The organism is Pseudomonas ficuserectae, assembly GCF_024584585.1.
Classification (GTDB): Bacteria; Pseudomonadota; Gammaproteobacteria; order Pseudomonadales; family Pseudomonadaceae; genus Aquipseudomonas; species Aquipseudomonas amygdali.
Genome location: NZ_CP085684.1, coordinates 2,189,337 through 2,300,710, shown reverse-complemented (window position 1 = coordinate 2,300,710; position 111,374 = coordinate 2,189,337). Strand labels below are relative to the sequence as shown.

Below are 111,374 nucleotides of genomic sequence, written 5' to 3'. Positions count from 1 at the left end.
AGAACGCTGGAGCGTATACATTTGCGAGGGTTCTATTTGCAAAACTGGTTGCCCGCGGCGCAGTCGGCCTCAAACGTCTTACCGGTACTGGGTTACCTACTGAATACTCATTACCTGACGCTGCCGGAAGCACTGCCGAGAACCGGCATCATCAATGTCCATAAATATACCGAGCCGCCAGTCGGTGAACATCTTCAGCCCCCGGTGCTGATCAGGCCGCTTTATCGCGTTCACCTGTCTGAAAATACGGGTTATCTGGTACTCAAAAAAATCACCGAGCCGCAGGACTATCATCCATAGCACTGACCGCATCGGGCCTCATCCGTCAGGATGGATGGTATTGGTACAGCCAGCTCTCGGTTAACGTCTGCTCACCCAGCCGCAGATACAGACGCATGTCTACCGGTTCTGCACCTTCTACCGTCAGGTCGAATTGCGCCCGCCAATGCCCCGCCATACCGTCAGGCACCGCCTCAGTGAAAATATTGGAGAATGTCCCTCTTGAGCTGGACAATACCGCTTCCGGAAACGTATTGAACGGCACTTTTTCCAGAGTGCGGCCCTGAAATTCGACGACAAATTTTCGCACGCCTTGCGGCCGCGTCTGTCCGGGCCGGCCACCATTACCGAAGCGCGTCGCCACGCAATGTGCCAACTCACCGGGGTACGGCTCATCCGCCAGCCAGTGCAGACGATAACGCAGCCGGTAATCTGTTCCGGGGCCTGCCGGTTTTTCAGGCACCCACATGGCGACGATATTGTCGTGGATCTCATCGTCAGTGGGAATTTCAACCAACTGTACGGCGCCTTTCCCCCAATCGCCCAAGGGCTCGATCCACAGGCTCGGCCGCCGTTCATAATGCACGCCATCCAGGTAATGGCTGAATTCGCGATCCCGCTGCAGCAGACCGAAACCTCGCGGGTTATTGTCACTGAACGCAGATGCCATGGTTCTCGGCGGGTTGTTCAACGGTCGCCATATTCGCTCGCCTGCACCGGTCCAGATCGCCAGTCCGTCGGAGTCATGCACCTCGGGCCGCCAGTCAGCAGCTGTTTTCTTGGCCTGTTCGCTGAACCAGTACATCGAACTGATCGGCGCGATGCCGAACCTTTGCACTTCGCCGCGCATGAACAGTGCGGCCTCGACCTCCATCACCACCCCTTTGCCCCGCTGTATGGCAAAGCGATACGCCCCACAGATACTCGGCCCGTAAAGCAGTGCATAGACAACGACCGAGTCGGATGTATTGCTGTCCGGCGATTCAAACCAGAAGTGAGTGAAGTCGGGAAATTCTTCCGCACGCTCGGGCTGGGCGACATCCAGCGCAATACCCCGTGCGGAAAGTCCATATTGATACAGCTCGCCAATGGCACGAAAGTACGCAGCGCCGAGAAAAGCCGTCCAATCGTTATTACGCCAATCCAGTTTTTTCTGATCGCCTGTTCGACTTTCCTGAAAGCGAAACCCGGCAAAGCCAACACCCTGAGTCAACTGACGCGCAGGGCTGTCTTCAGGCATGTCGAAATACGCCTGATCGTAGAGAATTTCCCTGGCAGCGCCCTTATCGACGACATAGAACCGCACCGGCTTGGGGAAGAACTTCCCCGGATGGAAAAAAGTGACCGGAAACTGCCCCGGTCCCTCCGCGAACAATGCGTACTCCGGCTTGAAACGAATCTTGCCGTGAGCGTCGTAGTCCAGTTTCGCCAGTACCTCCGCCGGAAGAGTTGACGGCACAATGTACGGCTGTGAGGCGGCCTCTTTTGCGCGCTGCACTAAAAGATCAAACGAAAAGGGCTCGCTATCGCCCATTTTCAGCGGCTCGTCAGCCTGTGAGGAAGAAGGGATACCTGATACGAACAACAGAGCAGATATCGAAGAAAACTCGAGAAAGTTTCGTCGATTCAACATGGTGAGAAGTGACCTGGTGGGGGTAGATCTGGTGGGCGGTAGACCTGAGCATAGATCAGCCCGCCAAAGCCACCCGTTCAGCTCGTCCGATTAACTCAATGCCCCTCAAGGAACGCCGCTGCCTGATCCAGCAACAGCATGGGATTTTCGGCCTTGTGTATATCAACCGACAGCAACTGACGGAAACGCCGTGCGCCGGGGAAACCCAAACCAAGCCCGAGCATGTGCCGGGTGACATGGTGCATATTGCCGCCGCTGGCAATATGCGCCGCAATATAGGGCCGCATCGACTCCAACGCATCGTAACGACTGATAACCGGCGCAGTGCTGTCGAACAACTGCTGATCAACATGCGCCAACAGATACGGGTTGTGATAAGCCTCACGCCCCAGCATGACGCCGTCGAAGGTCTGCAAATGCTCGCCGCACTGGTCCAGCGTCTTGATGCCGCCGTTGAGTACAATCTCCAGGTCAGGAAAGTCAGACTTCAGTTGCGCGACCACGTCATAACGCAGCGGCGGAATATCGCGGTTTTCCTTAGGCGACAGGCCCTCCAGAATCGCGATGCGCGCGTGAACCGTAAAACTCTCGCAACCGGCCTCATGAACCTTGCCGACGAAATCAGACAACTCGGCGTAGCTGTCACGGCCGTTGATGCCGATCCGGTGCTTGACCGTGACCGGGATACCGACCGCATCGCGCATGGCCTTCACACAATCAGCCACCAACTGCGGATGCGCCATCAAGCATGCGCCGATCATGTTGTTCTGCACCCGGTCGCTTGGGCAACCGACGTTCAGATTGACCTCGTCGTAGCCCGCCTCCTCAGCCAACCGGGAACAGGCAGCCAAGTCCGCCGCCGTGCTGCCGCCCAGCTGCAACGCCAACGGGTGCTCGGTCTCGTCATGACGCAAGAACCGCTCACGGTCGCCGTGCAGCAAGGCACCGGTGGTGACCATTTCGGTGTACAGCAATGCATGCTTTGAGAGCTTGCGCATGAAGTAGCGGCAATGGTGATCGGTCCAATCCATCATCGGGGCGACGGAGAAGCGACGGGATAGTACAGGGGCCGATTTTTCAATGTTTGCTGGGGTTTCTCGATTTTCGCTGATCATATTTACTGGTCTTTTATACAGCTATTTTTACCCGTCTTTGCTTGCTTTTCACGAGCGATTGCTACGATGTAGCAAATCGTTCCTGAAATGTAGCAAATGATATGGGCACGATCACGGCACGGAAACGCAAAGACAAACTACTGGCTTCACGGCTCAGATTCGGATCAATAGGGTCGGCCCGGCAGTTTATCAGGAAACTTAAACCTTCGACCGTAAGCAGGTTGCCCAAGCCCGGATCAGGAAACATGAAGCGGAGCTGACCGCACCTGATGCGATCGAACGCATAAACCGCAAAACCGTCAGCATCAAGCAGATGATCTACCGGTACCTTGTTGAGTACGAGAAGGTTTGCCCTCTTGGCAAGACCAAGCGGGCAACGATTAAGGCCATAAGCGAGAGCTGGCTGGGAGAGGTAGCCGATTCAGCATCGACCAGTCAGAAGCTGGCAATCTAGGGGTTCCGTAAGCTAGTCTAATCCCTCAATTTTTAAGCAGGAAGCTAATATGTCTTTTGACACATTTATGCAGGTGGACGGTGTAGAAGGAGAATCTCTGGATGACGCCCATAAAAGCTGGATAGAACTACTGTCCTACCACTACGGCGCAGTTCAGTCGATCAGTACAACTGCTTGTTCTAGCGGCGGCGCGACTGCTGGAGGGGTGACTCTGGGCGACCTTAGGGTGAGTAAATACATAGACAAAGCAACACCTAAGCTATTTGAACTTTGCTGCCGAGGTTCACATATAAAAAAAGTAACTATACGCGTACACCGCGCAGGCACTGAGAAATTTAAATACTTAGATATCGTTCTTGAAGAAGTCTTGATATCAACGGTTAGCGGCAATGGAGCAGAACATGCTGGCCTTCCCAAAGAAACGATCACACTAAATTATGGTCGTATAAAACTCGAGCACTCTCAACAGAGGCGCACTGATGGTGGTAGTTCAGGGATAGTGTCCGGAGGCTGAGATAGAGTCGCCAAGAAACCTTTCGCTTAAAAAGAACTACATCTAGCACAGCAACTCAGAGCAGGCCCGCACCTTTGCGAGCCTAACCTTGCCTACCAGTAAAATAACAACACTAAACACATCAAAATAACTGTAAATACAGCTTCCTTTCTAGATAAGGCCAGAGCGATAAAAATCTGCGAAACTATCAAGATAAAAACAAGTAGACCTCGAAACGTTTCCCGATTACCGGAATCATCTTGTATTGGCATCACAGGTGCATCTTGAGGTAACGGAGCCATTTCACTCGATTCCATCCAATCATATGGCGACCCTTGAGTCCAAGCGTAAAACAGCAAACATGTAAGGAATATAAAATACAGAAAAACCCTGAGTAGAACATATTTAATTTTCATGATCTCACATCATCAATTTGTTAAAGCGAAGCCAATGAGTCACAATAAAATTTCCATACCTAGTGTCTTTCTTTATTTCCTCCAGAGACAAACCCGTGCCGCGATTATAGCGAGCACCGATGACTCTAACCTCGTCCATACCAATGGATGTAAAATGATCATGATCAGCAAGCATGCGCAAATGTTTAGCTGCGATATCGATATTATAAACATCATTCTCAATACAGTTTGCCAAACTCCGCAACTGACTGATATCCATTTCTTCAGCATCGAGCCCCAACGTTAGCGCCGCGGTGCGTAGCTGTATGCTAACCCAGCCAAAACTAGTCTTTCTTTCCGGAGTTGAGATATTTAAAGGGTCGTGAGCCCTGACCTCAAAAATTACTCTGTCGACTATATTTGGATCCCCCGCTGCTTCAATCCAACAAACCCCAGCTAACAACTCTACGGGGAGTGAGTATTTTTCTGCCGCTGTTCTTATATACTGCTTGTTATGAACCAACCAAGCATCCTTAAAACGCTGTATATAAGGAATCCCTCCCCCCAGAATCTCTGGCACGCCTTTCCATATTGCAAAATCAATAGGCGTCCAAGTCGGGCTTTTGTTGGAATCTGGTGTGCAAAACTCGTTCATATCCACTCATCCTTGACTTAACGTGCGTTAGCATACTGTATCACCTTACTCAATCTTGGGTGTAGTGTTCGTTAGGGAAGGTCTGAAGTAGCCGGATGTTTTCCGGCTACCGAGTCCTCAGCACTTTTCAAAAAACGATGCATGTCGAAATTTGCTCAATTATCTTCGCTTTTTAGCTCTTTCGGCCGCTGCAAAGCCTTTTGCGGTAACCATTTCCTGCATTACACGCGCACCTCTCCTGCGCTCGCCAACAAATGTCGGCGGGCCATCCACAGGTTTGACAGGGCGAACAACGTCACCATCTGCGCGGTGTTCTTGGCCAAGCCCCGAAAGCGCACTTTTTCATAGCCAAACTGGCGTTTGATGACCCGAAACGGATGCTCGACCTTGGCGCGAACCTGGGCCTTGGCCTTCTCGATTTTGCGGATCGCCTTGTACAAAATACTGCGTTTTCCGTGCTTTTTGTAAGTGCTGCGGCGGGCGGCAATCTGCCAAATGACCTTGCGCCCGGCGTGTTCTTCGCGCTTCTCGACCCCGGTGTAACCTGCGTCGGCGCAGACTACGTTTTCCTCGCCGTGCAGCAGTTTGGCAACCTGCGTGACGTCTGCCACATTGGCCGCTGTTACTACCACGCTGTGCACCAGGCCTGACTCGTCGTCGGCGCCGATGTGAGCCTTGGCGCCGAAATAGTACTGGTTACCTTTCTTGGTTTGATGCATCTCAGGATCGCGTTTGCCATCCTTGTTCTTGGTCGAACTGGGCGCGTGAATCAGCGTGGCATCGACGATGGTGCCTTGACGCAACGACAAGCCACGGTCGCCCAGATAACCATTAATTACGCCGAGAATCCCGGTCGCCAACTCGTGCTTTTCCAGCAGACGACGGAAGTTGAGAATGGTGGTTTCGTCTGGAATTCGCTCCAGGCTCAGGCCTGAAAACTGACGCAGGATGGTCGTCTCATACAGCGCTTCTTCCATCGCCGGATCGCTGTAGCCGAACCAGTTCTGCATCAGATGAACACGCAGCATCGCCATCAGTGGGTAGGCGGGCCGGCCACCTTCTCCTTTTGGATAATAGGGCTCAATCAGGGCAATCAAACCTTTCCAGGGCACCACCTGATCCATCTCGATCAGGAACAATTCCTTACGGGTCTGCTTGCGCTTGCCGGCATACTCGGCGTCGGCGAAGGTCATCTGTTTCATCATCGAAAAGCTCGGCGACTGGTGTCCGGAGATTTTGCCAAATTAGGAAGTCTTTTTCAGAGTTTCCTTAGCCTACTTGAAGCTGGAGATCAGAACAAACCACCGAGTTCGGCAGGTTCTCAATTGATGATAACCAGCTCACCGCTGACATCAACCTTGCCCTTTCTCTGGTTTGCCGTGCTGTAGCGAATGTCCACCGTTTCAAAATGGAAGCCTTCAAATACTCGCATTATGTCAGGGTGGTCGTTGATGCTGACCATAACCTTTCCCTTGCAGCGTCGCATGAAGTCGGCCATTCGCTCATAGTTTTCAAACGGAAAATCCACCGCGTACCCAGCCGTCTGCCAGTAAGACGGGTCCATGTAGTGTAGGGTGTGGGGCCGGTCGTAGCGCTCGGCACATTCGATCCACTGCAGGTTCTCCAAGTATCGCTGCCAAGCTGCAGACAGGTTTTCCTCGAACCGCAGCTGGTTGATGGCCGGGCTGGTCGTGGCAGTGCCAAACGTCTGCCCGCTCACTTTTCCTGCAAAGGCATGGTGCTGCAGGTAGAAGAAACGAGCGGCGCACTGGATATCGGTGAGGGTTTCGGAGCGGGTCATCTTCTGCCACTCAAATACCTGGCGCGAGCTGAGTGCCCATTTGAACTGGCGGTCGAATTCTTCAAGGTGGTTTTGGACGACGCGATACAGCGTCACCAGATCTCCATTGATATCGTTCAAGACTTCAACGGGAGCTGCCTGGGGACGCATGGGGCCGCACCGCCAGCGAACACTTCGTATCCGCGCCACGAACCCCACCTAGCAAAAAACGAGGATCGGGTTTAGCGAGGCATCTCTGGCGAGCAGTTCCACGGCAGCAAGGCTTCGTAATCTTCTACCGATGCAGCATGCGGCAACCGCTCAAGTACGTGGCGCAGCCACGTATAAGGCTCTTGGCCGGTGAGTTTGGCGGGCTCGACCAGGCTGTAGATCTGGGCGCTGGCCGTGGCGCTTTTGGGCGTGTCGCTGAACAGCCAGGCTTTTCGTCCGATGGCGAACGGCCTGATTGCTCTTTCGGCAGCGTTGTTGTCGATGGGTAGAAACCAGCTTCGATATAACGCTCTATCCGGCTCCAGTTGTGAGCCAGGTAGTTCACCGCTTTACCCAAGGCACTTTGTGAGGTGGCCTGCGGCTGCGTTGTTTCCATCCATGCTTTGAGCTTCGTCAGCTCAGGCAGGCTTTTTTCCTGACGACCGATGTAACGCTGCTCATCGCTGACATCCTTGAGTTCACGCTCGATGCCATACAGTTTGTTAATGCATGCCAGCAGGCACAGCGGCACTTCCTGCGCGCGGCTGGTGGTGTAGTCGAACAGGACGACTTTTCGGTCTGGTGGGCCGTTGGCCTATACCCACATCCAGGATTGGCTGGTCGGGTCACGATCCAGCTCTTTTAGTATATGGACTCGGGTTTCATCGCAGTGGATAAACGGGCTTTCGAATAATCGATCACGCATCAAATGCAAGAGCGGTTGGAAGTGCTCGCTGCACTGGATAACTCAGCGCGCCAGCGTCTGGCGCGGTATCTCGATGCCATGTCGACTCAGCACCGTCTCGAAACGATGCAGAGGCAAACCGTCGACATATTTGGTGGTCAGCAGCATGGCCAGTACGCTCGGACTGGCCATGCTCTTTTCGATCAACTGAGCCGGTTTGTCCGCTGTGACCGGTGCTGTTTCGCAACCGCGGCAACCGTAGACTTTGCGGAAGTGTTTAATTACACGGATCTGCATCGGCATGATATCCAGCTGCTCGCTGGTTTCTTCGCTGATGACATGCTTGCGGCAACCGCAGGCACAGGTCAGTTCGTGCTCGGGCAGTTCGTGGATGACTTCGATGCGGGGAAGATCAGCCGACAGTGGCTTGCGTTTACCACGGTGTTTGACCGGTGCAACGACCTCTTCGTCAGCGTTGCCGACGGGTAGCATCGGCTCGCTTTCGGGTTCGTTGAACAAGGCGAGCTGCGGCGTGCTGGGTTCGACCGTCTGTTCGGACTTGCGTCCGAACAGACGGTCGCGCAGTAACTTGATCTGTTCTTTAAGATCGACGATATGCCCCTTGTCAGTCGTGCGCTCAATCAGTAACTGCGCGAGCAGTTGCTTGAGCAATACAGGGTCATCTGGAAGATCTTCGGGCATGGAAATCAGGCCCGAATTATACCTGTCAGGCGACCAATCCTGGAGTTAAAACCTGATGAGGGCGGTTGCGCCAGAGATCAAAACCGTCAAGCAACCAGTTCAGTTCCTGAACCGTCAGCACGATGGCTTCGTCTGTCTCATCGGGAGATGTTTTGAAACGCTCGGACTCCAGGCGTTTGAGCCAAAGGCAGCAGCCGTTGCGCTCCCAGTAAAGGATTTTCACTCGGTTACGAGGGCGATTCAGAAAAACAAAAAGCACGGGGTCGAACACGGCAACCTTGATGTCCAGCTCGACCAGTTCAGCCAGGCCGTCAATAGATTTTCGAAAGTCCACCAGTTTGGGTTAGAGGTACACTTTTTCGACTTTGGCGTCGGGTCGCATCATGAGGTGCTGACTCCTGAAAAGAATCGGGAGCACAGCATCAAGCTTCAATGGCTGGTTGGGAATGTGGGGTTCATGAGGCGCTTACTTTGAGACTACCCAAGCAGTGAGTAAATGGCTGAATGGAGAAGCGATTGCCAATGCAGATAGCGTGGTCGTTTTGTGCTCATGGTTGAAGGTGCGTAGGGAATGGCTAGAATATGGCGTGTTGCCAAAGAGCAGCGCATTTGATTCTTCAATAGAGAAGCTTACAACTGTAGGGACCTCCAATGCCGTAGATGTCCCATCTCGTTTTGACAAGGTGCCCCCTGATCTCATGGGTCCAAGCGGGGCTTGGTGCGAGGAAGCGAGCATAAGCCCTATGGTGTAAATGAGTGGGTATCCTGCCCAGTGCCCATTAGCAAAAATGGTTTTGCGCTTAGGGTACGTGGAGACTCTATGACGAATCCTAGGGAAGGTCTGAAGTAGCCGGATGTTTTCCGGCTACCGAGTCCTCAGCACTTTTCAAAAAACGATGCATGTCGAAATTTGCTCAATTATCTTCGCTTTTTAGCTCTTTCGGCCGCTGCAAAGCCTTTTGCGGTAACCATTTCCTGCATTACACGCGCACCTCTCCTGCGCTCGCCAACAAATGTCGGCGGGCCATCCACAGGTTTGACAGGGCGAACAACGTCACCATCTGCGCGGTGTTCTTGGCCAAGCCCCGAAAGCGCACTTTTTCATAGCCAAACTGGCGTTTGATGACCCGAAACGGATGCTCGACCTTGGCGCGAACCTGGGCCTTGGCCTTCTCGATTTTGCGGATCGCCTTGTACAAAATACTGCGTTTTCCGTGCTTTTTGTAAGTGCTGCGGCGGGCGGCAATCTGCCAAATGACCTTGCGCCCAGCGTGTTCTTCGCGCTTCTCGACCCCGGTGTAACCTGCGTCGGCGCAGACTACGTTTTCCTCGCCGTGCAGCAGTTTGGCAACCTGCGTGACGTCTGCCACATTGGCCGCTGTTACTACCACGCTGTGCACCAGGCCTGACTCGTCGTCGGCGCCGATGTGAGCCTTGGCGCCGAAATAGTACTGGTTACCTTTCTTGGTTTGATGCATCTCAGGATCGCGTTTGCCATCCTTGTTCTTGGTCGAACTGGGCGCGTGAATCAGCGTGGCATCGACGATGGTGCCTTGACGCAACGACAAGCCACGGTCGCCCAGATAACCATTAATTACGCCGAGAATCCCGGTCGCCAACTCGTGCTTTTCCAGCAGACGACGGAAGTTGAGAATGGTGGTTTCGTCTGGAATTCGCTCCAGGCTCAGGCCTGAAAACTGACGCAGGATGGTCGTCTCATACAGCGCTTCTTCCATCGCCGGATCGCTGTAGCCGAACCAGTTCTGCATCAGATGAACACGCAGCATCGCCATCAGTGGGTAGGCGGGCCGGCCACCTTCTCCTTTTGGATAATAGGGCTCAATCAGGGCAATCAAACCTTTCCAGGGCACCACCTGATCCATCTCGATCAGGAACAATTCCTTACGGGTCTGCTTGCGCTTGCCGGCATACTCGGCGTCGGCGAAGGTCATCTGTTTCATCATCGAAAAGCTCGGCGACTGGTGTCCGGAGATTTTGCCAAATTAGGAAGTCTTTTTCAGAGTTTCCCTAGGTCAGGACATAGCTACCCTTCAGACTGCATTATATTTATAGATCCAGAAGTCAGAGCAACTACCCGGGACCGTGTAATAGCGCGGGTCCCGCGCACCAATGAAGTGACGTTTAAGGTTCTATTGGAGGACGCAGGGAGGCAGTATCTGCGCCCGATAAACCCACAATACCCCATCATTGATATTACTGAAGAAACCCATATCTGCGGTAAGGTTATGGGCTCTTTCATACCTGAGTAAATGAGGACACCATAGCCCCAGCTTGGCGTCTAGATTTTCAAAAAGTGATCATCGTTTTCAATGTATATATTGATATTCTGAAAAACCCAGAAGGGGCCGTCCTCTGACAGAACACCTTTTTCGCACTGATTCGTTTTCCAACGACCAAAAAATATATACTCCTCACCTACTGCAAAGCTACTCGCTAGAGAGGATTTCGTTAAGGCAATTTTTACAACGGGCTTCACTACTTTATTACTCGGATCAGGCGTGACATAGGGAGCGTCCAGCTCTACTGAGTGAAATGGAAATTTTTCCGTTGGAGACTTTATACATTTAACACTACCGCAAATGGCTAGCGGCGAAGTTGTTTTAGGCGCTCCATATACATTGACTAACGTGCGAATATTTTCGTGATCGAAGTAAAACTCAGACCAAGGAATACTTTTGGCCCCGTCTTTGATGACGATAAGAGAGCTAAGATCCTCATTACTTTCACACAAGCTTCTAAGCTCTACTATCTGCTTTAGCTTCTTCAAGTAGCTGCTTAGCTTACCCTTCTGAACAAATAATTTATCTTTTCCTTGATTCTTTTCAGAATCTTTGGCGCTGGACAACTCAAGCTTAGAGACGGCCTTGAATGCCTGTAACAGTATATGCAAACGAAACTCATAACTATTTTGGGATACTGACCCGAAAATATCTGTATCAGAGCCGGCGGCCATCACCTTTAATTGGCCTTCCAGGTTGTATTTGCAGTCAGCGGCATGAACCTCTTTGGGCTTAAGCCGAAAGCTTGGCTTAACCGTTATGGATTTGTCTGCAAGTTGTCTCAGGTGGCTCTTCACAAACGTAAGCTTAGCAGCACATTCACTTGAAGCGCAGATTGGAATTCCCACGGGAGACGACTCATATTCCTGAGCTGTTTTTTGCCCGACACCTTGAATTTTCGCCTTAAAAATCTTGCTTCCCACTTACCCTCCTACAAATTGAAAATTTGGATCCACAAATATCCATCACTGAGTGCAAAACTGCAAGGGCATTACTCAATCAAGAAAATATCAACCATAAGTTGATATTCACCTCATTCTTCCACCACAGAGCGAGGCATCACCATGCACATCAAGGCCGCCCCTCCGGAACTGACAATATCTCAAACGGTAACCGCTGGCGTTTATCCTTGCGCAGCTTGGTGAGCGCAGCCGGTTACTGGCGAGGAGGTATGTACGAAACCGGAAGTTCGTTATGAAGAAGTCTGACGTCGAGGTGATATGAGCATCACGTCAGAAGTTCATAACAAGCTGCGCCATCATCGGCAGGCGTACCAAGACGGTCTGACCAGGTATTCAGCGGGCAAAGAAGGAGTACATCAATGATTCGCATGGCCCGCCCCTCTGACGCAAAGGCCATTGCCCAGGTGCATGTCAGCAGTTGGCAAGAAGCGTACTGTGACCTGATGCCGACCGAATACCTGAATTCGCTGGAAGCAACCCTGGCTCAACGTGAATCATTTTGGGTTCGCTCGATTGAATCGGGCGAGCCTTGCGTATTGGTCGAGGAGTTGAACGAGCAGGTGGTCGGCTGGATATCAGTCGGTGCCAGCCGTGACGAAGATACTGCGGCAACGTTGGACCGTACCAAGGCTTTTACGCAAAGACGTAGTCGAGCGAGAAAGACAGATGACACAAGCGCCATCTGTCGGGGGCTCACTCCGCATTCAACGGAATAAACACAGCAAACGTAGTACCCAGATCCGCTTTTGACGTCACTTCAATACGCCCGCCATGGGCATCGACGATCTTGGCGACGATGAACAAGCCAAGCCCAAGGCTTGAGTAAGGACCGTTGTCAGTCATTTTCTCGGGCGAGTAGCGATCCATCGGGTTGAAGATAAAAGGAAGCACGTCTTCGGGAATTGGACTGCCTGTGTTGTGCACGGTGAACTGAAGTGTGCCGTCAGAAGCTGCCAGCGTTACCTCGACAGGGTCGCGGCTGTTGCCGTGTTGTATGGCATTGCCAATGAGGTTCGAGAAGACCTGCTCCAGGCGATCTCCATCAAAATTGCCAATGACCGGATCGTTGGAAGTGAGGTGAATATCCGCCTCTGGATTGACCGTACGCGATTCGTCAACGATGCGAGCACAGATGGGCTGGATGTCTGTCTGGGTCTTTTTCAACGGAATGCCGGGACCGATCTGTGACCGTGTGAAGTCGAGCAGATCGCCAACGATCTGATTGGCTCGTTTCACGCTTGAGTAGATCCTTGATGCCACCTTGGTCGGCCGCGCGCCCAGGTCATTGGTACGCAACAGCACGTCTGCACCCAGCAATATGGCACTTAACGGTGTGCGCAAGTCGTGCCCGAGGATGCCCAGAAAGATATTGCGCGAGGCCTGAACCGCACCGGTATAGCTGGAAATGGATTCCGCGAGAGCCTGATCTATTGCTTCGTTGAAGCGGATCATGTCCTCCATCTGCTGCTGGGTGTCCGAGGTCGCGCGCATCATCCATTGTTTTATCACGCTCGCGCGTAACGCTCGAAACTCCGAGACCACCTGATCGATGGTGAAACCTGACATCAATCGAGTGATCGCATGGTTTTTCGCTGCGGTGTCTTCTTGCGATACGACCTGGCCCTGAGATTTTTCGACCTGTTGCTGCGACGACTGATCAGTCCTCAAATCGGTGGCAATGGCTCGAAGCATCTGCTCGGCGTGATCTCTGAGCTCCTTGGTATCCAGAGGCTCGCCGAGCGTGGACATGGTGCGCGCGAAGTCGGTCCACTCCAGTACAATAGGCTCGATGTTCTCAAGGATGAAGCCCGATAACCGCATAGCAATTAAAACCCGAAAATGAACCCCGCGAATTGCAGATTCGTGGGGCGAGTTAAACACCAATTCCGATCAAAAAGACGGATACATTTGTTAAATGAATTTCACGCAGACCAGAAAAATATCGAGGCCCGGAGCTAATCGGAAAGCGCTTGTAAACGAGCTTGAACTGCGTCGTCAAAAATGATGTAGAGCGCCTCGGCATCGGCGGGACGCAGTTTTCTGCTTGTCTCAAGACTGTGAATGTATTCGATCTGCAACGCCCCTTCGGCCTCCACGTCAGCGCGGGTGCTGGTTGCCTCGAGCGCTCTTACCAGATCACTGATAGCCCCCTGGACAGCCTTGGGGAGCCGTAACTGGTCAAGTTGTTCCTGCATTCGCTCAATTTCCGGGTTAAAACCATAGGGTCGGCAGCAGATCACGGTGAAGCGTGCAATGCAAGGCCATGAGCCCGATCATCGATGAGCTGAAGAGGCGGTGCGCCCTTCAAGAAGGTTTTTCAGGCTGTAGGTCACCACACCCAGAATGATCAGGTCGTCGTGGTCAGTGACATGCAGTGGTGGATAATCCGGGTGTTCGGACTTGAGGATCACGACGTCGCCACGCATGTGCAAACGCCGACACATCTGCCTTGCGTTGAGTGAGGCGACGACGATGTCACCGTGCTCGGCGTACTGACTGCGGTCGACAACCAACATTTCACCGGTGCGCATGCCGCCTCCCTGCATCCCTTCATCCTCGACCCTGGCCAGATAAACGTGCGGCTCACGGACCTCACAAAGCTCTGCGATAGAGACATGCTTCTCGACCACTGGCGACCTGGAACCGACGGATGACAAGGATAGCAAAGGGAGCTTGATGCCCCCTGCCGACAAGGGGCCAAGGAATGTGACACTCATGGGACGAGCCTTTTATGATTAACTGTATACATATACAGTTAATCGTTTATCAGGGGCCAGGTCAATCTCCACGACCTGACACATCGACAAATGGTGTGGACTCAACCCGAAGCACGGTCAATGCTCGCGTACTGTCACGGCGCTTCGTCTTGCGACAACCGGGTAATCAGCGCCACTGTCAGGTAAAGCCTGGGCGCGATGCTCGACAGTTCGATGTACTCATCGTCCGCATGCAAGCCGGCCCCGACAACGCCCATGGTTTCCAGCACGGCAGGCTTTGCGCTGCCCGGTACGTAGGCGTAGCCCGCATCGGTGCCGAAGCGCATGGCGATCGGCTCGATACTGCGACCTATTTTTTCATAGAGCGTCTGCGCGGTTTTCGCCAGTTGCTCGGAACCAGGGTTCCTGGCCAGTGGCGGACGGCCTTTCTCCATGCGCAAGGTCACTTCGGTGCCATCAACGAGGGTTTTCTTCACAATCCGCTGACCGTCAGCGAGCACCCTGTCGCTCTCGCTCAGATCGGAGTAGCGCATGTCCGCCTCGGCCGAAGCGCTGGACGGGACGATGTTGCGCTTCTCACCGCCTTTGACAAGCGTCCAGTTGACGGTCGTACCCTTGCCCGGATCGCCAAGGTCCTTGAGTTGCAGCAGTTGGTGCGCCAGCTCGATGGCCGCATTGCGCCCGGCTTCAGGGGCCGAGCCTGCGTGTGACGATTTGCCTTTGACGTCGAGGAGCAGGCCATTGATGCCATTGGTGGCGACAGTCACGGCGTCTTTGTCAGGCGGCTCATACGAAAACACGTAGTCATGCTGACGAGCGAGTTCGGCTATGACTTTTTTCGACCCGCTGGAGCCGGTCTCCTCGTCCGGGTTGAAAAGCACGGTGAGCGTGCCGAAATCCTTGAAATTCTGGTCCTGCAGCAGTTGCAGCGAATGCAGAATCATCGCAACACCGCCCTTCGCATCTGCCACACCGGGGCCATAGGCGCGTTCGCCGTCGAGCCTGAACGGACGTTTCGCGGCAGTGCCCGGCCCGAAGACTGTGTCGTAGTGGACCATCAACAGAAAGGACCGGCTGCCATTACCTTTGAACCTGCCGACGATGTTGTCACCCGCAGAAGGGTCTGCCGGCGTGGTGGAAACTTCGGCACCCAATGCCTTGAGACGCTCCACCAGCATCGCGCTGACTGTTTTCAGTCCGGGTGCCTGACCAGTGCCCGTATCGATATCCACGAGTTGCCGGACGGTTTTGAGGTAGGACTGTTGTTCGGCCTGGGCTTTTTTCAGTAACAGATCAGATGGCAGCTCGGCGGCGATGACGCCCATGGAAAACAATGAAAAGCCGATTGCGGCAGTGATGGGGAAACGTCGTGAATGCATGCTGGCTCCTTCAGATCATCGCGAGTTGAACAGCATCTTTACCCCAATGCAGTGCTCGACGCCACAAGCGAGTCTCATCAGACAAATATGTATGAGAATGTAACTGATAGTGATTGGCATTTAATAAAATGTGAAAAATTTGTTAGTCTCTCCCTCCGCTGCCGTCTGTCACGACCTGCCAGCCAGCACACCATCATCCAGGTGTCCCGCCACGTCCCAGTTCCTGCAGGAATTACCCCAATGCTTCGTCCGCTTCTACCTTCGTTGGCCAGTCCCGTTCAACTCGATCTGCCTGCACAGGCGCTTTCCAGATCGCTCGCACAGCTGAGCCAAGCGAGCGGTATGCAGATATCAGTGGATGACAAATTGATTGCAAGCAAGCAGGCTCCAGCCATTAGCGGCAGCCTGGAACCGGCTCAGGCATTGAATCAGCTACTGTTGGGCAGCGGCCTAGATACGCAGGTACAGGGCAATGCTGTGAGGGTGTTCCAGCCATCGAGCGGTGGCTCGATGACGCTGGGCAACGTGGACATCAGCGCTCAGGCGGGCATTGCAGGAATGGCCACCACAGAAGGCAGCGGTTCGTACACCACGGGCTCGATGAGCAGCGCGACCGGGTTGCCCCTTTCGATTCGCGAGACGCCGCAGTCGGTAAGCGTGATCACTCGCCAGCGAATTGAAGATCAGGGCATGAACGACCTCAATGATGTCGTCAAATATGCACCCGGCGTGACACTGCGCAAATTCGGCTCGGACCGTCAGCAGTTTCTGGCGCGCGGCTTTACCATCGATAACCTGATGTATGACGGTCTGCCGACCATCGTCAGCACCTTTACACTGGACACCATCTCCGGTGCTGACCTGGCCTTGTACGACCGCGTTGAAGTGGTACGCGGCGCTACGGGGCTGATGACCGGTGCAGGCAGCCCCTCGGCGACACTGAATCTGATTCGCAAGCGCCCTACTGCTACCCCGCAAGTCAGCGTGACCACCAGCGCCGGGAGCTGGGACCGCTACCGTACCGAGGTGGACGCGTCGAACAGGCTCAACGATTCCGGTACGTTACGTGGCCGGGTGGTGGCAGCCTATGAAACGGGCAACAGTTTTGTCGATGAGCGCGATAAAGAGCGTCAGACGTTCTATGGCGTTCTGGAAGCCGACCTTAACGAGTCGACCACCTGGACCATCGGGGCCTCGAAGCAGCGCGATGATGCAACGTCGGACTGGGGCAGCCTGCCATCCGGACCTAACGGTGAAAACCTTCACCTGCCACGTTCCACCTTCCTCAGTAACGACTGGGCGTATTGGGACAGAGAAAACGTCAGTGTTTTCACGGACCTGACTCATCGCTTCGACAACGGCTGGTGCAGCAAACTGGCGGCGACCAGAATCTGGGCTGAATCCGACATGTACTCCAACTACCTGACCGCCAGTGGCACCGGTTACGGCCAGGCGGCTGGCGAGTACGACACCACAGACGTGCAGACCAGTGTGGATGGTTCGCTGTCCGGTCCATTCCAGCTGTTTGGCCGGCAGCACGAGCTGATGCTCGGCGTCAGTAGGCGCGAAGAAAAGTTTGATCAGAAAGGCGGCTTTTACGGCTCCACACCGGTCGATATCTACACCTTCAACCCCAATCTCATTGCAAAACCGGACCCTGCCACGCGTACCGCCTACGTCAATCAGAACACCGCCACCGAGGAAGGCGTCTACGCCGCCGCACGTTTCACCCCGATTGATCCATTGCACGTTATCGTCGGCAGCCGGGTAAGCTGGTACGACTATCAGAATCGTTCGGCCAGCAATGGTGACTACAAAGTCATTCGTGAGGTCACGCCTTATGCCGGCATCGTCTATGACCTGAACGATACCTACTCGGCCTACGCAAGCTATACCGAGATCTTCAAGCCGCAGAACCAGCTGGACGTGGGAGGCGGCGTATTGGACCCGATGACGGGCGAAAGTTACGAAATCGGCCTGAAAGGCGAATACTTCGACGGTGGTCTGAACGCATCGCTGGCAGTCTTCGACATGACCCAGGAAAACCGCGCGTACGCCATCGTCAATCCGCCAGTCACTTGCCAGCAGCAGAATCGCATCTGCTACGAAGCAGCCGGTGAAGTGCGCAGCCGAGGGATCGACGCAGAAATCAGCGGCCAGCTGACACCTGACTGGCAGGCTTCCGCCTCCTACACACTGGTGTTGAGCCAGTACCTCAAGGACCGCACCAATGACAAGGGCGACCTGTTTGCGCCCAATCAACCGAAACACCTATTCAAGGCAGCAACGTCCTATCACCTGCCCGGCAACCTGAACAAATGGCGCGTGGGTGCCGACGTTCTGGCGCAAAGCGAGACGTACAACCGGGTCGGCACCGGTCACTCCGAGCAGGACGCCTATGCGGTTGTGGGACTGATGGCAGGCTACCGCTTCGACGAGCACTGGGACGCGCGGGTCAACCTCAACAACGTATTCGACGAAAAATACTGGCAGGGCATTCCTCTCGCGACCGGTAGCGGCGTTTACGGTGACCCGCGCAACCTGATGGTCTCGCTGAAGTGGTCGCTCTGACTCTTGCGCGCTGCAAGCTACCTGATAGCCGTTAAATTCACATCAAGGGAACAAGCAGTGCGTGCGAGGCTCAAAAACAGTCTCGACAAAGGTATTCACGACAATGCCGTCCCTCAGGGCCTATCATCGGCAGCAGGAAACGCTGCGGCCTTGAGTGGTCGGCAGCGCTCGGGTAATGTCATCCAACCGCACAGGACAGAGCACGCTCATGACTTCCAAGCTGGATCAACTCAAGAAATTCACTACCGTTGTTGCTGACACAGGCGACTTCGGCGCAATCAAAAGCCTCGAACCAGAGGACGCCACCACCAACCCTTCGCTGCTGCTCAAGGCCGCATCCGACGTAAACAACGCTCAGATGCTCGCCGACGCATTCAGCGGTGCCAAGGGTGACATCGGCCTGGCCTGCGACCGCTTTGCAGTCGCCATCGGTCAGGAAATTCTCAAGGTCGTCCCGGGCCGCGTATCCACTGAAGTCGACGCACGCCTGTCGTTCGACACCAATGCCCTGATCGAGCGCAGCGAGCGCTTGATCGGCCTTTACGATGCCGCCGGTATCAAACGTGATCGAGTGCTGATCAAGCTGGCAGCGACGTGGGAAGGTATCCGTGCCGCTGAGAAGCTAGAGAAGGACGGCATTCAGACCAATCTGACGTTGCTGTTTTCCTTTGCCCAGGCAATCGCCTGTGCCGAGGCTGGCGTGTTCCTGATTTCGCCGTTCGTGGGCCGTATCTACGACTGGTACAAGAAATCTTCAGGCATCGACTACGTTGGCGCAGAGGATCCGGGTGTACAGTCTGTGACGCGCATCTATAACTACTACAAGGCCAACGACTTCAAAACCGTGGTCATGGGGGCAAGCTTCCGCAATCTGAACCAGATCGAACAGCTGGCGGGCTGTGATCGCCTGACCATCAGCACCGACCTGCTCAAGAAACTGGCTGAAGATACCGGTACGCTGGAACGCAAGCTTGCACCGGGCAATGCCGGTGAGGCTCGCCAGAGCCTGACCGAGAGCCAGTTCCGCTGGGCCTCCAATGAAGATGCCATGGCCACTGAAAAACTGGCTGAAGGCATTCGTCAGTTCGCTCGCGATCAGGAAAAGCTGGAAGCGCTGCTCTCCGCAAAAGCCTGATAACAAAAAAGGGCGACACCTTAACGGGTGTCGCCCTTTTTGCTGCCTGTCGTTCAGTGTCAGAAGGACAGACGCCAATGGTGCCTAGCGCTGACCTTCCAGTGCATTGACCAGATCATGGAATGCTTCACGATTCGAGTCGTTAAGGCCCATGAGGATCTTGTGCGCCTCAAGTACCTTGGCCTTGACCACTTCCTCGCACTGATCCTGCGAAGGCAGGTCAGTCAGGCTCTCAGGCCGCGGCAGGGGCCGGTCAACGATGTTGAACACCTGATCAAAGCCCATCGACTGCAACAGGCGCGTGATGTCCTCGTGAGTGGTCACGAGAGTCGGCAACAGTCCGACCTTCTGGCGCGACAGGATCGAAAGTTTGGCCAGCAAGCCAAGCGTTGTGCTGTCAATGCTGCGTGTCTCGGTAAGATCGATGACCACCGCCGAGAAATTCAACGCAGTGAAGATACGCTCGATAGTCGCATCCAGAGCCGAACACAGCGTCAACCGCACTTCACCCACGAACTTGAGAACGAAGGTGCCTTCCTGCTCGGCGAACTGGATTCTACCGGTACTCATTCAAGATTCCTGCTTAACACTAACAAGGCGATATCATCCGGCATCTCCCCTAGCGCTGCCAATTCAAAAACCCGCTGCAAGCCATCCAGGCTGCCGCCAGCCGTCTTGACCAACTCGGGAAGGACGGCTTCTTTCTCTTTGAGTGTATCACCGGGCAACAGATCCAGTATGCCATCAGACAACATGGTCAGACTGAAGGATGCTGGCAGGTCGATTTCGTGATCCTGATAGGTCGCTTCGTTGAACAAACCGACCGGAAGGCCGCGACCTTCCAGATACCGCGCCTGCCCTTCGGAATACAACACCGGCAGTGGCAGATGACCACCCACGGCATACGTCAGTTTACCTGACTCTTCATCAATAACACCGCCGACCATCGTAACGTGCTTGCCCAGCTTGCAACTGATAAGCCCGCGGTTGATATGCCCCAGTACATCCGACGGTTTGAATTCCGGCAGTGTTCCGCCACGCCTGGATTCAAACAGCAGCCGCGTGGTCATGAACTTCAGCAGCACCGTGATGAACGCCGATGAAGCACCGTGACCTGAAACATCTGCCAGGTAGAAGGCAACACGCCGTTCGTCGACCCTGAAGTAATCGACAAAATCGCCGGACAGATACAACGACGGAATGATCTGATGGGCAAACTTGAATTCGTCAATCGACCACGGGGTGATCGGCAACATGTTCATCTGCACTTGCCGACCTGCGTCCTGATCTTCCTGCAACAGGTGAAGACTGGCTTCAAGTTCGCGATTGGCCTTTTCCAGCTTTTCGCGGTAGACCTGGTTTTCAGTAAGCAGACGAGCCCGATCCAGCGCCCGACGCACTGAATGCTCCAGCACGGCAAGATCTTCAAGGGGCTTGATCAGATAATCGGCAGCGCCGAGGCGCAAGGCCTCTACCGCATCGCTCATCACGCCCGCACCGGATACAACGATGACAGGCGTCTGCGGAGCAATGGCGGTGACCTGACGGATCAGCTCAAGCCCGCCCATCTGAGGCATGCGTAGATCGCAGACCACCAGATCGGGGTTCTCTTGCTCGAACATCTGAATTCCCTGCAAGCCATTACTCGCTTGCAGAACGCTGAAGCCACTGTCTTCAAGGTAGGCGGCAAGGCTCGCGCGCACTACGTCGTCGTCATCGATAATCAGCAGCTTGGCACTGGTTTTTGGCATGGGGGCAAACGGCGCCAGATCAGGTTGGCGTAGGCGGCCCGGTGTTTCCGGAACCAGCTTACTGGATTCGCTTCTAGCCTCTCCGTAATAACACGCGACAACTGGATGTGCGTGGCGTGTCTCAGAGGTGCCCTTCAAGGCGCAGACGGTACTCCCATCCGACGGGTGTTTCAAGCATGCTCCTATCCTCACTTTGCGCTCTTTACATCGCAAATCACCCGGAGTTATAAGAACTCACAAATCAGCAACTAAAACGAAGGACTGTACATGAGTGGAAATGATCGCAACTACGAGGAAAAGCGGGATTACATCCGCATGCGCGTCGAAGCAGACGTCAACCTGATCCACGCGGGCCAGGTGATTCCCGCCGTATGCATTGACCTTTCCAGCTCAGGCATGCAGGTCCAGGCACCACGCTCATTCCAGGTCGGGGACAAGCTTAGCGTGAGCATCGACTCTGATCATCCTGCGCTCAAGGGACTTGAGGCCGAAACCGAGGTGGTGTGGGTCAATGACGAAGAAGGCGGCGGACAGAAACTGGGGCTTTCCATCGTCTCGATGCGCTGACTGCAGGCGGAATTACTTCACACTTTCAAAAAATAATAAAGGCGACACAGGGTCGCCTTTATTGATTCACGCAGAGGCAAAGTGTCGATTAAAAATCGTCTTCGACCTTTCCGTCCTTGACCTTGAACTCGCGGTTCTGCAGGTAAGCGTTACGGATGAACGTGTAACGATCACCGCTGACCATACGCTCGGCAGACAGCAGGCTGGCACGCGTATCGATGAGGTTGACGCCCAGCGCCGTGTTACGGGTCGGCACATGATCGATGTAGCGGTACGGAGACGTGTAGGTGTCCGGGTATTTGGCGAAGGCATCACGCACGGTGCTTGGACCCAGCAGCGGAATCACCACGAACGGGCCGCTCGGCACACCCCAGTAGCCCAGTGTCTGGCCAAAATCTTCATCGTTGCGTTGCAGGCCCATGCGGGTACCCACGTCAATGAAACCCAGCAGCCCGAACGTGGTGTTGACGATCAGGCGCGCAGTGTCGACACCGGCCGCTTCAGGCTTGGCTTGCAGCACGTTGTTCGCCAGGTTGCCGACATCGCCGATGTTGTTGAAGAAGTTATGGATACCGTCTTCGACAAATTGTGGCGCGATGTACTGATAACCCTTAGCCAGCGGCTTGAGCGTGTAAGCGTCGAGGGTATCGTTGAAGCTGAAAATGGAGCGGTTGATGCCTTCCCACGGGTCATCTTCGGCGGCCTGAACGGCTACCGGCACCAGCGCAATGCCGGCACAGAGGGACAATTGCAGCAAACGCTTGATAAAGCCTGCACCGGTCACGGGCATAGCTGACACTCCTGATCGAGATATCGAAATAATGACGCGGGTGCTACGCCCCACACGCTAGGACAGGGAGTATAAAGCCTTCTGTCATGAATAAGGCAGGTCTGTCGGCAAAGGGTTCCGGATAAACCCCCGTCATCGCACATTCATCGAAGTGTCACAAAATACCGGTAGCGTTTCTGGATATTTCAGAGAGATCCTCATGCTCGCGACGGCCCTTATGCCTCTGCCAACCTTTCCCGCCCTGCTGTTCGGCCTTAGCGGCTGTCTGGTGGACTTCGGTGCGCAGGCCGCGACCTCGCTTACACCAGGCAATGAGCTCACACAGCTCACACCTGGCGCAAAGGATATTCTGCGCACTCTGCGTGATCAGGGAATGCCTTGCGCCTGGCTTGACGAGCTGCCTGAAACCGTCAGCGCTACGCTGGCTGAGCCAGTAAGTGACTGGATGATTCCCGCCCCTCGCCCAACCGCCAAATGGCCCGCCCCGGATGCTTGCTGGATGGCGCTGATGGCCCTGAAGGTCAGCCAGCTGGATGGCTGCGTGCTGATCAGCGGCGACCCACGCCTGTTGCAGTCCGGGCTGAATGCCGGGCTGTGGACCATTGGCCTGGCGTCTTGCGGGCCACTGTGCGGACTTTCGCCTTCGCAATGGCAGGCACTGAGTGACGCCGAACGCGAGCAGCGACGCGCGCAGGCCACGCTCAAACTCTATTCGCTGGGAGTACACTCGGTCATTGATCACCTTGGCGATCTGGAGTCCTGCCTGGCCGATATCGCATTGCGCCGCAGCAAAGGCGAAAAACCCTGATACACATGCAGCCAGGCACTGACTGGATTAGTCTTGAGTGATCATGGACCTTTAGCTCTTCGGCGAAGTCCATGAGACAGACTTATCAATCAAGGAGCACGTCATGCCCGCCCGCGAACTGCAAGAACAACTCAACACCCTGCGCGAGCAACTGGAGCATAACCCCCCGCTTTCGGAATCTGACCGGGAAAATCTTCACGAACTCATGCAACAAATCGAAACTGAAATTCAGCTGGAAAACGCCACCCATGAAGGCAGCAGTTTGGCTGACGGCGTGAACCTGGCCGTCGAGCGTTTCGAGCTGGAGCATCCGACCATCGCTGGCACCTTGCGCAACATCGTGCAGACGCTGGGCAATATCGGAGTCTGATTAGGGAATGCCGCTCTGCTGGCTCTGCATAAGGCCGCTGATGCATGGTGAGGCGTAGAGTTGTGACGCAGAGCGTCACCCAACGCATGCCGACGCGGAGCGTCGGCACGATAATCCTGAACCTGGAAATATCAGTCAGTGGGTAACGACGCGCTGCATCGGCACTGATGGACACAGACAACTATCGTTCCACACGCTCCGCGTGGAAATGCCGTTGCGGACGCTCTGCGTCCACGCCCTGAGCACCAGACGATACTACTGCCGCGCCAGCCTGCGATTGTTCACGTCCAGCGTTTCTGTGCTGCGATACGGGTTGATATCCAGACCACCGCGGCGCACGTAGCGTGCGTAAACCGTCAGTTTTTCCGGTTTGAGCAAACGCTGCAGGTCGAGGAAGATTCTTTCCACACATTGCTCGTGAAAGTCCGAATGCTGGCGGAAGCTGACGATGTAAGCCAGCAGGCTGCTGTGATCCAGCGCCGCCCCGCGATACTCGACCACCACACTGCCCCAGTCGGGCTGACTGGTAACCGGACAGTTCGATTTGAGCAAATGACTGTGCACGCTTTCTTCGATAATTTGCGACTCATCGCAGCGCAGCAGCTCTGGCTGAGGGCGATCGTAGCTACTGACCGTGATATCCAGATCGTCGATGCAAACGCCCGGCAAAGTCGCCACACCCTCCCCCTCAATGTCGCTCAGACTGCGAATGCGCACGCCAATCGGCTTTCCGGCCGCAGCTGACAGATCCCGTTCGAGGGTTGTCTGCACCTCCTCGACAGTGGCGAAGGCGGTCTGATTCAGCGAGTTCAGGTACAGCTTGAAGGACTTCGATTCGATGATGTTCGGCGAATCGGCCGGAATGCTGAACTCGGCAATGGCCACCACCGGCTTGCCGGATGGCAGCAGCCAGGACAACTCGTAACAATTCCAGAAATCGACACCCTGGTAAGGCAGCGTCTGAGCCGTCAGCCCAAGCTCGGCCCATTTTGCAGCGCGGGGGATCGGGAACAACAGAGAAGGCGTATAGGTGGCGATGTACTCACTGGACTTGCCCAGCGGCGAGTGTTCGGCTGCGGGATGCATGGCGATACCTGGATCATGAATTAACGCGGCGAGTTTATAGCGTTTGCGTGGGGCTTTCAGCGAAAATCAGCTTTGCCCCGCCACCCGCGCAGGCCGCCGTGCGGCCTCGACGAAGGTGGCTAAGGCCCTGTCACTCGTAACGCAGTGCGTGCGCAGGCTGGATCTGCGCGGCGCGCCAGGCTGGGTAGATCGTGGCCAGAAAGCTCAGGATAAACCCGGCACTGCAGATCAGCAGCACATCGCCGCCCTGCAATTGGGAAGGCAGGTTGCTGATGAAGTACACGTCGGAACTGAAGATGTGCTGACCACTGACCCGCTCGACCCAACCGACCAGACTGCTGACGTTCAGCGCGGCAATAATGCCCAGCACGCCGCCGATCAGGGTGCCGACAATACCGATCACCGTGCCCTGGACCATGAAGATCGCCATGATTTGCCGCGGCGTGGCGCCGATGGTACGCAGAATGGCGATGTCCGCGCCCTTGTCATTGACCACCATGATCAGCGTGGCAATGATGTTGAACGCCGCAACCGCAACGATCATCAGCAGCAACAGGCCGATCATGGTCTTTTCCATTTTCATGGCGCTGAACAGGCTGCCCTGAGTGTGGGTCCAGTCATCGGCGTGATACCCGGCACCCAGACCGGCAGCAATGGCTGTGGACACCTGAGGCGCCTTGTACAGGTCCTTGAGCGCCAGTCGCACGCCTTGAACCTGATTGGGTTGCCAGCGTTGCATCTGCGCGGCGTCGGCAATGTTGATCAAGCCCATCGAGCCGTCCAGCTCGGCACCGACCTTGAAAATACCCACGACGGTCAAGCGTTGCAGGCGCGGCGTGATGCCGCCTGGCGCACTGCTGACTTCCGGTACGATCAGGGTCAGCTTGTCGCCGATGCTCAAGCGAAAGCGGCGCGCGGTTATATCGCCAAGTACCACACCAAATTCGCCCGGCTTCAGGTCTTCAAGACTTCCACGCGTAATGTGTTGAGTGACGATCGACACCTCATGCTCCAGCGCCGGGTCAACGCCGCTGATCTGGATCGGCTGCATCGAGCCCTTGTAGGACAGCATGCCTTCCATGTCGGTAAACGGTACAGCAGCGGTGACTTCAGGATTTTTCAACGCTGCGTCGGCCAACGGTTTCCAGTCATCCACCGGTGTGGCACCGGCGATAACCGCATGCGGCACCATGCCCAGGATTCGCGAACTCATTTCCCGCTGGAAACCGTTCATGACCGACAGCACCACGATCATCGCCAGCACACCGAGTGCCAGCCCGATCATCGAAGTCATCGAAATGAACGAGATGAAGCTTTTGCGGCGTTTTGCGCGGGTATAGCGCATGCCGATGAAGATGGGTAACGGTCTGAACATTCGCGAAGCACCGTGGGAAAAAACACCGTATAAAAAACGTAGAACCCGACGCGATGAGTTGCGCCGGGCCGGGTCAATCAGGCCTCGACGAGGCGGCCGTCTTCCAGACGCAGGACGCGGTCCATTTGCCTGGCGAGGCTCATGTCGTGGGTCACGATCAGAAACGCCGTACGCGATGAAGTGCTCAACTCACGCATCAGGTCCTGAATGCCCTGCGCGGTGTGGTGATCGAGGTTGCCGGTCGGCTCGTCAAGCATCACCAGACCGGGCTGATTGATCAGCGCACGAGCAATGGCCACACGCTGCCGCTCGCCACCGGAAAGCTCCGAAGGCTTGTGCGCAAGACGATGGCCGAGGCCGACACGTTCGAGCAACGCGGTGGAGCGTTTACGGGCCTCGGGTATCGCCGTCCGACCGATCAGCAAGGGCATGCAGACGTTTTCCAGCGCGGTGAATTCGGGCAGCAAATGGTGGAACTGGTAGACAAAACCCAATGCCCGATTACGCAGCAGGCCACGCGCCTTTTCGCCCAGCGCCGACAATTCTTCGCCCGCCAGCCAGACGCTGCCTTCGGAAGGTGTGTCCAGGCCGCCCAGAAGATTGAGCAAAGTACTTTTGCCCGACCCCGAACTGCCGACAATAGCCACCCGCTCACCGGGATGCAGCTCCAGTTGCAGACCGGACAACACCACGACCGACTCCGGGCCTTCCTCGTAGGATTTACCCAGGTTGCGGCAACTCAATACTGCTTTATCAGACATGCCCGACTCACTCATAACGTAACGCCTCCGCCGGCTGGGTGCGCGCAGCACGCCAGGCGGGATACAGGGTGGCGAGGAAACTCAGGACCAACGCCGCACCGCAGACCTGGAACACGTCCTGGGCCATCAGTTGCGAAGGCAGGTAATCAATGAAATAGACGTCGGCGTTGAGAAACTTGTGGCCGATCAGCCCTTCCAGCGCAGCGATGGCAGCACTGACGTTAAGCGCTGCAAGGATGCCCAGCGCAGCGCCAATCAGCGTACCGACCACCCCGATCACCGTGCCCTGCACCATGAAGATCGCCATGATCTGCCGCGGTGTCGCGCCCAGTGTGCGCAAAATGGCGATATCGCCCTTCTTGTCATTGACCACCATCACCAGCGTGGAAATGATGTTGAATGCCGCAACGGCCACAATCAGCAACAGCAACAGGCCAATCATGGCTTTTTCCATGCGGATGGCCTGATAGAGGTTGCCGTGGGTGCGTGTCCAGTCACGGGAATAGAAATTGTTTTCGCCCAGTTTCTGGGCGATTTCCCACGAAGTGCGCGGCGCTGCAAACAGATCATCGAACTTGAGCCGCAGGCCCTGCACCTGATTGGACTTCCAGCGGTGCAGACGGGCCAGGTCATCGAGGTTGGTCAGCCCCAGAAAGCCGTCGATTTCGCCAGCGCCGACATGAAAGATACCGGTCACCTCGAAACGCTTCATGCGCGGGAACATGCCGGCAGGCGTGACAGTCACCTCAGGCGCGACAAAGGTCAGCTTGTCGCCGACCACGACGCCCAGTTTGGCAGCCGCCTTGTCGCCGATCATAATGCCGAAACTGCCGGGAGACAGGCTGTCGAGCTGGCCCTGCTTGATGAAGTGGTCAATGATCGAGACCTTGCGCTCCTCGGCCGGGTCGATGCCATTGAGCAGCACCTTCTGAACCTTGCCGTCGTGGGTCAGCAAACCCTGCATTTGTGTGAATGGCGCAACGGCCAGCACCTGCGGGTTTTCCTGAACCTTCGCGGCCAGGCCACGCCAGTCGGTGATCGGGTCAGCCGATTCGATGGTCGCGTGCGGCACCATGCCCAGCACGCGGGTACGCATTTCGTGATCGAAGCCATTCATCACCGATAACACGACTATCATCACTACCACGCCAAGGGCGAGGCCGATCATGGACGTCAGGGAGATGAACGAAACAAAATGGTTGCGTCGCTTGGCACGTGTGTAGCGCGTACCGATAAATACAAAAAGAGGTCTGAACATGTAGGAATTTGTTCGCAGGAATGAGGACGTCCATGTGGCGGGCCTTGACGTGCAGCTTTACACTCGAAACTCTCAGACCACCGCCGCTAGCTTGGGTTCGCCATGTCGACATTAGATGAAGCAGGACGCCGCGAATACTACCGTATCGACGACAGCGTCGCACTGGAAATTAACCCCCTGTCTGGTGCCGACCAGGCAAGTCAGGACGCCATGCAGGACACCTCGACACTGTTCGACCTGCTCAGCGAGCTGCACGTCAGCGAGTTCGAATCACAGCATTTGATGCGCCAACTCGACGAGCGCGACCGGGTGCTGAACAGTTTTCTCAAGTCGTTGAGCAAGCGCATCGACCTGCTGGGCGAAGTGGTTGCACACACGGCACTGGGCAAACTGGGCGCTCCACAGCCGGTAAAACTGTCCGAAGGCGGCATTCAATTCAATTCACAACAAGGTTTTGCCGTGGGCGAACAGCTGTCGATCAAGATGGTGCTGATGCCCCAGGCGGCAGGTCTGATGCTGCGCGCCATGGTCAGCCAGTGCGATGCACGGGCAGATGGCGGTTTTGACATCAGCACCGACTTCGTCAATCTGCCGGACGCTCAACGTCAATTGCTCGCACGGCACGTGTTGCAGCGTCAGGCTCAGCATCGACGCCAGGCCCTTGAACAGGGTCAGCCATCCGGCAATTGAGCTTCCGGTATATCTCTTTTCACCTCATCATTTTCATATCAGCAGTGGGTGCCTTAACGGCCAGGAGTAAACGTGACCTTTATCTACGGCCACCGCGGCGCCAAGGGCGAAGCACCGGAAAACACCCTGGTCAGCTTCCAGGAATGCATCAAGCACGGCGTGCGCCGCTGTGAACTGGACCTGCATCTTTCACTGGACGGAGAGTTGATGGTCATTCACGACCCGACCCTCAAGCGCACCACCGACCGACGCGGCAAGGTCAATGAGCATCTGGCCGCCGACCTGGTGACCTATGACGCGCGCAAAGGTGGCCCCGGCTGGGTCTCGCCCTGCCCGATTCCGCGTCTTGAAGAGTTGTTCGAGCAATGCGATTTCGAGCACTGGCAACTGGAAGTCAAAAGCGCTTCACGCACCCGCGCCGCCAACACCGTTCTGGCCATTCGTGAAATGGCTCAGCGTCATGGCTTGCTCGACAAGGTCACCATCACTTCCAGCTCTCGTGAAGTGTTGCGCGCCGCCCTCGACCTGACGCCGGACATCTCGCGCGGGCTGGTGGCCGAGTACGCCTGGCTCGACCCGTTGAAGGTCGCGCAAAGCTACGGCTGTGAAATTCTGGCATTGAACTGGACACTGTGTACCCCGGAGCGCCTGCAGAAAGCACAGCGTCAGGGCCTGCATGTGTCAGTGTGGACAGTCAACGAGCCTGCACTGATGCGCAGGCTCGCTGATTTCGGCGTCGACAGCCTGATTACAGACTTTCCCGGTTTGGCCACCGCCACGCTCGGGAGTCGCTGAAGTCGGTCTCCCCGGCCGGCTCAGGCCACCGGCCGGAGTCGCTTAAAAAAGCCGGTTGAGGCCGTCGTATGCCGCTACCCGATAGGCTTCGGCCATGGTCGGGTAGTTGAACGTGGTGTTGACGAAGTACTTCATGGTGTTCGCTTCACCCGGCTGGCTCATGATCGCCTGACCGATGTGCACGATCTCGGAAGCCTGGTCACCGAAGCAATGCACGCCCAGCACTTCCAGCGTTTCGCGGTGGAACAGGATCTTCAGCATCCCGACCCGCTCACCGGAAATCTGCGCACGGGCCATGCCCTTGAAGAACGCCTTGCCCACTTCGTACGGCACCTTGGCCTGGGTCAGCTCGTGCTCGTTCTTGCCGATCGAACTGATCTCCGGAATGGTATAGATCCCGGTCGGTACGTCGTTGACATAGCGCCAGCTGCCGTTGTCGACCATGCTGCCAGCCGCCGAGCGGCCCTGATCGTAGGCAGCGCTTGCCAGACTTGGCCAGCCGATAACGTCGCCTGCGCCATAGACATTGGAAACGCTGGTGCGATAGTTCTCGTCCACCTCGATCTGGCCACGACCGTTGGCCTTGAGACCAATATTTTCCAGCCCCAGCTTGTCGGTGTTGCCGGTACGGCCATTGCACCACAGCAACGCATCTGCCTTGATTTTCTTGCCGGACTTGAGGTGCAGGATAACGCCGTTATCCAGGCCTTCGACCCTCTCGTATTCTTCGTTGTGGCGAACCATCACGTTGTTGTTGCTGAAGTGATAACTCAATGCCTGAGAGATTTCCGAATCCAGGAAGCTCAGCAACTGGTCACGGTTGTCCACCAGCTCGACCAGAACACCCAGACCGCTGAAGATCGAGGCGTATTCACAGCCGATCACGCCCGCGCCATAAATGATCAGCTTGCGCGGGGTATGGCCCAGGCTGAGGATGGTGTCGCTGTCGTAGATGCGCTTGTGACTGAAATCGATGTCGGCCGGACGATAGGGGCGCGAACCGGTGGCGATGATGATCTGGTTGGCCACCAGCTTTTCGACTACGCCGTTGGAGCAGACCACGTTGACACTGGTCTCGTCGGCAAAACTGCCGGTGCCGAAGAATACGTCGACGCGGTTGCGGGCGTAGTAACTGGTGCGCGAGGCCACTTGCTTGGAGATGACCATTTCGGCGTTTTTCAACACATCCGGAAACGAAAACCAGCGCGGCTCGCCGATGGCACGGAACATGGGATTGGTGTTGAACTGAATGATCTGCTTGACCGAGTGACGCAGAGCCTTGGACGGAATGGTGCCCAAATGGGTGCAGTTACCGCCCACTTGCCGACGGCTGTCGACCATGGCGACCTTGCGCCCCGCCTTGGCGGCGTTCATTGCCGCGCCTTCTCCGGCAGGGCCGGAACCCAGTACCACTACGTCGTAGTTGTAGACAGCCATGCGTACTCCTTTAAACAGACCGAGGCGCCACTCTGGCATCTCTGGCTAAATCACGCGGCGCAGTCTAGCGCTGCACCGAGGCGGCGAACATTAACCCTTGGTCGCGTCGAAGGCCAATTTTTGTCTATGCAAGGTGGCAATTGACCGGAAGTTCCGGCCTCTTGACTTACCGTGGCTGCTCCACTGCCAGACGATCAAACGACGCGTTGCTGCGGATGATAAAGCGCTTATCGGCACGAATCACAAAAAAAGCAGGGATTTTATGTTCTTGCGCATAATTCCAGCCGCGCCGCGGGCCGAGAATCAACAGCAGTGAGGAGAGGCCGTCAGCCATCAGCGCCGAGGGATGAATGACCGTTACCGACGCCAGCCCATGATGAACGGGTTGGCCGGTCAAAGCGTCGAGCGTGTCGGAAATGCGCCCGCCTTCGCCGCCAGCGTAGCGACGATAGTCACCCGAGGTAGACAGGGCGTAACCATTCAGGGGAAAGACTTTTTGCAAAACGTTGCCATCATCGCGTGGTGCGTCAAGGGCCACCCTCTAGGGCGAACCATCGGGCTTGAGCCCGCTGACTTTCAACTCGCCCGTGGCTTGCACCAGATAATCGTGCAACCCCAGCTTTTCCATGCGCTCGCTGATGCGATCTACCGCATAACCGGCGGCAATACTGTTGAGGTCCACTTGCACAGCGGCGCTTTTGCACAACTGTTGCCCGACGACGCGCAGATCGCGATAGCCCACCGTTGCCCGGGCGCGGGACAACTGGCGCACCAGCGGCATTTGCTCAAACAGTGCATGAGCGCCCAGCCCCCACAGGTCCATCAGCGGCTTCACCGTCAGGTCGAAAGCACCATCACTGTCCCGTGACAGTTGCTCGCCAACACTGATCAGTTTCAAAACCGGTTCGGGCATGGTCTGGCAGCTATTGGCAGGCAATGCATTGAAAAGCTCGATATCCGAGTCACTGCGCCAAAGCGACATCTGTTGATCGACTTCAGCCAGAATCGATTCGATCTGCGGGCGCACGACTGCAGGCTCAGGCTGCCCGGAGGCGCGCACGTACACCACTGAGTAATGACTGCCCATGGCCGGCCCGCCAAAGCTTTCCAGCTTGCGTTCCTGACCGCAACCACCGCACCCCAGCAGCACCAGGCACACTGCAACCCTGCAAAACCCACGCAAACTGATGCCCCGCACTAAAAAAACCTTTCAGAGTGACTTGCCATCATTGGCAGGCAAGACAGAAACCTTCCGTAGCGGCCCGCTCGGACCAGGGCCGGACTTCACCCACATGAGGCCGACCAAAGTATTGAGTGGTCAGTGTCGGGCTTATGGTTCCCATATGGCATGCCTGTTCATCCGGTTTCATCTGGTTGATAAGCCGTGCACGCATCGACCAGTCATACCTGTCAAGCGTCTGTTAAGTAATAGCAAATCGCCGAAACGGTTGTCTTTGAGCCCTGTTACACATACTGTTACAAATGTGCATCGCCAGTCGCACACACGTAATGGCGATGTAAACGGGATAAAAAAACGACAACGGACTCCAAGCCGACGAGCCTGAGCGAGTAACTAAATGGCCTCCACAACAAGTAAGGGCAAAGCGATCTTTCGCGTTGTCAGCGGTAACTTCCTCGAGATGTTCGATTTCATGGTCTACGGCTTTTACGCCACGGCCATTGCCAAGACATTTTTCCCATCCGACAGCGCATTTGCTTCGTTGATGCTGTCGCTGGCGACCTTCGGCGCAGGCTTCCTGATGCGACCCTTGGGCGCTATCTTTCTCGGTGCCTATATCGACCGTCACGGACGTCGCAAGGGCCTGATTATCACCCTCGCGATGATGGCAATGGGCACTTTGCTGATTGCCTGTGTGCCGGGCTACGCCACTCTGGGCGTTGTTGCACCGCTGCTGGTGCTACTCGGTCGCCTGCTGCAAGGCTTCTCGGCTGGCGTCGAGCTGGGTGGTGTTTCGGTGTACCTCGCTGAAATCTCGACACCGGGTCGCAAAGGCTTCTTCGTCAGTTGGCAGTCCGCCAGCCAACAGGCTGCCGTGGTATTCGCCGGTTTGCTGGGCGTTGGTCTGAACCACTGGCTGAGCCCGGAGCAAATGGGCGAATGGGGCTGGCGCGTGCCGTTCCTGATCGGCTGCCTGATTGTGCCGGCGATCTTCATCATCCGCCGTTCGCTGGAAGAGTCACCGGAGTTCGAAGCCCGCACGCACCGCCCGACGCTGCGTGAAGTGGTGCGCTCCATCAGCCAGAACTTTGGCCTGGTGCTGGGCGGCATGGCGCTGGTAGTGATGACCACGGTGTCGTTCTACCTGATTACCGCCTATACCCCGACCTTCGGCAAGAACGAACTGAACCTCACTGACCTGGAAAGCCTGCTGGTGACCGTCTGCGTCGGCGTGTCCAACTTCATCTGGCTGCCGATCATGGGCTCGTTCTCGGATCGTATCGGCCGCAAGCCGCTGTTGATTGCAGCGACCGTGCTGGCCATCGCCACCGCCTACCCTGCGCTGTCGTGGTTGGTAGAGCACCCAAGCTTCAGCCACCTGCTGATGGTCGAGCTGTGGTTCTCGTTCCTGTACGGTTCCTACAACGGCGCAATGGTCGTGGCGCTGACCGAGATCATGCCGGTCGAAGTCCGCACCACCGGTTTCTCGCTGGCCTACAGCCTGGCGACCGCAACCTTTGGTGGCTTCACCCCGGCGGCCTGTACTTACCTGATTCACGAATTGGGTAACAAGGCAGCGCCCGGTATCTGGCTGACGGGTGCCGCTGTGCTGGGCCTGGTTGCTACGCTGGTGCTGTTCCGCAAAGGCGGGCAGAAGCTGGAAGCGCCCGGAGCACCTGCAACCGCCTGATTCATCGCTTGATCGATCAGATAGCTGTAACGGCTAAAAGCAAAAACCCCGGCACGAGTTGATCTCGGCCGGGGTTTTGCTTTTTCAGACAGCGCGCCTCCAGGGTCGAAAGCCAAGCCAGAGCAGCACCCCGGGCAATTGCAACGCAATCATTAAACCCAGCGACCACTGATAGGCCTCAAGCGGATAACCGGCACCCTGCGCAACCGGCCACAGGTTGAGCACCACTCCCATCAGCCACTGGAGGAAGAACGCGAGCACAAACACCACCAGATTGAAGGAAGAGCTGACCCTGCCCGCCAGCTCCGGTGCCACCGATTGCGCCACAATGGCGTAGTTCATGGTGGTCGACGTGCCGAAGAAGCTGAAGCCCATCGCAACAATATAGGGTGACACCGGTAGACCACTGGCCATCAGCATCTGGAAGCCGATGAAGATCACCATCCCTGCACCACAGACCATGATCGGCTGTACACCGAACCTGCGCAGATAATCAGTGATCGTGCCGAACGTAAGAGACCCTGCCACCATCGCGATGGCGCCGAACAGCAGTACATTGGCCATGCCTGAATCGCTCAGCCCGGCCATGTCACGCAACCACGGTCCCATCCACAGCGACAGTACCGACATGTAGATGGCGTGCGAAAACACTGAATACAACGCCAGACGCCAGAACGTCCAGGAAGAGTAAAGTTTGCCGACTGCGGCAAACATATCGCTGTAGCGGGTGTTTCTGGTCTCGTAGGCTTTGGGAACACTGAGGTGTATGACCACGGCCACACAAAAGGTCAGCAGCGCCAGCATCAGAAACGCTTCTCGCCAGGTCAGCCAGCTCAGCAACGCATGCAAAGGCGTGGTCGACGCCATCGCGCCCAGCCCGCCAATCGACAGCAGGCAGGCAGTACTCAGTGGCAAACGCTCGACCGGCAACCAGATGGCACATGCCTTGATCGCACTCATCAGCGAACCCGCCACGCCCAGATCAATCAGACCCCGCCCGATCAACAACCCTGTCTCGGTGCTGGAAATACTGAAGATGACCGAACCGGCGACTGCAAACAACAGCATCGGTGCCTGCACGCTGCGCGGGCCGTAACGATCAAGCATGACGCCGAGGGGAATCTGTGCGGCAGCGAAGGTCAGAAAATACACGCCAGTCAACAACCCCAGGCTGCTCGCGGGCAAACTCAGGTCGGCCTGCAGATCGACATAGATCACCGCATTGACGGTACGAAACAGGTAGGAAACGAAATGCCCCAGACCAAAGGGGACGAAAATCGTCAGAAACAGAAAAAAGAAGCTGCTTTTGAGGTGTTGCTGCGATCCGTCCATGGCCGAACTGCTCATCCTTGGCTACTCCGTCATCCACAAGGGCTGTGCCTGACAGGTTCTCATGACACGCAACAAAACAAAACGGGCCGAAGCCTGCATGCGCAGGGTTCGGCCCGTTTATTTGCTGCCCGGTCAGACCGGGCAGTTCAAACGTTCAACATTTACTGCGGAAAGGCAGGCGGATTGACGTCTGCCATGTCTTCCATCACGCGAACAACCTGGTGGCTGTAGCCAAACTCGTTGTCGTACCAGACGTACAGCACAACGCGGTTATCGTTGACGATGGTGGCTTCGGCATCCACAACACCGGCGTGACGCGAGCCGACGAAGTCAGTGGACACCACTTCCTGCGAGTTCACAAAGTCGATCTGCTTGTGCAGGTCCGAGTGCAGCGCCATGTAGCGCAGGTACTCGTTCATTTCTTCGCGGGTGGTCGGCTTCTCAAGGTTGAGGTTGAGAATGGCCATGGACACGTTCGGCGTTGGAACGCGGATCGCGTTACCGGTCAGCTTTCCGGCCAGTTCAGGCAGTGCCTTGGCAGCAGCGGTGGCGGCACCGGTTTCGGTGATCACCATGTTCAACGCAGCGCTGCGACCACGACGGTCACCCTTGTGGAAGTTGTCGATCAGGTTCTGGTCGTTGGTGTACGAGTGAACCGTTTCAACGTGACCATTGGTGATGCCGAACTTGTCGTTGACAGCCTTGAGCACCGGCACGATGGCGTTGGTGGTGCAGGATGCCGCGGACACGATCTTGTCGTCCGCCGTGATTTCACCGTGGTTGATACCATGCACGATGTTCTTCAGCTTGCCTTTGCCCGGCGCGGTCAATACCACGCGGTCGACGCCAGGGCAGGCCAGATGCTGACCCAGACCGTCGGCATCACGCCATACACCGGTGTTGTCCACCAGCAGAGCGTCCTTGATACCGTATTGGGTGTAATCCACCTCGGACGGGTTCTTGGCGTAGATGACCTGAATCAGGTTACCGTTGGCAGTGATGGTGCTGTTGGCTTCATCAATGGTGATGGTGCCATCGAACGGACCATGTACCGAGTCACGACGCAGCAGGCTGGCACGCTTGACCAGATCGTTTTCCGCGCCTTTGCGGACCACGATGGCACGCAGACGCAGACCGTCGCCACCACCGGTCTTCTCGATCAGAATCCGCGCCAGCAGGCGACCGATACGACCGAAACCGTAAAGCACGACATCGGTGCCCTTGCGCGGGCTGGTGCCCTGCTGACCCACTACACTGGCCAGCTCTTCACGTACGAACTGCTCGGGCGTGCGGCCGTTGCCTTCAGTCTTGAACTTCACGGCCAGTTTGCCCAGGTCCACCGAAGCGGCACCCAGTTTGAGCTCGCTCATCGCTTTTACAAGCGGGAACGTCTCGTGTACGGACAACTCAACCGCATCGGACTGACGATGACGCGCAAAGCGGTGAGCTTTGAGAATCGCGATGACTGAACGGTTGATCAGGCTGCGGCCATAGATCGAACTCACCACATTATTATTGCGGTAGAGCTGACCGATGAGCGGGATCATCGCTTCGGCGAGAGCTTCACGATCGATCCATTCACCAAGACACTGGTCGGGCTTCTGAGTCACGGGAACCTTCCACATGTAGGGGCTGAAAAAAGGGGCTACATTATGACCGCGCCTTTGTTTATGAGCAATGCGCGACTGTCATATCGATGGGCACTACATAATTTTCGCCCGTAAATACGCGGTAACACTCTGGAAAACTGACAGCCACCACCTTCCCCCGTTACAATCGCCGCCCCTGTTGCAACGCCTGGAGCCCGACCTTCCCGTGCCAGTTCTGCGTCTACCGCATCTTTCTGCCGCTGCAGGCAAACAACACTGGGGCAATCTTCCCGGTGCCGCACTGAGCCTGGCCATTGCCGAGGCCGCCAGCGCAGCCAAGCGCTTTACCCTGCTACTGACCGCCGACAGCCAGAGCGCCGAGCGGCTGGAGCAGGAGCTGAAGTTTTTCGCGCCCACGCTGCCGGTTCTGCACTTCCCGGACTGGGAAACCCTGCCCTACGACCTGTTTTCGCCGCACCAGGACATCATTTCCCAGCGCATCGCCAGCCTTTATCGCCTGCCGGAGCTGGAGCATGGCGTTTTGGTAGTACCGATCACGACCGCCCTACACAGACTCGCGCCGACCAAATTCCTGCTCGGCAGCAGCCTGGTGCTGGATGTCGGCCAGAAGCTTGATGTGGAAGCCATGCGCACGCGCCTGGAAGCCAGCGGCTATCGCTACGTGGATACGGTTTACGAGCACGGCGAGTTCACCGTGCGCGGCGCATTGATCGACCTGTTCCCGATGGGCAGCAAGCTGCCGTTCCGTATCGACCTGTTCGACGATGAAATCGAAACCCTGCGCACCTTCGATCCGGACACGCAGCGTTCCATCGACAAGGTCGAGTCGGTGCGCCTGTTGCCTGCTCGTGAGTTCCCGCTACAAAAAGAAGAAGTCACGCGCTTCAAGGCACGCTTTCGAGAGCGTTTCGACGTGGACTTCCGGCGCAGCCCGATTTTCCAGGACTTGAGCAGCGGCATCACGCCTGCCGGTATCGAGTACTACATTCCATTGTTCTTCGAAGAAACCTCGACGCTGTTCGATTATCTGCCGCAGGACACTCAGGTGTTTTCCCTGCCGGGTATCGAGCAGGCCGCAGAAAATTTCTGGAACGACGTGCGCAACCGCTATGAAGAACGCCGCGTAGACCCTGCACGGCCACTGCTGCCACCGGCCGAGCTGTTCCTGCCGGTGGAAGACTGCTTTGCACGCTTGAAAAACTGGCCGCGCGTGGTGGCCAGCCAGCAGGATGTCGATGCCGGAGCCGGACGCGAACGCTTCCCGGCCCAGACCCTGCCGGATCTGTCCATTGAAGCCAAGGCGAGTCAGCCATTGGCGGCATTGTCGACATTTCTTGATGACTTCCCCGGTCGCGTGCTGTTTACCGCCGAGTCCGCCGGTCGCCGTGAAGTGCTGCTGGAACTGCTTGAACGCCTGAAGCTGCGGCCGAAAACGGTCGACAGCTGGCAGGACTTCGTCGATGGCAAGGACAGGCTGGCAATCACCATCGCCCCGCTGGACGACGGCCTGCTGCTGGAGCAACCGGCACTGGCGCTGGTCGCTGAAAGCCCGCTGTTCGGCCAGCGGGTCATGCAGCGCCGCCGTCGCGAAAAGCGCACCGATGGCGGCAATAACGACGCCGTCATCAAGAACCTTACCGAACTGCGTGAAGGCGCGCCGGTGGTGCACATCGACCATGGCGTTGGCCGCTATCTGGGGCTGGCGACACTGGAAGTCGAAAATCAGGTCGCCGAATTCCTGATGCTGGCCTACGCCGAGGACGCCAAGCTGTACGTCCCGGTCGCCAACCTGCACCTGATTGCCCGCTACACCGGCAGCGACGACGAGAGCGCGCCGCTGCACCGCCTGGGCTCGGAAACCTGGCAGAAAGCCAAGCGCAAGGCGGCTGAACAGGTTCGCGACGTGGCTGCCGAACTGCTGGATATCTACGCACGCCGGGCAGCCCGCGAGGGTTATGCCTTCGCGGATCCGAAAGCCGACTACGCCACTTTCAGCGCGGGCTTCCCGTTCGAAGAAACGCCGGATCAGCAGACCACCATCGAGGCCGTGCGCGCCGACATGCTGGCACCCAAACCGATGGATCGCCTGGTGTGTGGCGACGTGGGCTTCGGCAAGACCGAAGTGGCCATGCGCGCCGCCTTCATTGCCGTGCACGGCGGGCGTCAGGTGGCCATTCTGGTGCCGACCACCCTGCTCGCCCAGCAGCACTACAACAGCTTCCGCGACCGTTTCGCAGACTGGCCGGTGACGGTCGAAGTGATGAGCCGCTTCAAGTCGGCCAAGGAAGTCAGTGCCGCCGTTGCCGATCTGGCCGAGGGCAAGATCGACATCGTCATCGGTACGCACAAGCTGTTGCAGGATGACGTCAAGATCAAGAATCTCGGTCTGGTGATCATCGACGAAGAACACCGCTTCGGTGTTCGCCAGAAAGAACAGCTCAAGGCACTGCGCAGCGAGGTCGACATTCTGACCCTCACCGCAACGCCGATTCCGCGAACCCTGAACATGGCCGTGTCGGGCATGCGTGATCTGTCGATCATCGCCACGCCACCGGCGCGCAGGCTGTCGGTACGCACCTTCGTCATGGAGCAGAACAAGCCGACCATCAAGGAAGCCCTGCTGCGCGAGTTGCTGCGCGGCGGCCAGGTCTACTACCTGCACAACGACGTCAAAACCATCGAGAAATGCGCGGCGGATCTGGCCGAACTGGTGCCGGAAGCCCGTATCGGCATCGGCCACGGGCAGATGCGCGAGCGCGAACTCGAACAGGTGATGAGCGATTTCTACCACAAGCGCTTCAATGTACTGATCGCCTCGACCATCATCGAGACCGGCATCGACGTGCCGAGCGCCAACACCATCATCATCGAGCGTGCCGACAAGTTCGGCCTGGCCCAGTTGCACCAGTTGCGCGGCCGCGTCGGACGCAGTCACCACCAGGCCTATGCCTATCTGCTGACCCCGCCGCGCAAGCAAATCACCCCCGACGCGGAAAAGCGTCTGGAAGCGATTGCCAACACCCAGGACCTGGGCGCGGGCTTCGTGCTCGCCACCAATGACCTGGAGATCCGAGGCGCAGGCGAACTGCTCGGGGACGGCCAGAGCGGTCAGATCCAGGCCGTGGGTTTTACCCTGTACATGGAAATGCTCGAGCGTGCGGTCAAGTCGATTCGCAAGGGCGAACAGCCCAATCTTGATCAACCGTTGGGCGGCGGACCGGAAATCAACCTGCGTGTACCGGCATTGATCCCCGAAGCCTACCTGCCGGATGTACACACCCGCCTGATTCTCTACAAACGCATCGCCAACGCGGCAGACGAAGAGGCGTTGAAAGACTTGCAGGTAGAAATGATCGACCGCTTCGGCCTGTTGCCGGAGCCGACCAAGAACCTGGTGCGCATCACGCTGCTCAAACTGCACGCCGAACAGCTGGGTATCAAGAAAATCGACGGCGGCCCGCAAGGTGGACGCATCGAATTCGCGACCGAGACTCCAGTTGATCCGCTGACCCTGATCAAGCTGATCCAGAGCCAGCCCAACCGTTACAAGTTCGAAGGTGCCACGCTGTTCAAATTCCTGGTGCCCATGGAGCGCCCGGAAGAGCGTTTCAATACCATCGAAGCGCTGCTTGAGCGCCTGACCCCGAAAACTGCTTGAAGGATTCACGCATGCGTCTGTTTCGTTCATTGATCCTGCTGCTGACGCTGATCGCGCCGACCGCGTTCGCCGACGGCTTGTATCAGGTCGAGATTCTGCTGTTTCGCCAGAACGGCGAACCCGCCTCGACCCGTCAGCTTGTCCCGGAAAACTGGGACAAGGACGCGCAGAAGATCGCCGCGACCGATGAACGAAGCCCCGCCCTCAATGATCTGGCCAGCAAACTGCAGGGCAGTGGCAATTACCAGGTGCTGATGCAGCGCGCCTGGCAGCAGAGCATCGGCACCGAGCCGGGCAAGGTTGCCGTCACCAGTGGTGACGAGCGGCTTGGGCACTTCCCTATCGAGGGCACCGTGAGTCTGGCGATGGCACGTTTTACCGATATTGGTGCACAATTCTGGGTCAACCAGCTGGACCCGCATGGCGTGGTCATCAGCAGTGAACGATTGAAGCAGACCGCCAGGGTAAAAAACGGTGAGCTGACCTATCTGGACAATGGCAACCTCGCGTTGCTGATCAAAGTTTCTCCTCTTTGATCTTTACGTACGCAAGGGACGCCAAGGCGCCCCCTTTCTTTTTGAGCATCGCTGCGGCGTAGGGCTTTTTAAAACTTGTCGTCCATTCTCGAAAAAGTCCTGGCTGCGGCCTGGACAGACCTATTCCACGAGCGAACGCTTGAGCGAGGGCGCGACTACGCCCGGCAAAAACGCATCGTGCTGGAAGACTCCAGCCCGCAGATCATCCGCACCGCCTGTCGGGGCTCGGGCCTGGAAATCTATACCCAGACCCTGCTGTTCAAGGACCCCGATCGCTACAAGAATTACCTGACCTGCAAATGCACCTGCCCGGTTCGCAACGATTGCAAACATTGCGTGGCTGCCCTGCTGTTTCTGCAGGACCCGCAAAACCGTCCGTTGCTGCAGGCCGCACTGGCCTCGCACCAGCAAGAGCCGGAAAAGCCCGTAGAGCAAAAACCCAGGCTGCCGGAGCGCCTGATCGATGACCTGCAGCCACGGCCTAGGCTGATTCTGGCCAGCATCGAGTTCAGTGCCTACGAGCCGCGCAACGGGCGCATGCAGCGGCACATTCAGCACCGTGCCGCGCTCGCCTTTGCCTACGGCAAGCATTACGCGGTCGGCACCACCAACGTCAGCATTCTGGTCAGTTCACTGGGCAGCGACCTGGTGAATCAGAAAAGCGACATCATCGAACACACCGATACCGAAACCCTGCGTATCCGTCGTCAGGGCGAACGGGAGCGGCAGTTGCGTCAGGAACTGGCCGACCTGGGCTTCAAGGTCGCCACCCGGCAAAGCAAGGCGTTGCCCGACAGCGCCGGCGACATGTACGAACTGCCCAACGACAAGGCCTGGCTGCACTTTGTCCTCGATGACCTGCCGCGACTGCGCGAGCAAGGCTGGGAAATCGACATTCAGGACGAGTTCGGTTTCGACGTCACGCCGGTGGAAGACTGGTACGCGGTCATCGACGAAGAGAACGAGCGCGACTGGTTCGACCTGGAACTGGGCATCATCGTCAACGGCGAACGCCTGAGCCTGCTGCCGATTCTGATCAACCTGATCCGCAGCCATCCAGAACTGATGAGCCCGTCGGCCGTGGCCAAGCGCGGCGACGAAGAACAACTGCTGGTGCAGCTCAACCACTTCACCCAGAGCGGCGGCAGCCCGGTACAGATCGCCCTGCCCTATGGCCGACTCAAGCCGGTACTGGCGACGCTGGGGGACTTCTACTGGCGTCAGGAGGGCAACAACGCGCTGCGCATGAGTAAAGCCGATGCGGCGCGCTTTACCCAGCTCGAAGACCTGCCGCTGACCTGGCAGGGCGGCGACCGCCTGCGTCACTTTGCCGAACGCCTGATCAACATCAAGGACGCGCCGGTCAGCCTGCCCGATGGCTTGAATGCCACGCTGCGTCCTTATCAGCTGGAAGGCCTGAGCTGGATGCAGTCGCTGCGCGAGCTGGAAGTCGGCGGCGTGCTGGCTGATGACATGGGGCTGGGCAAAACGCTGCAGACCCTGGCTCACCTGCTGATGGAAAAACAGGCCGGACGCCTCGACCGACCCGCGCTGGCCGTCATGCCCACCAGTCTGATTCCCAACTGGCTGGATGAAGCCGAGCACTTCACCCCGGACCTCAAGGTACTGGCCCTGTATGGCGCCAATCGTCATCAAGACGCTGGCAACCTGCAGGATTACGACCTGATCCTGACCACTTACGCATTGCTGCCACGGGACCTGGAACTGCTCGAAAAACAGCCCTTCCACGTGCTGATTCTCGATGAAGCGCAGTACATCAAGAACCCCAACAGCAAGGCCGCCCAGGCCGCACGCAACCTCAACGCACGTCAGCGCCTGTGCCTGAGCGGTACGCCACTGGAAAACCACCTGGGCGAGCTGTGGTCACTGTTCCACTTCCTGATGCCCGGCTGGCTGGGCAACAGCAAGGAATTCAACAGCAATTACCGCACTGCCATCGAAAAGCATGGCAACCAGGACCGCCTCCACCACCTCAATGCGCGTATCAAGCCGTTTCTGCTGCGTCGTACCAAGGAGCAAGTGGCCACCGAGCTGCCACCCAAGACCGAGATCATCCACTGGGTCGACCTTAACGATGCCCAGCGCGACGTGTACGAAACCGTACGCCTGGCGATGGACAAGAAGGTCAGGGACGAAATCACCCGCAAAGGCGTGGCACGCAGCCAGATCATCATTCTCGAAGCGCTGCTCAAGCTGCGCCAGGTGTGCTGTGACCTGCGTCTGGTCAATCAGGACATGCCGGTCAACAGCAAACAAGGCACGTCAGGCAAGCTCAACAGCCTGATGGAGATGTTCGAAGAGCTGCTGGCCGAAGGCCGCAAGATCCTGTTGTTTTCGCAGTTCACTTCGATGCTGAGCCTGATCGAAGAAGAGCTCAAGCAACGCGGCATCGCTTACGCACTGCTGACCGGCTCGACCCGGGATCGGCGCACGCCGATTCATGACTTCCAGAGCGGCAAGCTGCCGATCTTCCTGATCAGCCTGAAAGCAGGCGGCACCGGCCTCAACCTGACTGCCGCCGATACCGTGATCCACTATGACCCGTGGTGGAACCCGGCAGCGGAGAATCAAGCGACCGACCGTGCTTATCGTATCGGTCAGGACAAGCCGGTGTTCGTCTACAAGATGATCGCGCGCGGCACCGTGGAAGAGAAAATCCAGCGCCTGCAACGGGAAAAGTCAGCGCTGGCAGCCGGTGTGCTTGATGGCCGCACAACCGGCGACTGGAAACTGCGCGACGAAGACCTGCAGGCCCTGTTCGCCCCGCTTCCCGCAGCCCCGAAGAAAACCCGCAAGTAAACCCGTCCGGCGCTATTCGACAGCAATATGCTTAAGGATCTGCGCCGTGGACAAGACCGTAGCGTATTCACCGTGCAGGTTGGCCAGCGACATCGCGTGCACGTCTTCGGCACTGCGCGGCTTGCCGAAGAAGTCTGCTTGATCGAAGGTAAAGCAGGCGTCATGCGCCACCATCACGTCAAAGCCAAGATTGCCTCCACTGCGCGCGGTGGACTCGACGGAATTGTTGGTAATCACACCGACAATCACCACCTGCCCGATCCCGTCCGAGCGTAACCACATCTCCAGAAACGACCCGCAAAACGCGTCAGGCACCTGCTTGCTCAACTCCCGCTCATCGGCGTGCGGCAAGAACGCTGACTGGTACTCGACCCCCGACTGCTCCGGCCAGAACACTGATTGCGGCGACGTCGAGAAATGCCGAACGTGAATCACCGGACGCCCGGATTGTCGCCAGGCACCCAGCAGCGCGCCTATATTCGCCTCGGCTTGCGGATTGTTACGCCGCCCCAGCCTGGGATGATTGATCCCCTGCTGCATGTCAATCAGGATCAGCGCGCTGTTGCCTTGAATATCCATGATGAATCAGTCCGAACTTTTGGTTCAGCAAGACTATCGCAATCAAGGTCTATTCTGGTCGCAATCGTCGACAGGCTCAGGCTTGTCCGAGACCCGCCCTCCAAGGAGAACATCATGATCGAACACCTTAAACTCGCTGGCAAAGTAGCACTAGTGCAGGGCGGCTCCCGAGGCATCGGTGCAGCCATTGTCCAGCGACTAGCCAAAGAAGGCGCCGCCGTGGCGTTTACCTACGTCAGCTCCGAGGTCAACGCTCTGGAGATTCAGGACAGCATCGTCGCCAATGGTGGTCGGGCACTGGCCATTCGCGCAGACAGTGCCGATGAGAAGGCAATTCGCCAGGCCGTGCAGACCACCGCTGAAACCCTTGGCAGGCTGGACATTCTGGTCAACAACGCCGGCATTCTGGCCATTGCGCCGCTCAATGAATTCAGCATGCAGGACTTCGACAAAACCCTGGCGATCAACGTGCGTAGCGTGTTCATCGCCAGCCAGGAAGCCGCTCGGCACATGGAAGAAGGCGGCCGCATCATCAACATTGGCAGCACCAACGCCGACCGCATGCCCTTTGCGGGCGGTGCCACGTACGCCATGAGCAAATCGGCGCTGATCGGCCTGACCAAAGGCATGGCCCGCGACCTCGGCCCGCAAGGTATCACCGTCAACAACGTCCAGCCCGGCCCGGTGGATACCGACATGAACCCGGCACAGGGCGAATTCGCCGAAACCCTGAAAGCACTGATGGCCCTGCCCCGCTACGGCACAAGCGAAGAAATCGCCAGCTTCGTCGCCTACCTGGCAGGCCCGGAAGCCGGCTACATAACCGGCGCCAGCCTGACCATCGACGGCGGCTTCAGCGCCTGAACTTCACGAGACGAGCGGCGGTGCGCCTTAGCGCCGCACCGCCTTCTCGGGCTTTTCAGTGGCGCATAAGCGTTTATTTGCTTAACCGCATGAAAAATCTGAAAAAAAGTTTTGCGTTAGGAAAAGGTTTCGACTACATTAGCGCGCCTCGACAGACACAACGTTGTCGTCGAGATACGGTGAGGTGTCCGAGTGGCTTAAGGAGCACGCCTGGAAAGTGTGTATACAAGAAATTGTATCGAGGGTTCGAATCCCTCCTTCACCGCCATATTAAGAAAACCCTGTGAATTCAGTTGTTTAGAGTTCACGGGGTTTTTTGTTTGCACTACTCACAGTGCTGCAAGTTCTCGCCGGTCAGCGCTTCCCCTCCTCCGATGGCTGGGGATGTGCATACATTCTCGACGCCCGCACACCCTTCTCCAACCCCGCCAGCTTCTCAGTCTGACTACTCGCCAGCCCGTCGCACTTTCTGCACAGGACAAGATTCTGTGGGTGCTCATGAAAGATCGGCACGACTACTTCACCGGCGAAGGCAAGCTGTGGTTCGACAATCAGAACCACATCGCCAGCGCGTGTGCTTGCAGCCTTACTGTTGCAAAGGCGCTCATCAAGAAATTGCGTGAGCATGGATACCTGACCATCGAGAAGCGCCGTATTCATGGCTGCGTCTATTCCAACTCGATGACGATCACTCGCGACCTTATTCTGGCGTCCATGTCGCCGCTGGAGGCCATCCCCAAGCCTGTAGCGGTCACGTCAAACCCTGGAGGCGAACGTGTGCCTGAGTACACCCCTGCTCCCTTGCCAAAAGCGGCGCAGATTGCACCGGCGCCCAGCGTTATCGCGTACGACGAACACTTCGAAGATCAGCCGGAATGGATGAGAGATGTAGCCTAAATTCGATCTCGCCATGGTCGGAAATCGTCTATCCGGGGTAGACGGAATTCGACCGGTAGTAAGACCGATATTCAATAAGACAGATGTAGAAAGACAAAAGCATTAGAGGGTTTTCACTCAGCGTCGCTCATCTTGCTGATTCAAGCTGACGCGGTAACTTTTAAACTTTTCGCCGTCGGTGTACTGCTTGCTGTAATAATTGTAAACAGCGCCTTTTACATCAATACCCACTCCATTCTGAGTATCGCGAATTACGACATCTTGCACACTACTGTCCGTAATCATAAAAGAAGCCTGTTTGTTTAACTGCTTTAAAATCTCCTGATCGGTTCCTTGAATCTGATTGTCGATGTAGAATCTCAGAGTATCCAAATCAGTAGCAGGTGCACCGTAGCGAGTTACGTATACCCACGCCCCGCCCTTAACCTCCTGCTTAATAACAAGCTCATCAGCATCTGCAATACCACCGACCACCGAGTCAAGAAAGTAATCAATAACTAAAAGACCTAACAGGCACCAGAACAGAATCTTGTACACATTGCGCGACTTAGTATCCTTTTGACTTTGCATATTCAATACCTTGTTCTATCCAATATTGGTCAGTTGGATCATCGCCATACGGCGCACGCCAGTACCACTTCCCCCAATCCACCTTGGTGCTCTGTGTGCCTGAACGCTTCTGAGCAAACCCCGCAGCCCTCAGCAGAATCTGATCAGGCAGCTGACCAGCCCTGCCCACGGCACCGTAGTGAAAATTGCCGAAATCTTCCCACGCATGATTCTGCTGCTTATAGTCCCATGGACCATGATTACGTACTTTGTAATAAAACCAACTCATGAATGCACCGACAGCGGGGTCCTTCTTCCACTGATCGTTCGCAAGCTTCATGTGCACATCGACACTAACGCCGGGAGGTATCGCTTCTGGCATTTCATTGCTCATGGCTTGCTCTCTTCCAAACGCGCACAGGATCAGGCGTAAATTTTATTGCTGATGGCATCCCAGCCACCCGCAATTTGCCCTGCGCTTTGCCCAGTCTTCCGACTTTGCTTGGAGTAGATTAATTTGATGCGGCCATAATTTAACGCAATCAGCTCACTCGGAAACGCATTAGACTGATCGCCATTGCCCGTTAAAGCGAAAGAGCTAACTATAACTTCCTCAAGCACTATCTCAAGGTATTTAACTTTCGGATCGCCAGCCCTAAATATATGAACCGACACCTGCTTAAAATGCTTGCCACTACAGCAAGCCTCATGAAGTTTGGGTGTAGCATTATCTACAGGCTTGCGGACAAGTAAATCACTTAAGTAAGCGCGACCAGAAGTTGCACCGCCAGCGGACGTAGCTGTAGCGGACGCTGTCTGACTGGCCGAGAGGTCGAAATCCTGTAGCTCAATCCAGTTTTCGTAACCTTCGGAGAGCGTTTCTCCGGGGATGCCTTCGATTTGTAGGTAGGCTTCAAATGACATACTTAATTCCTTTTAAGGTTTTCGCAAGGGTTAGCATGATACTAAGATTCCCGCGCTGACGGAACAGGGAGGTCGTTTTCCCTGTTTTCCAATTCCCATGCTGCATGCTCGCGCTACATTCGACGGCGATTGACTGTGCTGACTGGAAATATCGTTGGGGTCGGGTCAGCTTCAGCGCTGCTAAACCGAGCGCACGGGGGGGGGGGGCAGTCGAGCACAGCTTAATGATAGTGCGGTGCTTCCGATCCCGATTCAGATTCAGATTGTTCAGCGTACGAACTGGCAGTCTTCAGAAATAGGCGTCTTGGCAATGTCGCCCCTGCCGGTGCAGGCCAGAGTAATGCGACTACCCTTTTGCAACTGAGCTATAGTAGGGTCTTTTGCATCTTCAAATGAAAACTGGGGTTCCATGAATTGATTGACTCCACCTTGCAGCGTTACGTAAGGACGACCCCGGAAATCTGTTGGGACAGAGCAGAAATTAAGGGTGGCAATGCCAAGGACGTAGGCTACGGCTCTCCAGCCGGTGGCATTTAGCCTCCCAAGGAGAGTTCGATGGGCGTTTTTTTAATCGGTTATGACTTGATATCTCCAGAAAATGACTACTCGGCAATTATTTCTAATATTAAGAGATCCACAACGACAGCCACTTCCCTTGAGCCCAGATGTAGGTGATGTCACCAGACCCGATTCGGCACCGGCACATCAAACTCTCGACTCAAGATGTTCGGAATATAAGACCGCTCAACCGTCGCTGGTTTGTAGGCGTGTGATTCAGGCTGTTCGCTGACCAACTCCAGTTCCCGCATCAGGCCTCGCACCTTGAACCGTCCAATTTGCTCGCCGTCTTCCAGCATCATCGACACGATGATGCGGCGTGAAAATGCGACCGTGTGACCGCATCTTCACAGGCATGCACAGGCTTGAAGCACATGTTATTTTTACCGCATATAGCGTGTATCGTAAAAAACTCAACCTTCGCCGCCACCGCCGCACGAAATCAGTTCAATAAGTCCCCTTTGATACCATTTATTCTGGCAACTCCACCCGTGTTCAAATGTAAACGCACTTGCAGTGCCGCTGAATGCAACGCCCAATGCGAGCGCCAAGGCGATTCCAATATTTCGCGAACGCACTTTCTTCATATTGTCTTTCATAAATACTCCATAGTTTTAGCAGGTAATGCGAGCCTGTAAAGGCTGCATGAACGTCACAATACCCTACCGACTTTAACGCTTTATTGTCGGCACTCAAGGTACACTGCCGCGGCCCTAAGGAAGGTCTGAAGTAGCCGGATGTTTTCCGGCTACCGAGTCCTCAGCACTTTTCAAAAAACGATGCATGTCGAAATTTGCTCAATTATCTTCGCTTTTTAGCTCTTTCGGCCGCTGCAAAGCCTTTTGCGGTAACCATTTCCTGCATTACACGCGCACCTCTCCTGCGCTCGCCAACAAATGTCGGCGGGCCATCCACAGGTTTGACAGGGCGAACAACGTCACCATCTGCGCGGTGTTCTTGGCCAAGCCCCGAAAGCGCACTTTTTCATAGCCAAACTGGCGTTTGATGACCCGAAACGGATGCTCGACCTTGGCGCGAATCTGGGCCTTGGCCTTCTCGATTTTGCGGATCGCCTTGTACAAAATACTGCGTTTTCCGTGCTTTTTGTAAGTGCTGCGGCGGGCGGCAATCTGCCAAATGACCTTGCGCCCAGCGTGTTCTTCGCGCTTCTCGACCCCGGTGTAACCTGCGTCGGCGCAGACTACGTTTTCCTCGCCGTGCAGCAGTTTGGCAACCTGCGTGACGTCTGCCACATTGGCCGCTGTTACTACCACGCTGTGCACCAGGCCTGACTCGTCGTCGGCGCCGATGTGAGCCTTGGCGCCGAAATAGTACTGGTTACCTTTCTTGGTTTGATGCATCTCAGGATCGCGTTTGCCATCCTTGTTCTTGGTCGAACTGGGCGCGTGAATCAGCGTGGCATCGACGATGGTGCCTTGACGCAACGACAAGCCACGGTCGCCCAGATAACCATTAATTACGCCGAGAATCCCGGTCGCCAACTCGTGCTTTTCCAGCAGACGACGGAAGTTGAGAATGGTGGTTTCGTCTGGAATTCGCTCCAGGCTCAGGCCTGAAAACTGACGCAGGATGGTCGTCTCATACAGCGCTTCTTCCATCGCCGGATCGCTGTAGCCGAACCAGTTCTGCATCAGATGAACACGCAGCATCGCCATCAGTGGGTAGGCGGGCCGGCCACCTTCTCCTTTTGGATAATAGGGCTCAATCAGGGCAATCAAACCTTTCCAGGGCACCACCTGATCCATCTCGATCAGGAACAATTCCTTACGGGTCTGCTTGCGCTTGCCGGCATACTCGGCGTCGGCGAAGGTCATCTGTTTCATCATCGAAAAGCTCGGCGACTGGTGTCCGGAGATTTTGCCAAATTAGGAAGTCTTTTTCAGAGTTTCCCTAGAAGATGACGTACTACACCCCGATGGATCGTTGATTTGCAGGGTGTATGCCCAATTTCGTAGCGCCTTGGTCTGGCTCACTTTGCACTTCAGTGAATCAGACCAAGGATCAATGTTGGCAGCTGCTTGGGTAGCCGATAACGGATCGGACAGAACATGCGTGGTCGCTGGCCGATCGGATCAATAATCGGTTCGCCGGCAGAATGTTTCTCCGCGCTGTATTTGCGCGAAAAGCAGTGATATGAAAACGTGACGTGCACCACCAAAGTTTCCTGGCCAGCCTACTGACGATTTCGAAGAAAAACGACATGTTCAAAACAGTCGACCAAAAGCTGTCGGTCAGATGTGTCCAAGAAGTTGTTGACGACTTAAAAAGCGCTCAGGTGCAACCGACTAAAACGTCCAAGTTTGCACTAATTTAGACACCCTTTCCTTCCGAGGCCTATATCGGGCAGGTTCGAATCCCTGCTTCACCGCCATACTTGAAACACACAAAACCCCTGAACTCGTTGAAGAATTCAGGGGTCTTGTGGTTTCTGGGCCTGAAAAAATGGTCGTGGGATCGATTGCTTAGCAGCAGGCCTCACACGCGGCACACCCCCTTTCTCCAATCCGGAACGGCCACCCAAACGCCCTGCAGGCGTTTTGATAGCGCACGATCACATCGAAAAATAAAGATTGAATCCTCACAGAAAATGTTATTTAAATAACAAAAATAAAAGCCGCCGAAGCTTCCGTCGGCGCTGGTGAGGTCAAAATAACAATGAGCAAGATTGCAGTCATCGGCAGCAACATGGTCGACCTGATCACTTACATCGAACGCATGCCCGCCCAGGGCGAAACGCTCGAAGCACCGCGTTTTGCCATGGGCTGCGGCGGCAAGGGCGCCAATCAGGCCGCCGCTGCGGCGCTGCTGGGCGCCGAAGTGCTGATGCTCAGCAAGGTCGGCGACGATGCTTTTGCCGATACCACCCTGGCCAATTTTCAACGGCTGGGCATTGATACGCGCTTTGTCGAACGGGTGCCGGGCGTGTCTAGCGGCGTGGCGCCGATCTTCGTTCAGGAGAACTCCCACAACAGCATACTCATCGTCAAAGGCGCCAATGCCCACCTGAGCCCGGCCGATATCGAGCGCGCCGAGGCACAGCTGCGCGATTGCGCTTTGATTGTGCTGCAACTGGAAGTCGAGCTGGCGACCGTCTACCACGCCATCGCCTTCGCTCACCGGCATGCCATCCCGGTGCTGCTCAACCCCGCCCCGGCCCTGGCGGGCCTGAGCCGCGAGCACTTGGCGCAGCTGGATTTCCTGATCCCCAACGAGAGCGAACTGGCACTGATCAGCGGCCAGCCGGTCACGTGCGCCGAGGAAGCGGCTCAGGCGGCACGGCAATTGGTCGCGCTGGGCGTACGCCACGTCATCGTCACACTGGGCGAACAAGGGGCGCTGTACGTCGGCGCCGAAGGCGAATGGCGGGTGCCAGGGGTCAAGGTTCAGGCGCGCGACACCACGGGTGCAGGTGACGCCTTCATTGGCTGCTTCGCCCGGCACTGGAGCCAGGACGGCAATATTCGCCAGGCCATGCAGCAGGCGGTGGCCTACTCCGCCTGCTCGGTCACCGGCCTCGGCACGCAATCTTCTTACCCCGATGCGTCCACGTTTGCGCGATTCCTCGATGCATCGGCCAACTGACACTCACCAGCCTCTCGCGGAGAACAATAATGAATAAGCCTGCGCTGCAACAAACCCCGGACGGGTTCTACCTGAATCGCACGCCGTGGTTCGCCTTCCTCCTGCTCTGCAGCATCTTCGCCCTTTGGGCGGCGGCCGCGAGCATGAACGACGTGCTGATCGCGCACTTCAAGAAAGCCTTCATGCTCAGCGATTTCCAGACCGCTTTCGTCCAGTCGGCGTTCTACCTGGGCTACTTTTTCGTCGCCATTCCGGCGGCACTGGTGGTGCGCCGCTTCAGCTACAAGACCACCATCCTCATCGGCCTGATGCTGTACCTGTTCGGCTGCGCTCTGTTCTTTCCGGCGGCATCGACCGCCAAGTACGGCATGTTCCTGATGGCGCTGTTCGTCATCGCCGCCGGCCTGTCGTTTCTCGAGACCGCGTGCAACACCTATTCGACACTGATGGGACCGCGTGAAACCGGCACACGACGCCTGAACATCTCGCAGACCTTCCACCCGTTCGGCGCCATGACCGGGGTATACGTCGGCAGCTTCGTGATGTTCAAGGACACCGACGCCACCAGCGAACAGTTGGCCCAGATGAGCGCCAGCGAGGCAGCGGCGCAGCAATTGCAAATGATCCAGTCGACCCTGCTGCCGTACAAATGGATGATCGCGGTACTCATATTGATGTTCATTCTGATCGCCATCACCCGCTTCCCCGCGTGCAAGGGCAACGGCACCGTCAGCGAACCGCGGGCGAGTATCGGCCAGAGCCTTGGCCGTCTGCGACGCAATCCGCGCTTCTGCTTCGGTGTACTGGCGCAGTTCCTCTACGTGGGCGCGCAGGTCGGGGTGTGGAGCTTCACTATTCGCCTGGCCATGCAAATGGGCGGCATGAACGAGCGCAGTGCCTCGTGGTTCCTGCTGACGACCTTTGCCGCCTATTTTATCGGCAAGATGATTGCCAACCTGCTGATGCGCAAAATGCACCCGGCCAAAGTCCTCGCGGTGTATGGCGTGCTGTGCATCGTGCTGCTGGCCTACACCATTCTGGTGCCGAACATCACCGCAGTATATGCCGCCGTGGGGGTCAGTGTGTTTCTCGGGCCTTGCTGGCCGACCATCTATGGTCTGACCATCGACGGGCTCGGCGAGGACACCGGTGTCGGCGGCTCGTTGCTGGTGATGAGCATCGTCGGCGGTGGCGTGATGCCGATCTTCTAGGGCCTGCTCAGCGATGCCAATGGCGGCAACATGCAGATTGCCTATAGCGTGCCGCTGCTGTGCTTCGTGGTCATCGTGATGTACGCAGTGCACTGCATGCGTCAGCCGCAACCGGTACTGGGTGGCTCGGCCACGGCGGTTGCGCAATGAGTAGCGAAGCGCTGCGCCTGCTGCTCTACCCACAGCTCTGGGACCAGGCCAGCCGGCTGCTGCTCGAATCTGCGAATTTCAGCGTGCGTGCCTGGACCTACCCCAGCGGCGTCAAGGCGCTGTCACTGGAAAACAGCCGCGGCAAGCTGGTAATCCTGCCTTGGCAAGGGCAAATGATCTGGTCGGCCGAATTCGACGGCGTTGATTTGACCATGCTCAATATGTTCACCCAGCCGCGGCCCAGTGCCAGCGTGATCGGCACCTACGGCTGCTTCATGTTTCACAGCGGCTTGTTGCGCAACGGTTGCCCGGGGCCCGAGGATGATCACGCGCTGCACGGCGAAATGCCCTGCGCACCGATGGACGATGCCTGGCTGCAAGCAGGCGAAGACGAGCACGGCGCTTATCTGCGCCTCGGCGGCACCTATGAATACGTGCAGGGCTTCGGCGACCATTACCGGGCCAGCCCGAGCGTGACCCTGCGCCCGGCCAGCGGGCTGTTCGAGATCGGCATGCAGGTGGTCAATCTGGCCGGCAAGGCCATGGACCTGATGTACATGGCGCACATGAACTACGCCTACGTCGACGACGCCCTCCTCAACCAGCCGCTGGGCTGCGAGCGCACACGGGTGCGCGCCAGCGTGCCGGCCCATGTGCGGCCGACGCCGGCCTGGAGCGCCTACATCGCCGAACTCAGCCAGGACCCGACTTGCCTTAAGGTGCTCGACTCGCCTGCGCTGTATGACCCAGAGATCGTCTGCTTCTTCGACGACGTGCGCAGCGACGCCCAGGGACAGGCGCACTTCTTCCTTGATCATCCCGACGGCGCAGCGTTCTACACCCGCTACAGCCCCCGACAATTTGAACATGCCGCGCGCTGGATCCTGCATAACACCGATCAGCAGGTGGCGGCCTTCGTCCTGCCCGCCACCTGCGAACCGGAGGGCTACCGCGCTGAACTCGCCAAAGGCAACGTGCGCAGCCTTGCGCCCGGTGCCAGCGTCGAGTTCAGCGTGACCACCGGTTACCTGAACGCAGCCGAACGCCGGGCGCTGCAACCGTGATGCCTTTAGATTACAAGCTGCGCCCCGCCAGCCTCGATGGCCTCGCGGTAGCTACGCGGGATTTTCTTGTCGCTGACCACGCAATGGAAGTCGCTCAAGGCACCGAAGTGCGCGGTGCGTACGGCGTCGAATTTGGAATGATCGGCCAGCAGCAGACTTTGCCGGGCCTGGCGCATGACCTTCTGCTTGACCTCCACCTCGTGAAAATTGAAGCAGGTGACGCCGCAGTCCAGGCTGACCCCGGCCGCCGAAACAAAGGCCCAGGTCAGGCGCACGCCATCAAGGATGCTGGTTTCGGCGTGGCTCTCGAACACCTGGTTCTTGCGGTGGAATACACCGCCGCACAGGACAATGCTGCAGTTGGGTTTCTGCTGCAGCTTGAGCAGCACGTTGAGCGAGTTGCACACCGCGGTGAACTCCAGCTCGTCGGGGATGAAGTCGACCACGAAAGGGATCGTCGTGCCACAGTCGAAAAAAACCGTGTCGCCAGGACTGATGAAAGCAGCGGCCAGCTTGCCGATGCGGCGCTTCTCCTCGACATGGCGGGTGCCCTGCTCGCTGACCCGGTAATCCCCCGGTTCAGGATCATCGTGGGCGCGGGTGATGTAGCCGCCCAGCAGCCTTAACTGCCCGGGGTGCCGGCTGAGGTCGCGGCGCAAGGTCATTTCGGACACCTCGAGCAGCGCCGCCATCTCCCGCAGATGGATGGCTTTCTGATCCTGGAGGGCCTGTTGAATCTGTTTGATGCGGTCGGTTTTCTTGACGTCCACGGGCATCCCGGCAATCCGTTGTTGGTGTCGCTAGAGTAACACCAAGTGTTAATTTTATAACTTACGGGTATCCACCCAAGTGTTTTTAATGATGACAGGAATCCTTTGATGAATTCACTCGAACCCGCTGCACTGGCCCAGGCCATCGATCACACCTTGCTGGCCGCGGATGCCAGCCGAGAGCAGATTGCCACACTTTGCGCCGAAGCCCGGGAACACGGCTTCTACTCGGTGTGTGTGAACTCCAGCCAGGTGCCTTTTGCCGCTCGACAACTGGCCGGGTCTGCCGTAAAGGTCTGCGCGGTGGTGGGCTTTCCGCTGGGCGCCGGGCTGAGTGCCAGCAAAGCGTCAGAAGCAGCCCTGACGATCGCCGCTGGAGCGCAGGAAATCGACATGGTGCTGAACATCGGCTGGCTCAAGGACGGCCTGTTCGATGAGGTCCGCGACGATATCGCCGCGGTGTTGCAGGCCTGTGGCAAGGTGCCGCTCAAAGTGATCCTGGAAACCTGCCTGCTCGATGAAGCGCAGAAGGTGCGCGCCTGCGAGATCTGCCGCGAACTGGGCGTGGCATTCGTCAAGACCTCCACCGGCTTCAGCCGCAGTGGCGCGACGCTTGAGGATGTGGCACTGATGCGCCGCGTAGTAGGCCCGATATCGGCGTCAAGGCGTCTGGCGGAGTGCGTGACGTGGCCACGGCCAGAGCAATGATCGAAGCCGGCGCAACACGCCTGGGCACCAGTTCCGGGATTGCGATCGTGACAGGCGCAGGTACGGGGGCAGGCTATTGAGTCTGCGGGCTTTGAACATCAAAGCCCGCTGCACTTAACTCAGATCGATCACGCCGGTCATAGCCGTGAAATGGCTTTGCTTGTGCTGAACCTTGTCAAGAACCTGCGCAGGGGTCGACTCACGGAATACCACCATGTGCCCGACGTCCTTGCCGCCCTCGGTCACGCGCTCGATATCGTTGATCATCCAGGTGGTCAGCTCTTCGGCAGTAATGCCCAGTTCGGACGCTACTCGCTGGTGAAGACGCTCGGCGTCGTGTTGATTGAGTTGATCGCTGTTCATGGGGCTGGCTCCTTAAAGGGGTGTTAGGTTCAGTCCCCGTGGGGGCTTCACAGTTCAGTCGGGTTTGAGCGGGATGCGAATGAGCTGTCATTTCGGCTTTGCACCACGCTCCCGACACTCAGGGTATTTGCATATTTATCTTGCGCCGGGAGGCTTCAGGGAAGCTGTAAACCGAGAAAGCAATCAGCCGGAAGGCCATATCAATTCCATGACTGCGATACTGACTCATGGCCGGTAAACTTCAGCTACGGGCAATATCAGCTTTGGATCGTTTGTGGCCCCTCGCGACATGCAGTAATCGGCCAATTGCGGACGATTAGCGCATTGAAATTCTGGCTCTATTTCGCCATTCGGTCGTCAATTGCGTTCAGGGCAATGCCACACTAGGCAGTGCCACATACTGCCAGGCACCGTAAATTGCACCATTAGCATCTGCGACTCGGCGTGGTCCGGTGCTTCGATATAGCTAAATACCAAATTCGGGTAAATTTCCTGACCGAATTCCAGAAATGCCTCAGTGGGCACATGCTTTTTCGCCAAGCTCGCCGTTAGTAGATGCCACTCGCCGGTTGAAAACGCTCTCAGCGCCCTCCGCCACTCGACGTACTCCTTGTTCAGAAACAGGTCATGGATACAGCTGGTTAGCTCTTCTTCCGTCTGGTCGATTTTGTCGGTGGGGGTAGTCAACATTCCAATCCGTGGTGGTTTACAAAAGAGCCTTAGTATAACCGCCTACCGGTTGCTACCGGTGCCGGCCGGCTACTATGGTTCGAAAGCGGTCATCCATGGCCGATGGCTATCAACCCGAAACGGTAATTCGCGCAAGCAGCACTTCGGCATCGTCGTGAAGCGGCTGACTACAGAGATGAGGATTTATATGACGACAACCGGCGAAGTATATTTCGCAATGTACGGCGACAATTTTGAGCCAGACGAAGTGACGGCGTACATAGGACTAACTGCGACAGAGATTTTTCGGAAAGGTCCGCGCAGTCCTGACGCGCCCCTGCGTCGAAACTCATGCTGGTCAGTCTCAAACGGAAGGATAGAAAGCGATTTGATCGACGTATACGAAATGTCGGAAGCGTTAGTCACCCGACTAGCACCATTTGCTGCAAAAATTGTTGAGGCAAAACAGAAGTTTAATCTGAGGTGCGTTTTTCAGACCGTACTGTGGATTGACCAAGATGAAGAAGCTCCCATGCCAGCCATAGGCTTTGGGTTACCAGTCATTGATTTCATCCACATCGTAGGCGCGACAATAGATATTGATACCTATCGAAATTAGGGCCTTCGAAGCATAGCAATTGGGCAAAATTGGCCTGTGCTTCAAGCTTCGTCGCCTTACTCCTGGTTTCTCAGATAGCTCTGAAGCTAGCCTGTCACCGGCTAGCTGTCGCGCTACCTTCTGAGTTCACGACGGTCTTTGTTCACGAGGCAAGGAGTGAAACGGACGAATTCGAACGACTACTTCTGGCCGATTCTGTTGAAAAAGTCGGCATTCGGATTCAGTTCTTGTAGCGAATCGACCAGTCGCGGCATGCCGTCAGAGTTTGGGGCATCATGACAACCCTAGAAAACTGAGACTCGAAGATGAATCACGAACTTTGGCAGGAACCTGATGGTTGTCAGACCTTTTGCCTAGCTGGTGCTCACGGTGATAGTGCGCGTGCGCTTATGCATTCAGAAGCAAAGCTTGTTTGGGAGGTCGAGGCTGAAAGTCATTTCGAGGCGATGACTAAATATTATGCGCACATGCAGTGGGGTGAATACCTGACTGACTTTCCTGAACAAGACATGACCCCCTACAGAAAACTAGGTTGGGAATGACCAGCCTTGGTCAGATCTCTGCCCGCGTGAACCTAGCTCAAACACAGCACAGCGCGTCGGAAAAATTAGCGCTTCCCGCGGACGCGGAAGACAATCTGCACATCGGCCAGCGGGAGGATTCGCAGCATGATGGGACAGTTATCGAGTGGGCAGGAGCGGCTGTTTTACTCGTTCAACCTTGAAGACCACATCCCAACAAATCATCTGCTGCGCAGCATTGATCGATGTCTCGATCTGAGTGACCTGCGCCACTACCTCGCCGATTTCTATAGCCCGATCGGGCGTCCTTCGATTGATCCTGAGCTGATGATCCGCATGCTAGTCGTGGGCTATTGCTATGGCATTCGCTCCGAACGGCGCTTGTGTGAAGAGGCCCATTTGAACCTGGCGTATCGCTGGTTCTGCCGGTTGAGCCTTGAGGATGAAGTACCTAATCACTCGACGTTTTCCAAGAATCGACACGGCCGTTTCCGGGACAGCGATCTGTTTCGCTGGCTGTTTAATGAAGTGCTGCGTCGCTGCATGGACGCAGGTCTGGTCAAGGGGGAAGGCTTTGCCGTGGACGCCAGCATCATCAAGGCAGATGCGAGTCGGCAGCGCGGCGTACCTGGTGATGAGGAGGTCAACTGGAGCGACCCATCGCTCAGTACGCGTGCCGTACGTGAGTACCTCGAAGCACTCGATGAAGAGGCGCTGGCTGAAGCACTTCCCAAGCGCTTATCGCTGACTGATCCTCTATCGCGTTGGACGGCCGCTCCGGGCGGCCCAGCGTTTTTCGCCTACTCCACGAACTACCTGATTGATGTCGAGCATGGCGTGATCATGGACGTAGAACCGACACCGGCTCATCGAACCGCCGAGGTCGAGAGCACCAAAACCATGATTGATCGAGTCGAGGATTTGTTCGGCATCAAACCGGATCGCTTAATCGGCGACACCGCTTACGGCACAGCACCGATGTTGGCCTGGATGGTGGAAGAGAAAGATATCGAGCCGCATGTGCCGGTGTGGGATAAAACCGAGCGCAAGAACGACAGTTTCTCCAGCAACGATTTTCACTGGAATGAAGAGGCGCAAGAGTATCGCTGCCCGTCCGGCAACGTACTGCGCAGCGACTGGCGAGCCTTCAAGAACGAACGCTCGCACCTCACTAAAGCCAACACTATCATCTTCCGATCCAGACAACCAGACTGCGCGACCTGTCCGGTGAAGGCCAAGTGCTGCCCGAACACTTCTGTTCGTAAGATCGCCCGTAGCGTTCATGAAACGGCTCGTGATGTGGCTCGGCGAATCGCGAATACGCCGGAATATGTGCGCTCTCGTCACGAACGCAAGAAGGTCGAAATGTTGTTCGCCCACCTCAAGCGCATCTTGAAACTGGATCACTTGCGACTACGAGGGATGAGTGGCGCGACCGATGAGTTCACGTTAGCGGCTGCGGTACAAAACCTGCGCCGACTGGCCAAACTTACATCTCATGGGCCACCCTCCACAGGATAGGTACGCCTGCTTCAAGCAAAAAACCTCAAATCAACCCACTGACAAAGCAGCAACGGTCAACGAAGTACCGAAAAGCCATTTAACAGTGGTGAATAGGTTCTTTGATGAGGCCAAGCTCAACGTCACGTTTCCTGAAAAATCGACTTTTTCAACAGTATCGGCCGATAGCGGTCGGGCGCCACCGGCAGATTCAAGCCCAAGCGGAAACGCCTGCGACCCGACGCAATCCCTAGACATTACACGGCGATGTAGAATCATTCCTCGCCAACCAGCCGCCGGCGAAGAGCGCCGCACAGGACTTTTCTAGACCCATGCGGCTGAGCCTTTCGAAACTCTCCCAGCGTAGCTCACTAAATAGCAACGCCTGTGCGGCTGTATGAACTTAGGTAAAAGGTGGGACATGGCTTGCTGGCGCCGTGATTGCGGTTCCCATCATTTTTGAGAATCCATGTGCAGATACAACTCCTGTCATCGGGCACCGGTGCTTGTGCATCATATTGTGTATTCAAACCGGGAGCACCGCGGCTTTTCTTACGAGAGGGAATCAACCTCAGGCCCGACTCAAGGTTCGTTTCTCGGGAAAGCATCAAGTCATTGTCCTAGTGATGGACTCGCGAGGATAGACGCCCCGGTATCGCACCACACCATTGACGATTACTTGGGCCCCCTCCTTCACCGTCATATCGATACAACGCAAAGCCCCCGAACTCTAAAAGTAATTCAGGGGCTTTGCGCTTTCTGACGTTTAAAAAAGCAGCTATCAGACGCCACATGGCCGGATGCCCACGATAAGCCTGGAAACGATACGACTATCTGAATGCAATCAAACAATCGCAATCAAAATCCGCCCCCAGCCCTTAAGCCAAACGCCTCATGGACAAATCCATCAGCCCCATCAGATCCCTCTGCTCCCTCAGCGAAAGCACCAGCCGCGCGATGGATCGGCTGCTCTCTACCTCGGACAAGGACAGCCCCTTTACATACAGCTGGATATCACCCGACTCGGGGTGGAGGAGCTTCACGGAAAAGGTTTCATCCAGCGCGACGACGCACTCGCACTTTGACGGCAGAAAGGCCGTTTCAAGAACGCGTTGAATATCGGTTTTTGAAAACATGGTGCGTCCTCTGCAAAGGGCTGAATCGTGATGTAAAGAGTAGACGAGTTTTAGGCGAATAGGTTTCCGAGCTGCGCAACGGATGCACGCGGCGCGGGGGCTTTTGTGGCGACTGCCCGGGATTGTTTTTCCTGATCAAGGTAACTGCCTGCAACGCATTACGCCGTCTGGTCTAAAGTACCCTCTTCTGAACTCCCCGAGCCTCGACCGACATGAATGAACGCGCACGTGAACTGGCGTCTCGTCTGATTCGCAATTTCAATGAGGCCCCACTCCAACATGAGGTTCGTGAACCTCTCTATGAAAGCTCGGCAGCCCGCCTGGGCACGGGCACGGCAGCGCAAAAGCTCGGGGCCTCTATTGATGTCGTGGCGCCGGGCAAGCGCTCGTGCCCTTATCACTTTCATCATGCGCAGGAAGAGATGTTCGTGATCATCGAGGGCGAAGGCAGTTTGCGTGTCGCAGGCGAGATGCTGCCGATCCGAACGGGTGACATCGTGTTTATCCCGGCGGGCTCCGAATACCCTCATCAGATAATCAACACCTCGCAGGCCCCGCTGAAGTACCTGTCGATCAGCACCCGGGAAACGCCGGAGGTCTGTGAATACCCCGACTCGGGGAAGTACCAGGCGATGGTTTCAGTGCAGGGAACCCGGGTGTTTACCGCCAACCAGCGCACCACTGAAAACCTCGATTACTGGGAAGGCGAGCCCTGATTTCAATTGTTCATAAATTGTATCCGGCAGTTCACGCTTTTTTCACGTTCGCGGGTTTATTGTTAACTCAATTCCCAGCAAGACCTTAAGCCCGCTACCCCCCATAGCGGGCTTTTCTTTGTCTGCGATTTGAGCATGCAGCGTCTGGCATGGGTCAAGAGACATCAGGGACACGACTGCTCAAGCAAGCGTCGGGCAGACAGGGAACATCATGCAGAAAACGATTTCCAAGCCCTACCTCCCGGATGAAACCCTGCAATCATGAAAAATACCCTGAAAAAACTGCTCATCGCCGTTGCGTGTCTGGCGGCTGCTCCCGCGTTCGCTGCGTGTCAGATGGCGCCGGTGGCGTATGACATGCCTTCGCAACGTTTGGACGAGGCCTTGCAGCAACTGGCGCATCGATCCGGCTGCCCGGTGAAGGTCGATCTGGGCGCTGACAGCAGCAGAAAGGTCAAGAAATTCAAGGGTACGTTCACGCCGGATCATGCACTTTGGCTGGTGTTGAAGAAAACCGGGCTGGAGGGCTATGTCGAAAACGACGGGCTCACCGTTGATCGTCGAGGCCAGGATTTCGTAAACCAGCGAGCAACTGAGCTACGCACGGCTATCGATGAGGCTGGCGCACGGATGGAGGCGAGAAAGAAGAAGCGCTTCCTTCATCAACTGGACACCATCGAGTCCGGAGCGAAGAAAGTGGTCCTTGAACAGAGCTTCGTCAGTGCCGCAGAGATGGCGAGTTACAAGCGTGACTTCGACGAGTTGTCGAGCCAGATCCCGGCCAGCAAGTGAACCTCCGATAATTGCGCTAACATTCGTCGTTTTTGACCAGACGGCCGCACACGCGGTGGGATATCGATGAGAAAAACTGCCTTATTCATAGTGGCGCTGGCACTGCAACCGCTGGCTTACGGCGCAGGTGATGCAGAGGCCGGGAAAGCAGTCTTCACCCGCCTCTGCTCGGGCTGTCACAAGATCGGCCCTTCTGCACGCAACGCATTTGGTCCGCCCCTCAACGGCATCATTGGCCGTCAGGCAGGGCAACAGGAAGGCTACGTTTACACCGATGCAATGAAAAACTCGGGACTGGTCTGGACGCGTGAGGAGTTGCGCACGTATATCAAAGACCCAGGCGAAGTCGTGCCTGGCACCCGGATGAAACTGTGGTGGATGGGCAACGATGAGCGAATGGAAGACCTGCTCGAATACCTGAACGCAAACAAATAATGCAGGCGTAGATAAATCGCCCTCGGTGTTTACCGAAGGCGATCGGTCAGTTACTTAGCCGGCATGTAAGGCGGGTAATCATCATCGCTGCCCTTGTCATCGGCAGGAGCCTTGTCAGTCCCGATCGGATCGATTTGCGGGTCCTGGGTTTTCGGTGACTCTTCGTCAAAACCCGGATCATTCTTGTCTTCGTTGCTGCTGCCTGGCTTGGTGCCGGTCATGTGAGCCTCCATTGGTTAAATTCAGAACCTGATAGTCAGAAAGCGGATCAACATAGCCGTGCGATGTGTCTGACGAACGGGGCCTGACAGCAAGGAGATATGGCGACACCCATAGGCAAATGGTAGCCTTGCGCCATGTAAGGAGAGAACCATGAAAAGGCTTTCAATCACGCTGGCAGTGTTAGCGCTGCTGAGTGCAGGCACGGCGTACGGCGAGATCTTCAAATGCACATCAGCGCAGGGACAGGTGAGCTATGCGTCGATCCCCTGTGACAACGCTGCACAGAGCGCGCTGCAGCGCCAGGGCCCGCCGAACATGCGGCGCGAGGGTGAGCCTATCGATTATGTTCACCAGACCAATCTCAAGGCCACTGAATACCTGAAGATCAGTGGCCGCACCCACGTGACGGTCTACGAGACGGAACGCTACAAGGCGTATCAACGAAACCGCCCGCCACCGCCGAACATCCCTTCGCAGTGCCAGAGCCCGCGTTACGACAGCCAGTGCTTTGATCCGTCGGGTGGCATGTCTTCAAAAAAACAAGCGGTTCGCCAGGACGCCGCTCGATAAGCTATGGCGCGGTTTTCACATCGGCACGCACTTCGCTGATCTGTATCTCCGGGATCAGGTCGGTGTAGTTGGTGATGTCGGCATTGATCTGCTTTGAATGCGGCCCCATGCCGGCTTCAAAGTCTTCAATGGAATCGCAATAGATGTGGCACATGCCAATATACCGAGGCTCCGAGCCCGGCGTTGCTCCGCCTATGCCTCTGTCGACGCTGTAGCCCTTGCAGTAACTGCCCATCAGCTCTTGCACCAGCGGCAAGTGTTTGTCGCGATAGTAATCGTGGTCAAAACGGGCACCCTCTTCATACGCATACAGCACACTGACTTTGATCATCTCGATAGGCTCCTGAGTGAAGGATCAATACATTCGCCTGAGCACTCTAGCGATTATTGCGGCCGGGTGCTGACATCAATGACGTGCTCCCTCACAATCACGCCGTCTTGCCCCCTGCCCTGAAAAGCGGCCGGGCTATCGAAACGTTTTGAGGAACCCCGCATGAATACGCTTGAGTGGAACGAGGCCGCGCTGGCGAAATACCTCGCGACCCATCCGACCCTGAAGGACGAAATCAGCGCGTTGAGCCCGAAAGAGCAAAAGCAGCAATTACAGTGGGCTTTTGAAGATGAGGCCGAGAGCCAGGGCATCGAGACCTGGGAACTGGCGCTGGAACTGATTGCCGAGTCGCCCGAACAGTTGCAGAGCATGCGCCTTGAAGCACACCGCCAGGTCGCCGAGGCGCTGGGCATGGACTGGGAAGAATATTGCGGCTTCAACGATATCCAGCCGTGACCGAAGCCGCCGTGGAGGGTAAATCGGCCATTGATTGGCGATCTACCGAGTGACTCATCAGTCAGCGCTTTACCTGTTCCTTATGGGTGAGTAACGTCTGCTCACTTCAATAAAGGAATCACGTCATGAGTGATCTGGTCTCGTACCATCTGGACGACGGTGTCGCCACGCTGACCCTGAACAACGGCAAGGTCAATGCCATTTCCCCGGACGTAATCATCGCGTTCAATGCTGCGCTGGATCAGGCCGAACAGGACCGGGCAATCGTGATCGTCACTGGACAGCCCGGCATTCTCTCGGGCGGCTACGACCTCAAGGTGATGACCTCGAGCGCCGAAGCGGCGATCAATCTGGTTGCTCAGGGCTCCACCCTGGCGCGCAGAATGCTGTCACACCCCTTCCCGATCATTGTCGCCTGCCCCGGTCACGCGGTTGCCAAGGGTGCCTTTTTGCTGCTGTCCGCCGATTATCGAATCGGTGTCGCAGGGCCATTCAGTATCGGATTGAACGAAGTACAGATCGGCATGCCCATGCACCACGCCGGCATCGAACTGGCGCGTGACCGGTTGCGTAAATCAGCCTTCAATCGCTCAGTGATCAACGCCGAAATGTTCGACCCTGAAGGAGCGATGGCCGCCGGCTTCCTGGACAAGGTGGTCAGCGTCGATGAACTGCAAGGCACCGCACTTGCGGTCGCCGCACAGTTGAAGAAGATCAACATGAGCGCGCACAAGAAGACCAAACTCAAGGTCAGAAAAGCCTTGCTCGATACACTGGATGCAGCTATCGAGCAGGATAGGCAACACATGCTGTGATACCCAATCGAAGCCCGCCCGCGCGGGCTTTTGTTTACCGGCGAACTCATACGCATTTGATCAATCTGATCAGCTACCGCGCATGTTTTTTGCGCCACTGACATATTGAAGAAGCGATAGCGCCATGGGTCGAGTTGTTGCAGCAGCGGTGTACAGCAAAGGCAAAAAAGTCCGCGACATTACCCTTGATGAGGGTGCCGCCTGGGCCGCCAAACCCGATCATTTCGTCTGGATCGGCCTGGAGCAGCCCAGTAATGAGGAACTGACCAGCCTGAAAGAACAGTTCAACCTGCATGAACTGGCCCTTGAAGATGCCATGGAGGTTCACAGCCGTCCAAAGCTGGAAACCTTTGGCGATGCGCTGTTTATCGTGACCTACGCGCCGGTACGCGAAAACGGCAAGCTGCTGTTCATCGAAACCCATATCTTCGCGGGCAAGGGCTATGTCATCACCTCGCGCAACGGCCATTCCAAGTCCTACGGGCTGGTGCGTCAGCGCTGCGAGGCCAGGCCACTGCTGCTGGAGCACGGCGAAGACTTCGTGCTCTACGCCCTCCTGGACTTCGTCACCGAGAACTATCAACCGGTGACCGAAGCCATCCATGCCGAACTTGAATTGTTGGAGCAAAGTGTCATCGGCGGCTCATTGCGCGAGTCCGACATCCAGCACATTCATGCACTGCGCCGTGACCTTTTGCGCATGCGCCGTTATGTAGCGCCGATGGTGGAAGTGGGTGAAGAACTGCAGAGACTCAGTTTCCCGTTCATCGACAAGAACATGCGCCCCTACTTTCGCGACGTGGAAATTCACGTCAAGCGGCAGATGGAAGACCTGGGCAACCTGTGTGACATCGCCAGCCAGACAATCGAAATCGGCCTGTTGCTGGAGTCTTCGAGGCAAAGCATCATGCAGCGCAAGTTCGCGGGCTGGGCAGCGATACTGGCCTTTCCAACCGCAATTGCCGGCATTTACGGCATGAACTTCGAGAACATGCCGGAGCTTAAGTGGGAGTACGGCTACTTCATCGTGCTGGGCGTCATTCTGGGCGGGTGTACGGCGCTGTTTGCCAGCTTCAAGCGCTCTGGCTGGCTATAGCACCGCCACTGCATTCCCGTTCAAACAGCCATGCGCCGGATCAGACAGACTGTTTTTCCGGCTTGTGCGCCACAAAGCGCATCATCCATTCTGCGACCGTCGCCCCATGATGGTCGTGATCCAGGCTGGCAACACCCTGTTGGTAAACCTGTTCGCCCAGCGCTTCCTGACGAAGATCAAGCAAGGTCCGGGAAAACTCGTGAATGAACTCGGGATGGCCCTGGAAACACAGCACCTGATCATTGATATGGTAGGCCGCAAATGGACAGAACTCGCTGGATGCAAGCACCGTTGCGTTCTCGGGCAGCGCGGTCACCTGATCCTGATGGCTGATCAGCAACGTGAGCTTGTCCATTGCTGGCGTCATCCACGGTCTGGCGGGTGCCAATTGATAGTGATGAATACCCACACCCCAACCCTGCACGGCACGCTCGGTCCTGCCGCCCAGGAGCAAGGCCAGCAACTGGTGACCAAAGCAGATACCCAGCAGTTTTTCGCCGCGCTGATACAGCTCCAGCAGATAAACCTTCAAGGTCTGAATCCAGGGATCGGTGCCAAACGAGTCTGCCTTGCTGCCGGTCACCAGATAAGCATCGAACTGCTCGTCTGCAGGTGGATAGTCCCCTTGCACCACGTTGTAAACCGTCAGCTCTGCAGCGATTGGCTGGCGAGCGAAGAGCAATTCGAACATCCGCCCGTACCCCAGGTATTGCTCGACCAGCTCCGGTCGCAGGTTGTCGGTTTCCAGAATACAGATGCGTAAAGACATAAAAGAGGCCCTGAAACAATGATGAGGCAATAGCGCACGGGCAGAGCCTGCCTTGAAGGCACCGGCAAATCAAGCAGCACCCCGCGCCTTGTCGGAGGTTTAATGCACGTAGGAAAAGTCTGACCCGGACGAACGGTGCAAAGCTGACCGATGTGAATGAAGCGTCTAGCAAAGGCCTGAGCCTCTGGCGAGCAGTTGATTGATAACGTTAAGTTGGATAAGTAGACGTTTAAATTCCCAACCGTTCTAAGGCGTGGGGCACCTCGGCTCTATTGTTAAATCTGTAACAGGAGGCGCGCAAAATCCTTTCAGCGCTCGGGCCAGCGGTCAAATGACCGGGTCCACCTGTTCAATGCGCACCCTTGCCAGCGGTCGACTCTCTGCGTTGCGGAATAGACCTGCTTCTGTCGCTCAGGAATAACAACAAAAGGCGGTCAGCCATGTTCAAGTTCAAACACTCCAAAGTACGTCAGGCGGGATTAATCCTCTTTACCACTGCACTGTTATTGATCGTGCCTAACCTGAACAGGTTGTTCGGCTGATCTGACACGCTTTCGGTCAGTGTGTAACTGTGCCACTCTTTCCACTCGACTGAAGGAGACGCGCCTATGCGCCAATGGATTGCTGTTTTTGCACTTGTCAGCAGCTTCGCAGCCCACGCGGGCATGGTAGATCAGGCTGCAGCTGTGGCTGCGCTCAAGGAAGGCAAACTGGCGATGGATGTACGCAGCCAGACCGACTATGACGCTGGCACGGTATTGAATGCGGTACGGGTCGATGACCGGCGGCTGGTCAATCAGATGAAACAAGTGCTCAACGACCGCAATGCGGTGTTTGTCATTTTCAGCAGCACTGACAGCAAAGCCGACAAGGCTCAGGAAAAGCTCAGGGCAGCGGGCTATTTCAGCGTCATCAATGGCGGTAATTACGAAGAGCTGCACAACGCGCTCTACAGCACCACCGACGACCCTGCCGAATAAGCAATGGCCGGAGTTTAAATTCCGGCCATTTCAGTGAAGCGCAGGTCAGTGCGTTAAAGCTACTGATGCTGCGCCTGGACCTGTACGCGGGTTTTCACTTTTGGCGTACCGGTCATGGGTGAAACCACGACCTTGGCGTGCATCTGTTCAGACCCGCCACCCCGGCGCATGCCGCGCACCGGACAAGCATCCAGATAGTCCAGCCCTACCGCCAGCTTCAAATGACGTTCGGGAATGGCCAGCTGGTTAGTGACATCGAAGCTGTACCAGGCGTCGTCTATCCAGGCTTCGGCCCAGGCGTGACTGGACAAATGTTCGCTGTCTTCGCTGCACAGATAACCGGACACATAACGTGCCGGCACCCCAAGACTGCGGGCGCAGGCCAGGAAGGCGTGGGTATGGTCCTGACAGACCCCCGAGCGTCCGGCGAAGGCTTGGGCGGCACTGGTGTCGACTTCGGTCGCACCCTGCGTGTAAGTCATGTGCTGGTTGAGCGCCTGCATCAGGTCGATCAATGCGCTACGGTCAGCGCGCTTGCGACATTCCCTGGCTGCGAAACTGCGAATCGCTTCGTCAGGCTCGGTCAATCGCGTCACGCGCAAAAACGGTAATGCCGACTGGCTTTCGTGCTCGGCCTCGCGGGTTTCGTCGATTTCCACCTGCCCGCGCGCGCCGATGATGATCGCTTCGTGCGGCTCTTCCAGGCTCAGGACATGCAGGATATTGCCGAAAGGATCAATCTGCGCGCGCACCGGGCGCGGCAACGTCAATTGCCAGCTAAGCACTTGCTGGCGCTCACTGTCGTGAGGCGTCAGGCGCAGATACTGGATACTCGAGCGCACCTGGTCATCGTAGTGATAGGTGGTCTCATGGCTTATCGAAAGTCTCATGCAGCCTCCAGGTACGAAGTGTGAATGGCATCACCCAGTTGGGCCAGCATTGGAATGAATTCGTTCAACCACTCATGCAGGCCCTCATCCAGAATCTCGTCGATACTGGTGTAGCGCAATCTTGCATCCATCTCGGCGGCCATGCGCTGCGCAGGTCGGCCATTGACGCCGGGCAGACTTGCCAGAATGACGTCCATTTCTTCCAGACAGGCGCGCAACGAGCGCGGAATGTCGGCACGCAGCAGCAACAGTTCGGCAACCTGACGCGCACCTGGCGCATCCCGATAGACTTCAGTGTAAGCCTCGAACGAGGACAGTGCGCGCAACAAGGCGCTCCACTGGTAGTACCCGGCAGCCGAGTTGTCCGCCGCGGCGTTGGCCTGTGGCCCACGCAGTTCAAGCATCTCATAGCGGGCGTCGAGCATGCGCATGGTGTTGTCAGCGCGCTCGATGAACGTTCCCAGACGAATGAAACGGAACGCATCGTTACGCATGATGGTGCCGTAGGTCGCACCACGGAACAGGTGCGAACGCTCCTTGACCCACTCGCAAAAGCGACTCATGCCGTAACGGGTCAGACCCTGTTGAGCAATGCCGCGAATTTCCAGCCAGGTGGAGTTGATGTTCTCCCACATGTCGGCAGTGATACGCCCGCGCACGGCATGCGCACTGGCCCTTGCGGCGCCCAGGCAGCTGTAGATGCTGGCCGGGTTGGTCGCGTCCAGCGCGAAAAAATGCAGCATGCGCTCGGCATGCAGTTCACCATGACGCTCGATATAGGTTTCCAGCGTTCCGGTAATCAGCAACGGCATGGCTATTTCATCCAGCCCGTCGCCCCGCCCGTCCTGCGGCATCAGCGACAGCGAATAGCTCACGTCCAGCATTCGGGCGAGGTTCTCCGCTCGCTCCAGGTAACGCGACATCCAGAAAAGATCAGAGGCAGTTCTACTTAACATTGGCAGGCATCCTTAATCCTCGACCACCCAGGTGTCTTTGGTTCCGCCACCCTGTGACGAATTGACCACCAGTGAGCCTTCACGCAAGGCCACTCGGGTAAGCCCGCCAGGTACGACGCGGGTTTCGCGACCGGACAGAACAAAGGGGCGCAGATCGATATGTCGCGGGGCTATGCCATTTTCGACGAAGGTCGGACAGGTCGACAGGCACAAGGTGGGTTGGGCGATGTACGCATGCGGCTTGGCCTTGAGGCGCGCCCGGAAGGCTTCGATCTCGGCGGCGGTCGCTGCAGGGCCGACCAGCATGCCGTAGCCCCCTGAGCCCTGGGTTTCCTTGACGACCAAGTCGCCGAGGTTAGCCAGCACATGTGACAGCTCCTCCGGCTTGCGGCACTGCCAGGTCGGCACGTTCTTGAGAATTGGCTCTTCGTCCAGATAGAAACGAATCATGTCGGTGACGTAGGGGTAAACCGACTTGTCATCGGCAACGCCGGTACCAATGGCATTGGCCAGAAGCACATTGCCGGAGCGATACGCGGCCAGAAGTCCTGGAACGCCCAGCATGGAATCAGGGTTGAACGCCAGCGGATCAAGGAATGCATCGTCAAGCCGACGGTAGATAACATCGACAGCCTTGGGACCGTCGGTGGTACGCATGAACACGCGGTCGTCGCGGACAAACAGATCGGCACCTTCAACCAGCTCGACCCCCATCTCGCGAGCCAGAAACGCATGCTCGAAAAAGGCGCTGTTGAAACGCCCGGGCGTCAGTACCACGACACTCGGGTTGTCCAGATGGCTGGAACTCTTGAGCGTGTCGAGCAACAGATTCGGATAGTGATCGATCGGTGCAATGCGCTGAGCCGAGAACAGCTCGGGGAACAAACGCATCATCATCTTGCGGTCTTCGAGCATGTAGCTCACGCCGCTCGGGGTTCGCAGGTTGTCCTCCAGCACGTAATACGTGCCATCACCGTCGCGCACCAGATCGACGCCGGAAATGTGCGAATACAAATCGCGGTGCAGGTTCAGGCCCTGCATCGCCAACTGATATTGCTCGTTGGCCAGCACCTGTTCGGCAGGAATTATCCCGGCCTTGATAATCCGCTGGTCGTGGTAAAGATCCGCCAGAAACATGTTCAGCGCCTTGACGCGCTGGATACAGCCACGCTCGACAACACGCCATTCGCTGGCGGGAATGCTGCGCGGGATGGTATCGAAGGGGATAAGCCGCTCGGTGCCCTGCTCATCACCATAGAGTGTGAACGTGATCCCGGCACGGTGAAACAGCAGATCGGCTTCGCGCCTGCGTTGAGCCAAAAGCTCGGGAGGCGTATCACCCAGCCAGCGGGCGAACTCCCGATAGTGCGGACGGACTACGCCCCCCGCATCGTACATCTCGTCATAAAAGGTGCGGATCATGCCGTACTCCTTGTCACCATGGACACCAAGACCATCGCAAAGCCCGTGCCACCGGCATAAACGCTTTGATTTCAAAAGGTTAGGTAAACACTCGACGTTCTACGCACCATTCCTGTGCACTAAACGCCCAAGCCGATTATTTCGCGCCTCATTCGGAAGCGTCATTCAACCGTGAAATCTATGATCAGCATAGTCAGAGTTGATTTCCGCCAACAACATTAGTTCGCCACACTCCACAGCAACCGAGCAAACAGGGCACCAAACGCCGTTTTTGCGCTAACCGTTATTTTGTCCAGCAGGCGAAGAACGCGTGCGGATTTTAAACAGACTTCCCTTTGCGCCACTCATTTGAGTGGCTTTTTTTTGACCACTGTTTATGAGCGCGAAGCAAAAACAGAACCGGCCGATCCAGAACGTATCCCGAATCAGCCGGTAATGTGTTGCCTGACAATCAAAAGCCATCAAGCGTGCAGTCTTCTGATCTCCTGAGTGACACCCCAACCTTCGACCTCACCGTCCATGGGCGAAATCACCATCTGAAAGTCCTGCTCGAAATCACCGATACCGTCATAAGTGGCATACATCACTTTGCTCAACTGCAAGTGCCAGTTACCGTCATCACGTACGTTTACCTGGGTATTGAGGGATTCACCGCGAAATTGCTCTGCAGCCTGCCGTGCCCGCTCCTCATCCGGGAAGATGGCGTAAAACTCGATGGGATAGATTCGCGCAAAATCAAAACCGCCTTCTTTCATGCGGCGCAGTACGTTACTGCTGATGTCCTCTTGATAGGCTGTGCTCATGAAACGTCCTCCTATGCAACGATAGATAGAGTTTCAACTCTTCCAGAGCGACCGCCGAATCATCGGGGCCGCCGCACGACAGATAATCCGGCGTGGGGAATCAAGCATGTAGCTGACCAGACCAAGCTTGGCACAGGTCGGGTATCGAGATGTCAGAGGCCGTTTGAACAGCCTCATCTGCAGAGTAGACCCATCGTGGGCAGGATGCCAAGTGGTTGCCACGAAAAGCTTTTTGAATCACCGCAGGTCAGGCAACTTCTGTAATGGAAATGATCCGCACACTGTTATGGTCTTTAAGCGTTTTAACCGTAGGCTCGTCGGTGCGCCCGTCAAGATCATTGAGATCCAGCTCATCGGTGACTGGATACAGGTCCTTGCGCAGGAAACGCGCGGCCTCCTCCTCACTGGGACGCTCGTCAAAACCAGCCTCACGGAGTTGCTGCACACCATCCTTGTCCAGATACGAAATGGCCCACTGTTTCATCAATGCCTCCAGAACGAAGCCAGGCACTCTGGCTTATGTGATAAGGACCTTTTTGCCCTCGCATTCGTTCAAACGAATTACGCCGGACAGCCCGCGATGACGGGCAAAACAAAAGGCCCTCGCAATGGATGCCGAGGGCCTTTTGTGTGCTGCTGATCCGACTTGCCGGGTACCCGGACAAGTCAGTCATGGTCAGTTACGGTTCTTGCTGGCCTCGACACCGGCCGTGTTGTCCAGAAGGCTCTTGGTGGCGGTCTGCAGGAAGCTTTCCAGCTTGCGCTTGAGCTCCTGAGTGTCAGGTGCATCAGGCACTTCTTCGGCAGACGGCTTGGCACCGAGCGTGTAGGTCAACAGCTTGGCCGGCATTTCTGTCGGCTCGATCAGAATGCGGTTGCCGCTGATGATCGCGACCACCTGCTCACTGCCCGACGGCTTGATCACGCCAAAACCCTTGTCGCCTTCCGGCAGGTTCAGCAGATCGCGGCCCCAGCACTGGTTGCGGTTCAGGCCACCCAGACGCCCCATGATGGTTGGCACGACGTCAACCTGTGTGCCGACAATGCTGCTGCGCTGGCCGAATTTCTCTTGTACCCCAGGCCCGATGAGCAGCAATGGCACGTTGAAACGCCCCAGGTCCATTTCAGTCAACTGCTTGTCATTGCCGAAACCGTGGTCGCCCAGCACCACGAACAGGGTGTTCTTGTAGTAAGGCTCTTTTTTGGCCTTCTCGAAGAACTGACCCAGCGCCCAGTCGGCATAACGCATGGCGGTCAAATGCTCATCCAGCGAGCCGTGCCCGGTCACGCGCTCGACCGGCAGCGGGTCCGGCAACGCATACGGCGTGTGGTTGGACAGGGTCTGCAGCAGCGCATAGAACGGCTTGCCGTCCTGACGGGCTTTGAGCTCCTGGGCGCCACGGTCGAACATGTCCTGGTCGGAAACGCCCCAAGTCGGATCGGAGAACACCGGATTGACGAAGTCCTCGCGACCAACAAAGTTGGTCATGCCCTGGTTGCTGAAGAAACCCGACTGGTTGTCCCAGGCGAAGTTGCCGTTATAGACATAGACGTCATCGTAGTTGCGACCCGCGCTCAGCAATTGCGGAAGGCCCGACAGCTTATGGCTGCCCTCTGGCGTCTGCATCAGGTACTCAAAGCCCGGCAGGTTCGGGAAGCACGCCATGGTGGCGAACATGCCCTGATGGGTGTGGGTGCCGTTGGAGAAGAAGTGGTCGAACAACAGCCCCTCTTTCGACAGCTTGTCGAAATACGGCGTGATGTTGGCGTCGTTGCCCAGCGCCCCTACCGAGTGACCGGCGAAGCTTTCCATCAGGATCACGACCACATTGCGGATCGGCAACGTGTTCTCTACTGGCGGTGTGAAGTCGCGACGCACAGCGGCAATATCAGGTTCTACCAGCTTGTCATGCGAGGTCAGCAGCATGTCGCGCACCGTCTGCTGCGCCTCGGCCTGTGGCAGCGTGGCTTTCCAGATGTTGTCGCGATCTTCGGACATACGGCTCTTGGCCGCCGTAATCAGGGTCAGTGTGCCGTTCAGGCCCAGCTGATTGGCGAAGTTGGAGTCGGTGGTGTAAGCGTCACCCCAACGCAGCGGTGGGCCTTGGCGCAGGGTGCCACGGATGCACACCACCATAACCAGCAATACCAGCACGAAAACGCCAACACGCATGTACCACGGCGCAACTGTACTGACCGTCTGGGTGTCCTTCGTCGTTATGAGGCGTGGCCGCGTCAGGCGGTCGATGCCCTTGAACACCAGGCTCAACAGCCAGGTCACGATTGCCCAGGCGAGCAGGTAGCGAACCACCGGAAAGCCATACCAGAGCATGCTCAGGACAGTCTTGGGGTCTTCCTTGACGTATTGAAACACCAGACCGTTGAGGCGCTGGTGAAACTCACGGTAGAAGTCCATTTCCATCAAGCCGAAGAACAGCGTGATGCTGCCGACCAGGGTCAGCCAGAACCGGAAAAACCCGCGTGCAGCCATGGCCCGGGCGCTGAACAGCGACAGCACCAGCGGAATGAGCAGATACATGGTCAGGCGCAGGTCGAAACGCGTGCCGTTGAAGAGTGCTTCAAGGAATGTCGAGGCTGGCGTGTCGCCAATCATCTCGCGGTTGTAGACTAGCAGACCGATACGCAACAGCGTGTACATCACCATCAAAGCGAAACCGCTGAGCAGGATGTAAGCCAGATGCGATTTGACAGTCGGGTTCAGCAGGCGGGCTTGCCGATGAATCTGGGCGTCCGTTTTAGCCATGGTTGTCAGGATCCGGTGGATTCAGGGGTAGGTTCAGGGTGCAGCACCGCCCTTCACCAAGGGCGGGCGGCGTACAACAGGGCGCAGATATTACTTGATTGCGGGTCACCAGGGGCCGGGGCGGCCCATGAATACGCGTGCCTGTTCAGCTTCGCGCGCAATTCTGGGACAAAAAGTGTGAAATTTATGTCGCCAGTTGCGCGCTTCAACGCCCCTCAGGCGGCGTTAAGGCTGACCCGGCCGGTAACGTCAGATCTATTGATCAGTCGTTGCTGGCCTTGCTCACAGCCCGCAGTACGTACTGCGGCAAGGCGAATGCGCCAATGTGAACTTCCGGGTTGTAATAGCGCGTAACAATACCGCTGCCCGTGAAGCGCTGACGCAGGGTTTCCAGTGGCAGTTTGCGGTAGCTCTTGTCAGTGGCGCCCCAGGCAAAAGTCATTGCACCGCCGATGTAGGTCGGGATGGCGGCCTGATAGAAATGCCAATCGGCAAACAGGCCATTCATGCGTCCTGCAGTGGTCTGTACACCGCTCAGTTGCATGAAGGGCGTACCGTTCTGGGTAACCAGAATGCCGCCTTCGTTCAGGCAGCGATGACAGGCCTGATAAAAGTTCTCCGAAAACAGCACTTCGCCCGGACCGATAGGATCAGTGGAGTCGGAGATGATCACGTCGAACTTCTCTTCGGTCGTCGCGACAAAGCGCATGCCGTCGTCGATGACCAGGTTCAGGCGCGAATCGTCAAAAGCGCCACTGGAGTGATTGGGCAGGAACTCCTTGCACATCTCGACCACCGTGGCGTCGATCTCGACCATGGTGATGTGCTCGACGGTCAGGTGCTTGGCGACTTCGCGCAGCATGCCGCCATCGCCGCCGCCAATGATCAGTACACGTTTGGCAGCGCCGTGGGCCAGAATCGGCACGTGAGTGAGCATTTCGTGATAGATGAACTCATCCGCCTCGGTGGTCTGGATCACGCCGTCCAGCGCCATGACGCGGCCCATGCGCGGGTTCTGGAAGATCACCAGATGCTGGTGTTCGGTACGCACTTCGTGCAGCATTTTTTCCATACGAAAGCGCTGGCCGTAGCCTTCGTACAACGTTTCCTGATAATCGCTCATGGGTAAGCTCCCGCTGGGTACTGATGACAGGACGGCCGACCGCCCACAACAAAGGCGCGCATTCTACGTCGAGGAACATGACAGGTCGAACCTCTGTGCAGCGTCATGCTTGCAAATGCCTTGGCCCATGAACGAAAAACGCCTGATTACTCAGGGTAATCAAGCGTTCGTTGATAACCTGGCGGCGTATCAGATTCGCACGTTGCCGCGCGGTCCGAGGATTGCCCAGATGATCAGGCCCACAACAGGCAACAGCACGATCAACAATACCCAGAGAATTTTCTTGCCGGTCTCGGCGCCGCTTTTCAAGACATTAATGATGGCCCAGATATCGAGCGCCAGAATGATCAAGCCGACCAGGCCGTTGAAACTAGAACCCATGGTGTTGCCCCTAATTGAATGCTTACCTTCCTAGGATAGTTGCGCCGTTCGGGGGTTCCGTTGAACCAACCTTATATTCTCAGGCTCCCAACGGGGGTCGACTTCGCATTTCATTCATTATCGCTTTCACCCTCACACAGGTAGCCGTCTTCATGCCAACGCCCGCACAACCCCGAACGCCTTGGGCGACATGGTTCAACCATCTTCAGGGCAGCCCGCTGGTGAGCCTGGGTTTCGCCCTTGCTCTGCTGATCGTCGTCGGACTCGGCGGCATCAGTCTTTACAATGCCTTCTATGGCACCAGCCAGGTCAACTTCAATCATGCACTGCTGGGCGGCACGGCCGGCTTCCTGGCGACGGCGCTGGGTGCAGTCATGGCGGTGGCCCTGCGCAACGTTTCGCAACGCGCTCAAGACATCATGCTCGGTTTTGCTGCCGGCATGATGCTGGCTGCCAGCTCGTTCTCGCTGATACTGCCCGGGCTGGAGGCCGCTCGGGGCATAACCGACAGTGGCCCTTGGGCGGCTGCGACGGTAGTGACCGGTCTGGGCCTGGGTGTGCTGTTGATGCTTGGGCTGGACAAGTTCACCCCGCACGAGCATGAAAGCGTGGGCCGTCAGGGTCCTCATTCAGAGCGAATCAGCCGGGTCTGGCTGTTTGTCCTGGCGATTACCCTGCATAACCTGCCGGAGGGCATGGCGATAGGTGTGAGCTTCGCCAGCGGCGACATGAACGTCGGCCTGCCGTTGACTACTGCCATTGCTATTCAGGACATCCCTGAGGGCCTGGCCATTGCGCTGGCCCTGCGTGCTACCGGGCTGTCGGCATTCAAGGCAATGCTGGTGGCCATCGGTTCAGGACTCATGGAGCCGCTGGGCGCGCTGGTGGGCCTGGGTATTTCCAGCGGGTTTGCCATCGCCTACCCGCTCAGCATGGGGCTGGCGGCAGGTGCGATGATCTTCGTGGTGTCCCATGAAGTCATCCCGGAAACCCACCGCAACGGCCATCAGACCTCGGCGACGCTCGGCCTGATGGGCGGCTTCGCGGTAATGATGTTTCTCGACACGGCGCTGGGTTAACCCCGCAATGCCTGCAAAGCGGGTGCGGCATGGATGCCGGCCAACGCCGCCAGTTCAAGCACCCGCGCCTCGTCACGGCCGTACACCAGCACCGCCTGCAGTTCGTCATCCAGCGGCTGGCTGAAGTTCATCAGCACATAGCCGCCCATGTCCTTGTTCATGCTGCTCAATTGAATCTGAATCCGGTTGAGCGCTACCAGTGGTTCGACCTTGGCCAATTGTTTCGGCTTGATGTTGAACGTCACGTCCTTGCCGAATGACTGCACGATCTGCTCGAACAGGTCCATATAGCTGTCGGCCTGAAACAGCACGGTTTCCGGCAGACTGCCTACCACCACCCATTCGCCCAGCGGAATCGGAAAGGTGTCGTCGTAGTTGATATCAGGATTGGCGGCCAGAAAAGCCTGAGGGTCGGCATACGCCTGCGCGGCTTCATCGGCAATACGCACGATTTCGTCGTCGCCCATGCAGCCGGAGCTGACTTTGCTGATTAATTCGACCAGTGAGTCTTTCATGGGAGCGATCCTGATAACGGGCAAAAAAAGAGGCGCGAAGGATAACGGTAACGACCTGCAATCGAAATGGCCTCGACCTGCAATTATCGAGTTTTTCGACAGACATTAATTGAGTCTATCCGGCCCCACGAACCAGCATTGGCTGTAAACGAACCCGAATCTATGCACTTCGACCTGCAATCGAGCGCGACCGGCCAAGATTAAATTGGACTGAAAAACCGATGATTTTGGCGTCCATCAAACGGTGGTTTTATCGATCCGACCAGTCAGCAAGAGGGTTTACGGACAGAAACGAGGCTTAAGTGCGCTTTTTTACTACTCCCCGAAGCCCGTGTTCGGCAGCAAAAGGCGGTTGGAGAACACCGCCTTGGCGAGAGAATTACATGCCTCATCCTTGTTCAATTCAGCGTGCGTACGACGACGCAGCGCCCCCGGGGGCGTGGATATGCGCCGAAAACCTTGGCCGGCAACCCAATTCAGCCAGTATAACGCGTCGTCACGATCAAACGATTTCGCTGCATAAGTGCTCTGGATGTGGTGGATTTAGGGTTTAGTCAATCACATGCGCTTGGCCGTATCTCTCGATCCACTCGTGCATATTGGCATTTACTGAGTAGTTCTCTTCCCGGTGCTTGAGTTTCAACCGGGTCTTAAAGTCAAGCTCCACCACGCCCTGTCCCGTCCAAGAGTCTACAATCGCTCCTTTCGGAAACTCATTAGTCGGGTGGATGACCACATAGTTGTGGCTTAACTTACGGTTGCTGTAGATGGTGAAATCTGAGATCCCTAGCTTATGGCGAAGGTGCAAGCCGATTTCCAGCGCCTGTATGTCACAATTGGAAAACCCCTCTTCGCGACACTTCCGTATGCAATCTGTGAGTTGCGTGGGCGTCATCTCAATCGCGCCACGCAAGTTCCCACTGTTGGTGCGATATATTTTCCGTTGCTGCAAATCTGCCAGATTCATCAGCGTTTCCGAAATATAAGTTCGCTTCGCGCTGTCCGTGTACTGTTGTGCCCTCCTCACAGTCATTAGCGCATCCGCATCCGATTTTTCAGGATTGTTCAAGCGGCCCATTGCCGTCTGATAGCCTGTCGTGGACAACGTGGTTCTACAAGATTGTTGACTGCCTGCCAGGTCGCTGACGAGCTACCGGAAACTCTATTCATGCTGATTGCACTCCGACGGTATGTTTCTAGTACGGAGCTTGGGTGGACTCTGGGCCGGATTCGGTTCCATGCGAACGTGGAGGACGCCATAGCTTTTTTTGCGCAGATGGGCATTCCCGAACAGTTACAGATAACGGTAAATCCATCGCCTCTATGTGTTCATGCCCTGAAGGCACTCAGCATCAGGACCGGGCCGGCTGCACACCCAGTTTGATCAGTTGATCAATGGTGACAGTCGCACCCATTGCCTGAGCGGCACCCAGCGCAGTAATGCCCTTGGCATCAGTGGCATGCGGGTCCGCGCCCTGACTGATCAGGTAATCGACTATCTCGTTGCGATTGAACATGGCCGCCATCATCAACGCAGTACGACCATCGGCAGAGGCGCCGTCAACGTCGGCACCGGCCTCGACCAGCAGCCTCACCACCGCCAGATCGCCCTTGAACGCGGCACCGGCGATAGGGCTCTGACCATTGTCGTTGCGAATTTCCGGATCGGCCTTGTGATCAAGCAGCACCCGGACCGCATCCGCATGACAGTGATAACTGGCCAGCATCAGCAGCGTGTCGCCCTTGTGGTTGCGCAAGTCTGCAGGCAGGCCCTTTTCAAGCAGACGCTCCAACATGACTGCATTTCCCTGGCGAGCCACATCGAATACCTGCTCGGCGAACTCGGCGGCTTCGTCTTCAGTCATGGTTTGCGAAGCGCTGATATTTGTATCGGTCATTAACTACTCCTTGGCGCACGGTACTCCGGGCATGCGTTGACCCGGCGTCGATACACACACTGACCTCAAGTCTCGCCAGCTGTTCGATCGGCATGGATACGGATGCGCAATGCCTGCTCCTGATCACCGCAATCGATGCAATCCTCCTTCTGCCCGATACCCATCGTGCAAGAAACGGCAAAATGCAGGGCGCACGAAGGGTGTTCATGCAAAATGCACGAAGCCTTAAAATAGAGAATATTTCAAGCTGTTGATTTTAAAGGATTTATTTTAAGTAAAAGACTGGCACAGACACTGCAATAGTACTTCCAAGCTTATTATCCCATGAGCAATGGAGCCGCCTGACATGACTTTTATTCAAGAAAAATTCGCTTCCGTATTCTCCGACTACACCGTTACCACCCAGCCACGTCCTGATGGTGGTGTTCTGTTGTCACTGCGTACCCACGATGGCAAGCAGATCCGTCGCTCCGTGTCTTATGCTCAGTTACACACTCCGGTCCAGCTGGAATGGGTAATCAGTGCTATCCGCCGCGACCTGGCTGCACAAGCCAGCGAGTTGCCAGCTATTTCGATGCTGCAAAGTCAGCACCGCTTCGACCTGCCGACTTACCACACCCGTTGATTTTCCCGCCGCCTTGACGGGCGGCACCCGCTGTACGCTCTCATCCCTTGTTTGCCGCGATTACACCTTGTTCTCGCGGCTTTTTTTTGCCCGCGTTTTCAGGTGTCGATTACCTGATCAAACCCCGGCAAAGCGCTTCGCCTACCGCCTGCGCCCTATTGGCGACGCCGAGCTTGGAATAGATGGTCTTGAGGTGATACTTCACCGTCGACTCCGACACGTCGCGGATCATTGAGATCTCCCAGGCAGTTTTTCCATCCCTGGCCCACTGCAGTACCTCCAGTTCCCGATGGGTCAAACCGCGAGAGCAGAACTTCAAACCCCGCGCAACGCTGTGCAGCACCGGCATGAGACTGCTCATGAGGTATTTTTGTTCAGCGGAGATCGCTCGCCCCACTTCACCCAGCGTACAAACCGACGTCACGCTGTCGGCACCACGGCAATGGTTCATGTAGCCGTAGGAAATGGCCGGAAGCAGTTCGCACGTATCGACGATTTCTTCGTAACACGCTGACACCGGATACTGTCTGAATGCATCCTGCCAGTTCACAAATCCCAACTGATTGCGATAACAGCGGATGACCGGATCCTGGGTGATGAACTCGCGCTGGCGGTAAGCCTTGCCCCAGGCATCATCGACATTGCAGGTAATGAACGTCAGCAGCACCGGCCCTTTGAACTGATAGAACATCGCCCGCTCACTATTGCATTCGCGCCTTAGCCATTCGAGGGCATTCTCGATGGCGGTCTGGCCATCGAGTTCGCTGATCGTGCTCACCATCTGCTGTATCAATAAGTCCCTGCTTGCGCTTTCTTTAATGGCACTGCACATCCGCTGCCGCTCCTTATGCGCCCGCGAATCGGTACAGGTGTTGTCCGTGACTCAGCGGGCGATGGGCGCAGAACTTACACGAATAATCGCGTTGAAGAATGACGAGCAGAACAAACAGATTCAACGCACTTTCAGGTAGGCAACGTCCCACTCAAAAGCAGGACGCTCCTTACAGAAAATAGCGTGCAAGCCTCGCGGCAGGCAGATTTGCATGCTGCGGCATCAGGACAATGCCGTGCACGACAGGCTGATGTCGTTTAGAACGAGGCAGGGTCGATGAGCGCGAAACTGCTCACATATCTGTGACCCGCAAGCACCCCGCCGTCACGCGCCAGACCGCAGGTGATCATGCCAGCGGCCTGCGCTGCGTCGAGCTCTTCGACGATATCCGAGAGGAACAGAATGTGCTCGGCAGGACACTCGATTGCCTGCGCAATCGTCCGGTAGGACTGCGCTTCGCGCTTGGGGCCGGACGTCGTATCGAAGTAACCACTGAACAGACCAGACAGATCGCCCGCCTCGGAACAGCCGAAAATCAATTGCTGAGCCTGAATTGAGCCCGAGGAATAAACGTAAAGCCTGTAGCCCTGTTGATGCCAGTGTTTCAAGGCATCGACAGCATCCGGATAAACATGGCCCTTGAGCTGTCCGGCGTTGTAGCCCTGCTCCCAGACCATGCCCTGCAACGCCTTCAGCGGTGTGGCCTTGCGGTCTTCGGCAATCCATTCCAGCAGTATTGCAATAACCCGCTCGACATCGGCGTCAGGCTCGCCGGCCTCGGTGCGTACCGCTTGCAGCTGCGACGCCACTGCCGGTTGTCCGGCGTTTTGCCGAACAAACCCGGGCAGGTGCTTTTTGGCAAACGGAAACAGCACGTCGAAAACGAAACTCACTGCGCTGGTGGTGCCTTCAATATCCGTGAGGATAGCTTTGATGGGCATCAGAATCGGGCTCCTGTCAGTCTTCCAGCCGTGGAAAACGGCCAGCAATGTCTTCACCGGTAAAATTCGCCACCCAGCCTTCCGGATTGTTGAACAGGCGGATGGCCACGAAATGTGGGTTTTCGCCCATATCGAACCAGTGCCGGGTGCCGGCCGGTACGGAAATCAGGTCGTTCTTTTCGCACAGCACGGCGTATACGTAGTCCTCGATGTGCAATGTGAACAAGCCCCGCCCGGCTACGAAAAAGCGCACTTCGTCCTCGCCATGCCGATGCTCTTCAAGAAATTTGGCGCGCAATTCGGCTTTTTGCGGGTGGTCACTGTTGAGGCTGATGACGTCCACGGTGACATAACCATGCTCGGTCATCAGCTTGTCGATCTGGGAGCGATAGGCGCTGATCACTTCTTCCTGGCTGGCACCGGGGGTAATCGGCGTCGCCGCTTCCCAGCGGTCGAACGCCACGCCGTGCTCGGCCAGCGTCGAAGCAATATCTTCCAGATGGGTCAGCACCTTGTTGGGCGTGTCAGGGCTTGAAACGTGATAAACGGACAGGCTGCTCATGGCATGAATCCTCGGTTTGGGGCACCACCTTCCGGCTTTTACAGGCAGGTCAGGCTTACAGGCTGGTTTTAATACGACGTTTTCAACGGTTCAATACCGCGCGCATTTTAAGCTCGCATTCAAACAGAAACTCGAACGCTTCGATCTGGCGCAAGGCGTCGCTCATTTTTGCCCCCCAGGTGTAGAGACCGTGACCGCGGATCAGGTAACCAGCGCACTCGGGATGGGCGTCCAGCCAAGGCTGCACCTTTGCGGCGAGACGGGCAATATCCTGATCGTTGTCGAAAATCGGTACCACGACCTGCGACTGATGAGTGACCACGCCGTGAAAGGCCTTTTGCAGCTCGTAATCCTCGAACACCAGATGATCGGCGGCAGTCAGCCTCGACAGCACCGTCGCATTCACCGAGTGGGTGTGCAGCACCGCGCCAACCTGTGGCCTGCTGCTGTACAACTGGGTGTGCAGCAAGGTTTCGGCAGACGGCTTTTTCCCGGGCTCCAGGCTGTTGCCTGCCATATCGGTAGCCAGCACATCGTCAGGACCCAACTGGCCCTTGTGCCTGCCGGATACGGTCAGCAGCGCCTCGGTGGCTGAAAGACGCGCGGAGTAATTACTGCTGGTGGCAGGCGACCAGCCGCGGCCATACAGGAAGCGCCCGGCCTCGATTATTTCCACGCTAAGTTGTTCGCGGCTCATACACCTTCCTCTTTCTTGGGTGTGATAATCATGATGGCTGCGGCAAAGGCTGCAAGGCTGGCAATGGCAAACGTCCAGGCTGGCCCCAGCGCGTTCCAGCTGTAACCGGAATACAGAGCGCCCAACGCGCCACCCACGCCGGACAACGCGGCATACAGTGCCTGTCCCTGTCCTTGCTGACGCGGGCCAAAGCTACTTTGCACGAAATGAATGGCGGCGGCGTGAAAGCTGCCGAACGTGGCGGCGTGCATCACCTGAGCAATCAGCAGCGCGGTCAGGTGATCGGCAAACAGTCCCAGCAGCAGCCAGCGCAATGCGGCCAGCAGAAAACTGGCGAACAGTACCTGGCGCACGGAGAAACGCTGCAGAATCCGGCTCATGACCATGAACATCCGCACTTCAGCCACCACACCGACCGCCCATAGCAGGCCGATCAGGCCACGGCTGTAGCCGAGCGCTTCGAGGTGCAGGGTCAAAAAGGTGTAATACGGCCCATGGCTGAGCACCATCAGCGCGACACTGAGGTAGAACGCCAATACACCAGGACGCGCCAGTTGCCTGAGAAAGCCGCCCGACACAGTTTCACGGCTCGACGGTGAGGGATGCGCATTCGGCACCCACCAGCTGCTGACAACGATACCGGCCATGATCGCCAGCGCGATGTAAGGAAACAGATCCAGACTGAACCATTCGAACACCCGTCCCAGCACCACGACCGCCAGAATGAAACCGATCGAGCCCCACAGCCGGATATGGCTGTAACGCGAGGTCTGGCCTTGCAGGTGCGCGAGAGTGATGACTTCGAACTGCGGCAGGATGGCATGCCAGAAGAACGCATAGAGCGCCATGACCATCGCCAGCCAGGCATAGCTTTTTTCGACCAGAATCAGCGAAAACGCCAACAACGTGCAGATGGCGCCGGACCGCACAATGGTCAGACGCCAACCAGTGTGATCACCCAGCCACCCCCAGAGATTGGGCGCAACGCAGCGCATCAGCATAGGGATGGCGATCAGTTCGCCTATGCGTGAGCTGGAAAAACCCAAGTGATGAAGATAAAGGGCCATGAACGGCGCAGACAGGCCGAGCAAGGCGAAATAGCACACGTAGAACCCGGACAGCCGCCAGTAAGGAAGCTGTCCGCCGGATGTTTGCGTCACGCTAGCAGTCCGCGACCGTGACAGCGCGCATTACAACTGTCCCAGCACAGGCGTGTTGACACTGACATCGGCGTTCTGACCGCGATGACGCAGCAGATGATCGAGCAATACGATGGCCATCATCGCCTCGGCAATCGGTGTGGCGCGAATGCCGACACACGGGTCGTGCCGGCCTTTGGTGATGACGTCAGCCGCGTTGCCATCGGTATCGATCGAACGCCCCGGCGTGGTGATGCTGGAGGTTGGTTTGAGCGCCAGATGCGCAATGATCGGCTGGCCCGAGGAAATGCCACCAAGAATGCCGCCCGCCTGATTGGACAGGAAACCCTGTGGGGTCATCTCGTCGCGGTGCTCGGTGCCGCGTTGTGCAACGCAGTCGAAACCGGCACCGATCTCTACGCCCTTGACCGCATTGATGCTCATCAGCGCGTGTGCCAGCTCGGCGTCCAGACGATCGAAGATCGGCTCGCCGAGCCCCGGCATCACGCCTTCTGCGACCACGGTGATTTTCGCACCGACCGAGTCCTGATCACGTCGCAGCTGGTCCATGTAGGCTTCCAGCTCCGGCACCTTGTCAGGGTCGGGGCAGAAAAACGCGTTGTCTTCTACCGAATCCCAGGTCTTGAACGGGATCTGGATCGGGCCCAGCTGGCTCATGTAGCCGCGAATGACGATGCCCTGGGTTGCCAGATATTTCTTGGCAATCGCCCCCGCTGCCACGCGCATGGCGGTTTCCCGTGCCGAACTGCGGCCGCCGCCGCGGTAATCGCGAATACCGTACTTGTGGTGGTAGGTGTAATCGGCATGAGCCGGACGGAACAGGTCCTTGATGGCCGAATAGTCCTTGGACTTCTGGTCTGTGTTGCGGATCAGCAGGCCTATGGAGGCACCGGTGGTTTTGCCCTCGAAGACGCCAGACAGGATCTCGACCTCATCGGCCTCCTGACGCTGGGTGGTGTGGCGGCTGGTGCCTGGCTTGCGCCGGTCCAGATCACGCTGCAGGTCTTGCAGGTCCAGCTCCAGCCCCGGCGGGCAGCCATCGACGATAGCGACCAGCGCCGGGCCGTGGCTTTCGCCGGCGGTGGTGACAGTGAACAGCTTGCCGAAAGTGTTGCCGGACATGCGGGCGCTCCGAAAAATCAGCCAAAAAACCAGATCGTTAAACCAAGCGCGCCAGTATACGCAGGCTCGCGGTTCAGTTCATCCTCGAACCTTCTGTCACGCCGCGCGTCCAAGCGAGACTCTCCCCATGATGGCCTTGCGATGTTATCCGGTAATTCCCTGCTTCGAGTACCAAACGCGCTGCGTCTGCTGGCCCTGCCGATAACATTGACCCTGAGCCTAATCGCCGGAACAGCCAGTGCTGCGGCGCCCAGCGTGGTGCAGCGGCCGATCACGGTGGATACCGAAAACGGCAAACTGTACGGCACTCTGCTGATGCCCCGTTCGGACAAACCGGTCCCGGTGGTGCTGATCATCGCCGGTTCCGGCCCCACCGACCGCGACGGCAACAACCCTGAGGGTGGACGCAACGACAGCATGAAACGCCTGGCGGTGGTTCTGGCTAAAAACAATATCGCCAGCGTGCGCTACGACAAACGCGGCGTCGCAGCCAGCAAGGCCGTCACGCCGGATGAACGCAATCTGAGCGTCGAGCGCTACGTGGCCGATGTTCAACTCTGGGCCAGAGCGCTCAAAGCCAACCCGCGCCTTGGCCAGCTGATTCTTCTGGGCCACAGCGAGGGTGCGCTGGTGGCGACGCTGGCGGCTGAAAAAGTGGGTGCAGCAGCGCTGATTTCCGTGGCGGGCACCGGACGGCCTGTCGATCAGGTGCTGCGCGAACAATTTCAGGAGCGCTTGCCACCGGATCTGCTGCAACGCAGCAATCAGTTGCTCGATGAACTGAAGGCGGGCAAGATCGACGACAACGTGCCCGCCGAGCTGGAAGTGGTATTTCGCCCCAGTGTCCAGCCGTATCTGATCTCGCTGTTTCGCCAGGACCCCGCCGCAGCCTTCGCTGCAGTGCACGTTCCGGCGCTGATCGTTCAGGGGCGCAACGACATTCAGGTGGGCGTGGGCGATGCCCTGCTGCTGCAAAAAGCCAGACCGGATGCTGAACTGGCCCTGATCGACGGAATGAATCATGTGCTGCGTATCGTGCCAGACGACTTACAGCAGCAGTTGTTGTCCTACCGCAACCCGACCCAGCCGCTGGCCAGTGAAGTGACCAAGCGGATCCTGGCCTTCATCAAGGCCCTGCCCCAACCAGGAAAAAAATCTGACGTCAGATAATTGCAAGCCCTTCAGTCTTCGGATATCTGGCCGATAGCGGTTTGCTGGCTTTTTGTTCCGTTGCAAGTATTCCGTTGCAAGTATCACGGTGCAAGGCCCAGGAAAGGACACCATTATGACTGACGCGAATATCATGACTGAAACCACTGCAGCACCCGAAAGCGTAGAAGCCGAGGTTCAGGCACCGCCGCAGCCGTGGGAAGACATTCTGCCCGAGAACTTTCAGATGTTGCGTCTGGCACCACAGCCTACCGACCGCGCCACCGGCGGACGGCCCTTGCGTTTTGTGCAGTTTGGTCGTGCCGAGCGGCACAGCAAGGAGTTGAGCCTGCTGCGCATCAATGTGCAGCTGCCAGGCCAACGGGTCCGCAAGGAACAGAACAATCTGGATGTCTGGGCCGACCACGAAAAGCGTACTGTGCGCTTCGGTCCCGAATCAGGCTTGCAGATCGAGCCGTGGAACCGCGGCATCGGTCGTTTCATGATCGCCCATGCCGTGCATTGGGCGCAGAAAAGATGGTCATCCTACAAGATTGAAGGCGTAGCGCTGGCGAGCAAGGACGGCCTGAACGAAGACACACGCCTGCGTCGTGACCACTTTCTGCGCACCTTGGGTTTTGAAGTAGCGTACGCCGATGCCCAGCACATGAAAGGCACCATCAAGGACGTACACGTCGGCAACCTGCACAGCACCTGGAACAACGACAAGGTGCAGATCATCGAAATTCTCGAAGCCTCGCAAATGCTGGAAAAGGCCGAGAAGAACCTGATCGAACAGGAAGTGACCATTCGCCAGCACGAAGACCGTGTCGGCAAGTACAAGCGCGAGGACGCCGGTCTGCGCTTCACGATTGCCTGCCTGGTGACCTTCGCGGTGTTTCAGGCGGGACTGTTGATCTGGATCGCGACCCACCGATAAAAAAAGGAGCTGATCTCAGCTCCCCCTTCTCTCAGTCTTCCCTATCAAACCTTCGACTGGAACAACGCCTGATGGTTGCGGCACTGTTCTGCTGTGAGCATGAACACCCCGTGACCACCGCGCTGGAAATCCAGCCAGGCGAAATCGACTTCCGGGTACAGCGCCTGCACGTGTACCTGGCTGTTGCCTACTTCAACGATCAGCAAGCCTTTCTCGTTCAGGTGATCGGCTGCCTGCGCAAGCATACGGCGTACCAAGTTCAGACCATCGCTGCCACAGGCCAGCGCCAGCTCAGGCTCATGCTGATACTCGTCTGGCATGTCGGCAAAGTCTTCGGCGTCCACATAGGGCGGGTTGGACACGATCAGGTCGAAGCGCTGCCCCGGCAAACCGTCGAACCCGTCGCCCTGCACGGTGTAGACGCGATCCTCCATGCCGTGACGCTCGATGTTCTGGTTAGCCACCTCCAGTGCGTCGTAGGACAAGTCGGCCAGGGCCACCTCGGCTTCGGGAAACACCTCGGCACAGGCGATACCGATGCAACCGGAGCCAGTGCACAGGTCCAGAATCCGGGCTGGTTCGTTGGCCAGCCAGGGCGCGAAACGCTCTTCGATCAGTTCGGCAATAGGTGAACGCGGGATCAATACACGGTCATCGACAATGAACGACATACCGCAAAACCAGGCTTCGCCCAGCAGATACGGCGTTGGCACACGTTCATCGATTCGGCGTTTGATCAGGCGTTGCAGTTCGGATATTTCATCGACTTCCAGGCGGCAATCCAGGTAGCTGTCGGCGATTTCCCAAGGCAGATGCAATGCGCCCAGCACCAACTGCCGCGCTTCATCCCAGGCATTGTCGGTGCCATGACCGAAAAATACGTCTTCCTCGTGAAAGCGGCTGACGGCCCACCGTATATGGTCGCGCACGGTACGCAAACGGGAAGTGATCATGGACAAACTCCTTGGAAAGGCGACGAGCTGCTGTAAGACGAGCCACGGTGAAAAGTCTGGTTCCGAACAATGCACATTCTTCGTACCCGATAGGCATGGAAGTTTCCATGATTCGCGTACTGCCATCAAGGCAAACCGCCAGCCACCCCCACCGCCAACTGCCCTGCAGGCCATAAAAACCGTGGCCTGCGATGGTTGCCATTCCCAGAACGCCTCAGCCAGAGGACAATGTCACAAAAGCCCCACACCAAGGAGCCCGTGAATGTCCGATTTAAAGACCATGTTCCAACTCAGCGGCCGGGTGCATGCGCCCGCCAATTTGAGCAATGCGACGCTGATCATCATCGATGCCCAGAAAGAATACCTTAGCGGCCCGCTGGCCCTGACAGGCGTCGACGAAGCCCTGGCCAACATCTGCCAATTGGTCGAGAGGGCCCGTGCGGTCAAGTGCCCGATTGTTCATATTCGCCATCTGGGCACTGTGGGCGGCCTGTTCGACCCACAGGGCGAGCGCGGTCAACTGGTGCCGGAGCTGTTGCCAAAGGACGACGAACATCTGGTCGAAAAACGCCTGCCCAACGCTTTCAACGGCACCGGGCTGCATGATCTTCTGCAAAAGCTGGGTCATCTGGATCTGATCGTCTGCGGCTTCATGAGCCACTCGAGCATCAGCACCACGGTTCGCGCTACCAAGGACTACGGTTATCGCTGCACACTGGTCGACGATGCCTGCGCAACCCGCGACTTGCCGAGCCCGCACGGCGTCGTCAGCGCGCAGGTGGTGCATAGAACCGAGATGGCGATCATGGCCGACAACTTCGCCACACTGGCGCTGACCAAAGACCTGATCTGATCTGATCTGCGCCGGAACGAGTGGTTGTGTGGGCGTATTCACATAACCGCCTATCCCTTGCCGGCTCGTATCATCCCGGAGGCGGGAACCACCCCTTCTTCTCCGGGTCACAGCGCCGATACTCCATTGAGCCGATACCTATTGAGGAAAAGGCATGAAAACGTCAGATGGTTTCGATGCACGTCGCCTGCGCCCCAGGGGTCAGGGCAACTGGGGCAAACGCATCGGTACGCTGATCGCGCTGCTTCTTTTGGCGTCAGGCGTGTTGCTGACCGTTGCCGGAGTTTCCAGCCTGACCGTTCACCCGCAGATGCTCGGCGAACTGAATGCCAGCCCTGGAGGCGCCGCATTTGTCGCCGTCGGCGGGTTGCTGGTGCTTTATCTGGGTGTCTGGCTATGGCGCCGCTGCCGCCGTCAACGCAGTGCCAGCGGCTTGAGTATCTCGGCGCACCTGATGAAAAAACACAACTGACCCTGGCGCTTGAACGGTTAGAATGGCTTCCTTCGCGGAGGCCCCATGCAAGACGACGATTTTTCCCTGTTCAGAAGCGAAACGCGCGGCGTAAAGCCGCTCAAGCATGAACACGCCGATGTCGGCAAACCCAAGACCGATCGAAAAATGCTGGCCCGCCTGCGTCAGTCGGCGACTGTGCGCACCGATTCGGTGACCGTCGACGGCTTGTCGGATCAATTCGTGATCGATGTCGGTCCGGAAGATATCCTGAGCTGGTCGCGCGACGGCGTGCAGGAAGGCCAGATGCGCAAGCTCAAACTCGGGCAGATCAGCTTCGAAGGCAGCCTGGACTTACACGGCATGAGCGTGGAAGTGGCGCGTGAGACGCTGTGGGAGTTTCTGGCTGAAGCGACCCGACTGGAAATACGCTGCGTACGTGTAACCCACGGCAAGGCGGTACGCCTGGACGGCAAGCGCCCCATGATCAAGAGCCACGTCAACACCTGGCTGCGTCAGCATTCGCAGGTACTGGGCTTTTGTTCATGCCTGGCCAAACATGGCGGTGCGGGGGCGGTGTACGTGATACTCAGACGCACCATGATGGAAGGACGCGACGAGTAATCCTCCTCGCGCCCCTCTTGCCGGACAGCAATCTGCTGCCCGGCGTATTACTCAGCGCGGGCCGGGGCCACCAGGTCCACCAGGTCCACCAGGTCCACCCCCTTCATGATGGCCACCGCCGCCGCCATGTCCGCCCGGACCAGGCCAAAACGGCCAGCAGCCGGAAACCGACGACAGTACGATTGCGAACAACGCTATTTTTGCTACTCGACTCAACATCCGGATTCACTCTCTCGACAGGCAATTGATTAATAACCTGCACAGTCAGACAGCGCGGTTCCGGGGAAGTGGGTAGCGATCTGGTCGCCAACGTGTAAGCGCTACGATACAAAACGCATAACCCCCGGTTGATTTGCAGCGCTGCCGTGCACCCGCACTCTTGCGTAAGTTACTATGTGCGCCGTCGGCGACGGGCCTGCCCTCGCACCCATCGAAACCCACACGGAAACACACCCCTGTGACACTGGAACAGAATTACACCGCCATACTCGGGCAATTGGGCGAGGACGTCTCGCGCGAAGGTCTGCTGGACACCCCCAAACGCGCCGCCAAGGCCATGCAGTACCTGTGTCGCGGTTACGCGCAAACGCTGGAAGAAGTCACCAACGGCGCGCTGTTCAGCTCCGATGCCAGTGAAATGGTCATGGTCAAGGACATCGAGCTGTACTCGCTGTGCGAGCATCATCTGCTGCCGTTCATTGGCAAGGCACATGTCGCCTACATTCCCAACGGCAAGGTGCTGGGCCTGTCGAAAGTGGCGCGGATCGTTGATATGTACGCCCGCCGTCTGCAGATCCAGGAAAACCTCAGCCGTCAGATCGCCGAGGCCATCCAGCAGGTTACCGGTGCACTGGGTGTGGCGGTGGTGATCGAAGCCAAGCACATGTGCATGATGATGCGCGGTGTCGAGAAGCAGAACTCGGCCATGATCACGTCAGTGATGCTCGGCGAATTCCGTGAAAATGCTGCCACTCGCAGTGAGTTTCTCAGCCTGATCAAGTGACCCGTTCAGCCAGCGTTCACGTGCCTGGCGCACGCTGAACGTCCGGCCGATTTTCGCCACTGTCCGCAAGAGGTATGACCGTGTTCATGAAAGCGTTAAGAGTCGGCCTTGGCCAGCTCGTCATCGGTATCGACTTCCTGACCCGCCCGAGCAAGAAGAAGCGCGATCCGCAGGCCCAGGCGGTTGTCGCTGAGGCGGCTCAAGACCTGACGCTGTACCAGTTCCACGCCTGCCCGTTCTGCGTGAAAACCCGTCGTACCCTGCACCGTCTCAATGTTCCTGTCGCTTTGCGCGATGCGAAGAACAACGAGCTTGACCGTCAGACGCTGCTTAACGAGGGCGGCAAAATCAAAGTGCCTTGCCTGCGAATCGAAGAAGGCGACAAAACCGTTTGGATGTACGAATCCAAGGTCATTATCGACTACCTGAATCAGCGGTTCGGCGCGATCTGAATACCTCGTGCCCGACGTGCCTCAACGCGGGCAACCTTCCTCGCGGCAGGCGACATAGGCTTGCAACTGCTTGAGGCGCACGCGGGTCTGGTCAGCCAGGCATTGCGATTGCAGCAACGGCCAGATGGAGCCTGAATCCTCGGGCTTGCCAGCCTGATACAGGCAATCGGCGTCACGCAGGGCTATCCACTTCAGTTGTGCATCCTTGAACGCCTGCTTTTTAGCCGGCGTCTTCAGCCACGCCATCTGCGCCTTGTACTGCTTGTTGAGATCAGCATCGAGCGCCGACAGCTCATTGGCAGCACACTGATTCATGCTGGCCTGATTGGCATCGCAATCCTGAGCCTGTGCCGAGCAGCCGATACCCAGCGCGATGAAAGCGGCCAGAAGTGCTATTGAAACACGCATAAATTTCCTTTTATTCAGCCAATGGGTGCATCAATCCAGCATACCGACATAACCCGGTTGCGCCTTGACCCGATCCAGCCAGCGCCGAATTCCGGTGTAAGGTGCCAGATCGAAACCGCCCTGATGAGCGACATGGGTATAGGCGTACAGGGCGATATCGGCGATGGAGAAATTCTCACCGACCAGAAACGGTGTGCGATCAAGCTGCTGCTCCATGACCGCCAGCGCTCGATAACCGGATTTCTGCATGGCCCGATACTCGGTCATGCGTTCAGCCGGCAAGCCCAGATAGAACTGAATGAAGCGGGCAACCGCCACCGACGGCTCATGGCTGTACTGCTCGAAAAACTGCCATTGCAGAACCTGGGTGCGCAGCCGCGGTTCGCTCGGAAGATACCTGGAACCATCAGCCAGAAAATTGAGAATCGCATTGGACTCCCATAGACAAGTGCCGTCTTCCAGTTCCAACACGGGGATCTTGCCGTTTGGGTTCTTCTCCAGAAAAGCCGGGGTCTGGGTTTCGCCATTAAGAATATCGACCGGCACCCACTCGTACTCACTGCCCAACAGGTTAAGCATCAACTTGACCTTGTAGCAGTTGCCCGAGTTGTAATCGCCATAAACCTTGTACATCGCCTGCTCCCTCGATATGCCTGTATTGCCGGCTCTGATCAGGCGGCTTTCAGATTCTGTGCCGCACGGACCACGGACGCCAGTCGTTTTATGCCTTCATTCAGACGCGCCGGGTCGATATGACTGAAATTGAGGCGCAGATGGCCGTGATTGGCGTCCGGGTCAGCAAAAAAAGGTTCGCCCGGCATGAACGCGACGTCCTGCGCCAACGCGGCATCCAGCAAGGTACGGGTGTCCAGCGGCTGTTTCAGGGTCAGCCAGAAGAACAATCCACCTTGCGGGCTGTTCCACTCGGCCAGGTCTGAAAAATGCGTCTGCAAGGCATCCTCGAATGCATCCCGGCGACCACGGTAGAACTCGCACAGCGTCAGCAGATGTTCACGATGGTGCTCAGTGCCAATCCACTGCAAGGCCTGCCATTGGCCAAGGCGATTGGTATGTAGATCAGCGGACTGCTTCAGGCGCAACAGGTGCGGAAACAGATCGGGACTGGCGATCAGATAACCCACACGCAGGCCGGGCAATAGCGTTTTGGAGACCGTGCCGGTGTAGATCCAGCTTGCTGCCTTCAGGCCGCTGACAATCGGCCTGGCACTGCCGCCGTCAAAACTCAACTCGCGGTAAGGCTCATCCTCGATCAACGTGACGCCGAACTCGTCAAGCAAAGCCGCAACCGCATCGCGGCTGGCCTGGCTGTAGCGCACTGCCGAGGGGTTCTGGAACGTCGGGATCAGGTAGGCGAATGCGGGCCTGTGCTGCTCCAGGCGCTGGCGCATGGTAATCAGGTCCGGGCCTTCGGCCTGCAGGGGCACGGTGATGCAGTCGGCACCAAACAGCTGAAATATCTGCAGCGCCGCCAGGTAGGTGGGTGCTTCAAGCAGAATCTCGGTGTCTTTGTCGATGTAGAGCTTGGCCGCAAGGTCCAGCGTCTGTTGAGAACCACTGACCACCATGACCTGACTGGCATCGCAAGCAATACCCAGGGCGCGGGCGTCGGCAGCCAGCGCTTCGCGCAGCGCAGGTTCGCCCTCGCTCATGCCGTACTGGCCCAGAGAAACAGGCATGTCAGCCCACTCGACTTTGGGCAGCATCGACTCGGCAGGCAGGCCACCGGCGAACGACATCACTTGCGGGCGCTGAGCGGCGGCGAGGATCTCGCGAATCAGAGAACTTTTCAGACGGGAAACGCGTTCGGAAAAAGCCATGGCACTTACCTGTAGCCGAGACGAAGGAAAATAAGTCAAACTTGTTGACTCAAATTACGACGCCCACCCCGGATACGTCAACATGCTTGACTTAAAAAAACCTGCCAATCAACAAATGGCCATGGAAGCCTTCTTCTTCGGCTATCAGGCCTTCACCGCCAAGGCGGATGAAATGCTGGCCAAGCGCGGCTTCAGTCGCGTGCATCAGCGCATTGTATTTTTCATCGCTCGCTATCCCGAACTGAGCGTCAAGGAACTGCTCACGGTATTGGGCGTGAGCAAGCAGGCGCTCAATGCCCCGTTGCGCCAACTGATCGGCATGGACCTGGTGCACAGCACCGCCCCGGAAACCGACAAACGCAAACGACTACTCGGGCTCACCGATGAAGGCGCCCGTTTCGAGCAGGCGTTGCGGCGTGAACAGGTCAAGCTGCTGCAACGGGTGTTCGCCGAAGCGGGTCAGGAAGCGGTGGATGGCTGGATGACAGTCAACCTGGCGCTGGGCCAGACACTGCAATCCGGTGCGTGTCCAATCGGGACTGACGTCGAATAAATACCACTGTCGCAACTGTGCTGGCGTTTACTCGTATCGCTGTATCGTAAAGCCACGCGACCATACGTTTAGGCTTGGCGTCCTTTGCTACCTGCCCGCTTCAAGGAACGCCCTGCATGAACGAGACCCTCAAGGCGCCATTGCGCCCGCTGACCGACTCATCGCTGTCTGCGGTGGTTGCCGGCTTCATTGCTATGATGACTGGCTGCACCAGCTCGCTGGTGCTGATGTTTCAGGCCGGACAGGCGGCGGGGCTGAGCAGCGTGCAGGTCTCATCCTGGCTGTGGGCCTTGTTCATGGGCATGGCGGTGTGCAGCATCGGTCTTTCGTTGCGCTACCGCATGCCGATTACCGTGGCGTGGTCCACACCTGGTGCCGCACTGCTGATCACCAGTCTGGGTGGCGTGACATATCCGCAGGCAATTGGCGCGTTCATGACCAGCGCGCTGCTGGTTATTCTGTGCGGCGTAACGGGCAGCTTCGAACGTATCGTGCGGCGTTTGCCAGCCTCGCTGGCTGCGGCCTTGCTGGCGGGAATCCTGTTCAGGATCGGCAGTGAAATCTTCATCGCCGCCCAGCACCGCACCAGCCTGGTATTGGGCATGTTTTTTACGTATCTGGTGGTGAAGCGTCTTTCGCCACGCTACTCGGTGCTGCTCGCACTGCTGGTCGGCATCGGGATATCGGGCGCGCTGGGCTTGCTGAACTTCAGCGGTCTGGCGCTGCAAGTCGCCGCGCCGGTCTGGACCACTCCCGAGTTTTCCTGGGTCGCGACGGTCAGCATCGGCATTCCACTGTTCGTGGTGGCCATGACCTCACAGAACATGCCGGGTGTGGCGGTGTTGCGAGCCGACGGTTACTACCCGCCTACCTCACCGCTGATATCGGTAACAGGCTTTGCCTCTTTGCTTACCGCACCGTTCGGCTGCCACGGGATCAACCTGGCCGCCATCAGCGCCGCCATCTGTACCAGCCCTCATGCGCACGAAGACAAGTCCAAACGCTACACAGCGGCGATCTGGGCCGGGATTTTCTACGCAATCGCCGGGATTTTCGGCGCCACGCTGGCAGGTCTGTTCAGTGCGTTCCCCACGGAGCTGATGATCTCGATTGCCGCACTGGCGCTGCTCGGTTCGATCACCAATGGCCTGACCGTGGCCATGGCCGAGCCCCGCGAGCGCGAACCCGCTCTTATCACCTTTATGGTGACGGCCTCAGGGCTGACGCTGTTTTCCATAGGTTCGGCATTCTGGGGCATTGTTGCGGGCCTGCTGACCATGCTGATCCTGAATGCACGCAAGGCCGGATAAGCCTGCCTCAAGCCCACGTCATAAGAGCGATCAACTACGGGCAGTGGCTGATACCAGCAAGGTTCCGGTATCTGCATCGAGTATTGCCTGCGTTCCCAAGGGCACGGCCTGATTGAGATCTCCATGCCCTACCGGCAAGCCGCCCAGCACCGGAATGCCCAGACTGCCCAGCCGTTCCAGCAGCACATCGGCGGGGCTGATGGTGCCGCCGGTGTTCGCGGCAGGGGTGAACTCGCCCACCGCGACACCCGCCAGACGCGCAAGGATGCCGCAGTTACCCAGATGGGTCAGCATGCGGTCAACCCGATAGGCCGGTTCGTTGACCTCTTCGATGAGCAAAATCGCACCGGTCATGTCGGGCATGAACGGCGTACCCACCGAGGTATCGAGGATGCACAGATTGCCGCCCAGCAACAGGCCCTGCGCGCTGCCGCCCGTTCTGACCTTCGCCGTTGGTGAGGCATGATCGGCCTTGAGCAATACCGGCTCGGTACTCATCAGCACATGGTGCATGCCGCTGACGAACAGGCCACCGCGTTCCAACTGCGAGGCGACCGGGCCATGAATAGTGGCCAGACGCGCATGGTTCCATAGCGCACCATGTAGTGCGGTGATATCGGAAAAGCCGGTCACCAGCTTGGGGTCACGACGCACAGCGTCCATATCCACCTGCTGGACAATTCGCTGCACGCCATAGCCGCCGCGGTTGCAAATGACCGCACGGATCTCCGGATCAGCCAGTGCGGCGTTAAGGTCAGCAAGTCGCTCCTCGTCGGTTCCCGAATAGAATGAGTATTTGCCCAGTGCATGCGGATAGACACGCGGACGCAGCCCCCACCCCTTGAGTACCGCGACCGCAGCGTCGATTTTGCCGGGGTCAACAGGCCCGGCAGGCGATACCAACGCCACGGCGTCGCCAGCACGCAGGACCTGAGGGTGAAGCGTCTGTGGAGAAGTAGCTGGCATTACGGTTATCCAGACGTTTGTCGAGCGATGAATCTAGAGCACCGGCGTAAGTGACTCAAGCCCTATCGGCATTCAGCCTGCGTCATCTGCAGATCCGTCTGAACGCCAAAGCCGCATCGGACTCCTATCAAACAGCATTCGCTTGATGATCGCTTCTTGCCTGAGCAACGCGGCGAGCGTTTGAATCCATCTTTGAACCATTTTCTGGAGACCCTGCCATGACTGATCTTTCCAACCGCCAGTTCCTGCTCGCCAAGCGTCCGTCGGGCGATGTGCGCCGTGAAGACTTCACCTATCAAGAGGCTCCGGTCACCGCACTTGCCGAAGGCCAGATACTGGTCAGGAACAAATACCTGTCGCTGGACCCGGCGATGCGTGGCTGGATGAATGACGGAAAATCCTATATTCCGGCCGTAAAGCTGGGCGAAGTGATGCGCGCCCTGGGCGTGGGCGAAGTGCTTGAATCGAAAAACCCGAAATTTGCCGTAGGCGACCATCTGCAAGGCGCACTTGGCGTTCAGGATTACTTCGTGGGCGAGCCAAAAGGCTTTTACAAGGTCGATACCAGCCTTGCCCCGCTACCGCTTTATCTGTCTGCTCTGGGCATGACCGGCATGACTGCCTACCTGGCGCTGCTGGATGTCGGCCAGCCAAAAAGCGGTGATACCGTAGTGATTTCCGGTGCAGCGGGTGCTGTCGGCAGCGTCGCCGGACAAATTGCCAAGCTCAAGGGCTGCCGGGTTGTCGGCATCGCAGGAGGCGCAGAAAAATGCCGTTTACTGACCGAAGAACTGGGCTTCGATGCAGCCATCGACTATAGGTCCGAAGACGTTATGGATGGTTTGAAGCGCCACTGTCCGGATGGCGTGAACGTGTACTTCGACAACGTTGGCGGCGACATTCTGGACGCGGCGCTCAGCCAGCTGGCGGTCGGCGCGCGCGTGGTGATCTGCGGTGCCATCAGTCAGTACAACAACACCACGGCGATCAAAGGCCCGGCCAACTACATGTCACTGCTGGTCAACCGTGCGCGCATGGAAGGCTTCATCGTACTGGACCACCCCGAGCGCTTCGCTGAAGCCGGTCAGGTGATGGCAGGCTGGATCAAGGAAGGCAAGCTCAAGAGCAAGGAGCATATCGTCGACGGTCTCGAGACTTTCCCGGAGACCTTCCAGATGCTGTTCAGCGGTGAGAACCAGGGCAAGCTGATCTTGAAAGTGGAATAAAGCCCGCGGGCCGGGCACCTCATGCTTCAGCATGGGGTGCCTTGCTTGACGCTGTGCGCCCTTGCGCTCAAGCCAGCTCGGCAACCACCGCAGCCAGGGCCTTCGCCGGGTCAGCTGCCTGGCTGATCGGGCGGCCGATAACGAGGTAATCGGAGCCGGCGTCCAAGGCCTGCCGCGGGGTCAGAATGCGCCGCTGATCGTCCTGCGCACTGCCCGCCGGGCGGATACCGGGCGTCACCAGTTGCAACGACGGGTGAGCCGCTTTCAGGGCCTGCGCTTCCAGCGCCGAACAGACCAGACCGTCCATACCGGCCTTCTCGGCCAGCGCTGCAAGGCGCAGCACCTGCACCTGCGGATCAATATCCAGGCCGATACCGGCAAGGTCTTCCCGCTCCATGCTGGTCAGAACGGTCACGCCAATCAGCAGTGGCTGAGGACCGCTGCGCTGCTCGAGCACTTCGCGGCAGGCCGTCATCATGCGTAGCCCGCCTGAACAGTGCACGTTGACCATCCATACGCCCATCTCGGCAGCGGCCTTGACCGCCATCGCCGTGGTATTGGGGATATCGTGGAATTTGAGATCAAGAAATACCTCGAAACCCTTGTTGCGCAGGGTCTCGACGATATCGGCCGCACAACTGGTGAACAGCTCCTTGCCGACCTTGACCCTGCACAGCTTGGGATCGAGCTGATCAGCCAAACGCAAGGCGGCTTCACGGGTCGGAAAATCCAGGGCGACGATGACGGGAGTCTGGCAGGCGGACATGAGCGTGGTCTCAGGTAAGTCGAAATCGGCGCGCATTGTAGCCGAACCGGCGAGCAGACGGGACCCGTAGATCGGCATTTAGCCAGTCGCGGCCATAAAAAGTCATGATTCCCTGCACCCGCAGCGACCACTGCTTCGATGGCCTGCACCAAACCTGCACAACCCGATGAATCGGTTCACTGCAGCGTTCTGTAAACGACCCGTTTTGAAGCAACACGACAATGATCAGTGCACTGGCACGGCCTCTGCAACAGGATGTTTCAACGATTACCGAATATCAGGGAGATGACCATGAGCACGCAACTCAAGCCAACGCTGGGCACGATTCATCTATGGGGGATCGCTGTCGGGCTGGTGACTTCCGGCGAGTACTTTGGCTGGAGTTACGGCTGGGGCGTGGCGGGTACACTGGGCTTTTTGGTAACAGCCTTGATGGTTGCGACCATGTACACCTGCTTCATCTTCAGCTTTACCGAGCTCACTACGGCCATCCCGCACGCGGGCGGCCCATTTGCCTATAGCCGCCGCGCCTTTGGCGAAAAAGGCGGGCTGATCGCCGGTATGGCCACGCTGATCGAATTCGTATTCGCGCCACCGGCCATTGCCATGGCAATCGGTGCGTACCTTAACGTGCAATACCCGGGGCTGGACCCTAAACATGCGGCTGTCGGCGCTTATATCGTGTTCATGGCACTCAACATCGTGGGCGTAAAGCTGGCAGCAACCTTTGAGCTGGTCGTGTGCATTCTCGCCGTGGCCGAGCTGCTGGTGTTCATGGGGGTGGTCGCACCTGCATTCAGCTTCAGCAACTTCGCCCTCAACGGCTGGGCCGGTTCCCAGACCTTCGGGCCGGAAGCGATTGCCGGCATGTTCGCCGCCATCCCCTTTGCGATCTGGTTCTTCCTGGCCATTGAAGGCGCTGCAATGGCCGCCGAAGAAGCCAAGGACCCGAAACGCACCATCCCGAAGGCCTATATCAGCGGCATTCTGACCTTGGTGATACTGGCGATCGGCGTCATGCTGTTTGCCGGTGGCGTGGGTGACTGGCGCACCCTGGCCAACATCAACGACCCACTGCCGCAAGCAATGAAAGCCGTGGTCGGTGACAGCTCCGGCTGGCTGCACATGCTGGTGTGGATCGGCCTGTTCGGTCTGGTCGCCAGCTTCCACGGCATCATCATGGGTTACTCGCGCCAGTTCTTCGCCCTCGCCCGTGCCGGTTACCTGCCTGCCTCGCTGGCCAAGCTGTCACGCTTTCAGACACCGCACCGGGCGATCATCGCAGGTGGCCTGATCGGCATCGCCGCCATCTACAGCGATGGCCTGGTCAACCTGAGCGGCATGACACTCACCGCCGCGATGATCACCATGGCTGTTTTCGGCGCTATCGTCATGTACATCATGAGCATGCTCAGCCTGTTCAAGCTGCGCAAGACCGAGCCTGACCTTGAGCGCAGCTTCCGCGCGCCAGGCTACCCGGTGGTGCCCGGCATTGCGCTGGCTCTGGCAATCGTGTGTCTGGTGGCAATGGCCTGGTTCAACATGCTGATCGGCCTGATTTTCCTCGGGCTGATGGCCATAGGTTTTATCTACTTCAGCCTGACCGCCAAATCGCGCGCCGATGCACCGACCGACGCGATGCTGACCGGGCAATAATTCAGAGACTTTCCGGGGTTGCGTGCAAAGGGTTTTGCACGCAACCCGATCAGGGCGCATACACTTGAACCATTGAGCAGCCTCGCTGCTCAAACCGGTATCACAACAAGGAGAGCGCTATGCCCTGGTATGCCTGGTTAATTCTGCTCGTAGCCATCGGCTCGATCGTCGGCGGTCTTATGATGCTGCGCGATACAGCCAAGAAACTGCCCCTCACCGAAGAACAACTCAAGCGCGTCCATGAGCGCAACGCCGAAATGGACGCCAAGGAAGCCAAGGACCGTTAAATAAGTCCGGGTGGCAGGCTGAAAACCTGCCCCTGCCTATTTCCCGATCTCTGCGCTGACCGAAAGCACCTTGATATGAAGCGGCTGAAAGATCGTCTCCAACTCGCCGTCCGCGCGCAACTTCTCCAGCAGCGCTTTGAAGTGTGGAACATCAATGTTGCCATTGGGGCGCAACAACGCGTATTGACGGTAGATCTGATCAACGCGTTCGGAGACCATTAACTGCGCCGCTTCATCTTTGTTATGTGCCATAAAATCAATCAGATAAGAACGGGTAACAGGCGCGATATCCGCCCGATTGCGCACCACCATCAATAGATTACTGTCGTGAGAATAGGTGGAGGTCACATTGAAGTGCTCACTCAAGTACTTCTGATCGGTATTGAAGTTGGCAAATCCATAATGGTAACCACTGAACAACGCCAGACGTTTGTCAGACAGATCATCGAAGTAATTCTGATCACGCCCTTCGACCCGCCTTGCTACATAGACCTCGGCATCTTCAAGGCCCAGATCGACGGTTTCGTGCGCAATGTCCTTCCAGCCCCAGTCAGGGTTCTCGAAGATCGCAACATCGAAACGCCCTTCCGCAAAGTCACGAAAACGCCGGGGCACGGAGGTGGGGATCATCACAAACTCGTAATCGTCCTGCTCGGCATTCAGGGCATCGATAAGCTTGGGCAACAGACCGGCGTCTTCGCCTTTTTCAGGGCGGACCATATACGGAGGGAAATGCACGGCGGCCACCCGCACGACCTGCGCGGCATAGACTTGGGACGTTGCCATGAACGGCACAAAGAGCAGAAGGCCTGTGGCGAACGTGCGCGCGACGCCATCAATTAATACCGCAAATTTTTTCATAAAACACGACATCAATCAAAGCCCTCCACGCTATGCGGTTTCCATGATTTAAACAACTGTCAAATCAACGGCGTCAGCATTGCTCACAGTGGTTACTATTGTGCACCGCTGCGATGAACTCGCGTGAGGCACCAATGCCATTAGCAGCGGTCACTGTAAGGGCAGTTGTAAAAACGATATTGTCGGCGCAGCCTCAAGCGTGGGCGCAACAGGCTAATCTGGCTACGCTGAAGCCATTGACTATCGTAAGGGAGCTTGATGATGCCGCATTGGCTGGTGATTGATCTGGAGGCTACCACCGAAGAAGGTGGCTGGCCGGTCGCAGAAATGGAAGTCATCGAAATAGGCGCGACGCTGGTCAATCAGGACGGGCGCGAGCTGGACCATTTCGAGCGCTTCGTACGCCCCGCACGCAGGCCTGTGCTGACTCATTTTTGCCGAGAGCTGACCCATATCAATCAAAGCAGTATCGACAGCGCTGCGCCCCTGACGGCCGTGTGGCCTCAGTTCGAGCGCTGGCTGAGCCATCACCGTGCCCGCGTGCTGGGTTGGGCCAGCTGGGGGGATTACGACCGCCAGCAACTGGAAGAGGAATGGCGCTACCACCGCCTCGACAGCGCATTGTCGAGCATGCCGCACGTCAATCTCAAACAGCGATTCGCCCAGGCCCGTCAGCTACAAAAGCCGATGGGTCTGAACAGCGCCCTGCAATTGGCAGGCATGCAATTCACAGGTCAGCAACACCGGGCACTGGTTGATGCACGCAATACCGCCCGGCTCTTGCCGTTGATACTGCCTAATTGAATCTCGCTGCACGTCGTCAGTTGTTCAGCATCGACTTGCAAGGGGCGTGACGAGTTTTACCGTGTTGGGCATACTGGCGGGCCATTTCCAGCCCTTTCAAAAGGAATCGCCCATGTTCAAGGTCAACGAGTACTTCGACGGCACCGTCAAATCCATCGCCTTCAGTCAGGTCGACGGTCAGGCAACCATCGGTGTCATGGCGGCGGGCGAATATGAGTTCGGTACAGCGCAACGGGAAATCATGCACGTGATCTCCGGCGAGCTGAACGTGAAGCTCCCGGACAGTACCGACTGGGAAACTTTCTCCACCGGCAGCCAGTTCAATGTCCCGGCCAACAGCAAGTTCCAGCTCAAGGTCAGCGTTGATACCGCTTACCTGTGCGAATACCGCTGAGGCTGAACACGTGGGGGGCCTGACCTCCCACCTTGCCCGCACACCTGCCTATACTGCCCCTTTCTATTCGACGCCAGCATTGAACTGCAACGCCGCCAGACGTGCGTAGAGCGGGTTGCTGGCAATCAGTTGCTGATGGGTACCGACCGCCACCAGCCGGCCCTGATCCATAACGGCAATCCGGTCGGCATTCTGCACAGTGGCCAGTCGATGGGCGATGACCAGCGTAGTACGGCCCTGCATCAGGCTTGGCAAGGCTTGCTGAATCAAGTGCTCACTTTGCGCATCCAGCGCACTGGTCGCCTCGTCCAGCAACAGGATCGGCGCATCGACCAGTAACGCGCGGGCAATCGCCAGACGCTGCCGCTGTCCGCCGGACAATCCCACCCCGCCCTCACCCAGATGCGTACCGTAGCCGTCGGCCATGTCGAGAATGAACTCGTGCGCATGGGCGATACGCGCTGCTGCCTGTACCTGCTCAAGGCTCGCAGTGGCGTTTCCGTAACGAATGTTGTCCTCGACACTGCCAAAAAACAGCGCGAGTGATTGTGAAACCAGCGCGAAGCAGCGGCGCAGATCGTGCGGATCGAGCTGTGCGATCGGCACGCCCTCGATCAGGATGCGCCCTTGAATCGGGTCGTAGAAACGCAGCAGCAGGTCGAGGATAGTCGACTTACCTGCTCCGGAAGGCCCGACCAGCGCCAGGGTTTCACCGGGCTCGATGTTCAGGGTCAGGTTATCCAGCGCATTGCGCTCGGGACGCGACGGGTAGGCGAAAGTGACATTCTCCAGCGCCAGACGCCCGCTGATGCGTTGCGGCAGGCTCTGCAGCTCTGTGGCTGGCGCTTTGATCTCGCTGCGAGCCTGAAGCAGCTCACCAATCCTCTCTGCGGCACCGGCGGCGCGCTGCAAATCGCCAATCACCTCGCTCAACGTTCCGAACGCCATGCCGACCATCAGCGCGTAAAACACAAACGCTGCCAGCTCCCCGCTGGAAATACGTCCGCTGATCACGTCCATGCCGCCCACCCACAGCATTACCGCCACTGCGCCAGCACCAGAACGATCACCAGCATAATCAGCCAGGAGCGCTGCAAAATCCGTTTGCGAGCGGTATCGAACGCCTGCTCCACCGTATGTGAAAAACGCTGTTTGTCCTGCTCTTGATGGTTGTACGCCTGCACCGTCTTGATCTGCCCCAGCGCTTCGGCCACGTAGCTGCCCACATTGGCGACCCGGTCCTGGCTCTCGCGCGACAGGTTTCGTACCCGCCGCCCGAACATGAGAATGGGCGCGATGATCAGCGGCAACGCCACCACCACGATGCTGGTGAGCTTGGGGTTGGTGATGAACAACAGCACGATGCCGCCAACGACCATCAGTACGTTGCGCAGGAACATCGACAGTGACGAGCCGATCACCGACTGCAACAACGTGGTATCGGCAGTCAGCCGCGACTGGATTTCCGAGCTGCGATTGTTCTCGTAGAAGCCCGGATGCAGCTCTATCAGGTGATCGAATACTTTCTTGCGCAGGTCGGCGACCACGCGCTCGCCGATCCATGACACCAGATAAAAGCGGGCGAACGTTCCGATGGCCAGGCCGACCGTCAGCAGCATGAAAAAGCCGATCGAGCGCTCGAGCAACTGCGGCGAGCGGGTCATGAAGCCCTGATCGACCATCAGCTTGATGCCTTGGCCGATCGACAGGGTGATACCCGCGGTAATGACCAGTGCCAACAACGCTCCGAACGCTTGCCAGCGATACGGCGCAATGAAACTCGCGGCCAGGCGAAGTGCCTGGCGGTGACGTCGGGTAATCCGTGAAATCATGAAGCCTGCCTGTTTGCCCGATCTGTCTGAATAGCGAAGCCTACACCTGTCACGCATGACGCGCTGTGCATCATTTCGAATGAACTTGCGCCCGGCTTCAAAGGTCAGGTTATGACTGCTTTACAGAGGCGCTATAAGACATCGATCTAAGCGCCTGCTGGCAGATTTGCATCATTTCTGTTGCACTGGGAACGCGTTTGAGCGGCTGACAGAACCTGTCACGGACCGGTCATCAAGCGCGGTTAATTTAACGCCGTTACCTGATGAAAGGAGAAACACCATGAGCCTGCAAGAGCGCAGCAACGAAGTTCCAGTCGTTCGAGCCACGCCCAATCTGCCGGTTGGCGGTGCAATTCTCGACGAGCATGGGCAAGAAGTCCTGATCACTGAAGCAATGGTTCAGGCCGCCTGCCAGGAATGCGACAAGAACTGGGTAACCCCGGAAAAATAAAACCGAACCTGACCAAATGTCTTGAAACCCGACCCTGAGTCGGGTTTTTTATGTCCCGCGTTTACCGGACGATCAGACCAGTACGGCCCCCAGCGCCCGCACGAGTTGCGCCAGCCCCCCGGACTCACCTTCCAAACGGACCTTCAGACCTTCGATTTCCCGACGTGACGGGTAATGCTTGCGCAGGGCATCGAAGGCCAGGCGCTGACTGGCAGTGTCGCCGGTGAGGCTGCGCCGAAAGTCTGCATCGTCACGCCGCGGGTCGTACACGCCACGGCAGAGCATGTTCAGTGCCCAGACCGGATCGCTTGCAGCATCAAGACTGACCTGCGCCAGCCACGGCTTGGGCAGCAGATCGTCCAGTTTTATCACCGCAGGCTGCCCCAGAAAGGCACACAGCGCCTGATAGATCTGCGCAGTGCCCCGTTGCCTGCCATCAAGGCTGTAACCGGCGATGTGCGGCGTACCCAGAACGCACAGGTCGGCCAGCGCCACGTTGACCTGCGGCTCACCTTCCCACACATCCAGCACGGCTTGCAGGTCTTCGCGCTCAAGCAGCACGTCGTGCAGCGCAGTGTTGTCCACCACGGCACCACGGCTGGCATTGATCAGCCAGGCGCCCTGCCTGAGTTGGCGCAAACGGGTTTCGTCGAGCAGGTGCCAGGTTGCCAACGCCCCGGTCTTGCTCAACGGCGTGTGCAGGCTGATGACGTCACAGCGCTGCAATATCTCGTCAAGGCTGACGAAGTCACCACCTTCGGCAGACTCGCGTGGCGGATCGCAGACCAGTACGTTCCAGCCAAGCGCCTTCAAGACATCGACCAGACGACCACCCACCTGCCCTGCACCGACCACACCGTAAGTACGTTGCGCGAGGTCGACGCCTTCGATTTCAGCCAGGGTCAGCAGGCTGCCGAGCACGTAATCCACCACGCCGCGCGCATTGCAGCCCGGTGCGCTGGCCCACTGGATACCGGCTTGCTGAAACCCGTCCAGATCCAGATGATCGGTGCCGATGGTGCAGGTGCCGACAAACCGCACCGGGCTGCCTTCGAGCAGCTCACGGGTTACGGGTGTCACGGAGCGCACCAGCAGGATGTCGGCGTTCGCCACCGCAGCGCGATATATGGCGCGTCCCGGCAAGCGATGAATCTCACCGAAATGAGCGAAAAAAGCGTCGAGCAGGGGAATATTTTCGTCAGCAACAATGCGCATGGAAGACTCTCTGGGTCTGGCGAACAGGGACCGGTCCCCAGTGGGAACAGGTGCGTCGTGAACCGGCGCGGGTTGCAGCGATGTAACAATCAATCAGGCTTTTTGCGTATCCAGTACAGGAACGTGCCTTCTTCAGCCTGCTCCGCAACCAGCTCATGCCCAAGAAATACACAGAACTTCGGAATATCGCGGCGCGTGGACGGATCGGTCGCGATCACCTTGAGCAGGCCGCCCGCAGGCAAGTCACGCACCTTTTGATGCAGCATCATCACCGGTTCCGGACAGAACAGGCCGACAGCGTCCAGCACGGCGTCGACGGTGAGGTTTTCAATGGGCTCAGACATGGGGCACTCCAGAGGCGGGTGGCGATTGTCGCTCAATTCAGTCGGTCAGGCCAAATACTGATGGTTGTACTGATGCCGAACGGCGGCGCGCAGCAAGACAGCAGACAGAAAAATGCCAGGCACATAGCCTGGCATTGATCGTGACCCAGACGACCGTCAGAACGGCAGTTTCATGCCCGGTGGCAACTGCATGCCTGCGGTCATGGAAGCGGTCTTGTCCTGGCTGGCCTGCTCGATCTTGCGCACGGCGTCGTTGACGGCAGCGGCGATCAGGTCTTCCAGCACTTCCTTGTCTTCCTGCATCAGGCTGTCATCCAGATTGATGCGCTTGACGTCGTGACGACCGGTCATCACGACGCTCACCAGGCCTGCGCCCGATTGACCGGTGACTTCCGCGTTGGCCAGTTCTTCCTGCATCTTGGCCATTTTTTCCTGCATTTGCTGCGCCTGCTTCATCAGGCCAGCCATGCCACCTTTCATCATGGGATATCTCCTCGAAAATGGATGGTTTGTTTGCGCGGCGCCAATGGCGCCCTGTGTTCAGTTATTGAGGCTGCACCGCAGGCGCGTCTACGGGCTGGATCGTATCTTCCCGGATAACAGCGCCAAACTGCTGCAACATCTGCTGGATATACGGGTCGGCCTGGATCGAGGCTTCGGCCTGACGCTGACGCTCGGCACGCAGTCGCGAAGCAGCCTGGGCAGGAGTTTCCTGCTCGGGCTTGATCAGCTCGATACTCAGATTGATCGTGCGACCATGATACTGGTTCAACGCATCGTTCAGGCGGCGCTGCTGGGTTGAGTTGAACAGGGCGCTGTGCGCCGGGTCCAGGTGCAGCAGCCATTTATCGCCATCGACCGCCATCAAGGTGCAGTTGGCGGCAATGCTGCCGGTCATGCCGGAGATCGGCAGTTTGGGGAATACCTCCAGCCAGTCGGCAGCAAGGCCGGTGGCTGGTTTGGCGGCCGGAGCGGGCTCGACCGCTTCAAGCTCGACGACGCTCTCGTGGGCCAGCTCATCCAGATAGCTGTAGGACGCCGGGTCTATATCGATGTCCGGCTCGACGTAATCGTCGTCCGCTGGCGGTTCGTCATCACGGCCCATTGGGCCGGAATTCGAAGACATCGAATCCGGATTCATGGACAGATAGGCGGAATCAGGGATGGCTTCAAGCATCGCCGGTGTAACCTGCTGCTCGGCAACCGGCTGCGCAGGTTCCGCCTCCGGCGCATCTGGCACTGGGCTGGCGGGCGCAGGCGTCGGCATTGGCGTGAGGTCTGGCTGTTCGGAGACAGTCTCCAGAACCGGCTCGGCTACCGGTTCTGCAACAGTGCCAGTGTCAGGTGCGGATTCAGCGTTTTTTTCGGCAACCGGTGCCTTTGGCTCATTCCACGGCAGATCGACTTCTTCGACCGGCTCGGGCTGTGCTTGCGGCTGTGATTCTGGCTGTGCTGCGGACTCAGCTCGTGCAGCAGCGGTCGGCATCGGGGCGGCGGCTGGCGGCAGCGCTTCGAAGGCCGGATCGGGCGCAGCCATCACCGGTGCTGTTGAAACTGCGGGAGCTACCGATGCAACAGGTGTCGCATCGGCCACTGCTTTTCGGGAATCAACCGTGGCCTGGCTGATCCCCACCGGCTTTAGCGGTTGCCTCGGCGCATCGTCGTTATCGGCCGGGCGGAATGCCAGCATGCGCAGCAGGACCATCTCGAAACCGCCACGCGGATCCGGGGCCAGCGGCAAGTCACGACGACCAATCAGACCCATCTGGTAATAGAACTGCACGTCTTCGGCAGGCAATGCCTGGGCCAGCGCCAACACCCGGTCGCGGTCGCCGTGCCCGTTGTCGACGCCTTCGGGCAACGCTTGGGCAATCGCCACGCGGTGCAGAACATTGAGAATTTCCGAGAGCACACCATTCCAGTCAGGCCCCTGCTCGGCCAGGTGGCGTACCGCCTCCAGCACACCGCGAGCGTCGCCTTCCAGCAACGCAGTCAGCACATCGAACACCTGACCATGATCCAGTGTGCCGAGCATGGCGCGCACATCGGCAGCCATGACCTTGCCTTCACCAAAGGCAATGGCCTGATCGGTCAGGCTCATCGCGTCACGCATCGAACCGTCGGCAGCGCGCCCGAGCAGCCACAGCGCATCGTCTTCGAACGGCACATTCTCGACGCCCAGTACGTGGGTCAGATGTTCGACCACACGTTCGGGCGTCATGTTTTTCAGCGAGAACTGCAGGCAACGCGACAGAATGGTCGCAGGCAGCTTCTGCGGATCGGTGGTAGCGAGGATGAACTTGACGTAGGGCGGCGGCTCTTCAAGCGTCTTGAGCAAGGCGTTGAACGAGTGACTGGAGAGCATGTGCACTTCGTCGATCAGGTAGACCTTGAAGCGACCGCGACTTGGCGCGTACTGCACGTTATCCAGCAGTTCGCGCGTGTCTTCGACCTTGGTGCGGCTGGCGGCGTCGATCTCGATCAGGTCGACGAAACGGCCTTCATCGATCTCTTTGCACACCGAGCAAGTGCCACAGGGCGTGGAGGTGATGCCGGTCTCGCAGTTCAGGCACTTGGCGATGATCCGCGCGATAGTGGTCTTGCCGACGCCTCGCGTGCCGGTGAACAAATAGGCATGGTGCAGGCGCTGGCTGTCCAGCGCGTTGATCAGGGCCTTCAACACATGAGCCTGGCCGACCATTTCGCGGAACGAGCGCGGACGCCATTTACGTGCAAGGACCTGATAACTCATTTAAAACCGTCGCAACTGGTAAGCGGAAGACCGCCAATGCTAGCCGAGCAGGGGCAAAATTGCATCTGGTGTCCGCCTCTATTGTGGCTAAGCTGAGCAAATGAATCCAATGACGCGCTTTAAACGGACTTTTGCAGAGCCACGGCTGCCTCGTGCAGCCGTGGCGTGCATGCTGTTGCTGTCGATGCAGACGGTGAGCGCGGCCAAAGGCACTCTGGACTTCGCGGTCAACGAAGGGTGGTCCATGCCGATAATGCATATCACCGACTTTCGGCCCGAATCCGGCATTCTGTTCGACATCATGCAAAGCGTTGCGCACCATGTCGGCCTTGAAGCCAGGTACCACGTGATGCCGCGCCTGCGCATCCAGTCGGCGCTTGAGCGTGGCGAAGTAGACATGCATTGCTACAGCTCACAGGCGTGGTATCCCGATCTGTCCGGGGATTACCTCTGGAGCCTGCCGATTCTCTATCAACGCGACTGGCTGGTCGCTTCAGCCGAAACAGCTGCGGGTCCTTACCCGGAGCAGTTCGACAATGAAACCGTCGGCACTGTACTTGGCTACAACTACCCTGCCCTGCAGCATCTTTTCGATAATCATCAACTGATACGTGAAGACGCGCGCACGCAGAACCAGACGCTCGGCAAGCTGATGGCTGGACGCTACAACTACGCCGTGACCAACCAGTTGATCCTTGAATGGACCAATCGAAACCTGTCTGTCGGCAGAAGGCTGAAGCCCATATCGCTGGTCGCAGAGCAGCCTGCGGCCTGCCTGATACGCACCCCCCCCGAGCTGCCGACAGGTAAAATCCTGCGCACACTGGTGCAAATGCGCCTGTCGGGCGAGATTCAGCAAATCATCGATCACTACACCGCGCCTACGCCCCCGTAACCCTTCATCTGCGGTGTAGCAATAGCGTCATATTCCGTCGTTACGCTCGCCTGAAATCTTTGATAATACATTAACCAGCGCGAGTATTTGGCGATGAGCGACAGACCAGACGACGAAGACACCAACAACAACCCCAGCCGCCGTCGTTTTCTGGGCGGGATGGCTGCCTTGGGCGCAGGCGTCACGCTGAGCAGCTACGTTTCGGCCCACGAGAAACCGCCCGCCGACAACGACAAGCATCATCATCTTGCCGGGCCGGCGCTGGACCGGGCCTTGCGCGAAAACGTGAAGACCATTGTGGTGATCTACGCCGAGAACCGCAGCTTCAATAACCTGTTCGGCGATTTTCCCGGGGTCCAGAAGCCACTCTCCTCGCTCAGACCTTCCGACTATGAACAGCGCGACCGCGACGGCACGCTATTGTCCAAACTGCCGCCCGCCTGGGGTGGCGTGTTGCAGGTCGGGCCGCAAACCGTTGACGGCGTGACCTACCCGGCAGGCGAGCAGTTTCAGAAAGACCTGCCCAACGCTCCCTTCCCGCTCAAGGGGCCAAACGGCGAAGACCTGCCGCTGAGTCTGGTCACTCGCGACCTGTGGCACGTTTTCTATCAGAATCAGATGCAGATCAACGACGGTCGCAATGATCGATTCGTCGCCTGGGCCGACGCTGGCGGGCTGACCATGGGCAACTACTCACAGACTCAGTACTCGCTGCGCCTGTGGGACGTTGCCTCGGAATTCGTGCTGTGCGACAACTTCTTTCAGGGTGCATTCG

General features: G+C 57.3%; 112 protein-coding genes, 1 tRNA gene and 9 pseudogenes (2 of these 122 cut by a window edge). 53 read left to right on the top strand and 69 right to left on the bottom strand.

Features of this window, described 5'->3' with window-relative positions; genetic code table 11:
• Window positions 1-300: the 3' portion of a glucosyltransferase domain-containing protein gene (locus LJU29_RS10255; RefSeq protein WP_306459396.1), read on the top strand. Its footprint begins 1,197 nt before the window's first position; the window shows 300 of its 1,497 coding nt (coding positions 1,198-1,497); its start codon lies beyond the left edge, outside the window; it ends in the stop codon at window positions 298-300.
• Between the two features lie 25 nt (window positions 301-325).
• Here the strand turns inward: LJU29_RS10255 and LJU29_RS10250 are convergent, their stop codons facing one another.
• Window positions 326-1,813 (bottom strand): OpgD/OpgG family glucan biosynthesis protein, encoded by a 1,488-nt coding sequence (locus LJU29_RS10250; protein ID WP_221033936.1) that lies wholly within the window; start codon window positions 1,811-1,813, stop codon window positions 326-328.
• Window positions 1,814-2,007: 194 nt separating this feature from the next.
• Window positions 2,008-3,027: a tRNA dihydrouridine(20/20a) synthase DusA gene (dusA, locus tag LJU29_RS10245; protein ID WP_054995285.1), complete on the bottom strand. Its 1,020-nt coding sequence runs from the start codon at window positions 3,025-3,027 to the stop codon at window positions 2,008-2,010.
• A gap of 101 nt (window positions 3,028-3,128) precedes the next feature.
• On the opposite strand from dusA, the pseudogene LJU29_RS10240 reads away from it, so the two are divergent.
• A pseudogene (locus tag LJU29_RS10240) lies at window positions 3,129-3,472 on the top strand (site-specific integrase); the annotation flags it as partial.
• Between the two features lie 58 nt (window positions 3,473-3,530).
• Window positions 3,531-3,995, top strand: coding sequence for an Hcp family type VI secretion system effector (locus LJU29_RS10235; RefSeq protein ID WP_257112232.1), 465 nt, complete (start codon window positions 3,531-3,533; stop codon window positions 3,993-3,995).
• Window positions 3,996-4,087: 92 nt separating this feature from the next.
• Here the strand turns inward: LJU29_RS10235 and LJU29_RS10230 are convergent, their stop codons facing one another.
• The 7 genes and pseudogenes from LJU29_RS10230 to LJU29_RS10200 all read right to left on the bottom strand — a co-directional run bounded on the left by LJU29_RS10230 (window position 4,088) and on the right by LJU29_RS10200 (window position 10,362).
• Window positions 4,088-4,390, bottom strand: coding sequence for a hypothetical protein (locus LJU29_RS10230; RefSeq protein WP_257112230.1), 303 nt, complete (start codon window positions 4,388-4,390; stop codon window positions 4,088-4,090).
• A 4-nt stretch (window positions 4,391-4,394) separates the two neighbouring features.
• Entirely contained in the window at window positions 4,395-5,024 is a 630-nt protein-coding gene (locus tag LJU29_RS10225) for a hypothetical protein (protein WP_257112228.1), read from the bottom strand.
• A 221-nt stretch (window positions 5,025-5,245) separates the two neighbouring features.
• Complete coding sequence (locus LJU29_RS10220) at window positions 5,246-6,226, bottom strand: IS5-like element ISPsy2 family transposase (RefSeq protein ID WP_054078085.1); 981 nt, start codon at window positions 6,224-6,226, stop codon at window positions 5,246-5,248.
• 119 nt (window positions 6,227-6,345) lie between these two features.
• A pseudogene (locus LJU29_RS10215) lies at window positions 6,346-7,001 on the bottom strand (DNA adenine methylase); the annotation flags it as partial.
• Window positions 7,002-7,046: 45 nt separating this feature from the next.
• Window positions 7,047-8,410, bottom strand: a pseudogene (tnpC, locus tag LJU29_RS10210) (IS66 family transposase).
• A gap of 16 nt (window positions 8,411-8,426) precedes the next feature.
• The gene (gene tnpB, locus LJU29_RS10205) at window positions 8,427-8,735 is read right to left on the bottom strand and encodes an IS66 family insertion sequence element accessory protein TnpB (RefSeq protein WP_257112226.1); all 309 of its coding nucleotides are present in this window, start codon (window positions 8,733-8,735) and stop codon (window positions 8,427-8,429) included.
• Window positions 8,736-9,381: 646 nt separating this feature from the next.
• On the bottom strand, window positions 9,382-10,362 hold the full coding sequence (locus LJU29_RS10200) for an IS5-like element ISPsy2 family transposase (protein ID WP_054078085.1): 981 nt from the start codon (window positions 10,360-10,362) through the stop codon (window positions 9,382-9,384).
• Between the two features lie 21 nt (window positions 10,363-10,383).
• On the opposite strand from LJU29_RS10200, the gene LJU29_RS10195 reads away from it, so the two are divergent.
• Window positions 10,384-10,671 (top strand): S24 family peptidase, encoded by a 288-nt coding sequence (locus LJU29_RS10195; protein ID WP_371321901.1) that lies wholly within the window; start codon window positions 10,384-10,386, stop codon window positions 10,669-10,671.
• Window positions 10,672-10,700: 29 nt separating this feature from the next.
• Here LJU29_RS10195 and LJU29_RS10190 read toward each other — a convergent pair whose 3' ends face one another.
• On the bottom strand, window positions 10,701-11,624 hold the full coding sequence (locus tag LJU29_RS10190; protein WP_257112225.1) for a hypothetical protein: 924 nt from the start codon (window positions 11,622-11,624) through the stop codon (window positions 10,701-10,703).
• A 398-nt stretch (window positions 11,625-12,022) separates the two neighbouring features.
• On the opposite strand from LJU29_RS10190, the pseudogene LJU29_RS10185 reads away from it, so the two are divergent.
• A pseudogene (locus LJU29_RS10185) lies at window positions 12,023-12,265 on the top strand (GNAT family N-acetyltransferase); the annotation flags it as partial.
• A gap of 91 nt (window positions 12,266-12,356) precedes the next feature.
• On the opposite strand, the gene LJU29_RS10180 reads toward LJU29_RS10185, so the two are convergent.
• From LJU29_RS10180 to LJU29_RS10165, 4 genes are all read right to left on the bottom strand, one after another.
• Window positions 12,357-13,484 (bottom strand): sensor histidine kinase, encoded by a 1,128-nt coding sequence (locus LJU29_RS10180; protein ID WP_257112709.1) that lies wholly within the window; start codon window positions 13,482-13,484, stop codon window positions 12,357-12,359.
• 134 nt (window positions 13,485-13,618) lie between these two features.
• Complete coding sequence (locus LJU29_RS10175; RefSeq protein WP_004659854.1) at window positions 13,619-13,858, bottom strand: hypothetical protein; 240 nt, start codon at window positions 13,856-13,858, stop codon at window positions 13,619-13,621.
• Between the two features lie 78 nt (window positions 13,859-13,936).
• Window positions 13,937-14,380 carry a S24 family peptidase gene (locus LJU29_RS10170; protein ID WP_257112224.1) on the bottom strand — a complete coding sequence of 148 codons (444 nt, stop codon included), beginning with the start codon at window positions 14,378-14,380 and terminating at the stop codon, window positions 13,937-13,939.
• A 134-nt stretch (window positions 14,381-14,514) separates the two neighbouring features.
• Window positions 14,515-15,759 carry a M20/M25/M40 family metallo-hydrolase gene (locus LJU29_RS10165; RefSeq protein ID WP_057422994.1) on the bottom strand — a complete coding sequence of 415 codons (1,245 nt, stop codon included), beginning with the start codon at window positions 15,757-15,759 and terminating at the stop codon, window positions 14,515-14,517.
• Window positions 15,760-15,999: 240 nt separating this feature from the next.
• Here LJU29_RS10165 and LJU29_RS10160 point away from each other — a divergent pair, with 240 nt between their 5' ends.
• Both LJU29_RS10160 and tal read left to right on the top strand, forming a co-directional pair.
• Entirely contained in the window at window positions 16,000-18,330 is a 2,331-nt protein-coding gene (locus LJU29_RS10160) for a TonB-dependent siderophore receptor (protein WP_257112222.1), read from the top strand.
• Window positions 18,331-18,538: 208 nt separating this feature from the next.
• Window positions 18,539-19,465, top strand: coding sequence for a transaldolase (gene tal / locus LJU29_RS10155; protein ID WP_002552899.1), 927 nt, complete (start codon window positions 18,539-18,541; stop codon window positions 19,463-19,465).
• A gap of 84 nt (window positions 19,466-19,549) precedes the next feature.
• Here the strand turns inward: tal and rssC are convergent, their stop codons facing one another.
• Together rssC and rssB are read right to left on the bottom strand one after the other, a co-directional pair.
• Window positions 19,550-20,035: an anti-sigma factor antagonist RssC gene (gene rssC, locus LJU29_RS10150; RefSeq protein WP_002552898.1), complete on the bottom strand. Its 486-nt coding sequence runs from the start codon at window positions 20,033-20,035 to the stop codon at window positions 19,550-19,552.
• Window positions 20,032-21,216, bottom strand: coding sequence for a two-component system response regulator RssB (gene rssB / locus LJU29_RS10145; RefSeq protein ID WP_005754813.1), 1,185 nt, complete (start codon window positions 21,214-21,216; stop codon window positions 20,032-20,034). Before rssB ends, rssC begins: the two co-directional genes overlap by 4 nt.
• A gap of 267 nt (window positions 21,217-21,483) precedes the next feature.
• Between rssB and LJU29_RS10140 the strand changes: the two genes are divergently transcribed.
• Complete coding sequence (locus LJU29_RS10140) at window positions 21,484-21,783, top strand: PilZ domain-containing protein (RefSeq protein ID WP_002552896.1); 300 nt, start codon at window positions 21,484-21,486, stop codon at window positions 21,781-21,783.
• 88 nt (window positions 21,784-21,871) lie between these two features.
• On the opposite strand, the gene LJU29_RS10135 is transcribed toward LJU29_RS10140, so the two are convergent.
• Complete coding sequence (locus tag LJU29_RS10135) at window positions 21,872-22,573, bottom strand: MlaA family lipoprotein (RefSeq protein ID WP_004659844.1); 702 nt, start codon at window positions 22,571-22,573, stop codon at window positions 21,872-21,874.
• Between the two features lie 199 nt (window positions 22,574-22,772).
• On the opposite strand from LJU29_RS10135, the gene pcrP reads away from it, so the two are divergent.
• Complete coding sequence (pcrP, locus tag LJU29_RS10130) at window positions 22,773-23,381, top strand: HAD superfamily inactivated hydrolase PcrP (RefSeq protein ID WP_257112217.1); 609 nt, start codon at window positions 22,773-22,775, stop codon at window positions 23,379-23,381.
• Between the two features lie 103 nt (window positions 23,382-23,484).
• Window positions 23,485-23,751, top strand: coding sequence for a DUF4404 family protein (locus LJU29_RS10125; protein ID WP_257112216.1), 267 nt, complete (start codon window positions 23,485-23,487; stop codon window positions 23,749-23,751).
• Between the two features lie 255 nt (window positions 23,752-24,006).
• On the opposite strand, the gene queF is transcribed toward LJU29_RS10125, so the two are convergent.
• The 4 genes from queF to LJU29_RS10105 all read right to left on the bottom strand — a co-directional run bounded on the left by queF (window position 24,007) and on the right by LJU29_RS10105 (window position 28,231).
• A complete protein-coding gene (gene queF, locus LJU29_RS10120; protein WP_005754817.1) occupies window positions 24,007-24,837 on the bottom strand; it encodes an NADPH-dependent 7-cyano-7-deazaguanine reductase QueF in 831 nt (276 codons plus the stop codon).
• A 130-nt stretch (window positions 24,838-24,967) separates the two neighbouring features.
• Window positions 24,968-26,212, bottom strand: coding sequence for a lipoprotein-releasing ABC transporter permease subunit (locus LJU29_RS10115; RefSeq protein WP_005744382.1), 1,245 nt, complete (start codon window positions 26,210-26,212; stop codon window positions 24,968-24,970).
• A 77-nt stretch (window positions 26,213-26,289) separates the two neighbouring features.
• Window positions 26,290-26,973: a lipoprotein-releasing ABC transporter ATP-binding protein LolD gene (gene lolD / locus LJU29_RS10110; protein WP_011168252.1), complete on the bottom strand. Its 684-nt coding sequence runs from the start codon at window positions 26,971-26,973 to the stop codon at window positions 26,290-26,292.
• A 7-nt stretch (window positions 26,974-26,980) separates the two neighbouring features.
• A complete protein-coding gene (locus tag LJU29_RS10105) occupies window positions 26,981-28,231 on the bottom strand; it encodes a lipoprotein-releasing ABC transporter permease subunit (RefSeq protein ID WP_257112215.1) in 1,251 nt (416 codons plus the stop codon).
• Window positions 28,232-28,333: 102 nt separating this feature from the next.
• Between LJU29_RS10105 and LJU29_RS10100 the strand changes: the two genes are divergently transcribed.
• On the top strand, window positions 28,334-28,921 hold the full coding sequence (locus LJU29_RS10100) for a PilZ domain-containing protein (RefSeq protein ID WP_005754821.1): 588 nt from the start codon (window positions 28,334-28,336) through the stop codon (window positions 28,919-28,921).
• 72 nt (window positions 28,922-28,993) lie between these two features.
• Window positions 28,994-29,716 (top strand): glycerophosphodiester phosphodiesterase, encoded by a 723-nt coding sequence (locus LJU29_RS10095; RefSeq protein ID WP_005744379.1) that lies wholly within the window; start codon window positions 28,994-28,996, stop codon window positions 29,714-29,716.
• A 42-nt stretch (window positions 29,717-29,758) separates the two neighbouring features.
• On the opposite strand, the gene sthA is transcribed toward LJU29_RS10095, so the two are convergent.
• Together sthA and LJU29_RS10085 are read right to left on the bottom strand one after the other, a co-directional pair.
• Window positions 29,759-31,153 (bottom strand): Si-specific NAD(P)(+) transhydrogenase, encoded by a 1,395-nt coding sequence (sthA, locus tag LJU29_RS10090; RefSeq protein ID WP_004664563.1) that lies wholly within the window; start codon window positions 31,151-31,153, stop codon window positions 29,759-29,761.
• 166 nt (window positions 31,154-31,319) lie between these two features.
• Window positions 31,320-32,303: pseudogene (locus LJU29_RS10085) on the bottom strand (FAD:protein FMN transferase).
• Window positions 32,304-32,730: 427 nt separating this feature from the next.
• Between LJU29_RS10085 and LJU29_RS10080 the strand changes: the two are divergent.
• Window positions 32,731-34,023 carry an MFS transporter gene (locus LJU29_RS10080; protein WP_002552884.1) on the top strand — a complete coding sequence of 431 codons (1,293 nt, stop codon included), beginning with the start codon at window positions 32,731-32,733 and terminating at the stop codon, window positions 34,021-34,023.
• A gap of 84 nt (window positions 34,024-34,107) precedes the next feature.
• Here LJU29_RS10080 and LJU29_RS10075 read toward each other — a convergent pair whose 3' ends face one another.
• Window positions 34,108-35,370 carry an MFS transporter gene (locus tag LJU29_RS10075; RefSeq protein WP_257112212.1) on the bottom strand — a complete coding sequence of 421 codons (1,263 nt, stop codon included), beginning with the start codon at window positions 35,368-35,370 and terminating at the stop codon, window positions 34,108-34,110.
• 146 nt (window positions 35,371-35,516) lie between these two features.
• Window positions 35,517-36,980, bottom strand: coding sequence for a glyceraldehyde-3-phosphate dehydrogenase (locus LJU29_RS10070; protein ID WP_005734450.1), 1,464 nt, complete (start codon window positions 36,978-36,980; stop codon window positions 35,517-35,519).
• A gap of 190 nt (window positions 36,981-37,170) precedes the next feature.
• Between LJU29_RS10070 and mfd the strand changes: the two genes are divergently transcribed.
• The 3 genes from mfd (at window position 37,171) to LJU29_RS10055 (ending at window position 43,979) form a co-directional block, all read left to right on the top strand.
• A complete protein-coding gene (mfd, locus tag LJU29_RS10065) occupies window positions 37,171-40,623 on the top strand; it encodes a transcription-repair coupling factor (protein ID WP_005734448.1) in 3,453 nt (1,150 codons plus the stop codon).
• A gap of 11 nt (window positions 40,624-40,634) precedes the next feature.
• Window positions 40,635-41,159: a CsiV family protein gene (locus LJU29_RS10060; RefSeq protein ID WP_004659810.1), complete on the top strand. Its 525-nt coding sequence runs from the start codon at window positions 40,635-40,637 to the stop codon at window positions 41,157-41,159.
• 75 nt (window positions 41,160-41,234) lie between these two features.
• The gene (locus tag LJU29_RS10055; protein ID WP_257112211.1) at window positions 41,235-43,979 is read left to right on the top strand and encodes a DEAD/DEAH box helicase; all 2,745 of its coding nucleotides are present in this window, start codon (window positions 41,235-41,237) and stop codon (window positions 43,977-43,979) included.
• 12 nt (window positions 43,980-43,991) lie between these two features.
• On the opposite strand, the gene LJU29_RS10050 is transcribed toward LJU29_RS10055, so the two are convergent.
• Window positions 43,992-44,558, bottom strand: a complete 567-nt coding sequence (locus tag LJU29_RS10050) for a cysteine hydrolase family protein (protein WP_054996723.1) — start codon at window positions 44,556-44,558, stop codon at window positions 43,992-43,994.
• Between the two features lie 114 nt (window positions 44,559-44,672).
• On the opposite strand from LJU29_RS10050, the gene LJU29_RS10045 reads away from it, so the two are divergent.
• From LJU29_RS10045 to LJU29_RS10035, 3 genes are all read left to right on the top strand, one after another.
• Complete coding sequence (locus LJU29_RS10045) at window positions 44,673-45,422, top strand: 3-oxoacyl-ACP reductase family protein (protein WP_005744370.1); 750 nt, start codon at window positions 44,673-44,675, stop codon at window positions 45,420-45,422.
• Between the two features lie 178 nt (window positions 45,423-45,600).
• A tRNA-Ser gene (locus tag LJU29_RS10040) sits at window positions 45,601-45,690 on the top strand.
• 230 nt (window positions 45,691-45,920) lie between these two features.
• The gene (locus LJU29_RS10035) at window positions 45,921-46,319 is read left to right on the top strand and encodes a hypothetical protein (RefSeq protein WP_257112210.1); all 399 of its coding nucleotides are present in this window, start codon (window positions 45,921-45,923) and stop codon (window positions 46,317-46,319) included.
• A gap of 117 nt (window positions 46,320-46,436) precedes the next feature.
• On the opposite strand, the gene LJU29_RS10030 is transcribed toward LJU29_RS10035, so the two are convergent.
• The 7 genes and pseudogenes from LJU29_RS10030 to LJU29_RS29990 form a co-directional block, all read right to left on the bottom strand.
• Complete coding sequence (locus LJU29_RS10030; RefSeq protein ID WP_057423536.1) at window positions 46,437-46,889, bottom strand: hypothetical protein; 453 nt, start codon at window positions 46,887-46,889, stop codon at window positions 46,437-46,439.
• Complete coding sequence (locus LJU29_RS10025; RefSeq protein ID WP_257112209.1) at window positions 46,867-47,262, bottom strand: polymorphic toxin type 44 domain-containing protein; 396 nt, start codon at window positions 47,260-47,262, stop codon at window positions 46,867-46,869. Before LJU29_RS10025 ends, LJU29_RS10030 begins: the two co-directional genes overlap by 23 nt.
• Before the next feature lie 29 nt (window positions 47,263-47,291).
• Window positions 47,292-47,792 carry an Hcp family type VI secretion system effector gene (locus tag LJU29_RS10020; protein ID WP_257112208.1) on the bottom strand — a complete coding sequence of 167 codons (501 nt, stop codon included), beginning with the start codon at window positions 47,790-47,792 and terminating at the stop codon, window positions 47,292-47,294.
• A 646-nt stretch (window positions 47,793-48,438) separates the two neighbouring features.
• Window positions 48,439-48,667, bottom strand: a pseudogene (locus LJU29_RS10015) (IS3 family transposase); the annotation flags it as partial.
• A gap of 96 nt (window positions 48,668-48,763) precedes the next feature.
• A complete protein-coding gene (locus tag LJU29_RS10010) occupies window positions 48,764-48,949 on the bottom strand; it encodes a hypothetical protein (protein ID WP_257112207.1) in 186 nt (61 codons plus the stop codon).
• Window positions 48,950-49,213: 264 nt separating this feature from the next.
• Window positions 49,214-50,194 carry an IS5-like element ISPsy2 family transposase gene (locus LJU29_RS10005; RefSeq protein WP_257112708.1) on the bottom strand — a complete coding sequence of 327 codons (981 nt, stop codon included), beginning with the start codon at window positions 50,192-50,194 and terminating at the stop codon, window positions 49,214-49,216.
• A gap of 158 nt (window positions 50,195-50,352) precedes the next feature.
• Window positions 50,353-50,523, bottom strand: a complete 171-nt coding sequence (locus LJU29_RS29990; protein ID WP_490166900.1) for a YjaZ family protein — start codon at window positions 50,521-50,523, stop codon at window positions 50,353-50,355.
• Between the two features lie 503 nt (window positions 50,524-51,026).
• Between LJU29_RS29990 and rbsK the strand changes: the two genes are divergently transcribed.
• From rbsK to LJU29_RS09990, 3 genes and pseudogenes are all read left to right on the top strand, one after another.
• The gene (gene rbsK / locus LJU29_RS10000) at window positions 51,027-51,953 is read left to right on the top strand and encodes a ribokinase (protein WP_257112206.1); all 927 of its coding nucleotides are present in this window, start codon (window positions 51,027-51,029) and stop codon (window positions 51,951-51,953) included.
• Between the two features lie 29 nt (window positions 51,954-51,982).
• Window positions 51,983-53,314: pseudogene (gene fucP, locus LJU29_RS09995) on the top strand (L-fucose:H+ symporter permease).
• Window positions 53,311-54,378, top strand: coding sequence for an aldose 1-epimerase family protein (locus tag LJU29_RS09990; RefSeq protein WP_257112205.1), 1,068 nt, complete (start codon window positions 53,311-53,313; stop codon window positions 54,376-54,378). Before fucP ends, LJU29_RS09990 begins: the two are co-directional and overlap by 4 nt.
• 5 nt (window positions 54,379-54,383) lie before the next feature.
• On the opposite strand, the gene deoR is transcribed toward LJU29_RS09990, so the two are convergent.
• Entirely contained in the window at window positions 54,384-55,154 is a 771-nt protein-coding gene (gene deoR / locus LJU29_RS09985) for a DNA-binding transcriptional repressor DeoR (protein WP_004664542.1), read from the bottom strand.
• Between the two features lie 102 nt (window positions 55,155-55,256).
• On the opposite strand from deoR, the pseudogene deoC reads away from it, so the two are divergent.
• Window positions 55,257-55,936 (top strand): annotated as a pseudogene (deoC, locus tag LJU29_RS09980) (deoxyribose-phosphate aldolase).
• 34 nt (window positions 55,937-55,970) lie between these two features.
• Here deoC and LJU29_RS09975 read toward each other — a convergent pair.
• On the bottom strand, window positions 55,971-56,219 hold the full coding sequence (locus tag LJU29_RS09975; protein WP_005783010.1) for a hypothetical protein: 249 nt from the start codon (window positions 56,217-56,219) through the stop codon (window positions 55,971-55,973).
• Window positions 56,220-56,576: 357 nt separating this feature from the next.
• Window positions 56,577-56,909: a hypothetical protein gene (locus tag LJU29_RS09970; protein WP_044317586.1), complete on the bottom strand. Its 333-nt coding sequence runs from the start codon at window positions 56,907-56,909 to the stop codon at window positions 56,577-56,579.
• On the opposite strand from LJU29_RS09970, the gene LJU29_RS09965 reads away from it, so the two are divergent.
• The 3 genes from LJU29_RS09965 (at window position 56,893) to LJU29_RS09955 (ending at window position 59,549) form a co-directional block, all read left to right on the top strand.
• Window positions 56,893-57,507 carry a DUF4279 domain-containing protein gene (locus tag LJU29_RS09965; protein ID WP_257112203.1) on the top strand — a complete coding sequence of 205 codons (615 nt, stop codon included), beginning with the start codon at window positions 56,893-56,895 and terminating at the stop codon, window positions 57,505-57,507. The two genes, LJU29_RS09970 and LJU29_RS09965, sit on opposite strands and share 17 nt — an antisense overlap.
• A gap of 305 nt (window positions 57,508-57,812) precedes the next feature.
• Window positions 57,813-58,049: a hypothetical protein gene (locus LJU29_RS09960; protein ID WP_096128316.1), complete on the top strand. Its 237-nt coding sequence runs from the start codon at window positions 57,813-57,815 to the stop codon at window positions 58,047-58,049.
• A 126-nt stretch (window positions 58,050-58,175) separates the two neighbouring features.
• Complete coding sequence (locus LJU29_RS09955) at window positions 58,176-59,549, top strand: transposase (RefSeq protein ID WP_257112201.1); 1,374 nt, start codon at window positions 58,176-58,178, stop codon at window positions 59,547-59,549.
• An 857-nt stretch (window positions 59,550-60,406) separates the two neighbouring features.
• On the opposite strand, the gene LJU29_RS09950 is transcribed toward LJU29_RS09955, so the two are convergent.
• The gene (locus LJU29_RS09950; protein ID WP_010197125.1) at window positions 60,407-60,664 is read right to left on the bottom strand and encodes a DUF1652 domain-containing protein; all 258 of its coding nucleotides are present in this window, start codon (window positions 60,662-60,664) and stop codon (window positions 60,407-60,409) included.
• 212 nt (window positions 60,665-60,876) lie between these two features.
• On the opposite strand from LJU29_RS09950, the gene LJU29_RS09945 reads away from it, so the two are divergent.
• The 3 genes from LJU29_RS09945 to LJU29_RS09935 all read left to right on the top strand — a co-directional run bounded on the left by LJU29_RS09945 (window position 60,877) and on the right by LJU29_RS09935 (window position 62,607).
• On the top strand, window positions 60,877-61,380 hold the full coding sequence (locus tag LJU29_RS09945; RefSeq protein ID WP_004661338.1) for a cupin domain-containing protein: 504 nt from the start codon (window positions 60,877-60,879) through the stop codon (window positions 61,378-61,380).
• A 261-nt stretch (window positions 61,381-61,641) separates the two neighbouring features.
• Entirely contained in the window at window positions 61,642-62,172 is a 531-nt protein-coding gene (locus LJU29_RS09940) for a hypothetical protein (RefSeq protein ID WP_005755841.1), read from the top strand.
• Window positions 62,173-62,238: 66 nt separating this feature from the next.
• Window positions 62,239-62,607, top strand: coding sequence for a c-type cytochrome (locus tag LJU29_RS09935; protein ID WP_057453056.1), 369 nt, complete (start codon window positions 62,239-62,241; stop codon window positions 62,605-62,607).
• Between the two features lie 50 nt (window positions 62,608-62,657).
• Here the strand turns inward: LJU29_RS09935 and LJU29_RS09930 are convergent, their stop codons facing one another.
• Entirely contained in the window at window positions 62,658-62,828 is a 171-nt protein-coding gene (locus LJU29_RS09930) for a DUF6021 family protein (protein ID WP_005731515.1), read from the bottom strand.
• 151 nt (window positions 62,829-62,979) lie between these two features.
• Here LJU29_RS09930 and LJU29_RS09925 point away from each other — a divergent pair, with 151 nt between their 5' ends.
• Window positions 62,980-63,399, top strand: a complete 420-nt coding sequence (locus LJU29_RS09925; protein WP_005755847.1) for a DUF4124 domain-containing protein — start codon at window positions 62,980-62,982, stop codon at window positions 63,397-63,399.
• Window position 63,400: 1 nt separating this feature from the next.
• Here the strand turns inward: LJU29_RS09925 and LJU29_RS09920 are convergent, their stop codons facing one another.
• The gene (locus tag LJU29_RS09920; protein ID WP_005731513.1) at window positions 63,401-63,730 is read right to left on the bottom strand and encodes an EthD family reductase; all 330 of its coding nucleotides are present in this window, start codon (window positions 63,728-63,730) and stop codon (window positions 63,401-63,403) included.
• Window positions 63,731-63,892: 162 nt separating this feature from the next.
• Between LJU29_RS09920 and LJU29_RS09915 the strand changes: the two genes are divergently transcribed.
• From LJU29_RS09915 to LJU29_RS09905, 3 genes are all read left to right on the top strand, one after another.
• A complete protein-coding gene (locus LJU29_RS09915) occupies window positions 63,893-64,186 on the top strand; it encodes a DUF6388 family protein (protein ID WP_004664517.1) in 294 nt (97 codons plus the stop codon).
• A gap of 125 nt (window positions 64,187-64,311) precedes the next feature.
• The gene (locus LJU29_RS09910) at window positions 64,312-65,001 is read left to right on the top strand and encodes a crotonase/enoyl-CoA hydratase family protein (protein ID WP_044343812.1); all 690 of its coding nucleotides are present in this window, start codon (window positions 64,312-64,314) and stop codon (window positions 64,999-65,001) included.
• A gap of 124 nt (window positions 65,002-65,125) precedes the next feature.
• Window positions 65,126-66,097 (top strand): magnesium and cobalt transport protein CorA, encoded by a 972-nt coding sequence (locus LJU29_RS09905; protein ID WP_257112193.1) that lies wholly within the window; start codon window positions 65,126-65,128, stop codon window positions 66,095-66,097.
• Window positions 66,098-66,137: 40 nt separating this feature from the next.
• Here the strand turns inward: LJU29_RS09905 and LJU29_RS09900 are convergent, their stop codons facing one another.
• On the bottom strand, window positions 66,138-66,866 hold the full coding sequence (locus tag LJU29_RS09900; RefSeq protein WP_257112191.1) for an amidotransferase: 729 nt from the start codon (window positions 66,864-66,866) through the stop codon (window positions 66,138-66,140).
• Between the two features lie 608 nt (window positions 66,867-67,474).
• Between LJU29_RS09900 and LJU29_RS09895 the strand changes: the two genes are divergently transcribed.
• Entirely contained in the window at window positions 67,475-67,846 is a 372-nt protein-coding gene (locus LJU29_RS09895; protein ID WP_002552861.1) for a rhodanese-like domain-containing protein, read from the top strand.
• Between the two features lie 59 nt (window positions 67,847-67,905).
• On the opposite strand, the gene LJU29_RS09890 is transcribed toward LJU29_RS09895, so the two are convergent.
• The 8 genes from LJU29_RS09890 to LJU29_RS09855 form a co-directional block, all read right to left on the bottom strand.
• Entirely contained in the window at window positions 67,906-68,736 is an 831-nt protein-coding gene (locus LJU29_RS09890; protein ID WP_002552860.1) for a transglutaminase family protein, read from the bottom strand.
• Window positions 68,733-69,692 carry an alpha-E domain-containing protein gene (locus LJU29_RS09885; protein WP_003378609.1) on the bottom strand — a complete coding sequence of 320 codons (960 nt, stop codon included), beginning with the start codon at window positions 69,690-69,692 and terminating at the stop codon, window positions 68,733-68,735. Before LJU29_RS09885 ends, LJU29_RS09890 begins: the two co-directional genes overlap by 4 nt.
• Window positions 69,693-69,704: 12 nt before the next feature.
• Complete coding sequence (locus LJU29_RS09880) at window positions 69,705-71,114, bottom strand: circularly permuted type 2 ATP-grasp protein (RefSeq protein ID WP_257112186.1); 1,410 nt, start codon at window positions 71,112-71,114, stop codon at window positions 69,705-69,707.
• 461 nt (window positions 71,115-71,575) lie between these two features.
• Window positions 71,576-71,917 (bottom strand): ribonuclease E inhibitor RraB, encoded by a 342-nt coding sequence (locus LJU29_RS09875; protein ID WP_002552857.1) that lies wholly within the window; start codon window positions 71,915-71,917, stop codon window positions 71,576-71,578.
• Window positions 71,918-72,164: 247 nt separating this feature from the next.
• Window positions 72,165-72,401 (bottom strand): hypothetical protein, encoded by a 237-nt coding sequence (locus LJU29_RS09870; RefSeq protein ID WP_002552856.1) that lies wholly within the window; start codon window positions 72,399-72,401, stop codon window positions 72,165-72,167.
• A 192-nt stretch (window positions 72,402-72,593) separates the two neighbouring features.
• Window positions 72,594-74,681 (bottom strand): LTA synthase family protein, encoded by a 2,088-nt coding sequence (locus LJU29_RS09865; protein WP_122358988.1) that lies wholly within the window; start codon window positions 74,679-74,681, stop codon window positions 72,594-72,596.
• 262 nt (window positions 74,682-74,943) lie between these two features.
• Window positions 74,944-75,804 (bottom strand): polyamine aminopropyltransferase, encoded by an 861-nt coding sequence (gene speE, locus LJU29_RS09860; RefSeq protein ID WP_257112183.1) that lies wholly within the window; start codon window positions 75,802-75,804, stop codon window positions 74,944-74,946.
• A gap of 189 nt (window positions 75,805-75,993) precedes the next feature.
• Window positions 75,994-76,185 carry a PLDc N-terminal domain-containing protein gene (locus LJU29_RS09855; RefSeq protein WP_002552853.1) on the bottom strand — a complete coding sequence of 64 codons (192 nt, stop codon included), beginning with the start codon at window positions 76,183-76,185 and terminating at the stop codon, window positions 75,994-75,996.
• 152 nt (window positions 76,186-76,337) lie between these two features.
• On the opposite strand from LJU29_RS09855, the gene LJU29_RS09850 reads away from it, so the two are divergent.
• The gene (locus LJU29_RS09850) at window positions 76,338-77,264 is read left to right on the top strand and encodes a ZIP family metal transporter (protein WP_004665830.1); all 927 of its coding nucleotides are present in this window, start codon (window positions 76,338-76,340) and stop codon (window positions 77,262-77,264) included.
• Here the strand turns inward: LJU29_RS09850 and LJU29_RS09845 are convergent.
• From LJU29_RS09845 to LJU29_RS09835, 3 genes are all read right to left on the bottom strand, one after another.
• A complete protein-coding gene (locus LJU29_RS09845) occupies window positions 77,261-77,779 on the bottom strand; it encodes a hypothetical protein (RefSeq protein ID WP_004658449.1) in 519 nt (172 codons plus the stop codon). The two genes, LJU29_RS09850 and LJU29_RS09845, sit on opposite strands and share 4 nt — an antisense overlap.
• Window positions 77,780-78,329: 550 nt before the next feature.
• Window positions 78,330-78,848 (bottom strand): type III effector, encoded by a 519-nt coding sequence (locus tag LJU29_RS09840; protein ID WP_257112180.1) that lies wholly within the window; start codon window positions 78,846-78,848, stop codon window positions 78,330-78,332.
• A gap of 283 nt (window positions 78,849-79,131) precedes the next feature.
• Window positions 79,132-79,677 (bottom strand): ankyrin repeat domain-containing protein, encoded by a 546-nt coding sequence (locus LJU29_RS09835; RefSeq protein ID WP_005744355.1) that lies wholly within the window; start codon window positions 79,675-79,677, stop codon window positions 79,132-79,134.
• A 346-nt stretch (window positions 79,678-80,023) separates the two neighbouring features.
• Here LJU29_RS09835 and LJU29_RS09830 point away from each other — a divergent pair, with 346 nt between their 5' ends.
• Entirely contained in the window at window positions 80,024-80,302 is a 279-nt protein-coding gene (locus tag LJU29_RS09830; protein ID WP_002552849.1) for a DUF3509 domain-containing protein, read from the top strand.
• A gap of 109 nt (window positions 80,303-80,411) precedes the next feature.
• Here LJU29_RS09830 and LJU29_RS09825 read toward each other — a convergent pair whose 3' ends face one another.
• From LJU29_RS09825 to aroC, 6 genes are all read right to left on the bottom strand, one after another.
• Window positions 80,412-81,134 carry a helix-turn-helix transcriptional regulator gene (locus LJU29_RS09825; protein WP_004667477.1) on the bottom strand — a complete coding sequence of 241 codons (723 nt, stop codon included), beginning with the start codon at window positions 81,132-81,134 and terminating at the stop codon, window positions 80,412-80,414.
• 257 nt (window positions 81,135-81,391) lie between these two features.
• On the bottom strand, window positions 81,392-82,075 hold the full coding sequence (gene mtnC / locus LJU29_RS09820) for an acireductone synthase (protein WP_005755877.1): 684 nt from the start codon (window positions 82,073-82,075) through the stop codon (window positions 81,392-81,394).
• A 16-nt stretch (window positions 82,076-82,091) separates the two neighbouring features.
• On the bottom strand, window positions 82,092-82,637 hold the full coding sequence (locus tag LJU29_RS09815) for a 1,2-dihydroxy-3-keto-5-methylthiopentene dioxygenase (RefSeq protein WP_005755878.1): 546 nt from the start codon (window positions 82,635-82,637) through the stop codon (window positions 82,092-82,094).
• An 82-nt stretch (window positions 82,638-82,719) separates the two neighbouring features.
• A complete protein-coding gene (locus LJU29_RS09810; RefSeq protein ID WP_005731490.1) occupies window positions 82,720-83,334 on the bottom strand; it encodes a methylthioribulose 1-phosphate dehydratase in 615 nt (204 codons plus the stop codon).
• Window positions 83,331-84,494 (bottom strand): MFS transporter, encoded by a 1,164-nt coding sequence (locus tag LJU29_RS09805; protein WP_122320981.1) that lies wholly within the window; start codon window positions 84,492-84,494, stop codon window positions 83,331-83,333. Before LJU29_RS09805 ends, LJU29_RS09810 begins: the two co-directional genes overlap by 4 nt.
• Window positions 84,495-84,524: 30 nt before the next feature.
• Window positions 84,525-85,616 (bottom strand): chorismate synthase, encoded by a 1,092-nt coding sequence (gene aroC / locus LJU29_RS09800; RefSeq protein WP_005744350.1) that lies wholly within the window; start codon window positions 85,614-85,616, stop codon window positions 84,525-84,527.
• Between the two features lie 141 nt (window positions 85,617-85,757).
• Here aroC and LJU29_RS09795 point away from each other — a divergent pair, with 141 nt between their 5' ends.
• Together LJU29_RS09795 and LJU29_RS09790 are read left to right on the top strand one after the other, a co-directional pair.
• Window positions 85,758-86,786, top strand: coding sequence for an alpha/beta hydrolase (locus tag LJU29_RS09795; RefSeq protein WP_257112176.1), 1,029 nt, complete (start codon window positions 85,758-85,760; stop codon window positions 86,784-86,786).
• Between the two features lie 115 nt (window positions 86,787-86,901).
• Complete coding sequence (locus LJU29_RS09790) at window positions 86,902-87,705, top strand: hypothetical protein (protein ID WP_257112175.1); 804 nt, start codon at window positions 86,902-86,904, stop codon at window positions 87,703-87,705.
• Window positions 87,706-87,749: 44 nt separating this feature from the next.
• Here the strand turns inward: LJU29_RS09790 and prmB are convergent, their stop codons facing one another.
• A complete protein-coding gene (gene prmB / locus LJU29_RS09785; protein WP_257112173.1) occupies window positions 87,750-88,658 on the bottom strand; it encodes a 50S ribosomal protein L3 N(5)-glutamine methyltransferase in 909 nt (302 codons plus the stop codon).
• Window positions 88,659-88,920: 262 nt separating this feature from the next.
• Between prmB and LJU29_RS09780 the strand changes: the two genes are divergently transcribed.
• The 5 genes from LJU29_RS09780 (at window position 88,921) to LJU29_RS09760 (ending at window position 92,041) form a co-directional block, all read left to right on the top strand.
• Window positions 88,921-89,511 (top strand): cysteine hydrolase family protein, encoded by a 591-nt coding sequence (locus tag LJU29_RS09780; protein ID WP_257112172.1) that lies wholly within the window; start codon window positions 88,921-88,923, stop codon window positions 89,509-89,511.
• Between the two features lie 154 nt (window positions 89,512-89,665).
• On the top strand, window positions 89,666-89,983 hold the full coding sequence (locus LJU29_RS09775; RefSeq protein WP_002552838.1) for a hypothetical protein: 318 nt from the start codon (window positions 89,666-89,668) through the stop codon (window positions 89,981-89,983).
• A 45-nt stretch (window positions 89,984-90,028) separates the two neighbouring features.
• Window positions 90,029-90,586 (top strand): Smr/MutS family protein, encoded by a 558-nt coding sequence (locus LJU29_RS09770; protein WP_005755898.1) that lies wholly within the window; start codon window positions 90,029-90,031, stop codon window positions 90,584-90,586.
• Window positions 90,587-91,043: 457 nt separating this feature from the next.
• Complete coding sequence (folE, locus tag LJU29_RS09765; protein ID WP_002552836.1) at window positions 91,044-91,589, top strand: GTP cyclohydrolase I FolE; 546 nt, start codon at window positions 91,044-91,046, stop codon at window positions 91,587-91,589.
• 74 nt (window positions 91,590-91,663) lie between these two features.
• Window positions 91,664-92,041 carry a glutathione S-transferase N-terminal domain-containing protein gene (locus LJU29_RS09760; protein WP_005744345.1) on the top strand — a complete coding sequence of 126 codons (378 nt, stop codon included), beginning with the start codon at window positions 91,664-91,666 and terminating at the stop codon, window positions 92,039-92,041.
• Window positions 92,042-92,062: 21 nt separating this feature from the next.
• Here LJU29_RS09760 and LJU29_RS09755 read toward each other — a convergent pair whose 3' ends face one another.
• Genes LJU29_RS09755 through LJU29_RS09745 form a run of 3 tightly spaced genes read right to left on the bottom strand, consistent with a single transcriptional unit; the run spans window position 92,063 to window position 94,287 of the window.
• Complete coding sequence (locus LJU29_RS09755) at window positions 92,063-92,449, bottom strand: lysozyme inhibitor LprI family protein (protein ID WP_257112170.1); 387 nt, start codon at window positions 92,447-92,449, stop codon at window positions 92,063-92,065.
• A gap of 30 nt (window positions 92,450-92,479) precedes the next feature.
• Entirely contained in the window at window positions 92,480-93,082 is a 603-nt protein-coding gene (locus LJU29_RS09750) for a glutathione S-transferase family protein (protein ID WP_002552833.1), read from the bottom strand.
• Window positions 93,083-93,120: 38 nt separating this feature from the next.
• Window positions 93,121-94,287, bottom strand: coding sequence for an aminotransferase-like domain-containing protein (locus tag LJU29_RS09745; RefSeq protein ID WP_257112168.1), 1,167 nt, complete (start codon window positions 94,285-94,287; stop codon window positions 93,121-93,123).
• 82 nt (window positions 94,288-94,369) lie between these two features.
• On the opposite strand from LJU29_RS09745, the gene LJU29_RS09740 reads away from it, so the two are divergent.
• Both LJU29_RS09740 and LJU29_RS09735 read left to right on the top strand, forming a co-directional pair.
• Window positions 94,370-94,840 (top strand): MarR family transcriptional regulator, encoded by a 471-nt coding sequence (locus LJU29_RS09740; RefSeq protein WP_004658431.1) that lies wholly within the window; start codon window positions 94,370-94,372, stop codon window positions 94,838-94,840.
• 116 nt (window positions 94,841-94,956) lie between these two features.
• Window positions 94,957-96,150, top strand: coding sequence for a benzoate/H(+) symporter BenE family transporter (locus LJU29_RS09735; RefSeq protein WP_257112166.1), 1,194 nt, complete (start codon window positions 94,957-94,959; stop codon window positions 96,148-96,150).
• A 30-nt stretch (window positions 96,151-96,180) separates the two neighbouring features.
• On the opposite strand, the gene LJU29_RS09730 is transcribed toward LJU29_RS09735, so the two are convergent.
• Window positions 96,181-97,116 carry a S66 peptidase family protein gene (locus tag LJU29_RS09730; RefSeq protein ID WP_257112164.1) on the bottom strand — a complete coding sequence of 312 codons (936 nt, stop codon included), beginning with the start codon at window positions 97,114-97,116 and terminating at the stop codon, window positions 96,181-96,183.
• 218 nt (window positions 97,117-97,334) lie between these two features.
• Between LJU29_RS09730 and LJU29_RS09725 the strand changes: the two genes are divergently transcribed.
• Window positions 97,335-98,342 (top strand): NADP-dependent oxidoreductase, encoded by a 1,008-nt coding sequence (locus LJU29_RS09725; RefSeq protein WP_257112162.1) that lies wholly within the window; start codon window positions 97,335-97,337, stop codon window positions 98,340-98,342.
• Window positions 98,343-98,409: 67 nt separating this feature from the next.
• Here LJU29_RS09725 and pyrF read toward each other — a convergent pair whose 3' ends face one another.
• Window positions 98,410-99,108, bottom strand: a complete 699-nt coding sequence (gene pyrF / locus LJU29_RS09720) for an orotidine-5'-phosphate decarboxylase (protein ID WP_031599498.1) — start codon at window positions 99,106-99,108, stop codon at window positions 98,410-98,412.
• Between the two features lie 291 nt (window positions 99,109-99,399).
• Between pyrF and eat the strand changes: the two genes are divergently transcribed.
• Complete coding sequence (gene eat, locus LJU29_RS09715) at window positions 99,400-100,764, top strand: ethanolamine permease (RefSeq protein WP_257112161.1); 1,365 nt, start codon at window positions 99,400-99,402, stop codon at window positions 100,762-100,764.
• A gap of 119 nt (window positions 100,765-100,883) precedes the next feature.
• Complete coding sequence (locus LJU29_RS09710) at window positions 100,884-101,051, top strand: DUF2897 family protein (protein WP_002552826.1); 168 nt, start codon at window positions 100,884-100,886, stop codon at window positions 101,049-101,051.
• 36 nt (window positions 101,052-101,087) lie between these two features.
• Here the strand turns inward: LJU29_RS09710 and LJU29_RS09705 are convergent, their stop codons facing one another.
• Window positions 101,088-101,924 carry a substrate-binding periplasmic protein gene (locus LJU29_RS09705; protein ID WP_019741857.1) on the bottom strand — a complete coding sequence of 279 codons (837 nt, stop codon included), beginning with the start codon at window positions 101,922-101,924 and terminating at the stop codon, window positions 101,088-101,090.
• Between the two features lie 249 nt (window positions 101,925-102,173).
• Between LJU29_RS09705 and LJU29_RS09700 the strand changes: the two genes are divergently transcribed.
• Both LJU29_RS09700 and ppnP read left to right on the top strand, forming a co-directional pair.
• Window positions 102,174-102,716: a 3'-5' exonuclease gene (locus tag LJU29_RS09700; RefSeq protein WP_002552824.1), complete on the top strand. Its 543-nt coding sequence runs from the start codon at window positions 102,174-102,176 to the stop codon at window positions 102,714-102,716.
• 112 nt (window positions 102,717-102,828) lie between these two features.
• Window positions 102,829-103,110, top strand: coding sequence for a pyrimidine/purine nucleoside phosphorylase (gene ppnP / locus LJU29_RS09695; protein WP_004658419.1), 282 nt, complete (start codon window positions 102,829-102,831; stop codon window positions 103,108-103,110).
• Window positions 103,111-103,173: 63 nt separating this feature from the next.
• On the opposite strand, the pseudogene LJU29_RS09690 reads toward ppnP, so the two are convergent.
• A pseudogene (locus LJU29_RS09690) lies at window positions 103,174-104,942 on the bottom strand (ABC transporter transmembrane domain-containing protein).
• A 280-nt stretch (window positions 104,943-105,222) separates the two neighbouring features.
• On the opposite strand from LJU29_RS09690, the gene LJU29_RS09685 reads away from it, so the two are divergent.
• A complete protein-coding gene (locus LJU29_RS09685; protein WP_002552821.1) occupies window positions 105,223-105,393 on the top strand; it encodes a PA1571 family protein in 171 nt (56 codons plus the stop codon).
• Between the two features lie 72 nt (window positions 105,394-105,465).
• On the opposite strand, the gene pdxB is transcribed toward LJU29_RS09685, so the two are convergent.
• The 4 genes from pdxB to dnaX form a co-directional block, all read right to left on the bottom strand.
• A complete protein-coding gene (gene pdxB / locus LJU29_RS09680; RefSeq protein WP_057453070.1) occupies window positions 105,466-106,608 on the bottom strand; it encodes a 4-phosphoerythronate dehydrogenase PdxB in 1,143 nt (380 codons plus the stop codon).
• A gap of 89 nt (window positions 106,609-106,697) precedes the next feature.
• The gene (gene tusA, locus LJU29_RS09675) at window positions 106,698-106,952 is read right to left on the bottom strand and encodes a sulfurtransferase TusA (RefSeq protein WP_002552819.1); all 255 of its coding nucleotides are present in this window, start codon (window positions 106,950-106,952) and stop codon (window positions 106,698-106,700) included.
• Window positions 106,953-107,108: 156 nt separating this feature from the next.
• On the bottom strand, window positions 107,109-107,435 hold the full coding sequence (locus LJU29_RS09670) for a YbaB/EbfC family nucleoid-associated protein (RefSeq protein ID WP_002552818.1): 327 nt from the start codon (window positions 107,433-107,435) through the stop codon (window positions 107,109-107,111).
• A 61-nt stretch (window positions 107,436-107,496) separates the two neighbouring features.
• Window positions 107,497-109,704, bottom strand: coding sequence for a DNA polymerase III subunit gamma/tau (gene dnaX / locus LJU29_RS09665; protein ID WP_257112157.1), 2,208 nt, complete (start codon window positions 109,702-109,704; stop codon window positions 107,497-107,499).
• 109 nt (window positions 109,705-109,813) lie between these two features.
• Between dnaX and LJU29_RS09660 the strand changes: the two genes are divergently transcribed.
• Window positions 109,814-110,599, top strand: coding sequence for a substrate-binding periplasmic protein (locus LJU29_RS09660; protein WP_257112156.1), 786 nt, complete (start codon window positions 109,814-109,816; stop codon window positions 110,597-110,599).
• Window positions 110,600-110,692: 93 nt separating this feature from the next.
• Window positions 110,693-111,374, top strand: the beginning of a protein-coding gene (locus LJU29_RS09655) for an acid phosphatase (RefSeq protein WP_054995606.1). Its footprint extends 1,004 nt past the window's final position; 682 of the gene's 1,686 nt are visible here — the first part of the coding sequence; it begins with the start codon at window positions 110,693-110,695; the stop codon falls past the right edge of the window.

Excerpts from the sequence above, each read along its gene's own strand:
- LJU29_RS10035 (WP_257112210.1), top strand. The coding sequence starts at position 45,921 with ATGAAAGATCGGCACGACTACTTCACCGGCGAAGGCAAGCTGTGGTTC.
- LJU29_RS09955 (WP_257112201.1), top strand. The coding sequence starts at position 58,176 with ATGATGGGACAGTTATCGAGTGGGCAGGAGCGGCTGTTTTACTCGTTC.
- queF (WP_005754817.1), bottom strand. The coding sequence starts at position 24,837 with ATGCATCCCGCAGCCGAACACTCGCCGCTGGGCAAGTCCAGTGAGTAC.
- LJU29_RS10170 (WP_257112224.1), bottom strand. The coding sequence starts at position 14,380 with ATGAGTGTCACATTCCTTGGCCCCTTGTCGGCAGGGGGCATCAAGCTC.
- LJU29_RS09745 (WP_257112168.1), bottom strand. The coding sequence starts at position 94,287 with ATGGCTTTTTCCGAACGCGTTTCCCGTCTGAAAAGTTCTCTGATTCGC.
- LJU29_RS09775 (WP_002552838.1), top strand. The coding sequence starts at position 89,666 with ATGAAAACGTCAGATGGTTTCGATGCACGTCGCCTGCGCCCCAGGGGT.
- LJU29_RS09970 (WP_044317586.1), bottom strand. The coding sequence starts at position 56,909 with ATGTTGACTACCCCCACCGACAAAATCGACCAGACGGAAGAAGAGCTA.
- LJU29_RS09880 (WP_257112186.1), bottom strand. The coding sequence starts at position 71,114 with ATGATCCGCACCTTTTATGACGAGATGTACGATGCGGGGGGCGTAGTC.
- prmB (WP_257112173.1), bottom strand. The coding sequence starts at position 88,658 with ATGATCACTTCCCGTTTGCGTACCGTGCGCGACCATATACGGTGGGCC.
- LJU29_RS09705 (WP_019741857.1), bottom strand. The coding sequence starts at position 101,924 with ATGTCGTGTTTTATGAAAAAATTTGCGGTATTAATTGATGGCGTCGCG.
- LJU29_RS09895 (WP_002552861.1), top strand. The coding sequence starts at position 67,475 with ATGCGCCAATGGATTGCTGTTTTTGCACTTGTCAGCAGCTTCGCAGCC.
- tal (WP_002552899.1), top strand. The coding sequence starts at position 18,539 with ATGACTTCCAAGCTGGATCAACTCAAGAAATTCACTACCGTTGTTGCT.
- LJU29_RS09790 (WP_257112175.1), top strand. The coding sequence starts at position 86,902 with ATGACTGACGCGAATATCATGACTGAAACCACTGCAGCACCCGAAAGC.
- LJU29_RS10230 (WP_257112230.1), bottom strand. The coding sequence starts at position 4,390 with ATGAAAATTAAATATGTTCTACTCAGGGTTTTTCTGTATTTTATATTC.
- LJU29_RS10070 (WP_005734450.1), bottom strand. The coding sequence starts at position 36,980 with ATGTGGAAGGTTCCCGTGACTCAGAAGCCCGACCAGTGTCTTGGTGAA.
- LJU29_RS10060 (WP_004659810.1), top strand. The coding sequence starts at position 40,635 with ATGCGTCTGTTTCGTTCATTGATCCTGCTGCTGACGCTGATCGCGCCG.
- LJU29_RS10125 (WP_257112216.1), top strand. The coding sequence starts at position 23,485 with ATGCCCGCCCGCGAACTGCAAGAACAACTCAACACCCTGCGCGAGCAA.
- pcrP (WP_257112217.1), top strand. The coding sequence starts at position 22,773 with ATGCTCGCGACGGCCCTTATGCCTCTGCCAACCTTTCCCGCCCTGCTG.
- LJU29_RS09975 (WP_005783010.1), bottom strand. The coding sequence starts at position 56,219 with ATGAACAGCGATCAACTCAATCAACACGACGCCGAGCGTCTTCACCAG.
- LJU29_RS09890 (WP_002552860.1), bottom strand. The coding sequence starts at position 68,736 with ATGAGACTTTCGATAAGCCATGAGACCACCTATCACTACGATGACCAG.
- dnaX (WP_257112157.1), bottom strand. The coding sequence starts at position 109,704 with ATGAGTTATCAGGTCCTTGCACGTAAATGGCGTCCGCGCTCGTTCCGC.
- rssC (WP_002552898.1), bottom strand. The coding sequence starts at position 20,035 with ATGAGTACCGGTAGAATCCAGTTCGCCGAGCAGGAAGGCACCTTCGTT.
- LJU29_RS09950 (WP_010197125.1), bottom strand. The coding sequence starts at position 60,664 with ATGTTTTCAAAAACCGATATTCAACGCGTTCTTGAAACGGCCTTTCTG.
- LJU29_RS10235 (WP_257112232.1), top strand. The coding sequence starts at position 3,531 with ATGTCTTTTGACACATTTATGCAGGTGGACGGTGTAGAAGGAGAATCT.
- LJU29_RS10075 (WP_257112212.1), bottom strand. The coding sequence starts at position 35,370 with ATGAGCAGTTCGGCCATGGACGGATCGCAGCAACACCTCAAAAGCAGC.
- ppnP (WP_004658419.1), top strand. The coding sequence starts at position 102,829 with ATGTTCAAGGTCAACGAGTACTTCGACGGCACCGTCAAATCCATCGCC.
- LJU29_RS09850 (WP_004665830.1), top strand. The coding sequence starts at position 76,338 with ATGCCAACGCCCGCACAACCCCGAACGCCTTGGGCGACATGGTTCAAC.
- eat (WP_257112161.1), top strand. The coding sequence starts at position 99,400 with ATGAGCACGCAACTCAAGCCAACGCTGGGCACGATTCATCTATGGGGG.
- LJU29_RS10250 (WP_221033936.1), bottom strand. The coding sequence starts at position 1,813 with ATGGGCGATAGCGAGCCCTTTTCGTTTGATCTTTTAGTGCAGCGCGCA.
- speE (WP_257112183.1), bottom strand. The coding sequence starts at position 75,804 with ATGAGCGATTATCAGGAAACGTTGTACGAAGGCTACGGCCAGCGCTTT.
- rbsK (WP_257112206.1), top strand. The coding sequence starts at position 51,027 with ATGAGCAAGATTGCAGTCATCGGCAGCAACATGGTCGACCTGATCACT.
- LJU29_RS09760 (WP_005744345.1), top strand. The coding sequence starts at position 91,664 with ATGACCGTGTTCATGAAAGCGTTAAGAGTCGGCCTTGGCCAGCTCGTC.
- LJU29_RS09750 (WP_002552833.1), bottom strand. The coding sequence starts at position 93,082 with ATGTACAAGGTTTATGGCGATTACAACTCGGGCAACTGCTACAAGGTC.
- LJU29_RS10010 (WP_257112207.1), bottom strand. The coding sequence starts at position 48,949 with ATGAAAGACAATATGAAGAAAGTGCGTTCGCGAAATATTGGAATCGCC.
- LJU29_RS09795 (WP_257112176.1), top strand. The coding sequence starts at position 85,758 with ATGTTATCCGGTAATTCCCTGCTTCGAGTACCAAACGCGCTGCGTCTG.
- LJU29_RS09685 (WP_002552821.1), top strand. The coding sequence starts at position 105,223 with ATGAGCCTGCAAGAGCGCAGCAACGAAGTTCCAGTCGTTCGAGCCACG.
- LJU29_RS10135 (WP_004659844.1), bottom strand. The coding sequence starts at position 22,573 with ATGCCCGTGACCGGTGCAGGCTTTATCAAGCGTTTGCTGCAATTGTCC.
- LJU29_RS09740 (WP_004658431.1), top strand. The coding sequence starts at position 94,370 with ATGCTTGACTTAAAAAAACCTGCCAATCAACAAATGGCCATGGAAGCC.
- dusA (WP_054995285.1), bottom strand. The coding sequence starts at position 3,027 with ATGATCAGCGAAAATCGAGAAACCCCAGCAAACATTGAAAAATCGGCC.
- LJU29_RS10140 (WP_002552896.1), top strand. The coding sequence starts at position 21,484 with ATGAGTGGAAATGATCGCAACTACGAGGAAAAGCGGGATTACATCCGC.
- rssB (WP_005754813.1), bottom strand. The coding sequence starts at position 21,216 with ATGCCAAAAACCAGTGCCAAGCTGCTGATTATCGATGACGACGACGTA.
- LJU29_RS09845 (WP_004658449.1), bottom strand. The coding sequence starts at position 77,779 with ATGAAAGACTCACTGGTCGAATTAATCAGCAAAGTCAGCTCCGGCTGC.
- LJU29_RS09875 (WP_002552857.1), bottom strand. The coding sequence starts at position 71,917 with ATGAGCACAGCCTATCAAGAGGACATCAGCAGTAACGTACTGCGCCGC.
- LJU29_RS10080 (WP_002552884.1), top strand. The coding sequence starts at position 32,731 with ATGGCCTCCACAACAAGTAAGGGCAAAGCGATCTTTCGCGTTGTCAGC.
- LJU29_RS09900 (WP_257112191.1), bottom strand. The coding sequence starts at position 66,866 with ATGTCTTTACGCATCTGTATTCTGGAAACCGACAACCTGCGACCGGAG.
- LJU29_RS10165 (WP_057422994.1), bottom strand. The coding sequence starts at position 15,759 with ATGCATTCACGACGTTTCCCCATCACTGCCGCAATCGGCTTTTCATTG.
- LJU29_RS09700 (WP_002552824.1), top strand. The coding sequence starts at position 102,174 with ATGCCGCATTGGCTGGTGATTGATCTGGAGGCTACCACCGAAGAAGGT.
- LJU29_RS09770 (WP_005755898.1), top strand. The coding sequence starts at position 90,029 with ATGCAAGACGACGATTTTTCCCTGTTCAGAAGCGAAACGCGCGGCGTA.
- LJU29_RS10160 (WP_257112222.1), top strand. The coding sequence starts at position 16,000 with ATGCTTCGTCCGCTTCTACCTTCGTTGGCCAGTCCCGTTCAACTCGAT.
- pdxB (WP_057453070.1), bottom strand. The coding sequence starts at position 106,608 with ATGCGCATTGTTGCTGACGAAAATATTCCCCTGCTCGACGCTTTTTTC.
- aroC (WP_005744350.1), bottom strand. The coding sequence starts at position 85,616 with ATGTCCGGCAACACTTTCGGCAAGCTGTTCACTGTCACCACCGCCGGC.
- LJU29_RS09910 (WP_044343812.1), top strand. The coding sequence starts at position 64,312 with ATGAGTGATCTGGTCTCGTACCATCTGGACGACGGTGTCGCCACGCTG.
- LJU29_RS09725 (WP_257112162.1), top strand. The coding sequence starts at position 97,335 with ATGACTGATCTTTCCAACCGCCAGTTCCTGCTCGCCAAGCGTCCGTCG.
- LJU29_RS09930 (WP_005731515.1), bottom strand. The coding sequence starts at position 62,828 with ATGACCGGCACCAAGCCAGGCAGCAGCAACGAAGACAAGAATGATCCG.
- LJU29_RS09710 (WP_002552826.1), top strand. The coding sequence starts at position 100,884 with ATGCCCTGGTATGCCTGGTTAATTCTGCTCGTAGCCATCGGCTCGATC.
- LJU29_RS09780 (WP_257112172.1), top strand. The coding sequence starts at position 88,921 with ATGTCCGATTTAAAGACCATGTTCCAACTCAGCGGCCGGGTGCATGCG.
- deoR (WP_004664542.1), bottom strand. The coding sequence starts at position 55,154 with ATGCCCGTGGACGTCAAGAAAACCGACCGCATCAAACAGATTCAACAG.
- LJU29_RS09855 (WP_002552853.1), bottom strand. The coding sequence starts at position 76,185 with ATGGGTTCTAGTTTCAACGGCCTGGTCGGCTTGATCATTCTGGCGCTC.
- tusA (WP_002552819.1), bottom strand. The coding sequence starts at position 106,952 with ATGTCTGAGCCCATTGAAAACCTCACCGTCGACGCCGTGCTGGACGCT.
- LJU29_RS10005 (WP_257112708.1), bottom strand. The coding sequence starts at position 50,194 with ATGAAACAGATGACCTTCGCCGACGCCGAGTATGCCGGCAAGCGCAAG.
- LJU29_RS09925 (WP_005755847.1), top strand. The coding sequence starts at position 62,980 with ATGAAAAGGCTTTCAATCACGCTGGCAGTGTTAGCGCTGCTGAGTGCA.
- LJU29_RS09905 (WP_257112193.1), top strand. The coding sequence starts at position 65,126 with ATGGGTCGAGTTGTTGCAGCAGCGGTGTACAGCAAAGGCAAAAAAGTC.
- LJU29_RS10050 (WP_054996723.1), bottom strand. The coding sequence starts at position 44,558 with ATGGATATTCAAGGCAACAGCGCGCTGATCCTGATTGACATGCAGCAG.
- LJU29_RS10100 (WP_005754821.1), top strand. The coding sequence starts at position 28,334 with ATGTCGACATTAGATGAAGCAGGACGCCGCGAATACTACCGTATCGAC.
- LJU29_RS09990 (WP_257112205.1), top strand. The coding sequence starts at position 53,311 with ATGAGTAGCGAAGCGCTGCGCCTGCTGCTCTACCCACAGCTCTGGGAC.
- LJU29_RS09885 (WP_003378609.1), bottom strand. The coding sequence starts at position 69,692 with ATGTTAAGTAGAACTGCCTCTGATCTTTTCTGGATGTCGCGTTACCTG.
- lolD (WP_011168252.1), bottom strand. The coding sequence starts at position 26,973 with ATGTCTGATAAAGCAGTATTGAGTTGCCGCAACCTGGGTAAATCCTAC.
- LJU29_RS10220 (WP_054078085.1), bottom strand. The coding sequence starts at position 6,226 with ATGAAACAGATGACCTTCGCCGACGCCGAGTATGCCGGCAAGCGCAAG.
- LJU29_RS10200 (WP_054078085.1), bottom strand. The coding sequence starts at position 10,362 with ATGAAACAGATGACCTTCGCCGACGCCGAGTATGCCGGCAAGCGCAAG.
- LJU29_RS09735 (WP_257112166.1), top strand. The coding sequence starts at position 94,957 with ATGAACGAGACCCTCAAGGCGCCATTGCGCCCGCTGACCGACTCATCG.
- LJU29_RS09660 (WP_257112156.1), top strand. The coding sequence starts at position 109,814 with ATGACGCGCTTTAAACGGACTTTTGCAGAGCCACGGCTGCCTCGTGCA.
- LJU29_RS10105 (WP_257112215.1), bottom strand. The coding sequence starts at position 28,231 with ATGTTCAGACCTCTTTTTGTATTTATCGGTACGCGCTACACACGTGCC.
- LJU29_RS10020 (WP_257112208.1), bottom strand. The coding sequence starts at position 47,792 with ATGTCATTTGAAGCCTACCTACAAATCGAAGGCATCCCCGGAGAAACG.
- LJU29_RS09825 (WP_004667477.1), bottom strand. The coding sequence starts at position 81,134 with ATGTGCAGTGCCATTAAAGAAAGCGCAAGCAGGGACTTATTGATACAG.
- LJU29_RS10115 (WP_005744382.1), bottom strand. The coding sequence starts at position 26,212 with ATGTTCAGACCGTTACCCATCTTCATCGGCATGCGCTATACCCGCGCA.
- LJU29_RS09960 (WP_096128316.1), top strand. The coding sequence starts at position 57,813 with ATGAATCACGAACTTTGGCAGGAACCTGATGGTTGTCAGACCTTTTGC.
- LJU29_RS09945 (WP_004661338.1), top strand. The coding sequence starts at position 60,877 with ATGAATGAACGCGCACGTGAACTGGCGTCTCGTCTGATTCGCAATTTC.
- LJU29_RS09915 (WP_004664517.1), top strand. The coding sequence starts at position 63,893 with ATGAATACGCTTGAGTGGAACGAGGCCGCGCTGGCGAAATACCTCGCG.
- LJU29_RS09920 (WP_005731513.1), bottom strand. The coding sequence starts at position 63,730 with ATGATCAAAGTCAGTGTGCTGTATGCGTATGAAGAGGGTGCCCGTTTT.
- sthA (WP_004664563.1), bottom strand. The coding sequence starts at position 31,153 with ATGGCTGTCTACAACTACGACGTAGTGGTACTGGGTTCCGGCCCTGCC.
- LJU29_RS09870 (WP_002552856.1), bottom strand. The coding sequence starts at position 72,401 with ATGAAACAGTGGGCCATTTCGTATCTGGACAAGGATGGTGTGCAGCAA.
- LJU29_RS09935 (WP_057453056.1), top strand. The coding sequence starts at position 62,239 with ATGAGAAAAACTGCCTTATTCATAGTGGCGCTGGCACTGCAACCGCTG.
- LJU29_RS10025 (WP_257112209.1), bottom strand. The coding sequence starts at position 47,262 with ATGAGCAATGAAATGCCAGAAGCGATACCTCCCGGCGTTAGTGTCGAT.
- LJU29_RS10180 (WP_257112709.1), bottom strand. The coding sequence starts at position 13,484 with ATGCGGTTATCGGGCTTCATCCTTGAGAACATCGAGCCTATTGTACTG.
- LJU29_RS09670 (WP_002552818.1), bottom strand. The coding sequence starts at position 107,435 with ATGATGAAAGGTGGCATGGCTGGCCTGATGAAGCAGGCGCAGCAAATG.
- LJU29_RS09815 (WP_005755878.1), bottom strand. The coding sequence starts at position 82,637 with ATGAGCAGCCTGTCCGTTTATCACGTTTCAAGCCCTGACACGCCCAAC.
- LJU29_RS09940 (WP_005755841.1), top strand. The coding sequence starts at position 61,642 with ATGAAAAATACCCTGAAAAAACTGCTCATCGCCGTTGCGTGTCTGGCG.
- LJU29_RS10030 (WP_057423536.1), bottom strand. The coding sequence starts at position 46,889 with ATGCAAAGTCAAAAGGATACTAAGTCGCGCAATGTGTACAAGATTCTG.
- LJU29_RS09835 (WP_005744355.1), bottom strand. The coding sequence starts at position 79,677 with ATGACCGATACAAATATCAGCGCTTCGCAAACCATGACTGAAGACGAA.
- LJU29_RS10045 (WP_005744370.1), top strand. The coding sequence starts at position 44,673 with ATGATCGAACACCTTAAACTCGCTGGCAAAGTAGCACTAGTGCAGGGC.
- pyrF (WP_031599498.1), bottom strand. The coding sequence starts at position 99,108 with ATGTCCGCCTGCCAGACTCCCGTCATCGTCGCCCTGGATTTTCCGACC.
- LJU29_RS09730 (WP_257112164.1), bottom strand. The coding sequence starts at position 97,116 with ATGCCAGCTACTTCTCCACAGACGCTTCACCCTCAGGTCCTGCGTGCT.
- mtnC (WP_005755877.1), bottom strand. The coding sequence starts at position 82,075 with ATGCCCATCAAAGCTATCCTCACGGATATTGAAGGCACCACCAGCGCA.
- LJU29_RS09810 (WP_005731490.1), bottom strand. The coding sequence starts at position 83,334 with ATGAGCCGCGAACAACTTAGCGTGGAAATAATCGAGGCCGGGCGCTTC.
- LJU29_RS10175 (WP_004659854.1), bottom strand. The coding sequence starts at position 13,858 with ATGCAGGAACAACTTGACCAGTTACGGCTCCCCAAGGCTGTCCAGGGG.
- LJU29_RS09865 (WP_122358988.1), bottom strand. The coding sequence starts at position 74,681 with ATGGCTAAAACGGACGCCCAGATTCATCGGCAAGCCCGCCTGCTGAAC.
- LJU29_RS09830 (WP_002552849.1), top strand. The coding sequence starts at position 80,024 with ATGACTTTTATTCAAGAAAAATTCGCTTCCGTATTCTCCGACTACACC.
- LJU29_RS09755 (WP_257112170.1), bottom strand. The coding sequence starts at position 92,449 with ATGCGTGTTTCAATAGCACTTCTGGCCGCTTTCATCGCGCTGGGTATC.
- LJU29_RS10225 (WP_257112228.1), bottom strand. The coding sequence starts at position 5,024 with ATGAACGAGTTTTGCACACCAGATTCCAACAAAAGCCCGACTTGGACG.